Origin of the sequence: Streptomyces sp. NPDC051320 (assembly GCF_040682175.1) — a bacterium.
GTDB lineage: Bacteria > Actinomycetota > Actinomycetes > Streptomycetales > Streptomycetaceae > Streptomyces.
Map to the genome: position 1 here is coordinate 171,402 of NZ_JBFBAL010000009.1, position 115,343 is coordinate 286,744.

Here is a 115,343-nt window from a genome sequence, read left to right on the forward strand (position 1 = left end):
TCATGACGAGCACCGACCCGCCCAAGGTCGCAGCCTCCGCCGACATAACGCCGACAGATCACGGCCACCGCCGACAGACTTCCGACATCCGTCCGGAGAAACGCCGAGAGCAAGGAGGCGCCTACGCCACGACCGGAGCGGAACTGAGCTTGAGCGCGGAAAAGTGCGGCACTCAGTGGTCGAATACGGTGCGCGCCCGGGGCGGGGCGGGCCACGTTCGGCCGTTTTCCGAAGGTCGGGCCACCGAATGTCCGGCGGCCACCAGCCGGAGACGATGGTCGGGCGAAGGAAATTCGTCATGGCCGGGGCCGCGGGGAGTGCGGCCATGCTTCCACTGAATCTTCTGGGAGTGCAGGCGTATGCGTCGACGGGTACCGGGCCGGGATCCGTCGACACCATGGTGCCGCAGCACCCCTGCCCGAGTTGGCCGTGCCCGTGCGTAGGCGGGGGTCCACGATGACCGGTGCGCACGTTGCGGTCCTGACCGTGACGATCCGGAAAGTGCAGGACGCGTTGCTCGGTGGTCAAGCGCTGAGTTCGGCGACGGTCCGGTGGTCCTTCGGGAAGAGCGGGCCGACCATGACGCGGTTGAGTCCGGGAAGATTCATGGCCCGGAATCCCCAGCGACGCAGCACGAGTTTCGTCTTGGAGGTCGGCAGGAACCATTCGGTGACCCGGTTCCGGGCCGCCGACTGCACTCCGGTCGCGACCGGGCGCCAGCGAGCCTCGTAGTCGGCGATGCCTTCGACCACTGAGGGCGCCACGTGCAGGCGTTGGGCCAGGATGTATGCGCCCGCGACACCGAGTGAGGCACCCTGCCCGGCGACGAGGGAGACGGCGTACGCGGCGTCGCCGACGAGCGCCACCCGTCCGTCGCACCACTGCGGCAGGTCGATCTGGGCGACCTGGTCGTAGTAGACCTGGTCGGGTGGCGGACACTGGGACAGGGCGCGCTCGGCCAAGTCGCCCATGTCGGCGAACTCTTGGCGGAGGGCTTCGCGCGGGTCGGCGGGCAGGACCGGGTCGGCGGTGCGGTGCACGGTGAAGACCGCGACGCGGTCGTCGCCGAGCCCGTAGAAGCCCATCTGGCGGTTGACCGTCTCGGTGAGGACGAATTGGCCGCGGACCTGTTCGTGCATGCCGGGATCGGTGAAAACGTAAGCGGCGGTGTGCATCCCGAGATAGCGCAGGTAGTCCTTCTCGGGGCCGAAGGTGAGTGCGCGGATGCGAGAGTGGACGCCGTCGGCACCAACGATCAAGTCGGCGTCGATCGTCGTGCCATCGGAGAGGACGGCCTTGTCGTCATCGATCTGGTCGACGGTGGTGCCGTAGCGGAGCTCGATGTCGTCGGCGAGCGATTCGCGCAGCATGCCTTCGATCGCAGGCCGCATGACGCTGGCGATCTGACCGCGCAGCGCCTTGGAGAACAGGTCGTAGTCGACCTGGACGGTCGTGGTGCCGTGGTCGTCGACGTAGCGGAATTCGTTCACGGGGCTGGCGGCCTTGCGCAGCGCGGTTTCCAGACCCATGGCGGTCACGGCCTCGAAGCCGGGGCCGAAGAAGTCGATCATGTAGCCCTGGGCGCGGGGGCCGGGGGCGTGGTCGACGACGAGCACCTGCCACCCGTGGTGGTGGAGGCGGTTCGCCAGGGCGAGGCCGGCGATGCCGGCTCCACAGATGAGGGCTTTCATCAGTGTGCTCCGTTGGATCGGGTGTCGGTGATCTTGCGTAGCTCCGGCGCGATCCGGTCGGCCGAGAGCTCCGGGTTGAGGCCCTTGTGGAGCAGGAAGCCGTCGAAGACGGCCATGACGATGACGGCGGCCGCTTCCGGTGCCCGGTGGCCGGCGTCGGAGAGCGCGGCGGCGACGGCGTTGCGGAACTCGTTGACGAGCGCCTGCATCTGCTCGTGCAGGATCGGGTCGCGGGTTGCCGCGAGATAGGCCTCGATGAACAGCAGCGACACCGGGTCGTCGCCGGTGTACTCGTCGAGTTCGGACAGCATCGCCTCGATGCCGTCGGCGGGGTTCGCGGACACGGTGAGGAATGCGGCGGTGCCTTCGAGCATCCCGCGCATCGCTTCCAGGGCTGCCTGCCGCAACAGCGCCTGGAGCGACTCGAAGTGGTAGTGGACCAGGCCCGACCGGACGCCGGCCCGTTCGGCCAGGATGCGAGTGCTGACCGCGTTCCAGCCGATCTCGCCGATGAGTTCCCTGGCGGCCGTCAGCAACTGCGCGCGCACGGCCTGACCGCGTTCGGCATTGGTCCGACCCGGCATGGACCCTCCTTGGTCGTTCGCCTTGGACGAGTGACCAATCTAGCGCTCGCAGCTATGCCGCGCCAGTGACCTGCATCGCCGTACTCGGCCGAACTTCGCTCAAGAACTGCCGCAGTCGGCGCCGGCAGAGGAAGCAACGGGCGAGACCGGCGACCATCCGTATCGGAGAGCTGGTTCGTTTCCGCGTGGCCCGGGAGCCCGGGCCGGGTGCAGTGGGCTATCCGTCTCGACCGGCCCGGCCCGTCCGAGTACTACGGATGACCAACACCAACGCATCCGCGCCGCTCGAAGACGTCACCGGCGCGCGCCACAGCCGCCGCTCCGACGTTGATGCTTTCGTCGCTGCGTGGGGGTGGCGATCCGTAGGAGCAGCGGACAGTTTGAGGCTTGGTGCGGCCGTCACAGACGGGCAATGTGGCACACGAGCCGTACCGGCCCGGGGCGCGTCATGCCGGCCACCCCGGTACGGAGCTCCACACGACCCGAGGCGGTGTCTAGGACTCCCGGGCCGCCGAGGTGAGTGACATGTCCGCGTAGCGCTCACCCGCTACCTGGCCGGCGATCGGCTCCAGTTGCGCCAGTTCCTCGGAGGTCAGCGTGATCCGGGTGGCCGCCGCGTTCTCGAGGAGGCGGCTGCGCTTGCGGGTCCCGGGGATCGGCACCACGGTGAGGCCGTGCGCCTGAGCCCGGAGCTGCACCCAGGCCAGGGCGATCTGCGCCGTGGTGGCGCCATGATCAGCCGCGATCTTGTGCAGGGGCGACAGGAGAGCGGTGTTCACCTTGGCGTTCTCGCCGGTGAAGCGCGGCATCAGCTGCCGGAAGTCGCTGCTGGAGAGGTCTTGGCTCGCGTCGGCGAAGGCCCCGGTCAGAAAGCCCCGGCCGAGCGGCGAGTACGGCACGAAGGCGACCCCGAGCGCGGCGGCCGCGCCCACCGCGCTCCGCTCGACGTCCCGGCTGAAGACCGACCACTCCGACTGCAGCGCGGTGATGGGGTGCACGGCGTGCGCCTCGCGCAGTTCCGCGCCGGTGACCTCGCTCAGACCGAGGTGTTTGACCTTGCCCTCCCGTACCAGTTCGGCCATGGCGCCGACGGACTCGGCCAACGGGACGGCGGGATCACGGCGGTGCATGTAGTAGAGGTCGATGACCTCGACGTTCAGGCGGCGCAGGCTCGCCTCGACGGCCTTCTTGATGTAGGCGGGATCGTTGCGGATGGCCCGGTAGCTCGGGTCGTCGGCGCGGTACTCGATGGCGAACTTGGTGGCCAGAGTGATCTGCTCACGGTGTGCGGCGACGAACGGCGCGAGGAACTCCTCGTTGGCCCCGACGCCGTACATGTCGGCTGTGTCGATGAGCGTGACACCCGCCTCGACGGTGGCCTCCAGGGTGTCGCGGGCCGCCGCGTCGTCGGTCTGTCCGTAGGCGGCGCTGATACCCATGGCACCGAAGCCCTGGGCGCCGACGAGGGGGCCGCCTTCGCCCAGTTGGACCTTGTGGATCTGTTCCATGGCATGGCTCATGATGTTTCTCAGTCCCGTTCCGACGCCCGGCGGGCGTCCGCATAAAAGTCGATCTTGCAGTCGAGTACGGCGAGGGTGTCCTGCAACTCCGCGATGCGCGTGACGACCTCGTGTCGGGTCTGCTGCAGAATCTCCTGCCGTTCGGGGAAGGTGTCCGCACCCCGGCGTACCAGCTCCGCAAAGCTGACCATGTCGGCGACCGGCATCCCGGTGAGCCGCAACTTGCCCACGAAGGCGAGCCAGTCCAGAGCCCTGTTGTCGAAGCGGCGCTGGCCGCTGTGCGACCGCTCCACGTGCGGCATCAGACCGATCTGCTCGTACCAGCGCAGAGTGGGAGCACTGAGTCCGGTGTGCGCCGCGACCTCGCTGATCGTGTAGCGGTCCTGGCCGTCGGGTCGCGGGTGAGCCGACCCCACGGACACGCAGACGTCCACGGGCGGCGGGGGCTTCACGGGGGAGCTGTCGATCACCGTCATGGCTGCCACGTTAGAACCTTCAAGTGCACTTGAAGCAAGCGCGCTTCGCGCGGCGCCGTTCGGCCCGGCCGCGTCAGCCGGGCCGAAGGGCCGGGAGAGGGGGTGAGTCAGGGTTCAGGGGCGGGCGCGCAGCTGCTCGTCGGTGGGGGGCTTCCCGGCAATGCTCGTGATGAGCTCGGTGCACAGGTCGCGGAGTTTGATGTTGCGGTGCTGGGACGCGGTACGCAGGATCTGGAAGGCCTCGTCCGGGGCGCACCGTTGCTGGCCCATGATGACGCCGATGGCCTGGTCGATGACCGCCCGGGACTGCAGCGCGGTCTGCAGATCGGCGGCGAACTCCTGGGCATCGCTGATGCGTTGGGCCAGCGCGATGGCGCCGGTGGCCTCGGCGGCCAGGGAGCGCAACCCGACGAGATCCGCATCGGCGAACGCGCCGGGTTTGGGCGCGTAGAGGTTGAGGGCGCCGGCGGTGTGGGTGTGAGCGGCGATCGGGAGGGACAGCGACGAGCGAGCCCCGCACGCAGCGGCGTAGGCGGGATAGGGGCCCCAGCGTTCTTCGCTGAGCAGGTCCGGCACGGTGATCTCTTCGCCGGTGCGCAGAGCCTGCAGACAGGGACCGTCGTCCTGACCGTACTGAGCCTCATCGAGGGCCGTGGCGCTGGCGCCGACGCTGGCCACCGTCAGGGGCCTGCGCTCCCGCTCCAGAGTGATGCCGCATCCGTCGGCGGTCGGGGCGTAGACGAGCGAGGCTTCCGCCAGAGCCTGCAGGAACCCGTTCAGGGTGTCGGTGTCGAGCAGAAGTGAGGAGATATCTGGCATACCGGGCGTGGGGGGCGTGCCCGGGGACTGGGAAGTCATGGTGGTTTCCGTTCCGGGCAGCCTGAGGGCCCGTATATGGCAGGCATCGATATGCCGCCAGGGACCACGGGCCCCAGCCCGAAGGGAGATCTCCAGCGCAAGCGGCACCGCGCTCGGGAGGAGCAGACGACCAGCCGCCGCTTCCCACTATGCACCCTCTCGGCCGCCGACGAGAGCCTCCGGCTCCCTGACCTGGGGGATACGGGATACGCCCTCTCGGGGCGCCGGGTTGTGTGCTCCGGCGGATGAGGGGCAGACTGTCATCTGCGGTCAGGAAGCGGCCCGGTTTGTCACCGTGCCTGCCTGGAGTGAGTCTTGACTTCTGCGAGCTACCGCCTCGACGCCCGACATCAAGTGATCGAGCTGCGCGATGTCATCGACATCGACGACGAGCCCCCGATCGAGCAGGAACTGTGCCTGCTCCTCTCCTGCTCCCGGGCGCGTGCCGTCATCGTGGATCTCCGCACGCCCATCGTCACCACCGCGACTCTGCGTCTGTTGCTGCGCCTGCGCCAGGCCGCTGACCAGTACGGCATCGTCCTCTGCGTCACCGCCCGGCACCCGCAGGCCACCAGGATCCTGCACATCGTCGGTATGCAGGACATCCTGCGGGTCACCGCCACCCTGGCCGGCGCCAAGGCCATGGCCGCTGGGTGCGTCGCCGCCCCGCAGATACCGTCCTGGCCACGACGGGGCACGCCTGAGCCCGCGGTGCCGTGGGCCCGGTTCAAGGCGCACCTCCACGAGATCGTCCGCAACGGTCGGCACCAACCCGGTGACCACCCGGGGCGAGCGAGCGAGGCGACCTGACGCCCGTACGGAGACCGACCCTGCAGCAACAGCTGTGACCGCCACGGACCTGGAAGGAAATCGCTCATGCTGATGGCACACCCCGCCGTTCTGGAAGGCCTCCTCGACCAGTACGAGGCACTCGGGGCCCTGCACGCCGATCAAGGCGACACGGAAGACGCCCGGCGCCGTATGGAAGATGTCATCTACACCCTGTGTGTCTCCACCGGTACCCGCGACATCGGCGCCGCGCTGGCCGCCGCGCGCCGTCGCCTGGCGCAGGACCGCGCGCCCTCCGCCGCACGCCTGTCCGGCCGTCCCGGCCGCCCCGACCCATGCCGCCCGGGGAGCGCCATCGGCTGAGCGCCAGGTGGGCCGTGAGGGGGCCTGGCCGTCATGGTGTGCTGTCGCGTCCGTTCCGTCGGACGAAGGCTTCGAGAGCGTCTGCGTCGCCGGCGCGGGTGTGCAGAAGTCCGTGGTGCGCCGCTCGACGCCGGGCCCAGGACGGCCCCGTGGGCTCCGATTCGCCGTAGGGCGTGCCGACGCTGCCGGGATGATCACAAGGCGGCTGTGGGCGAGGCGGACGAACGGCATGTGGGTATGGCCGCACACTACGGTGCGTACCTCGGGACCGAGCCCGCCGAGGACCTCGGTCCCGCGGTCGAGCCTGAAGGGCTCCGGCACGCGGCAACTGCCGGGCGCACCGCATCGCCGCCACCCGCGGCTGGAGGACGCCGTCTTCGAGGAGCCGAACTCTGCCGAGCTGGAGCGGCTGCGCGCCGGGGCGTGCGGGAGCTCGCTCTGCTGGGCGGCGTGCGAGCGGGGCACACGCCGGCGAGATGTGTCGGCCCGTCACCGGTGTGGTGGGGCGCCGGCATGCCGGCGGAGTGCCGCCGGACTGTGCGCCGGTCGGCTCGGTGCTCAGCCCCTCCCCGTGGAACCGTCCACGCGACGCCGAGTCCGGACACTGCGGCGGTGTGCGGACCACCGGGCGATCCAGCGGCCGCACTCCGTCCAGAATCCCAGGAGCAGGAGCAGGACGAGGGCTGCGGCGAGCAGGGCCTGAGACGCCGACGTCACCCACAGGCCGGACCTGTAAGCAGAGCAGCTGATCACTGTCAGACCGGTAGGCCCGACCGTCAGAACGAGAAAAAGCCGTGGTCTCGCGCAGGGCGGCGTCTTCCCTGATCGGCCCAGGCCTTGAGCGATTCGAAGAACCAGAACGCGACAAGCGCCGCTCCCTGGACCGCTGTGAGCGCGACCGCCAAGGCGACATCCCCGACCCACCGGACCATAAGCTTCATCCTCGTCCACGACCGGATCGAACCTGTGCGCGGCTACTCAGGCGGTCTTGCGTTGTTGGTGGGCCAGAGGCCGTCCGAAGCCGCAGGTCCTCCCGAACGGGACTGCTGCGGAGGACGGCTGCCGTGGCGAGGTAGGTGGCGATCGAGTATGCCGCGCAGCCGGTCGGTGTCGTCCCCGCCCATGGCGCGCTTCGGCAGATGGTGCACGACGAGCGGAAACGGCGCAGGGGACAGCAGGGTGGATGCGGCTGCGGTTTCCAGGTATCCGCCGAGGCTCCGCCGGCCCGGCGGTTTTCCATGTGCTCGCCCGCGAAGCGCACGGCGTCGTCGGAGTCGGCGACGGTAACGCTCGAGGGCCCCGGCGGAACTCTCATCGGCACCCTTCCCGGCGGGTTCGGGTTCCTCGCGGGGCGGCTGTCTGCGTGTGGCTGATCAGCCCCGTACCGGAGGCGCAATTCATCGATCTTCCAGACGGTTCCCGGTCGGGACGTCCCCGGCACAACCGCCGTTGACAAAGCGGAACGGCGTTCCATATATTAACCGGAACGATGATCCGGTTTGAGCGTAGCCGAAGCCGGACGCACGAGACCACCAAAGGGAAACGCATCATGAGTGAATGGACGTACACCGCCGACACCTTCGGCTCGCCCGCTCCCGTCCTCTCGGTCAGTCCGGTAGTGCTGTCGGCTCCCGGCCGAGCCGTGGACCTGGAGGTGCGAGTCTCCGCCCCCGTGACCGGGGGCGACCTGCCGGTCATCCTCCTCTCGCACGGTCAGGGTTACTCGAATAACCTCTCCTCGCTGAACGGCTACGCGCCCCTCGCCAACTTCTGGGCGGCGCACGGTTTCGTCGTGATCCAGCCCACCCATCTGAGCTCTGCGACGCTGAGCCTGGATCCCGAAACCCCCGGGGCACCTCTGTACTGGCGATCGCGGGCGGAGGACATGACCCGCATCATCGACCGGCTCGACGCGATCGAGGCCGCCGTCCCGCAGCTCCTCGGGCGGCTGGACCACAGCAAGGTCGCCGTGGCCGGGCACTCGATGGGCGGGCACACCGCGAGCCTGCTGCTGGGCGCCCGGCTCACGGATGCGGACGACGGAAAGGAAGTGGACCTGACCGAGCCCCGGATCAAGGCGGGTGTACTCCTTGCCGCGCCCGGCAGAGGGGGCGATGCCGTCACCGAGTTCGTGGCGGAGAACTATTCCTTCTTCCTGACCACGGACTTCTCCGAGATGACGACGCCCGCGCTCGTGGTCGCCGGCGACAAGGACGCCTCCAACCACCTGACGGTTCGGGGCCCGGACTGGCACACCGATCCGTACGTACTCTCCCCGGGCCGCAAGTCCCTGCTCACCCTGTTCGGCGCGGAGCACGGACTCGGCGGGGTCGCCGGATATGACGTGGCCGAGACCACCGACGAGAACCCCGAGCGAGTGTCTGTGGTCCAGCGGCTCACCTGGGCCTACCTCCGCTCCGAGCTCTACCCGGGGGATGCCGCGTGGCAGACGGCGTGTGACGCGCTGACGGCTGATGCGGAACCGCTCGGGCGGATCGAGTCCAAGTAAGCCGAAGAGGCAGGCCGTTGCACTTCGGCCGGGACAGCGCGAACCCTCAGCGCAGCATCGCGTACACGATCAGGTTGTTCACCGGGTGCCCCTGGGCGTCGAAGGATCCGTCGCAGGTGATGAGGCGCAGGGTGGCGTCCGGGGTTTTGCCGTAGACCTTGTCGGTGGGGAAGGCCTTCTTGCTGACGCTCTCGGTGCCGGTGACGGTGAAGTGGGTGGTCTTTCCCAGCGCGTCGCGGACGGCGATGTCGGCGCCCTTGTCGATCTTCTTGAGGTCGTGGAAGACGGCCTTGCCGAAGCGGGTGTCGTTGTGGCCGATGATGACGGCGGCTCCGCGCTCGCCGGGTGTGGTGCTTCCGGTGTACCAGCCGGCGGTCATGCCCTTGTCGGCCGGTGGCACCTCGACCGTGCCGTCTGCGTTCAGGCCGAGCCGCAGGAGGGAGCTGGACACGCCGATCGAGGAGATACTCACCCGGGTCGGGGCCGCGGGGCGCTTCGACGGGGTGGTGCCGGCGGACGGCTTCGATGAGGCGTGGGGCGAGTCCGCGGACGAACCGCCCGATGCGGCGGCCCCGTCGGTGGAGGAGGACACCTGTGCCGGGTCGGACGTGCAGCCGGTCAGTGCGGCGAGGGCGAGGCAGAGCAGGACCGGGAGTACGGCGGCCGACCGCCGCGTCGGGTGGGGTGGACGAGGCTCGAAGGGTGTACCGGGCACGAAGGGCTCCTGATCGAGGTCGGTGCGAGCAGCAGTGGCGCCGCCCCGGTGAGACGGAGGCGGCGCCACTGCGAGCAGGTGGGTCAGTTGTTGCCGCGTACGGCGGAGCGACGGCGCAGTACGACGGTGCCCGCCCCGGCCAGGAGGAGGGCACCGGCAGCCGAGCCGATGAGGGCCGCGGTGTCGCTGCCGCTCCCGGCGGGCTTCTCACCGGCGGCGACGGCGCCCCGCGGGGCCGCACTCGGGCGGGCCGCGGACGCCTTGCTGCGTGCGGGGACCGGTGACGGTGTGGGCCTGGTGCCCGCGGCGACTGCGCCCCGAGGCACTGCTGTGGCCGGTGCGCTGCCCCGGGGCGCGGTGGTTCCCGCCGGGCGGGGGGCCTTGGTGCGTGCGGCTGCGGCCTCCCTGGCAGCGGACGCTGCGCGCTCGGCGGGCGTCGGCCGGGGGTGGGTGGACGCGACGGCCCCGGTGGTCGGTGCGAGCACCGCGCCGACCGCGACGGCGGCGAGCACAGCGGCGCGCAGGGGAGAACGGTGGGACATAGATGGCTCCAGTTCCAGCTCGGCCTGTGTGGTGCCTCGGTGCCGGTTCGCACCTGGCGTGCCGGGCATGTCGGAAGACTGGCAACCACTTATGAGGAAGCTGTCAGGACGCTGTGGTCATCGGATCAGGCTGCGGCGGAGTAGCCCCGCTCGGCACGGGCGGAGCCGACCCCGTCGCCGTCGGCGGAGCCGCATCGGACGGCAGCCGCAACGTGAAGACGGAGCCCTGGCCCTCGGTGCTCACCACGCTCACCGTGCCGCCGTGGGCCTCCGCGAGCTTGCGGACGATCGCCAGACCGAGGCCGCTGCCGCCGGTGCGGCGGCTGCGGGACTTCTCGGCTCGCCAGAAGCGGTCGAAGACGTACGGGAGCGCGTCGGCCGGGATACCGGTGCCGGTGTCGGCGACCTCCACCATGACCTCGCCCGGCTCCGAACGCGCGTAGGCCCGCAGGGACACCCGGCCGTTCGCCGGTGTGTGGCGCAGCGCGTTGGACACCAGGTTGCCGACCGCCTGCCGCAGCCGCACCGGGTCGGCGGTCAGCACGAGCGCCCGCGAACCGGGCGCCTGCGCGGGCGCCTGCGTATCGGGCACCCGCGTCCCGGGGACCTGCGTACGGGACGCCGCCCCGGTCACCGTCAGCGTGATGCCCGCGGTTTCGGCCCGGGCCTGGTGCGCCGCGGCGACCTGGTCCAGCAGGCCGTCGATCCGTACCGGCTCCAGGTGCAGGCGCAACGCGCCCGCGTCGGCCGCCGCGAGGTCCTGCAGGTCGTCGATGATGTGCTGCAGCTGCACCGCCTCCTCGAGCAGCGAGGAGACGAAGGCCGGGTCCGGGTCGGCGAGGCCGTCCTGCGCGGCCTCCAGCCAGCCGCGGATATTGCTCAGCGGGGTGCGCAGTTCGTGGGCGACGTCGCTGACCATCGCCTTGCGTTGTTCCTCCAGACGCGCCCGGTGCGCCGACATGTCGTTGAAAGCGGCGGCCAGCCGCCCGATCTCGTTGTCCGAAGCGACCTGCACGGGCTCCGAGTCCTCACCGTCCCGCATCCGCTGGGCCGCGCTGGTGAGCGCGTGCAGCGGACGTACGAGACGGGCGCCGGCCAGGATCGACGCGCCCACCGTGAGCGCGAGGACCAGCGCCGCGACGCCGGCGATGCGGGCGGTGTTCGCCGGCGAGAGGTTGAAGCCCGGGACGGTGGCGCCACCCGGATCGCCGATGAACAGCAGCGCGGGGGAGGCGACGTAGGAGCTGAGCTGTTCCCGGCGAGCGGTGCCCACGCAGGAGGCGATGGCACGGTCGTCATCGCTGCTGAGGACGCCCGGTGCCACCGTGGCGGTCGGGTAAGGCACCCTCGCCGCGGTGGCTTCGGGCTGCGGTACCGCACTCGGCTCCGGTGCGCTGCCCCGGTCCCAGGAGAGGTCCAGGGCCAGTTCGACACTCGGGCGACCCTGGCGCTTCAGGCAGGAGTCGGCCAGCTGATTGAGCGCGTGCAGCGCCTTCCTCTCGGTGCCGGTCGGCTTTTCCAGTGCCTCGGTCGAGCACCTGGTGCCCCGCGTGCGCTCCGGGTCATTGCCCACCACCTGGATACGGGGCCGCCCGCTCGGGCCCACCACGACGTCCGATGCGACCCCCGACGCGTTGAGGCACGCCGCGCTCCGCTCGGCGGTCTTCCGCAGACTCCGGCGTTCCGCCACGGGCAGCTTGAACGGTCCGACAGCTCGCGGGTCGACGCGGTCGGTGGTGGTCGCGGGGCCGGCCCCGGGCGCGGCCGTGTCGGAGGTTGCGACCGAGAGCGTGGTGTCCACGGAGAGCGGGTCGACCACCGCCGACGCCTGCGGCGGCAGCGCGGGCGGCGATGTGCCGGTCACCGAATCGGCGATGGGCTGGCCGGCCTGGGTGGTCAGCGCGATCCGGCGGCCGGACTGCCGCGCCAGGTCGCGTACGGTATCGCCGACTGCGTCCCAGCGTGGGTGGCCGGCCGCGTAGCCGAGCAGGGTGTGGTAGATCCGGGTGTCGGCCGTGAGGTTCTGGCCCTGTTCCTGCTTGATCGCACCCGAAGTGGTCTGTACGGCGAGCCAGGCGGTCGCCGCCACCGAACACGCCGCCACCAGCGCGGACACCGCGAGCAGCCGGCCGAGCAGGCTCTTGCGGAGCGGCAGCCGGGACGGCCGAGCGCCACCGGGGTTACGGGTTCTACGGCGAAGCAAGTCAGGCACCCTTCGCGGGGTCCGTCAGCTTGTAGCCGACGCCGAAGACGGTGCGCAACCGGACCGGCCGCCGTGGGGTGACCTCGATCTTCTTGCGCAGGTTCATGATGTGCACGTCGACCGTGCGGTCGCTGATGTACCGGTCGAAGCCGTGCAGTTCGTCCAGCAGTTGCTGCCGGGTGAACACCCGGTCGGGCGCGGCCGCCATCGCGGCGAGGACCCGGAACTCACCGGGCGTGCAGTCGACCTGCCCGCCGTCGACGGATACCTCGTGCCGTGCCTCGTCGACGACCAGCGCGCCCACCGACAACAGGGGTGCGGCAACGGGCGTCGCGCCTGCGGACCGCTGGGTGCGGCGCAACAACGTACGCACGCGGGCCATCAACTCGCGGGGGCTGTACGGCTTGGTCATGTAGTCGTCGGCGCCGAGATCCAGGCCGAGCAGCAGATCGTCCTCGGTGGAACGGGCCGTCAGCATCAGCACCGGCAGTTCCCGCGACTCGGCCCGGGCCTCGGCGCGCAGCGCACGGACCACGTCCAGGCCGTCGGCGCGCGGCATCATCACGTCGAGCACGAGCAGGTCGGGCGTCCGCTGTCGCACCTCCTCGAGCGCGGCGAGGCCGTCCCCCACGACCGTCACCCCGTGCCCCTCGCGTTCCAGGTAACGGCGGACCAGTTCGGCTTGCTTCGCGTCGTCTTCCGCGACGATGACGTTTGCGCACACGCCGCCGATCGTAGAGGAGTGCCCCGCGGCGGATTCGCGTCGGATCAGGCCGACGGACCATCGGCGGGCGGGAGCAGCGCACCCGCGGTGAGCCCGCCGAGCGCTTCGTTCGCCGTCTCCTCGGCGAGCGAAGCCGCCTGCCGGGCGGCCACCCGCAGCTCGTGGACGCGGCGGAATGCCTCGCCGTACCGCCGTTGCTCGTCCAGCGGCAGCAGCGGTACCCGGAGCCGGCCCGGTGACACCTGCAGAATGGTGCTGCCGACGGAAGCCCCGGCGATGTTGTCCCCGGAACCCAGGAAGCCGGCGAGGAACCACGGGTCGAGGCGCGCAGGGTCCGGCCGCAGCAGATGGATGTGCCGGCCGAGCAGGGCTCCGGCGTCCTCCTCGTCCGCGACGCGGGTCATCGCACCGCTGCTGTCCGCCACGCCACGGAGCAGCACATCTCCGGCGGCGACGGTGTGTGCCGCACCGGCGCGCAGGTGCTCCGCCGTGCCCGAGGGGCGGGTCCGCGCGCCGATGTCCGATGCGGTGAGCACCGGGCGTTCACCGACCCCGGGGGCCCGGTCTCCCGGTACGGAGTCCTTGCGGCCGGCCGGAGTCGCCGCCCGCAGCAGGGTGAGCGCACCGCCGCGGGCCAGGTCGGAGACCGTGGCGGTGCGCCAGGCGCGGGCGGCGCCGGCGGAGGCCTGCCAGGGCCCGAACGTCGCGGCCCGCTGCAAAGCCCCCAGGGACTCGGCCAGTTGCCCGCCCAGCGCATCGACTCCGCGGGCGACCAGGGCAGGGTCCATATCGGTCGGCGCCGCGCGTACCTGACGGCCCGGGGTGAGGTCCACGAGGTCGTCGACCAGGTCGATGGTCGGTACGGCCCGGGCGGTGCCGGGCGTGTCGGCGAACGAGTCGGCTCCGGTGGCGAACGCCCGCCAGGCGCCGAGGACTTCGTCGGACAGCGCGTCCCACTCCAGGTTCGTACGACGCTGCTGCGTCCGGGAGGAAGCGTCGCGCGGCGAACTCGGGGGCCCGGTGTGCCGGTCCCCGCTCGTATCCACGAACAGCACGGAGGTGCGCGGCGCGCCGCCCGGCTCGGGGCGCTGGAGGACCCAGAGATGGAGCCCGATGTGCAGGGGCGCCGAGGCACCGACGGGCAGGCCGATCACGGCACGCAGGGCGCCACTGCGTACGAGTTCGGCGCGGATCCGGCGTCCCGAGGTACGCGAGGCGGTGGCCGGCGGGAGGAGCAGCACCGCGTAGGAACCGGCGTCCAGGTGCGCCAAGGCATGCTGGGTCCAGGCAAGTTCGGACTCGATCCGGGGTGGTACGCCATAGGCCCACCGCTGGTCGTAGGCGAGTTCGTCGTGTCCCCAGTCGCGGTCGCCGTAGGGCGGATTGCACAGCACACCGCTGACGGTCAGCCCCGGGAAGGCGTCTGCGCGCAGTGTGTCCCCGGCGCGCACCGCCACCTGTGCCTCAGGAGCCGACACCAGCAGGTGCACCGCGCTCCGCTGGGCCTGTACGACCAGGCTGTCCTGGCCGTACAGTTCACGTGCTCCGTGGCGGGCCGCGGCCGCGAGGAGGGTGCCGCTGCCGCACGCCGGATCCAGTACGCGCGACGGCGCACCCGGCAGGAGCCGGGCCATGAGGTCGGCGAGTCCGCGCGGTGTCCGGTAGGTGCCGCTGCCCGACGAGGTGTCGTCCAGCTCTCGCTCGGCGAGGACATCGAGCGCGGCTCCGGAGCCCTCGTCCCGGACACACCGGACCAGACTCCGCAGGGCGTCCGCGTCGTCGGCGCGGAAGTGCACGGCCTCCGCTTCCGGTACCGCATCGGCGAGCTCCGCCGCTGCCCGGTCCGCATGGGCGATCAGCCCGGCGTCCGGCAGGTCGGCCACGGCGGCCAACTCCTCCTTGCTGCGCAGGGAGGCGGCGAGGACCAGGGGCAGCAGCCGAGCCGCTGCGCCGGACTCCGACACCTGCAGCCGCAGCACGGTGCGCAACTCCTCGGAGGGCGTGGCCGCCGAGGTGTGACCGCGCCCCTGCAACCAGCCGCGCACCGCCTCCAGGTCGTAGAGGGGGCTGGCCTCGGTGCCACCGGACGGCGCCGGGAAGTCGTCGTGCCTGCGCCGCCAGTTGCTGACGGTGGCGCGCGTGACGCCCGCGATGCGGGAGATCTCGGCTGCGGTCACCCGGGCTGAAGGCTGCGGCATGGGTTCCTCGGTTCTCGGAAGTGGTCAGCAAACAGATTACAGCGCACGTCAAGCGGCGATGAGAGATTGACAGTGCTTTCACCGAGATGATTGTCTGGAATCGCTTTGGATGCAGCGATCGAGTGGACGTGCTCGACGGGGGAGGGGCCTTGGCCGCCATGACTGATGAGCTGGAACCGAGTGTGTACGACCGTCATCTGACGGAACTGCTCAGCCGGGGCGACCGGGAGAACTTCCAGGCCCTGATGGCCCAGGCCCGGCACATCACCACCCGCTCGTACGAGACGAACCTGTACGACCACCAGCAGGCTTTCCGCCTGCTGTGGAGCCACCTCCAGCGCACCGGCCACATCGAGCGGGCGTGCAAGGAAGCACGTGACCGTCTCGCCGCCGGTGGCGCGGGCGAGGCGGAGCGTAAGGACCTGGAACTCTTTCTGACGGTGTACGACGGTGTAGGGCCGGCGCGGAGCCGTGTGCGGCCGTGGAAAGACACAGACAGTCATCCAGCCGAGTAGAAGTGTCACCGAACTCCCTTGGAGCGGTGAGGCGTTCATCGTTCGGCAGAAAGCCCGAAGCCACCGCCGCCACGGGAGCCCGCACGACGTACAAGGCCTTCTTCTCGATGTGCACCACGGCCCGGTGGTGACCGGGAAGACGAGCAGTCGTTCCCGGTGCCGCCGCACGGCTGAGCGGTGCGCGGCATCACACCGGTCGGCCGCCTCTGCGGGAATTACCGCTGTTCGTGACAGGCTGAAGACGTCGTACAACATCAACATGCGCCGCAGGGCGTCAGGCGCCGGCGGTGCGTCGAACGAAGCAGAGGGCAGGATGGTCATGGGTGAGCTGATTCTCGTCCGGCACGGAGAGACGAGCTGGAGCCGCACGGGGAAACACACCAGCTGGACGGATCTCCCGCTCACCGGTTTCGGCGAGGACCAGGCCCGGGCGGTCGCCCCGTTGCTGGCCGAGCGGCGTGTCGCCCTGACGCTGACCAGCGGACTCAGCCGGGCCCGGCGGACCGCCGAGCTGGCCGGCCTCGGTACCGCGTTGCTTGACTCCGACCTCCGCGAATGGGACTACGGCGGCTACGAGGGGATCACCACGGCGGAGATCCACCGAGACCGGCCGGACTGGGACCTGTGGACCGACGGCGTGGTGCCGGGGCCGCCCGAGCACCCGGGCGAGACGCCTCAGGAGGTCGGCGAGCGCGCGGACCGGGTGCTGAAGACCGTCGACGCGGCCCTGCGCGACGCCGACCTCGACGGTCAGGGCGGCGATGTGGTGCTGGTGGGCCACGCGCACTTCCTACGGGTGCTGACCGCGCGGCGGCTCGGCCTCCCGGCATCCGCCGGGGCGCTCTTCCGGCTGGACACCGCGTCGGTGAGCCGGCTCGGCACCGAGCACGGCCGCCCGGTCATCGCCGCGTGGAACGGGGCCCCCGCCGTCACGGCGTGAGGGCGCCCACCCCGGCCGTGGTCTCCACCTCGAGCAGCGAGGCGCTCTGCCGCTCGGCCTCGAAGGCCGCGTGGCCTCCGCGCAGCCCGAAAAGCCGCTTGCCGAGCAGGATGTACAGCACCGCCAGGATGTTGATCGCCAGGGTCGCGATCTTCAGCCAGCTGATCTTCTCGGTCAGCTCGTAGATCTCCAGCGGCAGGAAGATCGCGGTGGCCACCACGGTCAGATACTCAGCCCAGCGCTTGGCGCGCCACAGCCCGACGCCCTCGATGATCTCGATCAGGGCGTAGACCAGCAGGAGGACCGCCACCAGCACCAGCGTGGAGTGCTTGTACCCGAACGTCTTCTGGATGGTCCCGACCACCGGCGAGTGGTCGAGGTCGTAATGGAAGTGGCGGAAGACCGGGCGCAGCACGTTGAGATAATCGTCGAACAGCCGGCGCACCGCGTCCTGGCTGTTGCTGAACTTCCACACGGCGACGGCGACCAGCACGATGAACACCCCGCGCACCGCCCGTTCCACGGCGAGGAACCGCAGGATGAAGATGTCGCGCAGTACCTTGCCCCGGGGCACCAGCGGCGCCTGGTCGGCCGGCCCCGAGCCGTGCGGATCGCCCAGGGCGAAGTCGCCGCACCGCAGACAGCGCCAGGCTTCGCCCAGCCCCGTCGAGGCATGCAGCCGCTCCCGCAGTTCCGGCTCCAGCGGGGCGTAGGTGACGTGCCCGCGCCGGGCGCACGTGCGCCGGTCCCAGTCGATCTTCATGCGTGGGTTCCCCTGTGATTGCTCGATTGATCGGTCGTGGCGCATCGCCGCAAGGCATCGTATGCGCCGCGACGAGGCACGGCGGACGGGAGAGGGAGAGTACCGGGAACTCCCCCCGGACATACGGAATTCCGCTGAACGGCGAACCGGTGGCTCCGCACCGCCCACGGTGCGGACCTGCCGGGATACTCTCGAAATCCGTAGGTGGCAGGGGAGGAACGATGGGGTCCCGGACAGCACGCCCGGCTGCTGCGCCGCTGCTGGAGCGGGAGAGCGAGCTCGCCGCCGCCGCGCGAGGGGTGGCAGCGCTCTGCTCGGAGTCGGCAGAGGGGTCCACCGGCGGGCTCCTCATCTACAGCGGTGAGGCGGGCTTCGGCAAGACAGCCGTCCTCGACGCGGTGTGCAAACTGGCAGCGGACCGGTGCACGGTGTGGTCCGCCCGCTGCGGCGAGGGGCTGACCTCCGTCCCCTTCCATGCCGTACGCCGGCTCCTGCAGCCCGCACTGACGGTGAGCGCCGCCGGCGGCGAGGCCAAACAACTGCTCGGTGACCGTTACGACATCGTGGGGCCCGCCCTCGGCATAGCGCCGGCGAACGCCCACCGGACCGACCCGCAGGGCGTGCGCGACGGCCTGGACTCGCTGGTCGAGCGGCTCGCCGCGCTGCACCGCCCACTGGTCCTGCTGGTGGACGACGCACACTGGTGCGACCTGGAGACGCTGGCCTGGCTGGCCGCCTTCGCTCAGCGCCCCGGCGGACTTCCGGTCCTGGTCGTCCTCGCCTATCGGACCGGGGAAGCCGTCGGCGAAACCGCGGAGTACCTCCGCGGGCTGGAGTCCGCTGCCACGGCGTGCGTGCGGCTGCGGGCGCTCACCCCCGACGCCATCGCCCAGCTCTCCAGGACGGCGCTCGGCGAGCACGCGGACGACCCGTTCTGCCGCGAGGTCTGGGCCGTCACCGGCGGCAACGCGTACGAAACCGTGGAGCTGCTGGCCAGGGTGCAGGACGACGCACTGGAGCCGGTCGAGGACTCGGCCGGTGCGCTGCGGGCGCTCGGTGCCTCGGCCCGCGGATCGGGGCTGATCGCCCGGCTCGAAGAACTGGGCACGGCCGCCACCCGGTTCGCCTGGGCGGCCGGCATCCTGGGCACCGACATCTCGCTCGATCTGGCGGCGTCGCTGGCCGGCCTGGGGCCCGCCGAGGCCGCCACATGTGCCGGTCGCCTCCGGGAGGCCCGCATCCTGACCGGCAACGACCCGATGGAGTTCGTACACCCGCTCATCGCGGGCGCCGTCTACCGGGCAGTGCCCGCCGCCGCCCGGACCGCCATGCACGGCCGGGCGGCCTGGGCGGTCACCGAGGCGGGAAGGGGACCTGCGGCAGCCGCCCGCCACCTCCTCGAGGTCCACCCGGACGAGGATCCCGAACTGGTCGAGCAGTTACGGGAAGCGGCCGCCGAGCACCTCGCCGTCGGCGCACCGGACGCGGCGAGACGCTGCCTGGAGCGCGCACTGGCCGAACCGCCGCTGCCCACCGTGCGAGCCCGGGTGCTGTACGAACTCGGCTGCGCGACGCTGCTGACGTCCCCCGCCACCACGGTCGGTCATCTGCGGGCGGCGCTCGAGCAGCAGGGTCTCGACGCGGACACCCGGGTCGACGCCGTCTTCCGGCTCTCCCAGGCACTGACTCACAACAACCAGCCGGCCGAAGCCGCACAGGTCGCGGCCGCCGAGGCGGAGCGCACCGAACCGGGCCCGGCGAGGCGGCGGTTGCAGAGCGCGCACTTCCTCTGGGAGGGCGTGCGGGCCGTCGAGGCGGACGGGCCGGCACGCTCCCGCCGCCTCGCCGCGATGGCTGACGGCCTCAGCGGCTCGGACGACTCCGAGCGGATTCTGCTGATACTGCGGGCCTTCGACGGCACCGCACGCGGAGAGAGCGCCGAGGAGGTCGTCGAGATCTGCGACCGTGCCCTGATCAATGGCCGGCTGGCGCCCGGAGTCGGCTGGACCAGCGCGGAGTGGGGCTTCGAGCCTGCGGCGCTGCTCGGCCTCTCGTATGCCTTCGCCGACCGGCTCGACCGGGCCGAGAGCCTCTTCTCCGAAGCCCTGCGCGCTTTCGAGGCGGCCGGCTGGAGCGGCGGGCACCTGTCGTTCGCCAATGCGCTGATCGGCTATGTACAGCGCAGGCGCGGACGGCTGGTGGAGGCCGAGACCTATCTCCGCGAGAGCCTGCGCCTGGCGGAGCGGGTGGGCAACGGCATGCCACTGAACTGGGATGCGGCCAGCATGCTCATCGACACCCTGCTCGCCAGGGGTCATGTCGAAGAGGCCGTCGAGGTCGCCGACCGCTACGGCTTCGCCCCGCCGTACCCGGCCCCGATGGTGATTCCCGACGCGCCGTCGGTGCGCGGTCGGCTGCTGCTGGCCCAGGGACGCGTCAAGGAGGCGGTCGCCGAACTCGCGGCGGTCGGGGAGGCGTTGCGGGTCCGGGGCAGGCACAACGGCATCATGGCGCCCTGGGCCGGCGATCTGGTGTGCGCGCTGGCCACCGAAGATCGCCCCAGAGCGGTGCGGCTCGCCGCCTATGTACGGGACCGGGCCGAGCGCATCGGGACGGACACCGCCATCGGCGAATCGATGCGGATCGCCGCCACGCTCGAAACCGGGCGGCGGGCGGTCGAGCTGCTCGGCGGGGCGGTCGGCTATCTCGAGGCGTCACCCTGCGCCTACGAACACGCGCTCGCCCGGGTGGAGTTCGCCATGGCGACCCGGTCCCAGGTCGATCTGCAGCGCGGACTGACACTCGCCGAGGCGTGCGGCGCCGACGGTCTGGTGTCCCGGGCCGGCCGCGGCCTCTGAGCCGGTCGGTCGCGGATCCGGTGTCAACTTTCCACCCTTCGCACGCCATTGCCACAATTGTTCGGCTACTCCGCGTGTTTGAACGAGAGCTGACTGTGTAAAACCGGCGAGTCTATTCCTCTCACGTGCCCGCCGCACAAGGTTGGAAGAATATGCCGTCGCGGTGATCTGATCGGGCTACGCTCGCTCATTGTGAGTTGAGATGACATGTATTCATGCGTTTGTTCCCATATGTCTTGATAGTTCGATTCTCCCTACCGTCAACTGCCAGAGGGATCACATGGTTCGCGTTGAGGCGCCTCCAACCGATCGGACAGCGCCGCTGGTTCGTGCGCTGCTGCTCTCCGTCGTATTGACGTCGGCAGCCACCGCCGTCGGCGCGGTCGCGGTGAACCGAGCCGCCCGGATACCACTTGTGTGGGCCGGTGCGGTGGCAACCGTCGTCGTCGCCCTGCTCGTCGCCGAACTCGTCCGCCGCGCCGCCACGTCGCGCACCCTGCACCGGGTGTACGGCGAGCGGCTGGCGTTCCTCGAACACCGGCTCGCCGCGCACGACGCGGAAACCGTACGGCTCGCCAAGGAACTCATGCCCGCTGCGATCCACCGGCTCAAGCACGGTGAGTCGCCGCTGGAGGTCATGCGGATCCTGGTCGACAACAGCGAGGTGTACCGCGACCTGCCGTCCGCGCAGCGGGAGATTCTCGCCTCCCTGCTGAAGATCGTCGACGACGAGGAATCCCAGCGAGAGGGCGCTCAGTTCGCCTTCGTCGGCATTGCCCGCCGGGTCCAGGCCATCGTCCACCAGCAGGCCGCGGAACTGCGGCTGATGGAGGAGGACCACGGCCGGCAGCCGGAGGTCTTCGACGACCTGCTCCGCCTCGACCACGGCAACGCCCTGATCGGCCGCCTCGCCGACAGCATCTCGGTGCTCGGCGGCGCACGCCCGGGACGCCAGTGGCCCAAGGCGGTCCCGCTGTTCAGCGTGCTGCGTGGTGCCATGTCGCGCATCCTGGAGTACCCCCGGGTCGACCTGCACTCCATCGCCAAGGTCGCCATCGTGGGGACCGCCGTCGAGCCGCTCATCCACGCCTGCGCCGAGCTCCTCGACAACGCCACCAGGTACTCACCGCCGCAGACCCGGGTCCATGTCACCGCGGTCGAGGTGCAGACCGGCGTCGCCATCGAGATCGAGGACGGTGGCGTCAGCCTCAGCGAGGAGGCCCACAAGCGGGCCGAGGGCATGCTCGCCAAGGCGCAGGCCGGGGTCGACCTCAACGACCTGGGGGAGTCGCCCCGCCTCGGCCTGGCCGTGGTCGGCCGGCTCAGCCGGATGTACAACCTCAAGGTCGCCCTGCGGCAGTCCGCCTACGGCGGCGTCCGCGCCGTCCTGATCGTGCCCCGCGAGGTGATCACCACGGGTCCCGCCCCCGGCATCGCCCACGGGATCGGCGCGGCCGGCGAGCCGCGCACCGGTGACACCGGCATCGGCGCCTTCGCGGACCGTCTTCCTTCCCGAGCCCCCCGCAAGGCCGCAGCACCGAAGAAGCCGCTGCCCATGGCGCTGTCGATGGAAGACGACGTACCGCTGGTGACCGAGTGGACCGAGAACGGGCTTCCGCAGCGGCGCAGCCGCATGCGGTCCTCGTTCGGGGCCGGGGAAGTGGGTCCGCTGGTGCCCGCGCAGGCGCCCGAACCCGATCCGTACCCGGCGCCGGAAGCGGAGCGCACCGAGGAGAAGGAGGAGCCGCAGCCGGGGATCTGGCTCGAAGCCTTCACCAAGGCGGCCAACGGAGTGCCGCAAGAGCCGTCGGCGGTCGGAGAGTCCGGCGACGCGCGGGACAAGGGGGACCTGACGTGATTCAGCAACTGGGCAACATGGACTGGATGCTCAAGGAGCTCGCCACCAGCGTCCCCGGAATCCAGCAGATCGTGGTGCTCTCCGCGGACGGCCTGCGCATCGCACGGCACGGCGGCGACCCGGACGGCGCCGACCGCCTGGCGGCCGCCTGCGCCGGCCTGCAGAGCCTCGCCGCCGCCGTCGCCACCGAAATCCCGGGCAGCGACGGCCGGATGCGGCTGGTCGTCATCGAAATCACCGGCGGTTTCTTCTACCTGATGGCGGCGGGCCCCGGCTCGTACCTCGCGGTCCTCACCGACGAGCGGGTGGAGGCCGGTCTGGTCGGCGCCCAGATGCGGGACATGGTCGTACGGATCGGAGCCCACCTGGCCAGCCCGCCGCGGCAGGACGGGAAGGCCGGATGACGTCCCCGCCCCGACGAGAACGCCGGTCGGCCGACCCCGATGCCGGGGACCCCGAACGGCTCTACGTGCTCACCGGCGGCCCGGACGGCACCGAGCGGGCGGCGCTCGACCTGGTCACCATCGTGGTCGCCCGCGCCGACCCGTCCCCCACCGTGCAGCCGGAGCAGGCCGCGATCGTACGGCTGTGCAAGTCGCCGTTGTCCGTGGCCGAGATCTCCGCCTATCTGCGCCTGCCGTTCAGCGTGGTGACCGCGCTGCTGACCGAACTCCTCGCGGCCGAACTGGTCGAGTCGCGCGCGCCCATCGTCCGCGCCACACTTCCCGACCGGGCCCTTCTCGAAGCGGTGATGCATGGACTCCAGAAGCTCTGACACGATCGCCGGCCCCCGGAGCGAAGACGTTCTGCCTGACACGGCCACCGCCGCGGTCAAGATCGTGATCGTCGGCGGGTTCGGCGTCGGCAAGACGACGATGGTGCGTTCGGTGAGCGAGATCCGCCCGCTGACCACCGAGGAGACGATGACCCAGGCGGGGGTCGGCGTCGACGACAACTCCGGTGTGGAGAGCAAGACCGCCACCACCGTGGCGATGGACTTCGGCCGGATCAGTATCAGCGAAGAACTGGTGCTCTACCTCTTCGGCACCCCCGGCCAGGAACGCTTCTGGTTCCTGTGGAACGGCCTGTTCGAGGGTGCGCTGGGAGCCGTGGTGCTCGTCGACACCCGACGGCTCGAGGTCAGCTTCGACGTCATCGGCCGCCTGGAGGAGCGCGGCGTGCCGTTCATCGTCGCCATCAACACCTTCCCCGACGCCCCCCGCCACCGACTCGAGGCCCTGCGGGTCGCGCTCGACCTGCCGGAGGAGGTCCCGATCGTGGACTGCGACGCCCGGCAGCGCGCTTCCAGCCGCGACACCCTGATGACCCTCATGCGCTACCTGCACTCCCTCGCCACCCGACGCGTCTGAGCGGGTCTCCGGGGCCGGTGCCCCGGGCGCCCCGGGCCGCCCCCCTTTCCGTACGTCATTGGAGTGACCGTGACAAGCCCTTACGACCATCAGCTCGACCCCGGCGGCGCGGCCGTACCACCACCGCAGTGCCCGGCCCACGCGCTCGGCAACGGCGGTATCGGTACCGGTGGGCTGCGCCGGTTGTACGGAGCCGAGGCCGAGAACGACCCGATGGGCCTGTACGAGAAGCTGCGCGCCGAGCACGGCCCGGTGGCGCCCGTGCTGCTGCACGGCGACGTACCGGCCTGGCTGGTGCTCGGCCACAGCGAGAACCTGTACATGACCCGGACCCCTTCCCTCTTCTCCCGCGACTCACGTCGCTGGCGGGCCCTGCAGGACGGCACCGCGCCCCCCGACCACCCGCTGGCGCCGGTCTTCACCTGGCAGCCGATCTGCTCCTTCGCCGACGGCGCCGACCACGAGCGGCTGCGCAGCGCCGTCACCGATGCCATCGCGCGCATCGACAGCCGCAGCACCCGCCGGTTCATCAACCGCTTCAGCAACCGGCTGGTGAACGACTTCTGCCAGGACGGCCGGGCCGACCTGGTCAGCCGGTTCGCCGAGCACCTGCCGATGATGGTGATGTGCCAGCTCATCGGTATGCCGGAGGCGTACAGCGAAGAACTGGTACAGGCGGCCCGCGACATGATCAAGGGCACCGAGACCGCCATCGCGAGCAACGCCTTCGTGATGTCCGCGATCACCCGGCTGGTGGCGGCACGGCGCACCGCGCCCCAGGACGATTTCGCCTCCCGCCTGATCGAGCACCCGGCCGGGCTCAGCGACGACGAGGTGGGTCAGCATCTGCGGCTGGTGCTCATCGCCGCCTACGAAACCACTGCCAACCTGATCGCCAACGTGCTCCGCATGGTGCTCACCGACCCCCGCTTCAGGGCCCAGCTCAGCGGCGGCCACATGACGGTGCCCGAGGCAGTGGAACAGACCCTCTGGGACGAACCCCCGTTCACCACGATCTTCGGCCGCTGGGCGGTCGGCGACACCGAACTCGGTGGCCAGCAGATCAAGGCCGGTGACGCACTCGTCGTCGGGATCGCCCCCGGCAACATCGACCCGGTGGTACGCCCCGATCCGCACGCCTCCATGCAGGGCAACCGCGCCCACCTGGCCTTCAGCGGTGGCGCCCACGAATGCCCGGGGCAGGACATCGGACGGGCCATGGCCGATGTGGGCGTCGACGCGCTGCTGATGCGACTGCCGGACGTGCAACTCGCCGTCGAGGAGCACGAGCTGCGCTGGACCAGCTCACTCATGTCCCGGCACCTGCGGGAGCTGCCGGTGAACTTCGCGCCGCGGCCGCCGCAGGACATCATGGTGGCACCGTCTCCGGCGGCGATGCCGGTCCCGCGTACCGACTGGGAGGTGACCACTCCCGCACCCGGTGGACCCGGTCCCCACGCCGCTCCGGCGCCGCAGCCGGCCCCTGCGGTCCAGGCACCGCCCCCGCCCACCGCGGCCCCGATCCCCGCACAGCGCAGGGGCTCGGCCCCCAGGCGGCTGTGGGGCGCGCTGACCAGCTGGTGGCGCGGCTACTGACGGGAGCTCAGGACGGGTGCCGGCGTGGGCGCCGGTGCGGCTGCCGGTGTCCGGACCGTTGCCCGGTCCTGCGGCGGCATCGCCGGCAGATTCGCGGGCGGCGGTACGGTGACGGTCGTCCGGGTGAGCAGCACCACCCCTCGGGCGGCCGCGACCGCGCCCACCAGGGAGAGCAGCACCCCGGTCGGGCCGCCCTGCAGGCGCTCGCCGAGCAGCGCCAGACCGATCGCCGACGCCGCGACCGGGTTGGCGAGCGTGACCATGGCGAGGGGTGCGCCGAGTCCGTCCCGGTAGGCGGTCTGGGAGAGCAGCAGTCCACCGACGGCGAAGGACGCGACCAGCAGGGCCACGACAGCGGTCCGCCAGTCGAGCAGCGGGCCCGTGGCGCGGTCGGTCACCGAGACGGTCACGGTCTGGGTGAGCGCCGACGCGATCCCCGAGACGATGCCGGACGCGGCGGCGAACCGCAGACCCGGTCGGCCGCCCGGCCGTCCCGCACGCCGGACCAGCCCGCACACCAGGGCCAGCGACACCACGGCGATCCCGAGCACGTCGGGCAGCGGGAGTGTCTCGTGCGGGGCGGAGCCGCCGGTGGTCAGCAGCAGGGCGCCGAGCCCCAGCAGGGTGAGCACCGTGCCGCGCCACTCGACCCGGGCGACCCGTCGCCCCGCGAGGCGGGCACCGAGCGGTACCGCCGCGACCAGGGTGAGCGCGCCGAGCGGTTGCACCAGAGTGAGCGAGCCGTACTTCAGCGCCGCCACATGCAGCAACGCCCCGGTGGCGTTGAGGCCGACCGACCACCACCAGGCGCTGCGGCCGAGCAACCGCAGCAGCCCGGCCTTCGGCCTGCGGGCGGCGAGACGTTCCTGCGCGACGGCGGCCGTGGCGTATCCGACGGCGGACAGCAGCGAGAGGCCGACGGCCAGAGCGGTCGCGTTCATCGGCGGGCTCCCCCGGCGGCGAGTTCACGGGCGGGTTCCCCGACGGGATCGACGGGCCGGTCGCCGGGCGCACCATCGGGTGGGCCGATCGGCGGGCCGGTGTGCGCACCAACTGCCACCCCGGCCGCCACCCGGTCGGGCCACCGGATGACGGCGAGCGCGAGCGCCAGCAGCACACCGGCCACGAGGGAGTCGAGCCAGTAGTGATTCGCGGTGCCCACGATCACCCCGAGGGTGACCAACGGGTGCAGCAGCCACAACCAGCGCCACCGCGAGCGGGTCGCGGCGATCAGGCCGATGGCGATCATCAGCGCCCAGCCGAAGTGCAGCGAGGGCATCGCCGCGAACTGGTTGGCCATCGAGTCGGTGGCGGGCGACGATCCGTAGACCGTCGGCCCGTACACCTGCCCGGTGTCCACCAGATGTGCCGCATGCAGCATCCGCGGCGGGGTCAGCGGGAGAAGCAGATGCAGTGCCAGCGCGGCGCCGGTCACCGCGGCGAGAACCCGCCGCGCCCACCGGTAGTGGCGGGGCCGGCGCCAGTACAGCCAGCCCAGGAAGAGGATGGTGGCCGGGAAGTGCACGGCCGCGTAATAGGTGTTCGCGATATGTATGAGCGTGTCGCTGTGCAGCAGCGCTCGCTGCACGGTGCCCTCGCCGGGCAGGTGCAGCGCCCGCTCGATGTTCCAGACGTCCCCGGCGTTGCGGTACGCCTCGGCGACATGGCCGTTCGCGATCTGCCGGCCGAGCTTGTACACGAGGAAGAGTCCGACGACGAGCAGCAGCTCACGGACGAGGGGCGGGCGGGCGGAAGCGTCCGGCTCGCATTCGGCAGGATCGGTTCGGGCATCCATCACCCGCGCCCCTTCACGTTGGTCGCAGTAGGTCCGTGCCGTGGTCGGACCGCGGCGCATCGAAACGAAAGTGTACCGATACGCCGACGTATCGGAACACCAGCGTATCGGTACGCTGGCGTATCGGTACACTGGATTTCCGATGTTGCTCGTCACACCGACGGTCACGCCGACGTTCACGCCGAAAGGGAGAGCTGATGCCGCCCCAGGACTCCGCGACAACGTCCTCGCGCTCCAAGATCACGCCGGAGCGCGAGCAGGAGTTCTACCAGGCAGTGCTGCAGCTTCTCCGGGAGAGCGGCTATGACGCACTGACGATGGAGGGCGTCGCATCGCGCTCCCGCTGCGGCAAATCCACTCTCTACCGGCAGTGGGGCAGCAAGCCCCAGCTGGTGGCCTGCGCCCTGCGCGGGACCCGTGGCGGAGCCCTCACCGCCATCGACACCGGCAACCTCTCAGATGATCTGCGCGAGGCCGCGAAGGCGCTGGGCGCACACTCGGGGCGCGACACCCCGCTGATGCATGCCATCAGTCACGCGGCTCTGCAGAACCGGGAACTGCTCGAAGCGCTCAGGGAGGGGCTCCTCGAGCCGGCCGCAGCAGCGATCGACGCCATGATCGCCCGAGCCGTGGCACGCGGCGAGGTGCCCGCCGGCCATCCGGCGCTGGAGTTCGTCGCAGCGCAGCTGATCGGGGCGCTGCGGGTGCGCCCCATGTTGGAGGGCGAGTACGTCGACGCGGACTACCTGGTCCGTTTCGTCGAGGGCGCGGTGCTCCCCGGCCTCGGACTGGCCAGGACCTGATGACCCGTCACCCCGATTGATACCTCAAGACCGGCGACCGTCGTCGCGTGGATGACGACGGCACGCCCGCGCCGCACCGTGGGGACGGGGGCGGCGCGCCCCGCCGCCCGGAGCCGGCCGACCCGCCGGCTCCGGGCGGCGACCTACCGGCCGCCGGGAAGGAACTCCGCGGCGCGGCCCCTCGTTGGCCCAGGGACTCGACCTCGCGCGAAGCTCCGGGTCCTCGCCGGACCGTACCGCGCACCACCGATGGGAGTGTCCGACGACCATGACATCCGAGACGTCCGCCAACCGAAAGGCCCTCGTCGTCCGCGGCGGCTGGGAGGGCCATCAGCCGGTGAAGACCACCGAACTCTTCATACCCTTCCTCCGCGACCGCGGATTCGACATCGATGTCAGCGAGACACTCGAGGTGTACACCGACGCCGAACGGCTGGCGGCCACCGACCTGGTCGTGCAGTGCTGGACGATGGGGGAGATCACCGGAAAGCAGAGCGAGGGGCTGGCCGCCGCCGTACGCGGCGGAACCGGACTGGCCGGCTGGCACGGCGGCATCGTCGATGCCTTCCGCGGCGATGTGGGCTACCACCAGCTGACCGGGGGTCAGTTCCTGATGCACCCGCCCGGCTTCGTCGATCACGAGATCAATCCGGTGCCGGATCGGTCCGACCACCCGGTGATCGCCGGGCTCGGTGACTTCCGGGTCGACACCGAGCAGTACTGGATGTCGACGGACCCGCTGGTCGACGTGCTGGCCACCAGCGTGTTTCCGGCAGGCGGCGAGCGCGACCGGGCCGTCACCATGCCCGCCGTCTGGACCAGGAACTGGGGCGCCGGCCGGGTGTTCGTCTCCACCATCGGGCACAAGCCGGACGACTTCGACGTGCCCGAGGTGCGCACCCTCACCGAGAGGGGGCTGCTGTGGGCGAGCCGCTGAGGATCGGTCTGGTCGGCGCGGGACGGATCAGCGGCGCCTATCTGGACACACTGGAACGCCTCGACCACGTACGGCTGACCACGGTCACCGACCTCGACGCCCGCCGCGCCAAGACCGCTGCCGCGCGGATACCGGGTGCCGAGGTCGTCGATTCGGCCGCCGAACTGGTCGCCAGGCCGGATGTCGACGTGGTACTCAACCTCACCGTCCCCGCGATGCACGCCGAGGTGGCCCTGGCCGCACTCGCCGCAGGCAAGCACGTGTACGGCGAGAAGCCGCTCGCCACGACCCGTGAAGAGGCCGACGCGGTCGTCGCCGCCGCGCAGGCCGCGGGGCTGCGGGTGGGCTGCGCGCCCGACACCGTACTCGGCACCGGCACCCAGACCGCACGCAAGGCCGTGGACGACGGGCTGATCGGCACACCCGTCGCCGCCACCGCCTTCATGACCACCGCCGGGCACGAACGCTGGCACCCGGACCCGGAGTTCTACTACCGGCCGGGCGGCGGCCCGCTGCTCGACATGGGTCCGTACTACCTGTCCGCCCTGGTGCACCTGCTCGGCCCGGTCGTCCGGGTCACCGGGGCGGCGTCCCGGCCGCGTCACGAGCGGCGGATCGGCAGCGGGCCGCGCGCCGGGGCACGCTTTCCGGTGGAGGTGGACACCCATGTCACCGGCGTGCTGGAGCATACGGGCGGCGCGCTCACCACTCTCGTCATGAGCTTCGACATCCAGGCGGCGCGACTGCCGCGCATCGAGGTGCACGGGACCGAGGGCTCCCTCTCGGTCCCCGACCCCAATAATTTCGAGGGGCCGGTGGAACTGCACGGCCCAGGTGCGGAGTGGGAGACGCTGCCGGTATCGGCGGGCCTTGCGGGGGCCGGGCGCGGCACCGGGCTCGCCGATCTGGCGGAGGCGCTGGCCGACGGCAGGCCGCACCGGGCATCGGCCGAGCTCTCCCGGCACGTCCTCGATGTGATGCTCACCCTGCTCGACTCCGCGGACCGGGGCTCCGCACTGCTCGTCGCGAGCAGTTGCGCCCGTCCCGAAGCCGTGCCCCTGCGGTGAACCGGCCCCTGGTACGGGTGCAGCCGCCGGCATAGGGGGAGGGACGTCGCGCCCCGTGTTCCATCGCGTTCTAGGATCGGTCGATGGTCACGGGGAACGAGCACGATGCAATCGGCGCGCACAGGCCCGGCGGGCGCAGCGGCGCGGTGAAGAACGCCAAGATGAAAGATGTGGCCGCGCTCGCGGGGGTGTCGCCGAAGACCGTCTCCAATGTCATCAACGGCTTTGTGCATGTCACACCGGGCACCCGCGAGCGGGTCGAGCGGGCCATCCGAACCCTGGGCTACCGTCCCAATGTCAGCGCCCGCAATCTCCGCCGCGGCCGCACCGGGATGATCGGTCTGGTCCTGCCGGAACTGAACATCCCGTACTTCACCGAGCTGGCCGAGCAGTTCCTCGCCGTCGCCGAGGAACACGGCAGGACCCTGCTCATCGAGCAGACCCTGGGTGACCGCGCCCGGGAGGCGGCGGTGATCGACGGCCTCGGAGACCAGGTCGTCGACGGGATCGTGCTGAGCCCGCTGGGACTGCACGGCCAAGCGCTCGCCGGGCGGGTCGACGCGATGCCGCTGGTGCTCATCGGGGAGCGCCCCAGCGGCGGACTCACCGACCATGTGGCGATCGACAATGTGTCCGCCGCTCGGGAGGCCGTGGCCCACCTCATCGCGGGCGGCCGCCGGCGGATCGCGGCCATCGGTGCCCAGCTCGAACCCGACGTCGGCACCCCGCTGTTGCGGATGGCCGGATACCACCAGGCGCTGTGCGACGCCGGGTTGCCCGTCGACGCACGCCTGGAGATCGAGACGGCCCGCTACCACCTGGCGGACGGCGCCCGGGCGATGCGCACGCTGCTGGACGCGGGCGACCCGCCCGACGCGGTGTTCTGCTTCAACGACGCGCTGGCTCTCGGGGCGCTGCGCGCCCTGTACGAGCGGCGGGTGCGGGTACCTCAGGACATCGCGGTCATGGGCTTCGACGATGTGGACGCCGGCCGTTACGCGATCCCCAGCCTGAGCAGCGTCGCCCCGGACAAGGCGGCCGTCGCCCGGCAGGCGGTCCAGCTGTTGCTGGACCGCATCGAAGCGCCGGACACCGCCGCGCGCGAGATCGTGATCGGGCATCAGCTGCGGGTCCGGGAGAGCTCGGCGATCACCCGCTGACTCAGGACGCCACGGCCGGCTCCGGCTGCAGATCGAGCTGGTACTCGATGGTCTGGTGCGTCGGCGCGTAGCCCAGTGCGTCGTTGACGGCCCGCATCGGTCCGTTGCTGTCGGCGGTGTCGGTGAGCAGGCCGCCCAGCTGCGGGTGGCGCTCACGGGCCCGGCGGATCGCCTCGGCCTTCATCCAGTGGCCGAGGCCGCGGCCACGGTGCTCGGGCAGTACGCCGGTGCCGTAGTGCTGTCCGTCGCCCCTGCCGTCACCGGGGACGACCAGTTCGGTGAAGCCCGCGATCGAATCGTCCGACTCGTCGACGGCCACCACGGTGTGCAGCAGTTCGCCGCGTTTCCGCACCACTTCCGCCGCCTCCCTGACCCGTTGCTCGTCCCAGGTGAACACGCCGTAGTCGGTGTCGTCCATCGGCATGTCGTCCATCGCCCGGCGGGATGCCGTGAAGGTGGCCGCCCACACGTCGGGGACGGTGCCGTCCCAGGACACCAGCCGATAGCCGGGGTGCGGTTGGCGGGTGATCACGGTGATCGCCGCGGGGTCGACGTCCGCGAGCGGCAGCCGGGCGTAGGTCAGCGTCAGCACCTTGCGGAAGCCGTGCCCGGACAGGAACGCGTCACCCGCGGACCCGGTCCCGGTCTGCGCGATGACGGAACGCCGGCCGTCCTCGCGTGCGGCGGTGACCGCCGCCGCGAGCAGCAGCGACCCTGCGCCCCGGCGGCGTTCGGCGGGGTGGACCTGGAGTTCCAGTTCGGCCAGGTGGTCCCGCCCCGGGGTGGTGAACAGCCGCAGGAACGCCGAACCGGCCGGGTTCCCATCGGTATCGGAGACCAGCCATGCGAGGCGGTGACTGGATGAGTTGCGCTCGGGGTCGGTCAGCGCGGTGATGTGCAGCGGCAAGATGGCTCCATCGGGAGGCGGCGGACGGCCCGGCGAAGTTAGTCGGCCGCCGGGCCCGCGTGCAACCGGATATCGGGGCTACTGACCGCCGAGTCCGGTCGTCGCCACCGACTTCACGATCTGCCGCTGGAAGAGCATGAAGACGATCAGCAACGGGATCCCCGCCAGGATCGAGGCCGCGGACGTCTGCGCGTACATCAGGCCGGAGGAGTCCTTGATCGTCGAGAGGCCCACCGGCAGCGTCATCAGGCCGGGGTCGCTGGTGCTGATGAACGGCCAGAGGAAGTTGTTCCAGGTGGTGATGAAGACGAAGATCGCAACCGCCGCCAGGATCGGCCGGGACAGCGGCAGCACCACACTGGCGAACACCCGCCAGCTCCCTGCCCCGTCGATACGGGCCGCCTCCTCCGGTTCGCGCGGCACGGAATCGAAGAACTTCTTGAGGATGTACACCATCGCGGGCGCCACTACCTGGGGGAGGATCACTGCCGCATAGGTGTCGACCAGATTCATCGACAGCATCTGCCGGAACAGCGGCACGATCAGGATCTGCGGCGGAACCATGATCGAGGCCAGCGTCACCGCGAAGAACACCCGTCGTCCGCGGAAGAGCGTACGGGAGAAGGCGTACGCGGCCATGGCGGACACCAGCACGGTCAGCGCCGTCACCGCGGCGGCGATCAGCAGGCTGTTCAGTGCCCAGACCGGGATGTTGCCCTGATCGAAGATCTTCCGGTACGCGTCCAGGTTGAAGCCGCCGCCGGGGAACCAGCCGCTGTCCGTGCTGGCGTCGACCTCGGTCTTCAGCGAGGTGTCGACGGTCCAGGCGAACGGCAGCAACCAGGCGGCTGACATCACGATGAGCGCCAGCGACGACAGCACACGGGCGGCCGGCCCGGTGCCCAGGGTGGGATGCCAGCCCTGGCTGCCACCGGCGCGGCGGCGGGCGACCTCGCGCGGCATGGGGCTTCGCGGTCGCTTCCCGCTCGTGGGTGCGAGTGTGTCCGGTGCCATGACCCGTCAGTCCTCCCTGCGCGAAAAGATCTTGAGTTGGGCGATCGAGAGGATGACGACGATCGCGAAGAAGACGTAGGACACCGCTGACGCGTAGCCCAGGCGGTAGTTGGCGAATCCGGTGTCGTAGATGTACTCGAGGATCGGCTTGGTGGAGTTGTTCGGGCCGCCCTTGGTGAGCAGATAGATCTGGTCGAAGACCTTCAGCGAGGCCAGTACCTGCAGCACCGCGATCAGTGCGGTCGTCCGGCGCAGCTGGGGAAGAGTGATCGACCACAGCCTGCGCCAGGCGCCGGCCCCGTCGATCGCCGCTGCTTCGTAGAGATGGTCCGGAACGGCCTGGAGCGCCGCCAGATACAGCAGGAAGTTGAAGCCCACCGTCCACCAGAGCGTGAGCAGCGCTATCGACCACATCGCGTACTTATCGTCGACCAGCCAGCCGATCCCGTCGATGCCCACCGCCCTGAGCATCGAGTTGAAGAGTCCGAGGTCCGGCTGGAACAGCAGGGACCACACCTGGGTGACCACCGCCACCGGCAGCAGATACGGCGCGAAGAACGACAGCCGCCATACCCACTGGCCCGGCATGCCGGTGTGTACGAGCAGTGCCATCACCAGCGCCACCACGACGAGCGGTACCGAGGTCAGCACGGTGAACCAGACGGTGTTGCCGAGACTCGTCCACACCTCCGGATCGGTCAGCGCCTCGGCGTAGTTGTCGAGTCCGGCGAAGGTGCCGTCACCGTGTCCGGTCAGGCTGGAGTCGGTGAAGCTCATCCACAGCCCGTAGCCGATCGGTACGACCAGGAAGAGCACGAAGAAGGCCAGGAAGGGAAGGGCGAACGGCCAGCCGGAGGGGCCGGTGGCGCCGCGGCGGGACCGGCCGGCCGGGCCGGACCGTGCGGTGGCGCGCAGGGGGATGCGCAGCGAACTCATGGCAATCGCTCCTTGTCGCGCGCGGTCAGGCCGGATTCGGCTTGGACAGCAGGTTGTTGATCTCGGAGACCATCTTCTTCACGGCCTTCTCCGGGGCCGCGCCGGAGATCAGCGTCAGTTGCAGGGCCTGGCACATCCGGTTCTGGAAATCGGACCCGGAACCGGTGAACCACGCCTGCGGGTCGAGCGCCGGATGGTTCGCCGCCGCCGCGTACTCGTGCTGCGGGTGCAGTTGCCCGTATGCCTTCGACGCGGTGACCGGCAGATAGGCCGGGATATGGCCGCCGCCCGCCCAGGCCAGACTCGATCTGAGCAGTTCGGCGGCGAACCGGTGCGCGTGCCGCCGCTTCGCCGGGTCCACGTGGCTCTGCCGGGGCAGCACCAGCGAGTGGCTGTCGGCCGCCCCCGCCGGTTTGTCGAAGATGGTCGGGAAGGGTGCGGCGCCGAGCTGGTCCTTCTTCGCGGTACGGAAGGTGTTGAGGTCCCATTCGCCGTTGAAGATCAGCGGGGACTGTCCGTTGGCGAAGTCGGCGATGGCGGTGGGGAGATCCATGGTGCGGCAGTCGGGGCGGATGACTCGCGCCATGAAGCGCACCACCTCGACCGAGCGGTCGATGTCGATGTCGGCGCGTGCGCCGGTGAGGTCGAAGACGCCACCGGTCTGGCTGAACAGGGTCCAGAACAGCCGCCACGCGTTGGCGCCGTCATTGACATGCCCGAACACCGGGCCGAGTTTGCCGTTGTCCTTGCGGAGCTTTTCGGCAGCTTCCAGGTAATGGGCGGGCGACTCGAACGGCAGTGGCTGCCCGTCGCTCTTCAGCAGGCCGGACTTATCCATCATGTCGTGGTCGTAGAACATGATGAAGGGATGCGTGTCGAGCGGGACGGCGAACGGTTTCCCCTCGTACTGACAGCGCTTGAGCACCGTCGGGTTGATGTCCTCGCGCCGCACCCCGAACTCGGCCAGCAGATCCATGTCCCAGGGATCGAGCAGACCGCCGGGAGCGTAACCGGGCAGCCGGGTGAGGTGCATGACGGCGATGTCGGGGGCCCGCCCGCCGACCGAGGCCATCGCGAGCTTGGTGTAGTAGGGCGCTCCCCAGTCGAGAACCGTGGTGTTGACCTTCAGACCGGGCACCCGGCCCTCGATCTTCCGGGTCATGTCCTTCATCAGGTTGCCGTCCGGACCCGAGAAGAGATTCCAGTACTCGATCTCGCCGGCGCTCGCCACGCTCCCGGCCACCGAACCGCAGGCGCCGATCGCCGGCAGCAGCGCACCCGCGCCGGCCCCGCGCAGCAGCGCGCGCCGCGACAGCGGGCTCATCGCTGCGGCTCCTCGTACACCGCGGGCCGCTGCTGGGCCGCGCGCAGCCGTCCGGTGTCCAGCTTGGCGGTGCGGTCGAAGTGGTAGACGCCGTTCTGCTCCTGGAAGACGTCGGTGAGCTGGGTGTAGCAGTAGCCGAACATGTCCGGGTCGTCGAGCAGGACCCCGGTCAGCCCGGCGAAGCGCTGCTGGAACTCCTCCTCGGTGCGCGGGCGCTGCCCGTACCCCCAGGAGGTCCCGCGGTCGTCGCCCGAAGAGGCCGCCGCCTCCGCGGGATTCCACCAGATCCCGCCGAACTCACTGCAGAAGTAGGGCTGTCCGCGGTACGGCAGTGACCAGGCCGGCGCGTCCGGCCCCCGGTCCTGCGGATTGACGAACGGCTCGTTCTTCTCCAGACCGGCCATCTGAGCCCGGAACGCCGCCGGGTCCTGTTCGTAGTTGTGCGAGTCGTAGACGTCCGTCTCCGCCACCCGGTGCGCATAGCCGGACGCGTCGATCACCGGCCTGGAGCTGTCGGCCGCCTTGGTGGCCAGGAACATCGCACGGGTGACCTCGTCCAGCACGGTGGGCCGGTCGCGCAGCTCCTGGTGGGTCTCGTTGAGCGGGCACCAGCCGACGATGGAGGGTGCGAGTAGTCGCGCTCCACGGCTTCGAGCCACTGCGCGGTGTACCCGGCGGTCGGCTGCTGGTTGTCCCCGGTGGTCCGCCCCTCGCTGCATCCCCAGTCGCCGAACTCGCCCCACACGAGGTACCCGAGCCGGTCGGCGTGATGCAGGAACCGCTCCTCGAAGACCTTCTGGTGCAGCCGTGCGCCATTGAATCCGGCGGCCATCGACAGCTCGATGTCCCGTACCAGCGCGGTGTCGTCCGGGGCGGTCATCAGCCCGTCCGGGTACCAGCCCTGGTCGAGGACCAGGCGCTGGAAGAGCGGACGCCCGTTGAGCAGCAGCCGCTTGCCGTCCACCGCGACCGAGCGCAGCCCCGCGCTACAGACCGCCGAGTCGATCACGGTGCCTGCCGCGTCCCGCAGTTCGAGGTGCACGGAGTAGAGGTGCGGATCCTCGGGGGACCACGGACGGCGCCGGCTCTCCGGCACGGTCAGGACGATCCGGGGTGCCAGGTCGAGATCGGCCGGGACCGAGGCCTCGACGGCGGTGCCGTCGGCGTCCGTGAGCCGTGCGCCGATGCGGTGGCCGGGACGGTTCGCCGTGAGCGGGAGCTCCAGATGGAAGCTGCCCGAGCCCAGGTCCGGAGTGATGCGGGGCCGGCGGAGGTGTGTCGCGGCGACCGGCTCCATCCAGACCGTCTGCCAGATCCCGGTCGTCCGGGTGTAGTGACAGGCGCTGTTGGCGTACTCGACCGACTGCTTGCCGCGCGCCTGCGGCCCGTGCCGCGCGTCCCGGGCCCGCACGACGATCACCGCTTCGCCATTCCGCTGCGCCGCGAGATCACCCGGTTCCACGGTGAAGGAAGTGAAGCCGCCGCTGTGCCGCCCGGCCTCGGTGCCGTTGACCCAGACGGTCGCGTCATGGTCGACGGCCCCGAAGTGCAGCAGCACGTTGCGTCCGGCCCAGCCGGCGGGCACCTGGACCGTACGGCGGTACCAGACGGCGGCGTGGAAATCCGTGTCGCCGATGCCCGAGAGCGCGGACTCCGGGCAGAAGGGCACCTGGATCTCGCGGTCCAGCTCCGCGTGGACCAACCCGCGCTCCAGCCCGCTGTCGCCCGGGTCGAAGGCGAACTGCCAGGTGCCGTTGAGATTCAGCCACTCCTGACGGACGAAACCGGGGCGGGGATACTCGGGTCGCGGGACTCCGTTCGGCGATCCGGACAGGGGGGCGGCGTAAGACAGGGACATCGCGTCTCCGGTGCGGGAGGGGTGAGTGGTCACATGTCAGCACTGGATTACATCGATGTAAAGAGCTGCGCGCGGCCGATTCCGCCCAAGCGGCGGACTGCGGGCACAATGCCGGTCATGTCCCGACGTACTTCCCGGCCGCGCCGGGTTCAGCAGCCCCCGCACCCACGGCAGGACCGGGGCCACCGCCCGGTCACCGCGGAAGCGCCGTGCCCGTGCGGCCTGCCCGCCCCCTACGGCGAGTGCTGCGGACGCTTCCATGCCGGGCGGGCCGCCGCACCCACGGCCGAAGCGCTGATGCGCTCCCGTTTCAGCGCCTTCGCCGTCGGGGACGCGGCCTACCTGCTGCGCAGCTGGCATCCGGGCACCCGGCCGCCCCGCGTCGAGTTCGATCCGGAACAGCACTGGCAGCGGCTGGAGATCCTCGAAACCACCGAGGGCAGCGCCTTCCACACCAGGGGTACGGTCACCTTCCGCGCCCACTACACCTACCGGGGCGAGCCCGGAGAACTCGAAGAGCGCAGCACCTTCGAGCGCCACGACGGTGCCTGGGTCTACGTGGACGGCATCAGCGGATGAGGTCACCGGTCGCGGCGCTATGAGTGAGCGCGAGCGGTCGTGACCTGCCAGCGGGAGACGGCTTCGGTCGCGATGGCGGCCGCGGTCGCCCGCGCCGTGCCCGGATCGACAAGGCCCGCGACCGCGCGCCTCGCATGCGGGGCCAGCCGGTCGGCGCCCTCGTTGAGCGGATGACCGTCATGGCCGCGCACCCAGCGGAGCAGTACCGGCGGGCGCGTCGCCAGCTGGTGGCGGATGGCGTGCAGGGTGCCGTGGACCCGGGCGCTGCGGGCCTCCGGGTCACGCCAGGGCCCGCCGGGCCGGGCCGGCAAAAGGCTGTTGACCAGCCGGATGGCGGCCCGGCTGTCGCACAGCACCGTGAGGTCATGGGTGGTCGGCGCGCCCTTCAACAGTTCGTGAATGCCGTGCAGTTCGGCCTCGAGCGGCTCGGTGCACCGGGCGTGCCCGAAACCGAAGGTGCCGTCCTCCGCCAGCCACGCCCAGCTGCCCCGGCGGGTGTGGGAGGCATGCGAACCGTCGCTGGCCGCGGTCAGCGTCAGCCGGGCCCCCGTGGCATCCCTCAGGATCCGGCGTACGGTCTGCTCGGCCCGGTTGTGCAGCAGGCTGCCGCCGATCACGCTGCGCGGCGCACAGACCGTCAGATAGGGGAGGCGGGGGCCGAGTTCGCCCAGCGCCAGGGCGAGCTTCTGATCGTCGCAGAGCAGCGCGACCGGGCGCGCCTGCACGGCAGGCGGGCGCAGCAGCAGCACTTCCACTGCGGCGAGCAGCGCCTGGGCGTGCGTCGTGCCGCGCGGACAGACGGCTTCAGCGCTCCAACCGGGGTGCTCGACGAGCGCCCAGGCACGGCGCCCGGAGCGTTTGGCGACGACGAGTGCGGTCAGCGAGGGTGCGGTCACTGCAGACCTCCGGTCCGGTACGGACACGAATGCGTGCTGTCTTCCCTGACGTACGAGCGGCCTCCCGGGTTCCCGAGGAGAAGCCGAGGGCCGTCGTCGCACCAGCCGTGTGAAGCTCCGCTGCGACCCCGCTTAAGAAATCCTCGATGGACTTGAGCGGCCACCGCTCGGCAGATTGGGGCTGTCCGCGCACCACCACGCACACCACCGTCACGCCGGGAGCCGCCGCGATGAAGGCCCTTGTCAAGCAGCACGCCGAGCCGGGGCTGTGGCTCATGGACGTACCCGAGCCGCGGACCGGCCCCGGAGATGTGCTGATCAAGGTGGCCCGCACCGGCATCTGCGGCACCGACCTGCACATCCGCTCCTGGGACGGCTGGGCCCAGCAGACCATCAGCACCCCGCTGGTCCTGGGACACGAGTTCGTCGGCGAGGTCGCCGCCGTCGGCGCCGATGTCACCGGGATCGCGGTCGGCGACCTGGTCAGCGGTGAGGGACACCTGGTCTGCGGAAAGTGCCGCAACTGTCTGGCCGGACGCCGGCACCTGTGCCGCTCCACGGTCGGGCTCGGGGTGGGCCGCGACGGCGCGTTCGCCGAGTACGTGGCGCTGCCCGCCTCGAACGTCTGGGTGCACCGGGCGAAGGTCGACCCGGACGTCGCCGCGATCTTCGATCCATTCGGCAACGCGGTGCACACCGCGCTCTCCTTCCCGCTGGTCGGCGAGGACGTACTGATCACCGGCGCCGGCCCGATCGGGATCATGGCGGCCGCAGTCGCCCAGCACGCGGGCGCGCGCAACGTGGTGATCACCGATGTGAGTCCGTACCGCCTCGAACTGGCACGCAAGGCGGGCGCCACCCTCGCGCTCAACGTCGCCGAGCAGCCCATCGCCGAGGCCCAGCGCCGTCTCGGCCTCAAGGAGGGCTTCGACATCGGCCTGGAGATGTCCGGCCGGCCGGAGGCCATGCGCGACATGGTGGACAACATGACCCACGGCGGCCGGATCGCCATGCTGGGCCTGCCCGCCGAGGAGTTCGCCGTCGACTGGGCGAAGATCGTCACCTCGATGATCACCGTCAAGGGCATCTACGGGCGGGAGATGTTCGAGACCTGGTACGCGATGACGGTGCTGCTCGAAGGCGGTCTGGACCTCACGCCGGTGATCACCGGCAAGTACGCGTACCAGGACTTCGACGCCGCTTTCGACGAAGCCGCCGGCGGGCACTGCGGCAAGATCATCCTCGACTGGACGGCCTGACCTCTCCCCCTGCCATAGGAGCCCCGATGTACGAGTCCGTCCGTGACGAGCTGCGCACCACCCTCGACGAGATCCGCGACGCCGGTCTCTTCAAGCCGGAGCGCGTCATCTCCACCCCGCAGAGCGCCTCCGTCGGCGTGGCCTCCCGCGAGGTGCTGAACTTCTGCGCCAACAACTACCTCGGCCTCGCCGACCACCCGGAGGTCGTCGCCGCGGCCAAGGACGCCCTGGACCGCTGGGGCTACGGCATGGCCTCCGTCCGCTTCATCTGCGGCACCCAGGACGTCCACAAGGAGCTCGAGCAGCGCCTGGCCGCCTTCCTCGGCCAGCAGGACACGATCCTCTATTCCTCCTGCTTCGACGCCAACGGCGGCGTATTCGAGACCCTGCTGGGCGACGGGGACGCGGTCATCTCCGACGCGCTCAACCACGCGTCGATCATCGACGGCATCCGCCTCTCCAAGGCCCGCCGTTACCGCTACGCCAACCGCGACATGGCCGACCTGGAGCGGCAGCTGAAGGAAGCCACCGAGGCCGGCGCCCGCCGTCGGCTGATCGTCACCGACGGCGTCTTCTCCATGGACGGTTACGTCGCCCCGCTCGGCGAGATCTGCGATCTGGCGGACCGCTACGACGCGATGGTCATGGTCGACGACTCGCACGCCGTCGGCTTCGTCGGCCCCGGCGGCCGCGGAACCCCCGAACTGCACGGCGTCATGGACCGGGTGGACATCATCACCGGCACCCTCGGCAAGGCGCTCGGCGGCGCGTCCGGCGGCTATGTCGCCGCCCGCGCCGAGATCGTCGCCCTGCTGCGTCAGCGCTCGCGCCCGTACCTCTTCTCGAACTCGCTCGCACCGGTGATCGCCGCCGCCTCCCTCAAAGTGCTCGACCTCATCGAGTCCGCGGCCGACCTGCGGCAGCGGCTGGAAGCGAACACCCGGCTCTTCCGCACCGGGATGACCGAGGCCGGCTTCGAGATCCTGCCGGGCGACCACGCCATCGCCCCCGTGATGATCGGCGACGCGGCCGAGGCGGGACGGATGGCGGAGCTGCTCCTGGAGCGCGGGGTCTATGTGATCGGCTTCTCCTATCCGGTGGTCCCGATGGGCCGGGCCCGTATCCGTGTCCAGCTCTCCGCCGCGCACTCCACGGCCGACGTGCAGCGGGCCGTGGCGGCCTTCATCGACGCACGGGCGACAATGGCAGCGTGATCGACCCTCGCCGTCTGCGCATTCTGCGGGCCGTGGCGGACCACCGGACGGTGACCGCGGCGGCCGCAGCGCTCTATCTGACCCCCTCGGCCGTCTCCCAGCAGCTCGCCGCGCTGGAGCAGGAGACCGGGCACTCCCTGCTGACCCGCAGCGGCAGGGGCGTCCGGCTGACCGCTGCCGGTGAGATCCTCCTCACCCACGCCCACGCCGTGCTCGCCCAGCTGGAACGCGCCGAGTCCGAGCTCGCGGACTACGCCGGCGGCGCCGCCGGCGAGGTCACCGTGGCCGCCTTCGCGACGGGCATCGCAGAGGTGCTGGCCCCCGCCATCCGGGACCTCGCGGACCGCAGCCCGGGCATCCGGGTACGGGTCAGGGACTCCGAGGGCGATGAGAGTCTGACCCTGGTGCTGGACGGCGAAGCCGACCTGGCGCTGGCCGTCGAGTACCGGGGGGCGCCGCGCGAGGACGATGTGCGGCTGGCCAGGGTGCCGCTGTACGCGGAGCCCTTCGACGCCGTACTTCCCGGAGGGCACCCGCTGGGCCAGGGCCCGCACCTGGCGCTCGCCGACCTCGCGGCCGACGACTGGATCGGCCCCTACCCCGGCAATCCCTGCCACGACGTGGTGCTGCTCGCCTGCGAACAGGCGGGTTTCGAACCGCGCCTGGTGCACTCGTCGGACGATTTCCGGGCGGTCGTGGCCCTCGCCGGGGCGGGCGCCGGAGTCGCCCTGGTGCCGAGATCGGCGCTGCGCGGCATGGAGCTGAAGGACACCGTGGTGCGTCCGGTGGAGGGCCCGGCTGCGACGCGGCGGGTGTTCGCCGCTGTACGCCGCGGGGCCGAGCGGCATCCGCTGATCCGTCCGGTGCTCGACGCGCTCGCCGGGTCGGCGGCCGGACTTCCCACCGGTTGAGGTGACCCGTCACGCGGGGGTTCGCGCACCGTTCAGCGGCTGCGGACCGTCTGCAGTCCGCGGTACACGCCGTCGCCGACGATGAGCTCCTCATGGGTGCCGATCTCGGCGATCCGGCCGGACTCCATGACGACGATGCGGTCGGCTCCCCGGATCGTGGAGAGCCGGTGGGCGACGACGAACACCGGGCGCCGGGCGCCGGGCGGCGCAGGCGGGGAAACCGATTTCTGCATGGAGCAAGCCAAGCCCGTGGCCGCGCGATGAACAACCGACTTCGCGGCCGGTCCCACCCCGTGGACCTGCCGGGGGAGGGCGGCACACAGGACGGCGCGGACACCGCCGGGGCGTCCGCGCCGTCGTTCGTGCGGGGAGATCAGAGCGCCGGGTAGGCGTTCTTCAGGAGCTGCTGGAACTGCGCGGAGAACCAGTGGCCCGCCAGTGGTGCGTTGGGCAGCGCGCCGGACATGCTGTTGCCGTTGCGTGCGTTACCGGTGTACGTCGGGTCGCACATCCGGTCGAAGCCCTTGCCCTCGTCGTTGTCGATGGCAGAGCTCGCACCGTCGGACTCACCCGGCGGCTTGACCCACACATAGGCGTCGATACCGGCGGCGGGAGCCGCCTGCGGCCGTTCACCGATGCCGGCACCCGACTGGTTGCACCAGTTCCCGAGGTGGATGCGCTTGTCGGTGCGGCTGCCGTCGACGTACCCGTCCAGGGTGGTCTTGGCGGCCGGCCCGGTGGGACGGGCGGATCCGCCCCAGCCGTTGCGGGAGGTGTCGATCAGCGCGCCGATCTTGCTGTCGAAGCCGACGCTCACCATCTCGGTGCGGAAGGCCTGGGCGAACGACTGCTCGTCGACATAACGGTTCCAGTCGACCCACTTGGACTGACGCACCGAGGTGCCGTTCACCGCGTCGCTGATGGTGAAGTACGGCTCCGTGGTGGCACCGTAGTTGGCGGTGTTGGCGATGATGCCCTGGACATCGGCGACCGTGGCGCCCGACGAAGTGGCCGCCTGGTGCAGTACCTGGGCGGTGGCGTTGAAGTTGTCGTCCCAGCCGATCCAGCCGTGGTGGCCGACATCGAGGTAGTTGTAGACGTTCCCGACGGCGCCCAGCTTGTTCAGGGCGTAACCGACTCCGGTGATGTAGTTGCCGTTCGCCTTCATGGTGTCGCACTGGGGAGTGCCGGTCGGGCGGTCGCTGGTGTTGGTCACCAGGTTGGGCAGCGAGTCGGGCTCGATGGTCGTGACGATCCGCAGGTCGGCGTACGCCGGGTCCTTGAGGATGGTGGCGATCGGGTCGATGTACTCGCTCTCGTATCGGCTGATCTCGGTCGGGCCGAGCTCACCGTTGGAGGCGAGCGCCGCACAGTCCCGGCCGGGCAGATCGTAGATCACGAGCTGGACGACGAACGGTTTGCCGGCCGCCTGCTTCACCGCCGCGTCGAGGTGGTCGCGCAGGCCCATGCCGCCGTTCACGCCGTTGATCGCGGCGATGCGGTCCAGCCAGACCGCCGTCGGCTGGCTGGATATCTTCGTGCCGCCCGGCTCGGCCGCCGCGAGCGCCGACCACTCGGGGTTCACGTAGACCCCGGCCCCCGCATAGGGGTTGTCGACCAGATCACCCGTGGCGGGCGGATCGGTGGGCGGGTCGGTGGGTGGCTCGGTCGGCGGGTCCGTGGGGTCGGTCGCGCCGTTGCAGGTGGTGCCGTTGACGGCGTACGAGGTCGGCGCGGCGTTGGAGCCGCTGTAGGCGAACTGGGCGCCCGCACTGGCCGTCGCGCCCGCGGCGATCGACTTGTTCCAGTCGGTCCCCTTCACGGTGACGGTCGAACCCGACTGCGACCAGGCGGCGTTCCACCCGTTGGTCAGCTTCTGGTTGCCGGTGTAGGAGTAGGTCAGTGTCCAGCTGTCGAGCGCTGCCGAACCGACGTTGGCCACCGAGACGTTCGCGGTGAACCCGGAGCCCCAGTCGTTGGTGGTGTAGGTGACATTGCAGGCCACGGACGCGGCATGGGCGGTGCCGCTCATACCGGTGGCGGTGGCCAGGCCCGCGGCCACCATGGCGGCTGCGGACAGTAAGGCCGTACGCGTACGGCGGGGTGGTGCAGTGGTGCGGCTCATCGAAGGGAGACCTCTCATCCGAGGGAGCGCAGGTGATCGCGCAGTCCGGTGCCGTAAGGGGTGGGAGTGCCGTCGTAACTACTGATCAGCGAAGGGCCGGTGGAGCAGTCCCAGGTGTTCCAGGTCCAGCCCAGGTACGAGGCGTCGTGCGCGTCGAGCCAGGACATGACCTGGTCGACATAACCGTGCGAGCAGGTGTTCTCGCCGATCTCACCTGCTACGAACGGAACTTTGGCGATCACCGGTGCCAGCTGCTCGTTCCAGCAGCTCGCCGATGAACAGGTGTTGAAGTTGTACGAGTGCCAGGCGGCGGCGATGTTGCCCGCCGGGTCGGTGGGCTCGTGGGAGAGCCATTGCCGCAGGTCGTTGGAGTAGGCGATGCCGCCGGCCAGGATGAGGTTCTGGGCGCCCGTCCCGCGTACCGCGTCCACCAGGTCCTGCATGCCGGCGACCTCGTAGGTGATGCCGGGACAGGTCCCGCCGTCCCGCCAGCAGGCCCACGCCTGGTCGAGCGTGGTGGTGGCGCGGTCCGGATAGGGCTCGTTGAACAGGTCGAACGCCACCGCGGGGTCGTTCTTGAAGGTGCCGGCCACCGACTTCCAGAAGGACGGGCTGTACTGCGCGTCCGGCATCGGCTTCTGGCAGCTCGCATGGACATCGGAGCAACCGGACGAATTCCCGGTGTACTCACCGTAGGACCAGTGCAGCTCGACCAGCGGGGTGATCCCGTGCGCCTCCAGACGGGCGACGTACTCCTTGACCGCGTTGATGTAGTTGGTGCCCGCGTAGGCGGGGTCGATGTTGGCGGCGCCGAGCCAGCACTCCTCGTTCAGCGGAACACGGACGGTGTTCACCTTCCAGCCGGCGATGGCCGCGACGGAGGCGTCGTCGACTGGCCCGTCGAAGATGCCGCGTCCCTGGACACACATGAACTCGGCGCCGGAGCGGTTGACCCCGTACAGATGGCGTTCGGTGCCGTTCGCGTCCACCAGCTTGTTGCCGGACGCGTGCAGCACGGGCACCTTCCCCGGGTCGGCCGGCGGCTGCGACGGGCCGGTGGGGCCGGTGCTCGGGCTGGGGGAGCCGCCCGGGTCCTGGTCGCAGGTGACGCCGTTCAGGGCGAAGGTGGTGGGTGCCGGGTTCGAACCCGTGTAGGAGGCGATGAATCCGGCATCGATACTGCCGCCCGACGCCAGCTTGCCGTTCCAGCTCTCGTTGGAGGCGGTGACGGTTCTGCCCGACTGGGACCATGCGGCGTTCCAGCCCTGGGTCACTTTCTGGGTGCCGGGAAAGTCGAACGTCAGCGACCAACTCGTGGTGGCGGCGCCGTTGTTGACGATCTTCACGCTGCCCTGGAACCCGGTGTCCCAGGGGTTGGCGACCGTGTATTCGACCGAGCAGGCGGGGACGGCCCCGGACGCGGTGAGCGGCGGAAGCAGGAGGGCGGCCGCTGCGACGGCGAAAGCGCCGGCGGCAGCGATGACAGGCAATCGTGGTGGGCTCATGGAGCGCGTCCTCACAGTCCGTCATGCGACATATGCGTCACATGTCATGAGTGGAAGCGCTCCCACTGGTTGCCGGGGAGATTAACCACAACTGTCTGTCCATGACAAGACGACGGACCAACTCGGCGTGGAAGGAACCTCGCCGGGGTGTATCCGACGCCGCCTCTTGACAGCACTGCCATGTCCCCGTCACTTTGGGAGCGCTCCCACTGGTTCAGGAGTTGTTCTGGCCGTATCTGTCCCTTTGCGGTCCCACCGAGAGGAACACGTGCCGCGTATCCGACTACTGCGAACTGCGCGAAGGCCGGCCGGGCGGTAACGCCGCACCCGGGTTAAAGCCGCCGGGATGTCCTTCGACTCTCGAACGCGAAGGGCGCGCGGCTCCGGCACGGGCGTTGCGTGTCGACCGTCCGATCGCGAGCGTCGCCAGCAGCGATGCCGCCGACCCCACGGTGAGCAGCACCGGCACCGCGCGCATACCTGACGTCTCAATGCCCTTGCCCAGCAGGGGTGGCGCCGCGACTCCACCGATCATCGACGCGGCGATCACCCAGGCACCCGCCCGCCGGGCGTGGGGCAGCGCCCGGTTCAGCCACGGCAGACCGGTCGGGAAGACCGGCGCGATGAAGAGCCCGACGCCGGCGTAGGCGTACGGGGCGGCGCCCGGAATCAGCGCCAGCAGCAGACAGGCCGTCATCCCTGCGGCGCAGACCGTGAGAATGCGCTCGGCGGAGTGGCGGAGGGTCAGCGGTACGACCAGGAAGCGGCCGACCGTCATCATCAACCAGTAGGCGGAGGTGGCGGAGGCCGCGATCGTGGCCGGATAGCCGATGGACTCGAGATGCGACGGTTCCCAGCCACCGACACCGGCCTCCACGGCGACGTTCAGGATGTACAGGGCCAGAAATCCGACCAGCACCCGGGAGAACAGCCGGGGGCGGGCGGTTTCGGCCGCGCCGCCCGGCGCGGGTTCCGCCGTACCGACGCTGCTGGTGCAGAGGATCAGCGAGGCCGCCAGCACGGCGCAGGCGCCGAAAGCGTACGGATAGCCGTCCGGGCCGAGCGCCGCGATCAACGCCGGACCGAGCACCGCGCCGATGCCGAAGTGGGCGTTGAGGACGTTCAGCATCGCCGTGGAACGGTCACCGAACCCGACGGCGAACAGCTGGTTGAGGCCGTAGTCGATCCCGCCGAAGCCGAGCCCGCCCAGAATGGCCGCTGACAGGGCGAGCGGCCAGCCCGGAGACAACGCGAAGCCGAGGCTGCCGACGGCCATCAGCGCGTAACCGGCTCCCAGCAGCAGCCGGTTGCTGATGCGGGAGTGCACCGCGTTGAAGACGAGTACCCCGGCCACCCCGCCGGTGAAGTGCAGGGAGAGGCCGAGGCCCGCCGCCGAGGGAGAGGCCGTACTCGGTGCGCAGGCCGGGCACGGCGGGCCCGTACAGCGCCTGGAGCATGCCGATGAGCACGAAGGCCACGCAGGAGGCGACCGCCGCCGGACGGCTGAAGAGCCGTCCGGCGGCGCGTGGCGTCGTGTGCGGTGGTACCCGCCGCGTCTCGGGGTGTGTCAACGGACTCCCGGTGCGGTCGGCTCGGAGAAGGTGAAGGAGAACTCCGCCGGAGCCGCGAGGAGTTGATGCTGCGGGAGCACCCCGGGGCCGCAGGACTGCGAACCGATGCCCTGTTGGGCGTGGTCGAGGTTGACCCAGAGGCGTCCGTCGGGGACGAGATCCGTCAGGTGGTCCGCCGCGTCGAGATGCTCGGTCGTCCAGCGCCGGGCGGTGAACCAGAACTGCGGATCGCCCGCCACCCGGAGACCGCCGACCTCGGCCCAGCGGACGTCTGCCCGGGCGCCGTTCTCCTGCGGCCGGACGTACGGCGTCTGGAGATCGGTGACCGAAGCACTCCACCGGCCGATCCTGGAGGCCGCCCGGGTGTCCGGATACGCCTCGCCGGGGCCGCCACCGAACCAGCTGACCGCATCGGCGGCGCCGGGCACCGCGAAGCGGATGCCGAGCCGGGGGAGCGGCACCTGCCAGTCGCCCTCGGGCGCGACCGAGACGGTCAGCCGCAGCCGGCTGTCGTCGGCGGTCCACCGGTAGGCCGTCACCAGCCCCAGGTCCCGTGCGGCCGGACCCACCCGGGTCCGTACGGTCAGCCCGGTGTCCGTCAGCTCCACCGCGTCCAGCCGGTGGCGCATCCGGTCCAGGCCGTACTTCCGCCAGAGCGTGCCGTAGCGGATGTCCGTCTGCCAGGCCGCTCCGTCGTCGTTGTCGGTGGGCGCCCGCCAGACGTCCAGCCGCAGCTGCTCGATGCCGATCCGGCCGATCGCCCGTAGTTCACCGGTGCGGGCGTCGAAGGAGGCCGGGCCGAGGCTGATCCGCTGCTCGCCACGGTGCGGCCGGCACCCGGCGGCCACCGGCACGGGCGGCGCGGCCAGGTCCGGCAGTTGCCCCCAGGCGACCTCGTGCCGTGTGCCGTCGGCGAGCAGCGCCCGCACGGTCCACTGCGACTCGGCGTCCGCTCGGTCGACCGGCGGAGCCGGGAGCTTCAGCTCGGCGTGCTCGCCCGGCAGCAGCGCCGGCACATCGAGCAGTCCCTCCCCGGCCGTCTCGCCGTCCACCTGATAGGACCACGCGAAGTCCAGGTGGGACAGATCGGTGAAGTCGTACTGGTTGGTGACGCGGACCGTACCGGCCCGGCCGGAGCCTTCGATCCGCACCGGCTCGATGACCTTCTTGTACTCGATGAGGCCGGGCGACGGGGTGCGGTCGGGGAAGAGCAGCCCGTCGCAGACGAAGTTGCCGTCGTGCAGCTCCTCGCCGAAGTCGCCTCCGTAGGCGTAGCCGAGCGTCGGATGGGCCAGGCCGTGGTCGATCCACTCCCAGATGAAACCGCCCTGGTTGCGCGAGTACGCCTCGAAGAGCTGCTGGTACTCGGTGAGGCCGCCCGGGCCGTTGCCCATGGCGTGCCCGTACTCGCAGAGAATGAAGGGCAGTCGCCGCCGCTCGCGGGGACCGTCCTGGTCCGCGTGGCGGCCGATGGTGTCGACCTCGGCGTGCGAGGCGTACATCCGGGAGTACATGTCGGTGTCGGCGCAGGACGGGTCGCCCTCGTAGTGGATCAGGCGATCGGGGTCCCGGTCACGGATCCACCCGGCCATCGCGGTGAGACCGCGCCCGACCCCGCATTCGTTGCCCAGGGACCAGATGACGACGGAGGGGTGGTTCTTGTCGCGCTCGACCATCCGGGCCGCGCGGTCCAGCAGGGCCGGCGTCCACCGCTCGTCGTCGACCGGGTTGTCCCGCCACTCCTGCTCGACGAAACCGTGGGTCTCCAGATCGCACTCGTCGATCACCCAGAGGCCGAACTCGTCGCACAGTTCCAGAAAGGCGGGGTGTGGCGGGTAGTGGCTGGTGCGTACGGCGTTGATGTTGTGCTGCTTCATCAGCAGCACATCGGCGCGCATGGTCTCCCGGTCCACGGTTCGGCCGGTCTCCGGATGGAACTCATGACGGTTGACCCCGCGGAAGAGGATCCGCCGTCCGTTGACCTTGATGACGCCGTCCTCGACGAGGACCGTGCGGAACCCGATGCGCAGCGGTATCCGCTCACCGCCGGTGGCCAGCTCGGCCTCGTACAGCACGGGGGTCTCGGCGGTCCACGCCTCGACCGGTACGGTCACCGAGGCCCCGGTGGCCAGGTCGAGCCCGAGCCCCGGCACGGTCACCCGGCCCGGCACCGTGCTGTCGACCCGCAGGGTGCCCTCGCCGGTGCGGTGGTCGTATCCGGCATGGACGAAGAAGTCCCCGGCCGCGCCCTCCGGTCGGTGCAGCAGGGTGACGTCCCGGAAGATGCCCGGCAGCCACCACTGGTCCTGGTCCTCCAGGTAGGAGCCCGACGACCACTGGTGGACCCGCACCGCCAGCACATTGCGCGCGGGCCGCAGCAGCGCGCCGACCGCGAACTCGTGCGGCAGTCTGCTGCCCTTGAACTCACCGAGCTCCACGCCGTTCAGCCAGACCCGGGCGCAGGACTCCACTCCGTCGAAGCGCAGCACGGTGTCGCCGGCCGCCGGCCACTGCTGCGGCAGATCGAAGGTGCGCAGGTGGTCACCGGTCGGATTCTCGGTGGGCACCCGCGGCGGGTCCACCGGGAAGGGATAGAGATGATTCGTGTAGATCGGCGAGCCGTGGCCCTGCAGGACCCAGTGGCCGGGGACGGCGATCTTCTCCCAGGCCTCCGCGTCGTATCCCCGCGCGGCGAACGACGTGTCCTCGGCGTCGGCGGTCGGGGACAGCCGGAATCGCCAACTGCCGTTCAGCGACAGGGTGGCGGCATCGGAGCCCGGGTACTGGGCGCGCGGCGGCAGCGCGCCGCTGCCGGGTGCCACATCTTCGACGTACGTGGTGCTCATCGGTCTCCTCGGGCCAGTCCGGTAGGGGTCGGCGCGCGGTCAGCGCCGGACCGTGCTGCTGGTCTTCTTCCGTGCCGCCTGCTGTGCGGATGATGCGACCGCCCCTTCGAGCGCGAAGGTCGCCGCGCCCAGGCTCACCGGGTCGGAGGGGACCGGGCTCAGCACGATCTCGGTGGCGGCCAGCGGCCCGGCCGGTGCTCGCGCGGCCACTGCCTCGCGCACCTCGTCGAGCAGCGGCTTGCCGAGGGTCGCGGCGACCCAGCTGCTGAGCACGATCACTTCCGGATTGAGCAGCTGGATCAGATCGGCGACGGCCGCGCCCAGGTAGCGGGCCGTCTCGCGCACCACCCGGACCGCCACCGGGTCCCCGGCGGCCAGCGCGGACCCCAGCGCCCGGATGGTCGCTGTCTGGTCGTCGGGGTGCAACAGGGGGCTCTCCGCGCCGAGTTCGCGCAACTGCTGCATGATGCCCGGCGCGCCCACATACGCCTCGACGCAGCCGTGATTGCCGCAGTGGCAGAGCCGGCCGTCGAGTACCAGGGTGGTGTGCCCCCACTCGCCTGCGGTGTTGGACGCGCCCCGGTGCAGCGCGCCGCCCAGCGCGATCCCGGCGCCGACCCCCGTGCCGAGGTTGATGACGACCGCGTCGGAACGTCCACGCGCCGCGCCGAACCACAGCTCGGTGACCGTGCAGGCGCGCAGCGGGTTGTCGAGGTACAGCGGATACGGGATGTGCTCGGCCAGCAGGCTCAGCAGCGGGACCTGACGCCAGCCCCAGTTGGCGGCATACACCACCGAGCCGGACGCACGGTCCACCTGGCCGGGCATGCTGATACCGGCGCCCAGCACCCGGTCCGGATCCGTCCCCGACTGTTCCACCACCGAGACGACCCCGGCGGCGATGTGGGCGACCACGCGTTCCGGCCGCTGATCGCCGGGCCGCAGCTCCACCGCCGTGTGGGCCAGCGAGGTGAGCGACAGATCGAAGAGCTCGACGTGCACGTAGGTCTCCGCCACGTCGACGCCGATCAGCGCACCCCGGGTCGGGGCGATCGCGACAAGCCCGCGGGGGCGGCCGCCGTCCGAGTCCTCGAAGCCGACCTCGGTGAGCAGGCCCAGCTCCAGCAGTTCCCCGACGAGGGAGGCGACGGTCGCCAGGCTGAGCCCGGTGGCCACCGCCAGTTCCTGGCGGGACAACGGAGACCCGGCGATGATCTGCCGCAGCACCTCGTACCGGTTGGCGGTGCGGATGTCGCGGGAGGTGCGCTTGTTGACAGGACCGAGCATGACCGCACTCCAGCTTCGGGACGGAACGCCAGGCTAAGGTGCGCACCCGGCGATCGCAAGGGTTAATAAATGGGTTGCGAAAAGCACGCTGTGCCGGGGGTGGGGCGACCGGCCGGCACCGACCGGTCGCCTCAGATACCGTCAAGCACCGGGGCCAGGAACGCGTTGGTGAACTTCCCCTTCGGATCCAGCTCCCGCGCCAGGCTCCGGAAGTCCGCCAGCTTCGGATAGAGATCCGGCAGCCGGTCCGCCCCCACGGTGTACACCTTGCCCCAGTGCGGGCGCGCTGCGAACGGTTCGAGCTGCCGCTCGAGCAGCCGCACCACCGGCAGGACCGCCGCGGTGTCCTTGACCCAGGTGAAGTGGAAGGCGACCGTGTCGTGCCCGTAGGACGGGCTGAGCCACAGATCGTCGGCGGCGACCGTCCGCACCTCACAGACCTGCAGCACCGGCGCGACGGCGTCCCGGATCGCGTCGACGGCATGCAGCGCGGCGACCGCGTGCCGGCGGTCCATCAGGTACTCGGACTGCAGCTCCGCACCGGCGCTCGGGGTGAACTCCGCACGGAAGTGCGGCAACCGCTCATGCCAGGGGCCGGGCACCCCCTGCTGCTCTGTGCAGTGCACCGGCGACATCCCGGGTACCGGATGCAGCGGGCCGGACGCCTCGGGCGCCCAGGGAAACACGGGTTCCTGCCCGGCGGCGTACTTCAGCCAGACCTGTCCGAAGCGGGGGCCGTGCCAGTCGGTGAAGAGACTGACGCTGTACGCGGCCGAGGCCACCGCGTCGAAGTGCTCGTCGAGCACCTCCAGCGGCAGTCCGGTGCGGGCCCGCTGACCCAGCTCGAAGCCGGGCACCAGATCCAGCGTGAGCGTGGTGACCACCCCCAGCGCGCCGAGTGAGACCACCGCGCCCGCGAAGCGGTCGCCGTCCCGGTCCCGGCTCAGCGTCAGCAGCTCACCGTCGGCGGTGACCAGCTCCAGCTCCCGGACCGCGGTGGCGAGACTCCCGTTGGTCACCCCGGAGCCGTGGGTGCCGGTGGCCACCGATCCGGCGACGGAGATGTGCGGCAGCGACGCCATGTTGTGCAGCGCCAGCCCCTGCGCGTGCACTTCGCGGGCCAGTTCGGCGTACCGTACGCCGGCCGCGACCCTGACCGTCGAGGCGGCCCGGTCCACCTCGATCACCGGCGGCAGTCCGGCCACCGTGACCAGGGTGCCGTCCGTGTCGGCGATCTCGTTGAACGAGTGTCCACTGCCCAGCGCTCGCACCCGCGCCCCGGCGGTGACGAGCTGCCGCAGCTCTTCGATGGTGGTGGGCCGGTCTATCCGCTGTGCTCTGAAGGCGATGTTCCCCGCCCAGTTCGTCAACATCCTGGGAATGCTATCCGCAGCTTTCGGCGGCACTCGGAGCGGTCGGCGGCCCCGACCGGCGCCTTCGACCGGCGGCTGTCAGTGCGGGCCGGTCTCGCCCTGTGCCACTTCGATGCCGGTGTGCAGATCCGTCGCGGCTTCCAGGGCCCCTGCGGCCGACAGCGCTACGCAGACCAGCAGCGCGGCGGCTATCGCGCGTGCGGTGCGCCCCTCCCGTCGGCTCGCCACCGCGCCGGTGGGCCGGTGCGAGAGCAGCGCGGCGACCCGGCGCGGGACCGGTCCGGCGTCGGCGGCAAGCACGACGCTCGGGCGGGCGGCGGGCGCTCCGTGGGCGGCCAGCGCCGCGCGGCCGATGGCGCGCGCCGCCAGCGAGCGGTCGCCCACGGCCCCGGCGGCTGCCTCGTCGGCGCACCGCTCCAGGGCGTAACCCAGCGGGGCGCGCAGACCCCGCAGCGACGGGTGGCAGAGAGCGGCCAGTTCCGCAGCGCCGAGAAAGAGATGATGGCGGCCCGCGAGATGGGCCCGCTCGTGCGCGAACAGCGCCTCGCGTTCACCCGGGTCGAGAGCCCTGAGCATGCCCGTCGTCACGACGATCCGGCCCGGGCGCCCCGGCAGGGCGTACGCGGCCGGGCCGGCGTCCCGCAGCACGGCCAGCTCACCGGTGCGAGCTGTCCCGCCGACCAGTCGCCGCGCCGCGCGGAGCTCGGCGTACTGCCGCAGGACGGTGCGCACCAGGGCAGTGGCGCAGACACCGATCAGCGAAGCGGCCGCCACCGCCGCGACGGCCCCGACCGGACCGTCACCCGTGGGCGGGTGGATCAGCCGGCCGAGAGCGGCCACCGCCGGCAGCCGTAGTGCGCCCGCCACGACCAGCAGCCCCAGGGCCGCCGTGGAGCAGCCGCCGAGGATGACCGCGGCGGCTGCCAGCAGCCGGACGGCCTGTCGCGGGGCCAACAGCTCGGCCAGCCGACGGGCGGCGGGCACCGCCAGGAACGGCATCAGCAGGGGCACCCAGACTGCGTAGATCACTTCTCCTGGTCCCCCAGCAGGGCCCGCAGCAGCTGTTCGTCGTCCGTGCTCAGCTGGGAGACGAAGCGGGCGAGGACGGTGGAGCGGTCCTCCTCCTTCTCCAGCTCCGTGTGCATCCGGCGGGCGGTGAGACCGGGGGAGTCCTCGGTCGGGGTGTAGGCGAAACCCCGCCCGGAGCGGGTCCGGCTCACCCAGCCCTTGTCGTAGAGCCGGCTGAGGATCGTCGTCACGGTGGTCCGGGCGAGTCGGGTGCCGAGAGCCCGCTGGACCTCGGCGGGGGTCAGGTGCCCGTCGGCAGCCCACAGCGCCGCCAGCACGCTCGCTTCGAGCTCGCCGGCCGGCCGTCGTTCGGGGGTCACCTCGGGCATGGGAAACGTTCCTCCCGGACATCTCGTTCCCAGAAATGTAGACCGCTGCCCGGGGATGTCACAAACCTTCCCTCTTGTTTGCGTATTCCTCAGGCTCTGGGGATGTCGAAGTACCGGTTCAGGCAGGCAGCCAGGCCCACGTCGCCGGTGAGCTTGACCTTGCGCAGCATCAACAGGGTGACCGGGCCGACATTGCCGGACACCAGCCGGAGGAAGTCGGCGTCGCCGAGTGTCAGCGTGAGTCGCGGGGCGGCCTCGGTACGGCCCTCGGCGACGCTGCACACGCCGTCGGCGATGGCTGCCTCGTACACCACCTCGGTCTCGCCGGTGATCCTCCAGCGGATGAGAGCGCTGAGCGAACCGGCGTTCTCGGGGCGGAACTGCCGCTCCATGCGCGCGAAGACCTCCGCGAGCACCCGCCGGCGCAGGTCGCCGCGCGCGATCTCGCCGAGCTGACGGGCGGAGAAGCCCTTGATCATCCGCGCGAACTCCTGCGGAGAGACGGACGAGAAGTCCAGTTCCGCGAGCATGTCGCTCACGTTCTCCGCCATAAAAATGAATCCTCACGTGCGCGTCGCCTACCGCTGAGCCAGATTAGGGGCGCGGACGGCTCCGGGCAAAGACGTGACCCCGCCTGTCTCTTCCGCGCGCTGCGCCATTGGGGGCGCCGTTGTACCCGGTCGGTCGTACGGCTCCGTCGGCGCCGGGCCGGATTGTCAGTGCTCGGTGCAAGACTCGGGTCACACGTCAACGGGTCACCGAACAGAGGAGCACGCCATGCTCAGCACCCCGTTTGTCGCAGGCTCGCCGAACTGGATCGACCTGGGTACCCCCGACCGCGACGGGGCGAACGCGTTCTACCGGGGGCTGTTCGACTGGGAATTCGAGTCGGCCGGCGAAGAGTTCGGCGGATACGGCACCTACACGCTGGACGGCAGGAAGACCGGCGCGGTGATGCAGGTCGAGCAGGCGCAGGCGGCCTGGGGCATCTACTTCCAGGTACCGGACTCCGAAGCCACCGTGAAGACGGTCGAGCAGGCCGGTGGGACGCTGGAGTTCGGACCGCACGACGTCGGCACGCTCGGCCGGATGACCGGTTTCCTGGATCCGATGGGCGCACGCTTCGCCATCTGGGAGCCCCGGGACCACCCCGGGCTGGATGTGATCAACGAGCCCAACTCGTTCTGCTGGGCCGAGCTCTGCACCAGCGATGTGCCGGCGGCGGCCGGCTTCTACCGCAGGGTGTTCGGCTGGGAGATCAACTCCGCGCCCTACCCCGGCGGCACCTACACCATGGCCGCCCCGGCAGGCACCGGCCACGAGGCCAATTTCGCGGGCTTCGTCCAGGTCGGGGCGGACGCCGCGAAGTACTGGCTGCCGTACTTCGAGGTCGACGAGGCCGATGCGGCCGTGGCCAAGGTGCGGCAGCTCGGCGGCACGGTCGTCATGGAGCCGACCGATCTGCCGGGGGTGGGCCGGATCGCCAGGGCGACCGACCCGTCCGGCGCACCCTTCTCCCTGATCAAGAGCGCCATGGCCGCCGCGTGAGTGCTCTCCGCGCGCGCGTTCATCGTTCGTTGAACGGACATTGATCGACGGCGGGCAGTGTGTCCGGCATGTCGACCACCATCAGTAACGCCCCTGAGCTCGCGTGGCAGGAGCGGGCGTTGTGCGCCCAGACGGGGCCGGAGTTCTTCTTCCCCGACCCCGGCAGCTCCACCCGCGAGGCCAAGAGGCTCTGCGGCGTCTGCGAGGAACGAGTGACCTGCCTGGAGTACGCGCTCGACCATGACGAGCGATTCGGTGTCTGGGGCGGACTTTCCGAGAAGGAGAGACTCCACCTCAGACGCGAGCAGGGCTGACCGGCCCCGGCGCCCCCGCGGGGAACGCCGAAGCGGGAGCAACGCCGGACGAGGGGAAGAGAAGCCGCGGGGCCTACGAAGCCGTGGCGGCGGCGCGCGCCGCCATCCGTGCCTTGCGGGCCGCGAGCCTCTCGTCGAATTTGGCAGCCTCCGAGTCCAGACCACCCATATACAGGCCCAGCTCCTCCTGCGCCTTCAGTCCCTCCGGGCCGAGCCCGTCGATGTCCAGGACCTTCAGATAACGCAGCACCGGCTGCAGCACGTCGTCGTGGTGGATCCGCATGTTGTAGATCTCGCCGATGGCCATCTGCGCGGCGGCCCTTTCGAAACCGGGCATCCCGTGTCCGGGCATCCGGAAGTCGACGACCACGTCGCGTACCGCCTGCATGGTCAGATCGGGTGCGAGCTCGAAGGCCGCGCCCAGCAGGTTCCGGTAGAAGACCATGTGCAGATTCTCGTCGGTCGCGATCCGCGCCAGCATCCGGTCGCAGACCGGGTCACCCGACTGGTGGCCGGTGTTGCGGTGCGAGACGCGGGTGGCGAGCTCCTGGAAGGCGACATATGCCACGGAGTGCAGCATCGAGTGCCGGTTGTCCGACTCGAAGCCCTCCGCCATGTGCGCCATCCGGAACTGCTCCAGCTTGTCCGGATCGACGGCCCGCGAGGTCAGAAGATAGTCGCGCATCACGATGCCGTGCCGGCCCTCCTCGGCGGTCCAGCGGTGCACCCAGGTGCCCCAGGCGCCGTCGCGGCCGAAGAGGGAGGCGATCTCGTGGTGGTAGCTGGGGAGGTTGTCCTCGGTCAGCAGGTTGACCACCAGCGCCGTCTTGCCGATGTCGGTGACCTTGGACTGCTCGGGCTCCCAGGCCTTTCCGTCCTCGAAGAGACCGGGGAAGTTACGGCCGTCGCTGAATGGCACGTACTCGTGCGGCATCCAGTCCTTGGCGACCTTGAGATGGCGGTTGAGTTCCTTCTCCACCACCTCTTCCAGCGCGTACAGCAGTCGGGCGTCTGTCCACGCTGTCGAACTGCCGTGTTGGGGAGAGGTGATTGTCACGGGTGCTCCTGGGGACGGGAGTGTATTACCTACGGACTCGTAGGTTACGTATCCGTAGGTTAAGGGGGCGGTAAGCGCGCGCCAACCCCGCGGTCCGAAATGTACGACTACGAGATGCTATGAGTACAGTCCGCGCAGGCGCACGGAGAGACATGTCACGCAGCCTTCCAGCTTCTCGTACTCGCTGATGTCCACGGGAACGGGCTCATAACCCAGCTCGGCGAACAGTTCGGCCGTCTTCGGCGCACTGGCCGCCATCAGCAGTGCGGCGCCACCCAGCAGCACCACATGGGCCCCGGACTCCTCCGGAACCGGCAGGAATCCCGGGAAGACGGACGGGGTGTCGACGAGCGGTTCGTACCCGATGACCGTCGAGTCTGGCAGCGCGGTGACCGCCGACTTCAGATGCAGCACCTTCGCCGTCGGTACGGCGACGACCCTCGCCCCGAGCGGCTCGAAGGCGGCGCGCAGTTGCTGGACACCTGCCGCGTTCGTCCGGCCGCCGCGCCCCACATAGAGGGTGTCGCCGACCTTGAGCACGTCGCCGCCGTCCAGGGTGCCGGGCTCCCACACCCAGTTCACCGAGCAGCCGAGCCCGGCCAGCGTCTGCTCGACCGCCAGGGTCTCCGCCCTGCGGGACTCGGCACCCGAGCGGGCTATCAACGCCACATTGCGGAACATCACCACGGTGTCCTCGACGAACACCCCGTCCGGACAGTCCTCGGCGGGCGCCGTCTCGACCGTCTCCCAACCGTGCGAGCGCAGTGTCTCCGCATATCGTCCCCACTGCTCCAGGGCCAGCGCGTAATCGACGGGCGTGCGCTCGATATGGGTGACAAGACCTTCGGCGAGGCGCGGGCTCGGTCGGCGGATCAGGGCTTTTCTGCTGGGCACGAACGGTTCTCCAGGTCGCGGGTGCGAGTCGGGCCATGATGGTGGCGCCCATCATGGCCCGCATCTCTCCCGAGCGGAATCCCCGTTCAGCTCCTGCTCAGCTCATTCGCGGTCCTCCTCGATCATTTCCGCTCATCTCCGAGCTCGAGCCACCGGGTGATTCCGATCGACTCCAGGAACGGCAGGTCGTGGCCCGCCACGACCAGCGCCCCCCGGTACGAATCCAGTGCCGCCGTCAGCTGCCGCACGCTCGCCAGGTCGAGATTGTTGGTCGGCTCGTCGAGCATCAGCAGCTGCGGCGCCGGTTCCGCCAGCAGTAGAGCGGCGAGCGCGGCACGGAACCGCTCACCGCCGGAGAGCGTCCCGGCCGGCTGGTCGGCGCGTGCCCCCTTGAACAGGAAACGGGCGAGCCGCGCCCGGATCTGGTTGTTTCCGGCGTCCGGCGCGTTGCGGGCGACGTTCTCCACGACGGTCAGCCCGTTGTCGAGCACATCGAGGCGCTGCGGCAGGAAGCGCAGCGGGACATGAACCGTCGCCTCGCCGGACACCGGTTCGAGCAGACCCGCGACGGTCCGCAGCAGCGTCGTCTTGCCCGCTCCGTTGCGGCCGACGAGGGCGATGCGCTCCGGGCCGTGCACGGTGAACTCGCCTTCGATCCCGTTCCCGTACGGCAACCGCAGGTCGCGCAGGGTCAGTACGCTCCGCCCGGGGGGCACCTCGGTGTGCGGCAGTTCGATCCTGATCTCGTCGTCGTCCCGCACCTCCTCCACCGCCCGGCTGAGGCGCTCCTTGGCGTCGTCCAGCCTCTCGGTGTGCATGATGCGGTGCTTGCCGGCGGATTCCTGCGCGGCGCGTTTGCGTGCGCCCATCACGATCTTCGGTTCCCGCTTGGTGTCCCACATCTTCTGCCCGTAGCGTTTGCGTCGGGCCAGTTTCATCTGGGCATCCGCCAAGTCCCGCTTCTGCTTCTGCACATCGGCCTCGGCGGACCGCACCATGCGCGCGGCCGCCTCCTGTTCCACGGCGAGCGCCTCCTCGTACGCCGAAAGCGTTCCGCCGTACCAGCGGACCTCACCGGCGCGGAGATCGGCGATCTGGTCGACTCGCTCCAGGAGTTCACGGTCGTGACTGACCACCACCATGACGCCGGGCCAGGCGTCGACCGCCGCGTACAGCCGGCCGCGGGCGACGCGGTCCAGGTTGTTGGTCGGCTCGTCGAGCAGCAGGACGTCGGGCCTGCCGAGCAGCAGAGCGGCGAGCCTCAGCAGCACGGACTCGCCGCCCGACACCTCGCCGACGGTACGGTCGAGTCCGATGGAGCCCAGTCCGAGCTGTCCGAGGACGGCGTGGGCGCGTTCCTCGACGTCCCAGTCGTCGCCGACCGCGGTGAAGTGCTCCTCTCGCACATCACCCGACTCGATGGCGTGCAACGCGGCGCGGACAGGGGCGATACCCAGGACCTGGTCCACCCGGAGCCCCGTGTCGAGCACCAGATTCTGCGGAAGGTAGCCGATCTCGCCGGTGCTGCGCACAACGCCGTCGGACGGCGCGAGCTCTCCGGCGATCAGTTTCAGCAGCGTGGACTTGCCGGAGCCGTTGACGCCGATGAGGCCCGTTCTCCCGGGGCCGACGGCCAGTTGGAACCCGTCGAACACCGGTGTTCCGTCCGGCCAGGAGAAGGAGAGCGCGGTGCACGAGATGTGTGGTGTGGAGGGCTGGGTGGACATACGGGTCTCCCGGTTGCGGTGAGCGCGGTGAGCGCTGAAAGGAAGGGGCAACAGGTGGAGACACCGCCAGGAACACAAAAGGCCCTGGTCCGGGAGGACAGCTCGCATACCGAGGTCACACGCGGTGCGCGCAGGTGTCATCACTGCACGGCACGGTGTCTCAAGACCTCAGTAACGCAACGTCCTACTCCGATCGACGACAACAGGGCCACTACGAACAGTACGACCGGACCCCGGCCCTCGCCAAGCGAATTTCAGCAGGTGTCGCGCAACAGCTCGGCGACGCCCCGGTCGACGTCCAGGAAGCTCTGCTCGTGACCGGACGGGACGAGTGCCTCGGTCCGCTCCAGGAAGACGCGCAGCTCGGACGTGTGCATATGCACCACCGCGACGCCCTCACGGGCATGGAACTCCAGCACGGTCCGGTCGTAACCGTAGGGTCTGATCCGCACATCACCCGCGCCGGCGGGCGCCGATACGCCGGCGGCCAGCAGTTCACGGGCGAAGGCCCAGGAGACCTCGACCCCCTCCAGCGTGGCCTGCGGCGGAAAGTCCACACTGACCGCGAAGGGATCCTCGCGGTCGTAGCGCAGGGTGGTCGGGACGGTCTCCATCCGGGGTGCGGATGCGACCAGGCGAGCCTGGACGGCTTGTTGGACGACGTACGACAAGGCCTCGCTCCCTCCTCACGGTTCGGCTGACGGCGGTGTGTCGAAAGGAAGGACGTACGGGGGGACCCATCCGTGCACCCGAAAACCGTGATGTCCATCACCTGCGCGGCGACCGGTGGGCGTCGAAGCGCTTCGATCATTCTCTGGACAGTGACTGAGGTGACGTCTACTGTCGGTGTTTCACCGCATGTCGCGCACGTGTCACGCGCGTCGAAGCGCTTCGCGCAATATGTCATGGAGAGCTGAATGACCACTCTTGCCGAGGTCGCCCGGCACGCCGGAGTCTCCGCCAGCACGGTGAGCTACGTCCTCAGTGGGAAGCGGTCCATCTCCACCGCCACCCGTGAGCGCGTCGAACGGAGCATCCAGGAGCTCGGCTACCACCCCAACGCGGGTGCCCGCGCGCTGGCCAGCAGCCGTTCCAACATCATCGCGCTGATGGTGCCGTTGCGTACGGACATGTATGTGCCGGTGATGATGGAGATCGCCATCGCCGTGGCCACCACCGCCCGCGCGCACGGTTACGACGTCCTGCTGCTGACCGGCGAGGAAGGCCCGGAAGCGGTGCGGCGGATCGCGGGGAGCTCGCTCGCGGACGCCATGATCCTGATGGATGTGCAGCTGCAGGACGAGCGGCTGCCGCTGCTCCGTGACTCCGAACGCCCCGGTGTGCTGATCGGACTGCCCGCCGACCCGGTCGGACTCACCTGCGTGGACCTGGATTTCGTCGCCACCGGAGCGCTCTGCGTGGAGCACCTCGCCGATCTCGGGCACCGGGAGCTCGCCGTGATCGGCGAGGCGGCCGCGGTGTACGAACGGCACACCGGCTTCGCCGAGCGGACCGTGGAAGGCATTCGCTCGCGCGCCCGCGAACTCGGCGTGCGGGTGCTGCACCGGCCGTGCGAGGGCGGCTTCGCCGCGATGGCCGGGACGCTCGCCCGGATCTTCGACGAACGCCCGGGCACCACCGGGTTCATCGTGCAGAACGAGGTCGCGGTGGAGCCGCTGCTCAATCTGCTGAGGCAACAGGGCAGGGCCATCCCGGAGGACGTGTCCGTGGTGGCCGTCTGTCCCGAACAGGTCGCCGTCCAGGCGTCGGTGAGCGTCACATCGGTGGCGATTCCGGCGCAGGAGATGGGCAGGCGCGCCGTCGAGCAGATCGTCACCAAGCTGCAGGGCCGGGCCGGGGACCAGGTAGAGCTGCTGAAGCCGGAGCTGACGGTCCGCGCCAGCTCCGGTCCGGCCGCCGCGGCCGGCTGACCGTTCGGCGTACGGGCGTTGCGGCCGGTAGGCCGGCCGCAACCGAAACGGATCAGTGCGGCCGGCGCGGCTGCCGGGGCGACCAGCAGGGTGCCAAAGGCGCGACGTGCCATGGAGTGGGCGTCCTTCGATGGGTGGGGGATGAACTACTGCGGCCTCAAGGTGAGTACGCGGTCCACGCCGGCCGTCAGGTCCAGCAGGACCTCACCGCTGCCGGCGGAGGGTCCGGCCGGGTGCCCTTCAGCGGGAGACCGGCCCTTGAGGTGCCGCCCGCCGACAGGCGGGTCTGCGAGAACCAGGCCCGCGCCGAGTCGCAGGTCCACGCTGACGGTGCGGGTGGGGTGCAGTACGGCCGTCGCTCGGCCGTCCCCCCAGGTGAGCTCGACGGATGCGCCGAACCTGGTGCGAACGCCCCGCAGTTCGCCGGTGGGGCGGGTGGAGGGGAGCGCGGGCAGCAGGACCAGCCGGGACGGTGTGGACTGCATCAGCATCTCGATGAGCGCGGCAGGCAGCGCGTGTGCGGCGTCGGCGTTGTAGACATCGCGCGCCGGGTAATGCGAGCTCATCAGCGAGTCATGGAAGAAGTCCCCGTCGAGCACGGAGCTCAGTGCGTTCCCGGCTCCTTCGCCGTCCCGGAGCCGGGCGGCGATCAGCGCATGATGCAGATGGCCGTGGGCCGAGTCGTTCTCGGAGCCGCGCCGCTCGAGTGCCCGCTGCGCGGCGGCGGCCAGCGCCGGGGTGTCGTACGGATTGATCTCGTCGAGCGGCCAGACGGGGTACAGGTGGCTCAGGTGCCGGTGGTCGTAGTTCTCCTCGAGGCCCGGCCAGGCCCATTCGGTGAGTGCGCCGTCCTCGTTCACCCGGTAGTCGGGGAGCCGCCCGGCCAATGCGCGCCACCGTTCCGCGCCGGGATGTCCGGGGGCGTAGACCGCGGCCGTGGTCAGTGCGTGCTTGGCCGCCGCGATGTCCATGGTGGCGTTGACGGTGCCCCAGCTCGCGTTCGCCGGCCGGTTCTCCGGCGAGTAGGACGGCACGATGACGATCCGGCCGTCCCGGCCCGTTCGGCTGAGGAAGTCCTCGTAGAACACGGCCACTTCGGTGAGCGCGTCGACGAGCCGGGGATCGGTGGTTCCGCTGGTCTGCGCCTGCTCGAGCAGCGGAGCCAGCAGCCAGTCGGCGCCCGCGGTCCACAGGTGCAGCGGATAAGCGCGCTGGAAGTGCCGGACGTGTCCCGACTCGCCGTCCGTGTGGGTAGGGGCGACGATGCCCCGCGCCCCGAAGATCGCCCGCGCGTTGTCACGCCAGTCAGCCAACTGGCCGTAGACGAAAGACGCGTGGGCGTCCGAGACCTCGGGCAGCGCGCCCGACGCGGCGGACGCCGTCTGCAGATTGAGATTGGCGTTGGTGGTGAACGCGCCCGACCACGCGGTGCCCCAGTCGCCGCTCCACAGCCCGGTCAGCCGGGGCGGCAGGAGACCGCCGGCGGAGAGCAGGTGGTAGCGGCCGGCCGCGAAAAGCCGCTCGAGAAACGCGGGACTCGCCGGGCGCCGCAACAGCTCCGAGCCGGGCAGCCGCCGCTCGGCCGGAGCCGAGCCGAGGGAGAGCGTGACCCGGCGGTACGCGGTCGTGTGCAGCTCCGTATGGCGGCCGAGCAGCCACTGGTACAGCTCCGCCGGGGTCGTTGGCCCGCCTTCGCGGCCGGCCCCGGCCGCGCCGATCAGCGCCCGCAGCGAGGCCAGGCCGACTGCCGGGTCATCGGCCGCGCCGGCCATCTCGCCGGGGGCGCGGCGCCGCACCCGGGTGAGCAGCAGCAGACCGTGTGCGCCGTCGAAACGGATGCCCTCACCCGCGAAGACGGCCGTCCCGCCCTCCGCCACCGCGACGGTGACGCCGGTGTACGAGCGGTGGCTGCCCGGGTAGCCGATGCGCAGTGTGAGCTGCGCGCCGTCCCGGGTCAGGGCCGCGCCGCGGCCCACCGCGAGCCGCGAGGGTGCGCCCGGCAGCCGGTGGTCCAGCGAGAGGTCGGCCGACAGCATGGCGCCGCTGAGGTACTGGACGACCACGTCGTCGGCGCGTGACACGAACACCCGGCTCAGCCGCTGACCGCATTCCGCGCTGACCACTCCGGTGGCGAAGTCGACCCGCCTGCGATAGTCGGTGTCGAGCGTCACGTCCTGACGGACGCGCACCTGAAAGGCCGGGTGGAAAGGCTGCACCCAGTGCAGCGGGTACCCCGCTCCGAAACGCTCCGCCGCGGTCGTGTCCCCGCTGAGCAGGGCGTCCTGGAGCCGCCCCAGGCCGTCGGCGAGCTCCGGCGGGAGCAGCGCCTCGCTGCCGTTGGGACGCACCAGCGTGTGGTGGCTGACGATGACCCGGTCGTCGGCCGGGTCGCCGTACACCATGGCGCCGTGCCGGCCGTTGCCGCTGAGGAAGGCGTCCTCCCAGCGGGTCGCCGGCCGGGCTTCCCACGTGCCTTCTGCAGGGGCGCGGCCATCGGTCATCAGGCGGCCTTCCGGAGCACCGCGACGCCGTAGCGGCCGAGCTCCACGACGCCGTCCACCGTGGAGCCGGACAGCAGATCGTGGTGGCGGCCGGGCACCGACACGGTGACCTTGTCCCGGCCGTGCTGGAACAGGAAGAGCAGGTCACCGCGGCGTACCGCCTCCACCCCGGCCGGCAGCCCGGTCAGTACCGGTCGCGCCCCCGCCCGGTCGGCCACCCGGGCCAGCAGGTCGCGGAGCGCGCCGGGCTCGGGCAGCGTCGAGAGGTACCAGGCACAGCCGTTGCGCAGGACGGCGGGAAGTCCGTCCAGCTCGCCGCTGCGGTAGTGAGCGACCGTTTCGGCGCTGCCCGCCTCGAGCTCCTCCGACCAGAGGGTGCCGACGAAGCCGTCGCACTGCACGGTTACCCCCGCGTCCAGCGGCCACCACTCCTGGAGCGTGGCGATGCCGAAGAGGTCGCGCAGCCGGGCGTCCATGCCGCCCGCCCTGATCCGGTCGTCCTCGTCGGCCGCCCCGGTGTGGAACCCGCTGACCAGGGTGCCGCCGCCGCGTACGTACGTCACCAGATTGTCCACGGCGGCGTCGGTCAGCAGATACAGATGCGGCACCACGACCAGCTTGTACCGGCTCAACTCCTGCTCGGGACGGGCGAAGTCGGTGGTGTGGCCGGCTTCCCAGAGGGCCCGGTGCCAGGCGCGTACGACAGCCGGATAGTCCACCTCGGACGAGATCCGGCCGTCCTGCTGATCGGCCCACCAGGATTCCCAGTCGTGCACCACCGCGACCTCGGCCGGAACGGCCGATCCGGCGACCGCATCAGAGAGCAGGGTGAGTTCGGCGCCGAGCTGCTTGGTCTCCTGAAAGGTGCGGCCCTGCTCACCCGCGTGACTGACCATGCCGGAGTGGAACTTCTCGGCGCCCTGCCGGGACTGCCGCCACTGGAAGTAGCAGATGGCGTCCGCCCCGTGCGCGACCGACTGCAGTGACCAGAGGCGGTTGAGGCCGCGCGGCTTGGGGTGGTTGACGCCCCGCCAGTTCACCGGTCCCGCGGCCTGCTCCATCAGCATCCACGGACCGCGTGCCTGCGAGCGGGTCATGTCCCCGATCATCGCGTTGTACTGGGCGCCCCACCCGTCCGCCGGGTCCGGATAGATGTCGACGGAGACGACATCCTCCTGCTCGGCCCACTTCCAGGCGTCCTGGCCCGTCCAGAACGGCATGAAGTTGGTGGTCACCGGGAGGTGCGGGGTGTGGCGGCGGACGATGTCGCGTTCGGCGACGTAGCACTCCAGGAGCATGTCGGAGGTGAAGCGCCGGAAGTCCAGCACCTGCGTGGGGTTGCGCATGTAGTGGGGCCGGCGAGGCGGCAGAATGCCGTCCCAGGTGTCATAGCCCTGGCTCCAGAAGGCGGTGCCCCAGGCCTCGTTGAGTGCGTCGAGCGTGCCGTACTTCTCCCGCAGCCAGCGGCGGAAGGCGGCTGCCGACTCGTCGCCGTAGTCGAAAGTGCAGTACTCGTTGTTGATGTGCCACATGGTGAGGGCCGGATGGCCACCGTACCGGGCGGCCAGGTCCTCGGTGATGGCGGCGGCGTAACGGCGGTAGGTGGCGCTGGAGTGCGAGAAGTGCTGGCGGCCGCCCCACCACTCGGTGCGGCCCTCCTCGGTGACGGGCAGCGTGTCGGGGTGCAGCCTCCCCATCCAGGGCGGGGGCGAGGAGGTCGGCGTGGCGAGGACGACGCCGATGCCGTTGTCGTGCATCAGGTCCATCAGCGTGTCCAGCCAGCCGAACTCCCTCTCGCCCGGCTTCGGTTCCAGCGTCGACCATGAGAAGACGCCGAGCGTGACCGAGGTGACGCCGGCCGACTTCATCAGCCGAAGGTCCTCGTGCCAGATCTCCTCCGGCCACTGCTCCGGGTTGTAGTCGCCGCCATAGAGGAGACGGCCACGGGTGGCATCGTTCAGTTCGGGCATCAGGCAGACTCTCCGTACTGCACGCCGCGTCCGTTTGTGGCGGTGAAGTCCCGGCCGTGGACGCGCGGGTCGCCGGTGGTGCCGCAGGCCGGGTAGAGCCGGCCCGGGTGGGCGGGGTCGACGGCCACGGCCCCCACGCCGAGGAGGTCCCCGTCGTCGCAGCCGATCTGGTCGGTCAGCGGGATCCAGCGGTCGGTCCGGTCGTCCCGGCGGTAGGCGCCGCCGATGTCGGTACGGGTGTAGGCGAGTCCGCGCACGGAGGGGTGGAAGAGGACACCCGTAACCAAGCCGCTACCGCCCATCACCGCGTTGCGCCGACGGTGGTTCGGGCTGTCGGCGCTGCCCTCGGCGGCGTGCGCGCGGCCGGGGAGAAGCGGTACGGCGGTGAGCGCGGCGGCGGCCGCGGTCCCGGCGAGAACGGCTCGTCTGCTCAGGCGGGACGCGTGCATGACATACCTCGTTCTGTGTGGCTCGGGGAGCCCGGGATCGGGGAGTTCGGAAGTTGGAGCCGCCGCGACCGCCCCGCCGCGTCGGCAGCAGGTCGGCCACGGCGGGGGCCGGGAGCGGTCGGGTCAGCCCTTCACCGCGCCGGTGAGCATGCCCTTCTTGAAGTGCTTCTGGACGAAGGGGGAGAGGGCGGCCACCGGCAGAAGGGCCATCACCATCACCGCCATCTGGATCGCGAGCGGCGAGAGCTGACCGGTGTTGATCTGCGTCTGGAGGCCCACCGGACGTTGCTGCATCTGCACCAACTGGATCATCACGTTCTGCAGCGGCATCATGTCCTGGTCGCTCAGGTAGATCGACGCGTTGAACCAGGCGCTCCAGTAGCCCACGGCGTAGAAGAGGCCCACCACCGCGAGGACCGCCCGGGACAGCGGCATCACGATCTTCCACAGGATGTTCCAGTCGCCGGCGCCGTCGATGCGGGCACTGTCGATCAGTTCCTGGGAGATGCCCATGAAGAACGCACGCAGCACCAGGATGTTGAAGACACTCACGGCGCTGGGCAGGATCAGCGCCAGGTAGCTGTCCATCAGACCGAGGGCCTGCACCAGCAGGTAGGTGGGGATGAGGCCGGCTCCGAAGAACATCGTCACCAGCAGGGTCATCAGGATCCAGCGGTGGCCCAGCGAGCCGCTGCGCGACAGGCCGTACGCACACAGGACCGACACCGTCATGCTGAACAGCGTGCCGACCAAGGTCACACCGATGCTCACCAGGGCGGCCTTCTGCACCTGGCCGCCGCTGAGAAGTGACTCGTAGGCGACGAACGTGATGCCTTTGGGGATCATCACCAGGCCGCCGGCCTCGTCGATGGTCTTCTTCGACTGGAGACTGGTGACGATGACGATCCACAGCGGGAAGAGGATGGCCAGACAGGCCAGTGTCAGGGCGATCCCCTTGCCCGTCAGTCCGGCCTTGGAGGGTGGCTCCTCCCAGACCGGGCGGGACGAGGCCGCCCAGCCGCCCGGTTTCTTGACGCGTGGTCGTTTGTCGGACGGTGTGTTGAGGAAGGTGGTCACTTCTTGTACACCCCTTGCTCACCCATGAGATGGGCCACCTTGTTGGCGATCAGCACGAGCGCCAGGCCGACCACACCCTTGATGAGCCCGGCGGCGGCGGCATAGCTGAAGTCCTGGTTCCGGATGCCGTTCCACCACACGTAGGTGTCCAGGACGTCTGAGGCGTTGACACCCACGGCTTGTCGTTGGAGGAGCAGTTGCTCGAAGCCGACAGTGAGGGCGTCGCCGACGCGCAGCACCAGCAGGAGGGCGATCACCGGTCGCAGGGCGGGCAGCGTGATGTGCCACATGCGCCGCCAGCGTGTGGCGCCGTCCATGGCGGCGGCCTCGTACAGGTCGCTGGGGACCGAGGAGAGCGCGGCAAGGAAGACGATGATGCCCCAGCCCGCGTCCTTCCAGACGCTCTGCGCAGTGACCAGATACTTGAAGACCTCAGGGTTGGTCATCAGGTCGAAACCCTCGTAGCCGTGTTGGCGGAGGGTCTGCGCGAGGATGCCGGCGCCGCCGAAGATCTGCATGAAGACGGTGACGACGAGGACCCAGGAGAAGAAGTGCGGCAGGTACATGACGGCCTGGGCGACCGCCCGCACCCGGGGCCTGACCACGCTGTTGATGAGCAGCGCGAGCAGGATCGGGATCGGGAAGTAGAGGACCAGCTGCAGGGAGAACAGCACCAGGGTGTTCTGCACCGCGTGCCAGAAGGCCGAGTCGGCGAAGATCCGCTGGAACTGCTCGAAGCCGATCCAGGGACTCTGGAACATGGCGACGAAGCCGTTGTCGCTGAGGTACGGGTCGTAGTCCTGGAAGGCGACCACGTTGCCGAGGATCGGTATGTAGTTGAAGACGAGGAGCAGCAGGACCACCGGCGCCGTCATGAGGATCAGCAGGCGGTCACGCTTGAATCTGATCTTCAGGCTCAGCTTGCCCGCGTTCTTCGGTCCGCGGGGCGGGGGCCCGACGGCGGCGCCGCCTGGCGCCACCGGCGTCTTCGCGGGGGTTTTCGCCTCGGTAGTATTCCGAGGCACCGTGCTGTGGGACACAGGCGTCTCCTTGCTTGAGCCCCGGATCAGTTCGCCGAGCCGTTGTCGTCGAGCAGCTTCTTGTACCAGTCGCGCAGGTCGTCGCCGCCCTTCTTCTTCCAGTCGGACACGGCCTGCTGAACGTCGCTGATCTTCTTGCGGCCCCGCACGACGTCGTCCTCGAGCTGCTCGAAGTCGTCGGCGAGGTTGGCCCAGCGGGTGGGCTCCGTGACGGTCAGCCCGAAGAAGGAGGTCTTCTTGGTGAAGGCGCCCATGCGTTGCTGCCACTCGACGATGCCCCGGGTGATGTCGGGGAAGTCGGGGTAGGCGACGTAGGGTGCGGGGTTGCCCGTGAGGTCATAGGCGCCGCTGACCTCGTTGATGCCCTGCTGCGTCTTGACCGGCAGACCGTGCTTCACCGTGTAGTCGGTGCCCTCGACGCCGTAGGCGGTGAGCATGAACTCCTTGGTGCCGTAAGGAGCCGCGCAGTAGTTGCAGAGCGCGAGGAAGTCCTTGATCTGCTGCTTGCTCGCCTTCTTGCTGACGAAGTTGAACATGCCGCCCGGCTGACCCGCCCACAGTGTGGGATCGCCGCCGTCGGGGCCGAAGATGTCGAACGCACCCATCTCGAAGTCGGGATTCTGGGTCCGCTGCTCGGCCGTCTTGCCCCACCAGTCGGAGATGTTGTTGTTGTAGACCAGAACCTGCCCGGCGGTGAAGCGGTTGGCCGCGCTGCCGCTCGCCTTGCCCGAGACCGCGTCCGGGTGGACCACCCCCGCCGCGTAGAGCTTGCGCGTCCACTCCAGGCCTGCCAGGTACTGCTCTGTCTCCACGCGGTTGACGAGCTTGCCCCCCTCCATGTTCCACCACAGCGCCCTGTCGCTGCCCGGCATAACACCGAAGATGTTGAAGGCCGTCCACTTCATGTCATCGCAGGCCCAGACCTTCGACTTGGGCTGGTTCGCCTCCTTGGCCCAGGACAGGAACTCGTCGGGGCTCTTCGGGACGGTGTAGCCCTTCTTCTTGAAGAGGTCCTTGCGGTACATGGGCGCGATGCCGACGACGTAGGAGGACGGCATCGGGACTGCGCGGAGCTGGCCGCCGAAGATGCCACGCTGCCACGCCTCGGTGGGCACGGCCGCGAGGTTCGGGTAGTCCTTGATCTTGTCGCCGGACAGGTACGGCCCGAGGTCGGCGAACTTGGCGTTGATCGCGGTGGGTATCCGGCCCGTCAGGTTCCAGTCGGGCACCACCACGGCGTCGGGGATGTCGCTGGAGGCGAGGATCGCGCCGAGCTTCTGGTCGTAGGTGACACCGTCCTGGTTCTGCCAGGTGATGTCGACGCCGACGGCCTTGTTCATGGCCGTGTAATACGGGTTGTCGCCCTTCGGCGGGCTGCCCCAGAACGGGGCCATGATCTTCAGCTTGCCCCCGCTGCCCAGCTGCTTCGCCACCGAGGTCTTCAGCTCGGCCGTCGGGATCGCCTTGGTGAAGCCGGCCGGTGAGCCGTTCTTCGCCGGGATGTCCGGGGCGACGACGCTGGAGGCCACGAATGTCGGGAGGATCTTCCGTGCCGCCTTGCCCGAGGTGGCGCCTTCCTTGCGGCCCTGCTGCCCGCCGCCGCAGGCGGTGAGCAGCGGCACCCCGCCGGCCACCGCCGCGGCGGCGACCGCGGTGGAGGCGAGGAAGCTTCTCCGGCTCGGGGCGGGGGAGGAATTCTGCGTCATGGCGTGGACCCTTCGTGGCGCACCAGGACGACACGCGGCGGAGGCGGGTCGTTCGGCTCGTGTGTCTGAAGCGGGAGCGTGTCTGAGGAGAGGGTGAGAATCACCGCTACGACGCGGACGGCTGAGCGTCGAAGCGCTTCGATGTTGCTGTGACATTAAGTGAAGGGGTCCGGACGCACAAGAGTTGATTTCAAGAAACCTCGGACGTATTTCCGGTTCGTTTCACCGGGGAGGTCACCTCGTGCACCACTTGTAACCCCTGCACGTCTTGACACCCGGCCGCATCGCGACTCAGCATCGAAGCGCTTCGAAAGCTCAACGTCCCACCTTCCAAGGGGAATAGCACGTGACCGAGCAACAGCCGCCCTTCCGCGACCCAGAGCTGCCGCACGGCAAGCGCATCGACGATCTGCTGGCCAGGCTGACGCTCGATGAGCGGATCGCGATGCTGCACCAGTTCGCACCCGCCGTGGAACGGCTCGGGGTGGCCGCCTTCCGCACCGGGCAGGAGGCCCTGCACGGAGTGGCCTGGATGGGGCCCGCGACGGTCTTCCCGCAGGCAGTCGGGCTCGGTGCGAGCTGGAACGAGGACCTGGTACGCCGGGTCGGAGAAGCCGTGGGCACCGAGGCCCGGGCCATGCGCACCCGGGACGACCGGGTCGGGCTCAACGTATGGGCGCCCACCGTGAATCTGCTGCGGAACCCGCTCTGGGGCAGGGGCGAGGAGGGCTACTCCGAGGACCCCGCCCTCACCTCGGCCATCGCGGTCGCCTACACCCGCGGGCTGCGCGGCGACGACCCTCGATACTGGCGCACGGCGCCCGTGCTCAAGCACTGGCTCGCGCACAACAACGAGACGGACCGATCCACCGCATCCGCCTCGGTGCGCCCCCGGGTGCTCCACGAGTACGACCTCCGGGCGTTCCGCGACACGGTGCAGGCCGGTTCGGTGGCGGGGGTCATGCCCGCGTACAACCTGGTCAACGGGCGGCCCAACCACCTGTCGCCGTACCTCGGCGCGCAGTTGCGCACCTGGACCGACCAGCCGCTGATGGTCTGCTCGGACGCCGGAGCCCCTTCCAACCTGGTCGACTCCGAGCACTACTTCGACACCCACGAGAAAGCCACCGCGGCGGCACTCAAGGCCGGCGTGGACAGCTTCACCGATCACGGCACGGACTCCTCGATCATGGTCGGCCGGCTCCGCGGAGCCCTGGAGCAGGGCCTGATCGACGAGTCGGACATCGACGCCGCCGTGCGCAGACAGCTCGCGGTGCGCTTCTCGCTCGGGGAGTTCGACCCCGGGTCCGACCCGTACGCGCAGATCGGACTGGACCGGTTCGACACACCCGGGCACCGGGCGCTCGCCCAGGAGGCGGCCGAGCAGTGCGTCGTCCTGCTGAAGAACGACGGCCTGCTGCCGTTGCCCGGCGGACAGCGGATCGCACTCGTCGGCCTGCTCGCCGACGAGTGCAAGCTCGACTGGTACAGCGGCACCCTCATGCACCGCTCCACCCCGCTCGACGGCCTGCGGGCCCGCTTCGGTGCGGACGCGGTGATCCATGCCGAGGGCGCCGACCGCATCCGGCTGCGGACCGCGGCCGGCTGGCTCCAGGTGCCCGGGTCCGGTGACGCGGGGCGGACCGGCGGGTCGCCCGAGGCGGCGCTCGATCCGGCGCTGCTCGCGGGCCGTACCGATCTGCCCCCGCTGACCTGCGGCGACGCCCCGTCCGAGCTGGCGCTCATCGACTGGGGCGGCGGGGTGCTCACCCTGCGAGCGGCCGACGGACGCTATCTCTCGGTGGCCGGCGACGGGTTCGTCAGGGCCTCGGCCGACCAGCCGGGCGGCTGGGTCGTGCAGGAGACGTTCAGCTGGGAGGAGCACGCGGGCGGGCACCTCCTCAAGCACACCGGGACCGGTCGGTACGTGTCTGTTGCCGCCGACGGCGCAAAGGTTGCCGAGCACGGCGATGTTTTCGAGATCGAGATGATCGAGCGCGGCGCGGATGCGGTGGCCCGGGCGGCGGCCGACGCGGACGTGGTGATCGTGGTCGCCGGAAACGACCCGCACATCAACGGCCGCGAGACCGAGGACCGTCCGACGCTGGACCTCCCCGCGCACCAGGACGGCCTCTGGCGCGCCGCCCACGCAGCGAATCCGCGGACCGCGCTGGTGCTCTGCTCGGCCTACCCGTACGCCGTGCCCGAGGCGGACGACCGGCTGCCCGCAGTGCTGTGGACCGCACACGGCGGACAGGCGGCCGGCACCGCGCTGGCCCGGGTGCTGGCCGGCGACGTCTCCCCGGCGGGCCGGCTGCCGCAGACCTGGTACGCCTCGGACGCGGAGCTCGTCGGGCTGCTGGACTACGACATCATCGGCTCGCGCCAGACGTATCTCTACTACCGGGGCACGCCGCTCTACCCGTTCGGGCACGGCCTGTCCTACACGTCCTTCGGCTACGCGGACCTGACAGCCGAACACGAGGGCGACGTCGTACAGGCCGAGTTCACGGTCACCAACACCGGCGACGTGCCGGCGGACGAGGTGGCCCAGCTCTACGCGCGGGCCGTGCACCCGTCGGTGGAGCGCCCGTCCCGCGAGCTCGTCGCGCACCGCAGGGTGCACCTGGCGCCCGGAGCCTCGCAGCGGCTGTCGTTCACCGTTCCGGTCTCCGCGCTCGGCCACTGGGATGTCGCGCACGGCCGCTGGTGGGTCGAGCCGGGAACGTACGAACTGCTGGCCGGTGCGTCCAGTACGGACATCCGCGCGGTGGCGAAACTGGACATCGGCGGCGAGCCCGCAGGTCCGCGCCCGGTGCTGACCCGCGGCCTGACGGCCGCCGACTACGACGAACAGCACGCCACCGAGATCGTGGACCGGACCAAGGTGTCCGGCGACGCGGTGACACCGGTCGCCGGGGCCACGGGTGAACTGCTCTACCGCCGCTGTGACTTCGGGCCGGCCGCGACCCGGGCCGGCGTCGTGGCGTCCGGCGAGGGCACCGTGGAACTCTCGCTGCCGAGCGGCACGGTCACGTTCCAGATCCTGCCCACCGGTGGGGTGTACGAGTACGCGACGATCGAGGCCGGATTCGAGGCCTCCGGCGTGTGCGACGTACGTCTGAAGCTGCGCGGGCCGGTGCGGCTCGCGCATATCGGTTTCTCCGGCTGAGGGTCCGGAGAAACCACGGAGGCCCGGCACCGAACTTCCCGTCCCGGTGCCGGGCCTCTGCCGTGTGCCGTTGTGCCGGGCGGATCTCCGCTCGTCAGCGACCCGGGACCCCGGACGGTCACCTCAGGGGCACCCGCACGACCCCCGACCCCTCCGCCGAGGCCCCTGCGCACTCCACCCGGTACGACCGGTCCGTCCCCTCGGCCGAGACCCGCAGCGCGTCCCCCTCACGCGCCACCCGGAACCGTGCGGCGGGCGCTCCCGAGTGGTCCGGCACGGTGACCTCGACCGGGCCCGCCGGCTGGAAGACCCGCAGGGTCAGCCCGGCCAGCCAGTCGCCGTCCGGCCGCTGGTCGTCCGCTCCCCAGGGCAGCACCGCACCGGGGCGCACGTACAGCGGCAGGCTGTCGAAGCCGTGTCTCTCGTGGCGCCACACCGGGCCGGTGACCTGCTCGCCGGTCAGCAGATGGGTCCAGGTGCCCTCCGGGAGGTAGTAGTCGACATCGCCCTCCGGGGTGAAGACGGGGGCCACCAGCAGATCGGGGCCGAGCATGTACTGGCGGTCCAGCGGCACCGCGCTGGGGTCGCCGGGGAACTCCAGCAGCATCGGGCGCATCACCGGCACCCCGGTGCGGTGCGCCTCGGCGGCGGCTCCGTACAGATACGGCATCAGCCGGTGCTTGAGCAGGGTGAACTGCCGGGCCACGTCGACGGCTTCGGTGCCGAACTCCCACGGCACCCGGTACGAGACGTTGCCGTGCAGTCTGCTGTGCGAGGACAGCAGCCCGAAGGCCAGCCAGCGCTTGAAGACCTCCGGGTCGGGGGTGCCCTCGAAGCCGCCGATGTCGTGGCTCCAGAAGCCGAAGCCGGACAGCGAGAGGGACAGCCCGCCGCGCAGCGACTCGGCCATCGCGTTGAAGGACGCGAAGCAGTCGCCGCCCCAGTGCACCGGGAACTGCTGGCCGCCGGCGGTCGCCGAGCGGGCGAAGACGAGCGCCTCACCGTCCCCGCGCTCCTTCTCCAGCAGGTCGAAGACCGTCCGGTTGTAGAGCTGCGCGTAGTAGTTGTGCATCCGCTCGGGATCGGAGCCGTCGTGCCAGACCACGTCGGTGGGGATGCGTTCGCCGAAGTCCGTCTTGAAGCAGTCCACACCCTGGTCGAGCAGGACACGCAGTTTGCCGGCGAACCACTCGCGGGCCGCGGGGTTGGTGAAGTCGACCAGCGCCATGCCGGGCTGCCACAGATCCCACTGCCAGATGTCACCGTTGGGGCGCCTGACCAGATAATCCCGCTCGGCCACCTCCGCGAACAGCGCGGATTTCTGCGCGATGTACGGGTTGATCCACATGCTGATCTTGAGCCCGCGCTCCTTGAGCCGCGCCAGCATGCCCTCCGGGTCCGGGAAGACCTCCGGATCCCAGGCGAAGTCCGACCACTGGTATTCGCGCATCCAGAAGCAGTCGAAGTGGAAGACGGACAGCGGGATCCCGCGCTCCTCCATGCCGTTGACGAAGGAGGCGACGGTCGCCTCGTCGTAGGACGTACAGAAGGAGGTGGTCAGCCACAGCCCGAACGACCAGGCGGGCGGCAGCGCCGGCCGCCCGGTCAGCGCGGTGTATCTGCGCAGCACGTCCTTGGGGGTCGGACCTGCGACGACGTAGTACTCCAGGGACTGGTCCTCTACGCTGAACTGCACCTGGCCGACGGACTCCGAGCCGACCTCGAAGGAGACCTTGCCGGGATGGTTGACGAAGACGCCATAGCCGCGCGAGGACAGGTAGAAGGGGATGTTCTTATAGGCTTGTTCGCTGCTGGTGCCGCCGTCCGCCTGCCAGATGTCGACGGACTGGCCGTTCTTGACGTACGGGGTGAAGCGCTCACCGAGACCGTAGATGCCCTCGCCGACGCCCAGCGCGAGCTGCGCGGCCATGTGGTGGGTGCCGTCGTCGACGGTCGCGAAGGCGGTGCCGCGGGACTCCACGGATGTGAGCCGGCGACCGTCGGAATCGAGGAACTGCAGGCCCCACGGTCCCTCGGTGTCGAGCCGCATGGTCAGCGGGCCGCTGGTCAACTCGGTGACCGAGCCGTCCCGGCGGGTACCGGCGGCCGCCGTGGTGTCGGCGCCGACCAGTTCGAAATCCGGCCCGCGATGGCTCTTTCCGGCATGGTGCGTGGCACGTACGCCGATGACGCCCTCGGCCGGGGAGAAGCACTCGACGGTGATCAGCGGCGTGTTGAGCGTGTCACCGCGGGCCGCTACCCGTTTCACGGCGGCATACGCGGTGACCCGGTCGGCGCCGACCTGGAGATCTCGCACTTCGGTCGCGTACGAGGCGTGTACGCCCTCGCGCATGAGCCAGAAGCCGTTGGTGAACTTCATAGAGGTTCCTTGCGTGGTGCAGAAGCGAATCGGTCACAGGAGCCGGGCCGGGAGAGACCGGCGCACAACAAATTACGCGATGTCGAAGCGCTTCGATAGAGGGATTCAAGATCCTCGGCCGGTCTGTGCTTCCGGCAGCGGAAGGCAGGGCTTCGCGCGTGCGGTGCTCAGCCCGCCGGGCGCTCCGTGTGGGCCACCGGATCGGCCAGTACCTCCTGGACGATCAGCGCCGCAGCACCGCGCGCCGCGTCGCCCGCCACGGACGAGGCGCGGAGCCGGCCGCTGCCGCGCGGCCAGAGCCCGGAGACGACCCGCCCGGTGAGCTCCCGGTCGGCGCTGGGCGACAGCCAGGGCATCAGACAGCGGTAGATACCGCCGAGCACCACCGCGTCGGGATCGAAGAGGTTCACCGCCCCGGACAGCACGCGCCCGAGCATCAGGCCGGCCTCCTCCACGGCGGCCACCGCCCGCCCGTCGCCGCCCTGCGCCCGCCGCTCGAGTTCCGAGACGCCGGTGACCCCGGCGGTCTCGTCGATCCCTGCGGCCCGCAGCAGCGCGGACTGTCCCGCGTACTGCTCGAGGCAGCCGCGTGAGCCGCAGCGGCACTCGGGGCCCGCCGCGTCCACCATCACATGGCCGATCTCACCGGCGAAGCCATGGGCGCCCCGCAGCAGTTCGCCGTCGATCACCAGTGCGCCTCCGACGCCGATCTCACCCGACAGATAGAGGAAGCTGCGGACCTTGCCGAGGTCGCCGAACCACAGCTCGGCCAGTGCGGCGAGGTTGGCCTCGTTCTCCGAGCTCACCGGCAGCGCACGGTGGGCCGGGCGGACGATCGACAGCGCCTGGGCGAAGATCCCCTCGGCCGCGACCCGGTTCCAGCCGAGGTTGGGCGCCTGGCGGACCGTGCCTCCGGCCACCAGACCGGGCAGTGCCAACTGCACACCGACGGGGCGCAGCTCCTGCTCGCGGGCGGACTCCAGAGCGCGCGCCGCGACCCGGGCGGCGCGGGCCAGTACGTCGGCCGGCGGCGCGCCGCGGTTGTCGAGGTGCTCGGTGAGCCGGACCCGGTCGGTGCCCGCCAGGTCGACCACACACACCGACACGTAGTCGATGTTGATCTCGACGCCGATGCCGGCCGGCCCGGTACGGGCAGGTTTCAGTACGGTGCCGGGGCGGCCGGCCTGCCCGCTGAACGTCTTGCCCGACTCGGCGAGGAAGCCGCTCTCCAGCAGCTGCTCGACCAGCGAGGAGACGGCCGCCCTGGTCAGCCCCACCCGACCCGCGACGCCGGCCCGGGTCGCCTCGCCCGCGTCGCGGACGGCGCGCAGTACCAGGCTGAGATTGTGCCGCCGAACGGTGTCCTTGTCGGCCTTGGGCCCGAGCGGCGTGAGGTTGTTCTTCATATCGTCGATGAGCCTATGCGACGGGGCGGGCCGGGCCGGATCTGCGGGCGGGGCGGGGCGACCGCCCGGACCGACGGCCGGCACCCATGTCGGGTGCGCGCGTCCTCTACCGGATGTGCGCCACCCGGAAGGTCAGCTTGGCCGCCTGCAGCCGGGCCAGCAGGGCATCCCCCATCGCCACCGCCGTGGTGACCTGACCGGCGGTCTGCGGCAGTTCGTCGAAGGCCAGGCTCAGCGCGGCCTCCGCGAGCATCTTCGCCGTCTCGTCGTATCCGGGGTCGCCTCCGGACACCTCGGTGAACACCCGCCGCCCGCCGCCCTCGCCCACGAACCGCGTGGTGAACCAGCTGCGGTTGCGCCGTTCCTCACTCGGCCCCTGGCCCGGAGCAACACGGCTCATCGCCCAGGACCGGGCGGGCGCCACCTGGGCCAGTGCCAGGGCCGCCCCCGCGCCCGCCACCCCGCCGAGCGCCATCGGCAGGGTCCTCACCGCCGCGTAGTGACGGTAACGGAAGTCGGGTCCGTACCGCGGCAGCGCGGCAGCGGAACGGGCCACCACCTGCGGGTCAAGGGTCGGCAGCGGCAATGCCCAGACGCCCGTCTCCCGGCTGAAGCGCGGAGTGCCGAACGGCGCTCGCACACGCCGGCCCGTCAGCCGGGGTTCGTGCAGCCGCCGTTCCCGCGCGGCGCGCAGCGTCTGGGCGCCGCGGCCCATCGCCGTCAGGGCCGAGGCGAAGGTTCCGCCGGAGAACGCGGCATGGGTGCGGAGGAAGCCGTCGACGGTCAGCGGCACGTCCTCCGGGAGCTGCTGCACCGTGAAGTACACCCCGATGTCGTTGGGCACCGAGTCGAAGCCGCACGAGTGGACCAGACGCGCCCCGGTTTCGCGGGCACGCGCATCGTGACGTACGTACATGGCGTCGACGAACTCGGGCTCGCCGGTCAGATCCGCGTAGTCGGTGCCGGCCTCCGCGCAGGCGGCCACCAGTCCCTCGCCGTACCAGACGTACGGGCCGACCGTGGTCGCCACGACCCTCGCCGACTCGGCCAGGGCGCGCAGCGAGTCCGGATCGGCCGAATCGGCGAGGAGGAGCGGCAGCGCCGCGTGCGCCGGATCGATGACGGCGAGCCGTTCCCGCAGCGCCTCCAGCTTTGCCGTGTCGCGGCCGGCCAGGGCCCAGCGGCATCCGGGCGGTGCGTTCCTGGCGAGGTACTCCGCGACGAGCCTGCCCACATAACCGGTAGCTCCGAAGAGCACGATGTCGTACTGCCTCTTCACGTTTCCCCTCCGACGTGGTCCCGCGCCGTCACCGGTGGCCGAGGTTAGCGTGAGAACAGCGGAATGCGCGCGGTTCGGAAGGTCCGGACGGCATTCCTGCTTACGGTGGGCTGCTGAGCAAACGCTCAGCCGAAAGGCTTGTGCGAAGTGAAACACGTTCTTAATATCAGTTCTTAACATCTTCGGTGTCACATCAGTTGTGTCACAGTGCTGGGGGCTTGATGGCAGCGACAGCAAGCGGTCCACTGGCCGGGGTGCGCGTGGTCGAGCTCGCGGGCATCGGGCCGGGCCCGTTCGCCGCGATGCTCCTCGCGGACCTCGGCGCCGATGTCGTCCGGGTCGACCGGCCCGGCGGCGCCGGTCTCGCGATCGACCCGGCGTGCGATCTCACCAACCGCAACAAGCGCTCGGTCGTCATCGACCTCAAGGCGAGGGACGGCGCCGCCCGGGTGCTCGACCTGGTGGACCGCGCCGACATCCTGATCGAGGGGTACCGGCCGGGCGTGGCCGAGCGGCTCGGCGTGGGACCGGAGCCGTGTCACGCCCGCAACCCGAAACTCGTGTACGGGCGGATGACGGGCTGGGGCCAGCAGGGGCCGCTCGCCGACCGCGCCGGGCACGACATCGCGTACATCGCCGTCACCGGCACCCTGAGCATGATCGGCAGCGCCGAAGGACCGCCCGCGATCCCGGCCAACCTGCTCGGGGATTACGCGGGAGGTTCGCTCTACCTGGTCGTCGGTGTGCTCGCCGCGCTGCAGCACGCGCGCACGGACGGCGGCAACGGGCAGGTGGTGGACGCCGCGATCGTGGACGGGGCGGCACATCTGGGCACGATGATCCAAGGCATGCTGGCGGCCGGTGTCTGGCGGGACAGGCGTGGGTCGAACCTGCTCGACGGCGGTTGCCCCTTCTACGGCACGTACCGGACGTCGGACGGGGCCTATATGGCGGTGGGCGCCCTGGAGGAGCAGTTCTACGACGAGTTCACCGGTCTGCTCGGGATCAGCGGTGTCGTGCCGGCCCGCGACGACCCGGCACGCTGGGCAGAGCTCCGTACCGTCATCGCCGGCCGCTTCGCGACCAGGACGCGTGCGGAGTGGACCAAGGTGTTCGAGGGCTCCGATGCCTGTGTGGCGCCGGTGCTCTCGCTGCGCGAGGCCCCGGAGCATCCGCACATCGCCGCCCGCGGAACCTTCGTCGAACACAGCGGCATGACACAACCCGCACCCGCGCCACGCTTCTCCGCGACGCCGGGCTCCATCCGCCGGGGCCCGGCCGGGCCCGGCGCGGACACCGCGGAAGTGGCCCGGGACTGGGATGTGCCCGCCATCGTCGCAGCGCCGGAGCAGACGGTGCGGGAGCAGACGGTGCGGGAGCCGCTGGTGCGGGACCTCGGAGCACAGCCGCCCGGAGCCCCGGAGAAGGAGAACCGTTGAAGCGCCAGATCTTCACCGCCGACCACGACGCGTTCCGCGAGAGCGTCCGCACCTTCCTCGCCAAGGAGGTCCTGCCGCACTACGAACAGTGGGAACGGGACGGCATCGTCTCCCGGGAAGCCTGGCTGGCGGCCGGCCGACAGGGCCTGCTCGGACTCGCGGTGCCCGAGGAGTACGGCGGGGGCGGGAACGCCGACTTCCGCTACAGCGCGGTCATCGCCGAGGAGTTCACCCGCGCCGGCGTGGCCGGACTGGCGCTCGGCCTGCACAACGACATCATCGGCCCGTATCTGACCGGCCTCGCCACCGACGAACAGAAGCGGCGCTGGCTCCCCGGCTTCTGCAGCGGCGAGACCATCACCGCGATAGCGATGACCGAACCGGGTGCGGGCTCCGACCTCCAGGGGATCCGTACACACGCCGAGGACCGCGGTGATCACTGGGTCCTCAACGGTTCCAAGACCTTCATCTCCAACGGGATCCTCGCCGATCTGGTGATCGTGGTCGCCAGGACATCACCCGACGGCGGTGCGAAGGGACTGTCACTGCTGGTCGTCGAGCGTGGCATGGCCGGCTTCGAGCGTGGCCGCAACCTCGACAAGATCGGCCAGAAGTCCCAGGACACCGCAGAGCTGTTCTTCAACGACGTACGCGTGCCCGAGGAGAACCTGCTCGGCGAACTCAACGGTGCCTTCATCCACCTGATGACCAACCTCGCCCAGGAGCGGATGGGGATCGCCGTCGCCGGCGTCGCGGCGGCCGAGCACCTCCTCGAGATCACCATGGAGTACGTCAAGGAGCGCGAGGCCTTCGGGCGGCCGCTGTCGAAGCTGCAGCACATCCGCTTCGAGATAGCCGAGATGGCCACCGAGTGCGCCGTCACCCGTACCTTCCTCGACCGCTGCATCGTGGACCACTCGGACGGTGAGCTCGACGCCGTACACGCCTCGATGGCCAAGTGGTGGGCCACCGAGCTGCAGAAACGGGTCGCCGACCGCTGCCTCCAACTGCACGGCGGTTATGGGTACATGACCGAGTACCGGGTCGCCAGGGCGTTCACCGACGGCCGTATCCAGACCATCTACGGCGGCACCACCGAGATCATGAAGGAGATCATCGGCCGTTCACTCCTCGGCTAGCCGACAGCACCCCGCCCGTCACCCGCCCCTCCGTTCCGTCATCCGAAAGGCTGTTGTCTTGAGTACCGAAGCGTTTGTCTACGACGCGATCCGCACCCCGCGCGGGCGCGGCAAGGCCAATGGCGCCCTGCACGGCACCAAACCGATCGACCTGGTCGTCGGGCTGATCCAGGAGATGCGCCGACGGTTCCCCGGCCTCGATCCGGCCGCCATCGACGACATCGTGCTCGGCGTGGTCAGCCCGGTGGGCGACCAGGGCTCCGACATCGCCCGTACGGCGGCCATCGCCGCCGGGCTGCCGGACAGCGTCGCCGGCGTGCAGGAGAACAGGTTCTGCGCCTCCGGACTGGAAGCCGTCAACCTGGCGGCCGCGAAGATCCGTTCGGGCTGGGAGGACCTGATCCTGGCCGGTGGCGTCGAGTCGATGTCCCGGGTCGCGATGGGCTCCGACGGCGGTGCCTGGGCCATGGACCCGATGACCAACTGGGACACCGGCTTCGCGCCCCAGGGCGTCGGCGCCGACCTGATCGCCACCATCGAGGGTTTCACCCGTCACGACGTCGACTCCTACGCCGCGCTGTCCCAGGAGCGGGCGGCCGAGGCCTGGAAGGACGGTCGCTTCAAGCGTTCCGTCGTGCCGGTCGTCGACCGCAACGGCCTCGTCGTCCTCGACCACGACGAGCACATGCGTCCCGGCACCACGGCGGAATCACTCGCCGCTCTGAAGCCCTCCTTCGCCACCATCGGCGAGATGGGCGGCTTCGACGCGGTGGCGCTGCAGAAGTACCACTGGGTCGAGAAGATCGACCACGTCCACCACGCGGGGAACTCCTCCGGCATCGTGGACGGCGCGTCGCTCGTCGCCATCGGCTCCGGCCAGGTCGGCGAGCGCTACGGCCTCGTCCCCCGGGCCCGGATCGTCTCGGCGGCCGTCTCCGGGTCCGAGCCGACCATCATGCTCACCGGTCCCGCGCCCGCCAGCCGCAAGGCCCTCGCCAAGGCCGGTCTGACCATCGGCGACATCGACCTGATCGAGATGAACGAGGCCTTCGCCGGCGTGGTGCTGCGTTTCGCCAGGGACATGGAGGTGCCGCTCGACAAGATCAACGTCAATGGCGGTGCCATCGCCCTCGGCCACCCGCTCGGGGCCACCGGCGCGATGATCCTCGGCACCCTCGTCGACGAACTGGAGCGCCGCGACCAGCGCTACGGCCTGGTCACGCTCTGCGTCGGCGGCGGCATGGGTGTCGCCACCGTCATCGAGCGTCTCTGACCACGTCCCTTCCCTTACGGCCCGCACGGAGCAGCCACACCATGAGCGAGAACACCACCATCCGCTGGGAACAGGACGAGACCGGCGTGGTCACCCTGGTACTCGACGACCCCAACCAGTCCGCCAACACCATGAACCAGGCCTTCGAGGACTCGATCGCGGCCGTCGCCGACCGCGCCGTGGCCGAGCGGGACAGCATCCGCGGCATCATCTACACCTCCGCCAAGAAGACCTTCTTCGCGGGCGGCGACCTCAAGGAAATGATCAAGATCGGGCCGCGCGAGGCCCAGCAGGCCTTCGACACCGGCATGGCCATCAAGAACTCCCTGCGCCGCATCGAGACCCTGGGCAAGCCGGTCGTCGCCGCCCTCAACGGCGCCGCGCTCGGCGGTGGTTACGAGATCGCGCTCGCCAGCCACCACCGCATCGCCCTCGACGCGCCCGGCTCCAAGATCGGCCTGCCCGAGGTCACCCTCGGGCTGCTGCCCGCCGCCGGTGGCGTCACCCGCACCGTACGGCTGATGGGCATCGCCGACGCGCTGCTGAAGGTGCTCCTGCAGGGCACCCAGTACACGCCGCAGCGTGCGCTGGAGAACGGGCTGGTCCACGAGGTCGCCGCCACCCGCGAGGAGCTGCTCGCCAAGGCGCGCGCCTTCATCGAAGCCCACCCCGAGTCGCAGCAGCCCTGGGACGTCAAGGGATACAAGATCCCCGGCGGCACCCCGTCGAACCCCCGGTTCGCGGCGAACCTGCCGGCCTTCCCCGCCAACCTGAAGAAGCAGCTGCAGGGCGCTCCGTACCCGGCGCCGCGCAACATCCTCGCGGCGGCTGTCGAGGGCTCACAGGTCGACTTCGAGACCGCGCAGGCCATCGAGGCCCGGTACTTCACCGAGCTGGTCACCGGACAGACCGCGAAGAACATGATCCAGGCGTTCTTCTTCGACCTGCAGGCCGTCAACTCCGGGGCCAGCCGCCCGCAGGGCATCGAACAGCGCCCGGTCCGCAAGGTCGCGGTGCTCGGTGCCGGGATGATGGGCGCGGGTATCGCGTACTCCTGTGCCCGCGCGGGCATCGAGGTGGTGCTCAAGGACGTGTCGGCGGAGGCCGCGCAGCGGGGCAAGGCGTACTCGGAGAAGCTGCTCGCCAAGGCACTCTCCCGCGGCCGTACCACCGAGGCGAAGCGGGACGCGCTGCTCGCCCGCATCACTCCGACCGGTGATCCGGCGGACCTGGCCGGCTGCGACGCGGTGATCGAGGCGGTCTTCGAGGACGCGGCCCTCAAGCACAAGGTGTTCCAGGAGATCGAAGGCGTCGTCGAGCCCGACGCGCTGCTCTGCTCCAACACCTCCACGCTGCCCATCACCCTGCTCTCCGAAGGGGTCTCACGGCAGGCCGACTTCATCGGGCTGCACTTCTTCTCACCCGTCGACAAGATGCCGCTGGTCGAGATCATCAAGGGCGAGCGGACCGGCGACGAGGCTCTGGCACGCGCCTTCGACCTGGTGCGGCAGATCAAGAAGACGCCGATCGTCGTCAACGACTCGCGGGGCTTCTTCACCTCCCGGGTCATCGGTCAGTTCATCAACGAGGGCGTCGCCATGATCGGTGAGGGCGTCGATCCCGCGTCGGTCGAACAGGCCGCAGCGCAGGCCGGGTATCCGGCCAAGGTGCTCTCCCTGATGGACGAGCTGACGCTCACCCTGCCCCGCAAGATCCGCAACGAGGCCAAGCGCGCGGCCGAGGAGGCCGGTGGCACCTGGTCCGGGCACCCGTCGGACGCGGTCATCGACCGGATGGTCGACGAGTTCGGCCGCACCGGCCGCAGCGGGGGAGCGGGCTTCTACGAGTACGTGGACGGCAAGCGGGCCGGTCTCTGGCCGGGGCTGCGCGAGCACTTCACCCGGGCCGGCGCGGACGTCCCCTTCGCCGACATGCAGGAGCGGATGCTCTTCTCCGAGGCGCTGGACAGCGTCCGCTGCCTGGAGGAAGGCGTCCTCACCTCGGTCGCCGACGCCAACATCGGCTCCATCCTCGGCATCGGCTTCCCCGGCTGGACGGGCGGGGTGATCCAGTACATCAACGGCTACCCGGGCGGGCCTGCCGGCTTCGTGTCCCGCGCCCAGGAACTGGCCGAACGCTACGGCTCGCGCTTCGAGCCGCCCGCGCTGCTGCTGGAGAAGGCGGCGAAGGGCGAGCAGTTCGGCTGAGCCCACCGCGGGCAGGGGGGAGCTGCGCGGCCCGGCGGTTCATCCGTCGGTGTACCGGGCGCGCAGTTCCTCCTTCAGTGACCGCTGGAAAGCGGTCACCAGGGCCTGCACCACCATCGGCTGCATGTGGGCGGAGAGCGACTTCATCGCCTCCACCGCCTCGGGGTCGTGCTCACGCTCGCGGTACGGCCCCCACACCTGTTCCTGGAAGAGTCTGGTCAGCTCCTTCGCCGCGGCCCGGGTGTGTTCGAGCACCACGGTGCGGGCAGCCAGGATCGTCTCGTGCGCGATGGGTACGTCCAGCAGCTGGACGCCGAGCGCGAGCAGGCCGGTGTCCACCCGGAACACGTCAAGATCGCCGGCCGCCCGCTCCAGTACGTTCATCGCGGCCAGCCGGTCGATGTCGCCGTCGGACAGCGCCCGGCCCGCCCGCCGCTCCAACTCGGCACGGCTCGCCTCATCGGCGCCCTCGGGCGCCCACGAGGCCACCACCGCGCGGTGGATCGCCAGATCATGTGCGCTGAGATCCTCCGGCAGCTGCTGCAGATAGCGCTCGATCGCGGCCAGCGTCATCCCGTGATGCTGCAACTCCTCGATGAGGGCGAGCCGGGACAGGTGCGCCGCCCCGTACAGGCCGACCCGCCGCGGGCCGATCACCGGCGGATGCAGCAGGCCGCGGGAGCTGTAGAAGCGGACGGTGCGTACGGTGACCCCGGCGCGCGCGGCCAGTTCGTCGACGGTGAAGGCCGTCTCCTCGGTCTCCGTCGCCATGGCGGTGCCTCGTTCCGTGTTCGGCGGTCTGCGCTACCGGTGTTACGGTCCCGGTCGATCCGGTGCAACAGTATTGCTGTCTCACCGGGAGTGTGAAAGGGGCCGATGACCAGAACGCGGCCGTCGCATACTGGATCACATACGGACCGGATCCGTGCCGGACCCGCGTGACCCCCTGGGAGCCCGCATGAGCAGCCGCGTCACCCCGCCCGCCCCGCCGCCGCCCGGCGGGGTGCTGTGGAGCGAGGCCGGCGACATCCGAATGCTGCTCACGCTGCCTGCCGCACTGACCATGCAGGTGGCGCACCCGGCCGTCGGGGCGGGTGTCGACGAGTACTCCGTCTTCCGCACGGACCCCTGGGGCCGCGGTGAACGCTCGCTGCGTTCGGTGCAGCTGTGGGTCTACGGCGGCGAGGCAGCAGCCGAAGAGGGGCGCCGACTGCGGCGGCTGCACCGGACCATGCAGGGCACCGACACCCGGGGCCGCCGCTACCACGCCCTGGCCGGCCCGACCTACGCATGGGTGCATGCCACCGGCTTCCCGGTGTTCGTACACGGCCGGAGGTACCTCGGCCGCCCCTACACCGAGGCACAGGAACGTCAGCTGTACGCGGAATGGCTCCAGGTCGGACGGATCCTCGGCATCAACGATCGGGACATGCCGCAGACCATCGAGGAGTTCTGGCCGTACTACCGGAAGATGCTGGCCGACGAGATCGAGGCCACCACGGTGGTCAGGGAGTTGGTCAGCGTCGACACCCCGGTGCCGCCGCCGGACCGCGGCCCCCGGCCGGTCCGGCTGCTGCTGCGGGCGCTGTGGCCGGTACTGCTGCCGCCGCTGGCACGTTTTCGGCGCTTCGTCACCATCGGCCTGATGCCGCCGGACGCACGGGAGGCCATAGGCCTGCCGTGGACGCCGTCCCAGGAGCGAGCACTGCGCCGCTTCGGGCTGGTCGTCCGCGCCGTGGTCCCGGTGCTGCCCGGGCGGGTGCGGTATCTGCCGCTGGCCCGCGAGGCACGTGCGGCGCGGGCCCGTGCGGGGCGGGCCGGTGCGGGGCGGGCCCGCGTCAGGCGCTGACCCGCCGCACCAGTTCGGTCGGCGTGATCATGGAGTCCGGCGGGGAGACCCCCTCCCGGTCGAGGCGCCGGACCAGTACCTGAACCATCAGTCGGCCCATGCCTTCGATGTCCTGACCGATCGTGGTGAGCGGAGGATCGGTGGTTTCCGCGACATTGACCATGTTGTCGAAGCCGACCACCGCCACGTCGTCGGGGACCCGCCTGCCGTGCTTCCGCAGCACCTCCAGCGCGCCGGACGCCATCAGATCGTTGGCGGCGAACACGCCGTCCACCTCCGGGTGGCACGCCAGCAGTTCGGTCATCGCCACGGCCCCGCTCCCGGCCGTGAAGTCACCCTGCGCGGTCAGGCCCGGGTCGACGTCGAGCAGCACGTCCCGGTAACCGTCGAGCCTGTCGATGGCCGACGTCTGGTCCTGGGGGCCGGCGATATGAGCGATGCGCTGCCGGCCGAGCGACACCAGGTGCTGAACGGCTGCACGGGCCCCGCCCCGGTTGTCGCAGTCCACATAGGGCACGGCCAGATCGGATTCCGGACCCGCCCACACCGGGCGGCCGCCGAACACGGTCGGGATGCCGACCTTGTGGGTGACCGCGGGCAGCGGGTCCTCGGTGTGCAGCGAGAACGCCAGGGCCCCGTCGACGTGGCCACCGGCCAGGTAGCGCGCGATCCGGTCGTAGTCCCCGCTGCCCTCCACCAGAAGCAGCACCAGCTGCGAGTCGTGGGCGGTCAGCTCCCGGCTGATCCCCCGGAGCTGCAGGGAGAAGAACGGATCCGAGAAGATCCGGATCTCCGGCTCGGCGATGATCACGGCGACCGCACCGTTGCGCCGGGTGACCAGCGTCCTGGCCGCATGGTTCGGCACGTATCCGAGTTCATCGACGGCCTGCCGGACCCGCTCGACCAGCGGCCGGCGCACGCCGTCGCCACCGTTGACCACCCGCGAAGCCGTCGCCCGGGACACACCCGCACGGGCCGCCACGGCCTCCAGGGTGGGCCGCGAGCCGGGGATCGAATCGGGCAACGGGGGCTCCTCGTCGGCGTGGCTGCCGGTCCGCTGGTCGTAACCGGTCTGCGGGGCCTCGCGGCCCCCGGTCAGCGTAACCAGCGGCCCTCCCCGCAGAAAGCCGCGCCGCACCCGGAAGGGGCGGCGCGGCTGCCGGTCAGTGCCCGGGGACGGTGCGCCCGTGAGCGGTGTGTGTCTGCTCGATCTGCGTCCAGGACCGGGGCCGGACAGGCCGCGCGTGCGCCGCGCCGCCGGCCGCGGCGATCCGCACCTGCGCCGCTGCCGGAGCGGCCGGCTTGGCAGCGGTGAACAGCCAGGTGTCGAAGAACGCGGCCAGCGGTTTCCCCGAGACCTGCTCCGCGTACTTCTCGAAGTCGGGGACCGCCGCATTGCCGTAGGCGTGTCCGGCCGGCCAACCCTTGAGGATCCTGAAGAAGGCCGTGTCGCCGATCTTGTTCCGCAGCGCCTGCAGGGCGAGCGCGCCCCGGTCGTAGACGGCGTCGTCGAACTGATGGTCCGGCCCCGGGTCACCCGGCTTCACCGTCCAGAAGGCGTCATCGGCCGGGTGGGAGGCGTACACGTAGTCCGCCAGCTGCTGCGTGCTGCCGTCACCCTCGCCGTCCGACCAGAGCCACTGGGCGTAGCTGGCGAAGCCCTCGTTGAGCCAGATGTCCTTCCAGCCCTTGACGGACACACTGTCGCCGTACCACTGGTGCGCCAGCTCGTGGACGATCAGTGAGACGTTGGACCCGTTCGCGAACTGTTTCGGGCTGTAGAACGGCCGGGTCTGCGTCTCCAGCGCATAGCCGGTGGTGGTGTTCGGCACATAGCCGCCGAGTGCGCTGAAGGGGTATCTGCCGAAGTACCCGCTGAGCCAGTCGGCGACCTCGCCGGTCCGCTCCACGCTCGCGCGCGCGGCGCCGTAGTTGTCGCCCAGGTCCTTGCTGTACGCGTTGACGATCGGCACACCGGCGGCGGTGGCCGCGGTGGTGATGTCGAACCTGCCGACCGCGAGCGTGGTCAGATAGGTCGCCTGCGGCTTGTTCTCCCGCCAGTTGAAGGTGGTCCGGCCGAGCTTCGAACTCTGCGACTGCAGCACACCGTTGCTGATGGCCTGAGTGCCGTCGGGCACGCTCACCGAGACGTCGTACGTGGCCTTGTCCAGCGGGTGGTCGTTGCTCGGGTACCACCACCAGGCGGACTCGGGCTCGTCCGCAGCGACCGCCCCGTCCGGGGTCCGGTGCCAGGTGGAGAACCCGTACGCCGACTTGGTCGACGGAACACCGCTGTACCGGACGACGACGGTGACAGGGGCGCCTTTGGCCAGAGGGGCGGCCGGGGTGATCTGCAGCTCGTGCTGCCCCGATGTGGCGAAGGACGCCTCGGCACCATTGACCCGTACGTCACTCACATCGAGCAGGAAGTCCAGGTCGAAGCGCGAGAGGTCCTGCGTGGTGGTGGCGAGGATCGTCGCCGTGCCCTTCAGGAGGTCGGTGGTCGGCTCGTACCCGATCTTGAGGTCGTAGTGCGAGACGTCGTATCCGCCGTTGCCGTAGGCCGGGTAGTACGGGTCGCCGATGCCCGGGGCCCCGGGAGTGAAGTCGGCTGCCGATGCCGGGATCACCAGCATGAGCGAGGCCGCGAGCACGCCCGGGACGATGAGTCTGCGGTGCACGGAAGCTCCAAGTCGTGGGGGTCATGGATCTCTTCGACCCTATTCAGCGCACGATCCGTTGGTCATGTCCACGGTCACTGTTGTCACAGCATCGCCATTCGGCCGTCATGCTCTTCGCCGTCCTGCCCTGGCCGGAGACCAACGTGGAGCCTGCCGACCCCTGTTGCCGCGATGACGCCCGGGGTACCTTCCGCTTGACGACGACACGCAGGGTCCGGACCAAGCCTGCCCCATCCCTGGAGACGCCCGATGCCGCCTCGTGTCCGCCCGTTCGTCGTGGGTGTCGTCGCCGTGGCCGTCACCCTGCCGCTGGTCACCGCGCCCGCCCGCGCCACGGCGGACGTGCCGCGCACCGGGTTCGAGACCAGCCACGGCGCGCACTGGACCTCCGCACCGGACGAGCAGCGCTTCCTGGCCGCGGTGGACCGCTCGAGTGACCGGATGGAGGTCCGCAGGATCGGCTCGACCGCGCGCGGCCGTCCCTTGCAACTCGTACGCATCGGGGCACACCGGGGAACCGACGTCATCCTGCTGGTCTGCGGCCAGCACGGCAACGAGCCGGCCCCCCGCGAAGCCTGTCTGCTCACCATCCGTGCTCTCGCCCGGGACGAGTCCCGGGCGACCCGGGCCCTCCTGGCGCACATCACGGTCCTCGTCATCCCGACCGCCAACCCGGACGGACGGGCCGCCGACACCCGTACGAACTCCGAAGGCACCGACATCAACCGTGACCATCTCGCGCTGCGGTCCGCCGAGGCCGGAGCCTTGGCCGCGGTGATCCGCGACCGGCACCCCGATGTCATCTACGACATGCACGAATACGACGCCACCGTGCCCTCCTACGACGACGACCTGATGACGCTCTGGCCGCGCAACCCCAACACCCCGGCCGCTGTCCACCGGGAGGCACGCCTCCTCTCCGACGCCTACGTCAGGCCTGCCGCGGCGGCCGCCGGTTTCGGCAGCGGCCACTACGGCATCTGGACCGACCAGGTGACCGGACATGCCCTCCGGCAGGTCGCGGGCGACGGCGAGGAACGCATTCTGCGCAACATGGCGGGTATCAAGAACGCCGTGGGACTGCTGGTGGAATCCAGGGCCGACCCGATCGGCGACACCGAGAAGGCGCATCCCGTGTTCGGGTACAGACGCCGGGTCGCCACCCAACTCGCCGCGCTCAAAGGCGTGTGGGGCTATGCCGAACGGCGGCGCGGTCAGCTCGAAGCGGCCACCCGGGCCGCCCGCGCGGCCGGGCTCGAGGGCCGCGGGCCGATCTATCTCGGCGGGGCGGACAACGATCCGGCCACTCCGGCGCAGACCCTCGCGGACCCGCCCTGCGGATACCGGCTCACCACGGCGCAGTACACGGCCGTGCGGGCGCGGCTCGATCTGCACGGGATCACGGTGCATCGCACGACCGGGGGCGCCTTCGTAACGCTGCGCCAGCCGGAGCGGGCGCTCGTACCGCTGCTGCTCGACGCTCGCGCCGGTTACCCGCTGACAGCGGGCCGGCCATCCGTCGACTGCTTACGACCTGGTGCACGATAGCGGGCGGGCTCCCGACGCGCACCAGGTCGTTAGAATCAGTCCCCTCATGACTGCAACCCTCGTCGCCAAAGATCTCGCCGCAGGCCACGGCGACCGTTCGCTCTTCTCCGGCCTCGATCTCGTCGTCGCGCCGGGCGATGTGATCGGTCTCGTCGGTGTCAACGGCGCGGGCAAGTCCACCCTGCTGCGCCTCCTCGCCGGCCTGGACCGCCCCGAGGAGGGCGAGCTGAGACTGTCGCCGCCCACCGCGACCGTCGGCCACCTCCCGCAGGAACCCGAACGGCGTGAGGGCGAGACGGTCCGCGACTTCCTCGCCCGGCGTACGGGGGTGAGCGCCGCCCAGGCCGCGATGGACGCGGCCACCCAGGGCCTGGTCGACGGGACCCCGGGCGCCGACGACGCCTATGCCACCACCCTGGAGCGCTGGCTGGACCTCGGCGGAGCCGACCTCGACGAGCGGGCCGACGAGGTGGCCGGATCCCTCGGCCTGACGGTGGGCCTCGATCAACCGATGACCTCCCTCTCCGGCGGTCAGGCGGCCCGGGCCGGCCTCGCCTCGCTCCTGCTCTCGCGTTACGACGTGTTCCTGCTCGACGAGCCGACCAACGACCTCGACCTGGACGGCCTGGAGCGGTTGGAGCGCTTCGTGAGTGGGCTGCGGGCGGGCACCGTCGTGATCAGCCATGACCGGGAGTTCCTGACCCGGACGGTCACCAAGGTCCTGGAACTCGACCTCGCCCAGCAGCGGATCACGCTCTACGGCGGTGGCTACGCGGCCTATCTGGAGGAGCGCGAGACGGCCCGCAGGCACGCCCGGGAGGACTTCGAGGAGTACGCCGACAAGCGGTCCGCACTCGAGGGCCGGGCACAGATGCAGCGGGGCTGGATGGACAAGGGTGTGAAGAACGCCCGCCGCAAGGCGACCGACAATGACAAGGTCGGCCGCAAGTTCCGCAGCGAGGCGAGCGAGAAGCAGGCCGCGAAGGCCCGCCAGACCCAGCGCATGATCGAGCGTCTCGATGTGGTGGATGAGCCCCGCAAGGAGTGGGAGCTCCGGATGGAGATCGCCAGGGCGGCTCGTTCCGGCTCGGTCGTCGCCACGCTGCGCGAGGCGACCGTCGATCGCGGCGGCTTCAGCTTCGGACCCGCGCACCTCCAGATCGACTGGGCGGACCGGGTCGCCATCACGGGTGCGAACGGCGCGGGCAAGTCGACCCTGCTGGGCGCGCTGCTCGGCCGGGTCCCGCTCGACACCGGACATGCGGCGCTCGGCCCGGGGGTGGTGGTCGGCGAAGTCGACCAGGCACGCGGTCTCTTCTACGGAGACGACACCCTGCTCGCCGCCTTCTGCGCCGCGGTGCCCGAGACGGAACCCGCCGAGGTCCGCACACTGCTCGCCAAGTTCGGTCTGAAAGCAGCCCATGTGACCCGCCCGGCGACGACTCTGTCGCCGGGCGAACGCACCCGCGCGGCGCTAGCCCTGCTGCAGGGCAGAGGCGTCAATCTGCTGGTCCTGGACGAGCCGACCAACCATCTGGATCTGGAGGCCATCGAGCAGCTGGAGTCGGCGCTCGACTCCTACGAGGGCACTCTGCTGCTGGTCACCCACGACCGCCGGATGCTGGACGCGGTCCGTACCACCCGCCGCATCGAGGTGGCGGACGGCAAGGTGACGGAGCTCTGACACACTGCCGTTGTCCCGGACCGCTCGCGGCGGTCCGGGACAACGGCAACCCGGTCAGCCGCGCCGGCCACCACCCGATTTCGGGTCGGTCAGGCCGGCCCGCCGCAGTGCGTCCGCCATCGCGCTGTTCGCCGGGGCCGGCGCCGAGGACGGCCTGCCGCCACCGCCGCCGCGCCGCTCCCGGCCGTCGCTCTGCCGCTGCTGCGGAGGACGACCGCCCTGGCCGCCCTGCCTGCCACGGGCTCGCTCCGGCCGCTCCCCGCCGCCGGCCGATTTCGGCGCCGCCTCGTCGTCCAGCCGCAGCGTCAGCGAGATCCGCTTACGCGGGATGTCGACGTCCATGACCTTCACCTTGACGATGTCACCGGACTTCACCACATCGCGCGGATCCTTCACGAAGGTCCTCGACAGCGCCGACACGTGAACGAGCCCGTCCTGGTGGACGCCGATGTCGACGAACGCCCCGAAGGCCGCGACATTGGTCACCACGCCCTCCAGGACCATCCCGGGCGTCAGATCGCCCAGTTTCTCCACACCCTCCTTGAAGGTGGCCGTCTTGAAGGCGGGCCGCGGGTCGCGTCCGGGCTTCTCCAGCTCCCGCAGGATGTCCGTCACCGTGGGGAGCCCGAAGGTGTCGTTGACGAAGTCGGCCGGCTTCAGTGAGCGGAGCAGGGACGCGTTGCCGACCAGCGAACCGCCGCCCGCCGACTTCGCCATCGCCCGCACGACCGGGTACGCCTCCGGGTGCACGCTCGACGCGTCCAGCGGGTCGTCGCCGTCCCTGATCCGCAGAAAGCCCGCGCACTGTTCGTACGCCTTCGGGCCGAGCCGTGCCACGTCCTTGAGTGCCTTGCGGGAACGGAAGGGGCCGTTCGCGTCCCGGTGCGCCACGATGTTCTCGGCGAGTCCCGAGCCGATACCGGAGACCCGCGAAAGCAGTGGCGCCGAAGCCGTGTTGACGTCCACCCCGACACCGTTCACACAGTCCTCGACCACGGCGTCGAGTGACCGGGAGAGCTTCACCTCGGAGAGGTCGTGCTGATACTGGCCCACCCCGATCGACTTCGGGTCGATCTTGACCAGTTCGGCGAGCGGGTCCTGCAGCCGACGGGCGATGGACACGGCGCCACGCAGCGTGACGTCCATGTCCGGCAGTTCCTGCGAGGCGAAGGCGGACGCCGAATACACAGAGGCGCCCGCCTCGGAGACCATCACCTTGGTGAGTTTCAGCTCCGGATGCCTGGCGCACAGCTCACCGGCGAGTTTGTCGGTCTCCCGGGACGCGGTGCCGTTGCCGATGGCGATCAGATCGACGGCGTGCTCCTTCGCAAGCCGGGCCAGCTTGGCCAGCGCCTCGTCCCAGCGGTTCGCGGGGACGTGCGGATGGATCACATCGGTCGCCACCACCTTGCCGGTGGCGTCCACCACGGCGACCTTCACGCCGGTTCGAAATCCGGGGTCCAGTCCGAGCGTGGCGCGCGTCCCGGCGGGCGCCGCCAACAGCAGGTCGCGCAGATTGGACGCGAAGACCTTGACGGCCTCGTCCTCCGCGGCGGTACGCAGCCGCAACCGCAGGTCGATGCCCAGATGCACCAGGATCCGGGTCCGCCACGACCAGCGGACCGTATCGGCCAGCCACGGGTCACCCGGCCTGCCGCGGTCGGTGACCCCGAAACGCCGGGCGATCATGTTCTCGTACGTCGAGGGGCCGGGAGTGTCCGACGGCTCCTCCGGCTCGAGAACCAGCTCGAGCACGTCCTCCTTCTCGCCCCGGAGCATGGCCAGCACCCGGTGCGAGGGCAGCGCGGTGAAGGCCTCGGCGAAGTCGAAGTAGTCGGCGAACTTGGCGCCCGCCTCCTCCTTGCCGTCCCGCACCTTGGCGGTGAGCCGGCCGCGCGACCACATGCGCTCACGCAGCTCACCGATCAGGTCGGCGTCCTCACCGAACCGTTCGGCGAGGATGGAACGCGCGCCCTCCAGGGCGGCCGCGGGGTCAGCGACGCCCTTCTGCGGGTCGGCGAACGCCGCGGCGGCCGCGAGCGGCTCCACCGAAGGGTCGGCCAGCAGACCGTTGGCAAGGGGTTCGAGACCGGCCTCGCGGGCGATCTGTGCCTTGGTCCGACGCTTCGGTTTGAACGGGAGGTAGATGTCCTCCAGTCGCGCCTTGGTCTCCGCCGCCCTGATCTGTGCCTCCAGGGCGGCATCGAGCTTGCCCTGCTCCCGTACGGACTCCAGAACGGCGGTCCGCCGCTCCTCCAGCTCCCGCAGATAACGCAGCCGCTCCTCGAGCGTGCGCAGCTGAGCGTCGTCGAGCATCTCGGTCGCTTCCTTGCGGTAGCGCGCGATGAACGGCACGGTCGAGCCGCCGTCGAGCAGCTCGACGGCGGCCTTCACCTGCCGCTCCCGGACGCCGAGTTCCTCTGCGATCCTGCCTTCGATGGAAGCTGGAGTGGTCGTCGTGGTCACGATCCGTACCGCCTTCTCGCTGAGCTTGAACCAGCATTGTGGCAGGCGGTACGGACAGCCGAGGGATCACACCCCGCGACCCCGTGCGGAACTGGAGGCTCCGCCGAAGAGCCGGGCCACGGCCCGGAAGGGCAGTGTGACGACGGTGGCGATGGCGCCACCGATCTGACGCAGCACATCTGCGATGGCACGCAACACGTTGGCTCCCTTCTCGCATCTTGTGTACTCCGGTGCGCTCCGGACTTGCCGTCCGGTGCGAACCTCGTACAGTCCGCGTTGCCGCCTCTGCCGTGGATAAACCCGCTGGCGGCCGCGATCAGCCGGCCAGATCTCCCGGGAACGCCCCCGCGCTCGCTGCGGTGGCCAGGAATCCGCGGCCCAGTTCGGTGAGCCGCTCCACACCCTCCGCGCCCAGGTGCTCGTACGGTGCGAGGTCGAGCCGGTCGGTGTCCGCCTCGATGCCCTCGCGGAGCTGCTTTCCCGCCTCGGTCAGTCCGCCCTCCTCGTCCAGCAGCCCGCGGCCCCGCAGCCGCTGTGCGGCCGCGTCCCAGTCCGCCCGGCGCCAACCGCGGGTGGCGAGGATCCAGCGCGGCGCCATGCCCTTGCCGGTCGCGGTGTGGCTGACCAGTGCCTCCAGCGGGTCGAGCCCGGCGGTGAGCAGCGCCGCGAGGTGCCCGTCGCCCCGGTGCTCGCGCAGCAGCGTCGCCGCGTGCCAGAGCGCCACATGCGGCTGCTCGGGCACCGGCAGATCGGCGTGGGCCGAGTACAGCGGCCGGGCGTGCCGCGAGCAGCCCTCCGCCGCGCGCAGCGCGAGTCCTGCGGCCTCCACCATCTCGGCAGAGGCGACGGTCTCCTCGCCCAGCAGGCGGCGCAGCGTGGCATCGACGGCCCGCAGTCGCGCGTCGAGCACCACCTCGGGAGCGGCCGTCTGCCAGACAGCGGGCACGTGCCGGGCGATCAGCTCGGGATTGAAGTTGTAGAACGTGGCTGCGATGGTGCCCGCCCCCACTGCCCCCATCGCGGCGCCCCGCCCGGCGAAGTAGGCAGCCCCCGGATCCTCGATGCCCACCCCCGCAAGCTCCTTCGCGAAGTCGGGGGAGAAGTACAGCGTCGAGTGCAGCGGGTTGACGGAGTTGTGGCAGCGACGGCCGGCGCGCGGCGGGAGCGAGGTCATGAGGAGTATGTTACCGACTGGTCGGTACGCAGGGGAAGGGCTGTGTGACCGCGCCGAAGGCGGGGCAGCCTCCCGCCCGGTCATCCCGTACCGGCGCCCGCAGCCGGCCGAGCCGGGCTCCAGGTGAAGCGCGGCTCGCGCCGTTCCAGGAAGGCGGTGATCCCCTCCGCGGTGTCGCCCGCCCCCTGGGCCTGTTCCCTCCAGTACGCATCGCGGTCGTGGCGGCCCCCGGCGAACTCCTTGGCTGCCGCCTGCGTCAGCTGGGACCGTGACACGAGGATGCGGCTGAACTCGGCCACCCGCTCGTCCAGCTCCCCGGCGGCCGGCACCTCATCGACCAGGCCGGTGCGCAGCGCGCGCTCCGTGCCGATCAACTCGGCGGAGAACAGCAGGTACTTGGCAGTGGCCGGACCCACCAGGTCCACCAGCCTGCGGGTGGCCGACGCGGGATAGACGATGCCGAGCTTCGCCGGGGTCACGCCGAAGGAGGCACCCTCCTCGGCGAAGCGGAGGTCGCACGCCGCCGCCAGCTGGCAGCCACCGCCGACGCAGTAGCCGCGTATGGCCGCCAGCGTCGGCTTGGCGAAAGCGGCGAGCGCCTCCTCCGCCCGGACCGCGAGTCCCTGTGCCTGCTCGCCGGGCTCGCGCAGTGTCGAGATGTCGGCGCCGGCGCAGAAAGTGCGGCCCGCACCGGTGAGCACCAGGACCCGCACGGCGGGATCGCCGGCCAGCCGGTCCAGTAGCACCGGGAGCGCCTGCCACATGCCGGCCGTCATCGCATTGCGCTTGGCGGGGTGGTTGATGACGACGGTGGCGACACCGTCCGTGACGGTGTGGTCGAGCTGCGGCTCCATGCGTCGGATGCTAGCGGAGCCGGTACGCAGGAAATGTGAATGCAAAGACGTGAATAAGAGATCGGAATTGGTCTTGGAAGAGGCGTATCCGATCCCTGGCGATCGAATTACGTCGATAGGCGCTGACTTCTGTTCAGTTGACCGGTACCGACCTGTTCATTCCCAACACTCGTCGTGTGGTGACAACCGAGCGCGAGGGCGGGGGCCGGGATATGGAGAGCCGCGGGAGCAGCAGCCCGCCCGAGCCGGCTTCGTTCCGCCCTCCGTCGTACGAAGGCGTGTGGCGGTTCACCGCTCCGTCGGTCGACGTCTCGGTACCGCAGGCGCGGCACGCCGTCCGGGACCTGTTGAGACGCCAACAGGTCCCGGTGGTCGACGAAACGGTGCAGTGCCTGCTGCTGATCGTCTCCGAACTGGTCACCAACGCGGTACGGCACGCCGCTCTGCTCTCCCCCGAAGTGGCCGTCGAGGTCGCGGTGGGAGCGGCCTGGATCCGGGTGTCCGTCGAGGACAACCATCCGTACCGGCCCAAGGCGCTGGAGGCTGACCAAGGGCAGACCGGGGGCCGTGGGCTGATGTTGGTCCGCGAGATGAGCGCCGAGGCGGGCGGCACCTGCGGGGTGGAACAGACCGCGAGCGGCGGCAAGGTCATCTGGGCCGCGCTGCCGCTCGCTCCAACGCTCACCAGCCCCCGCGTGGCCCCGTCAGCTCTTTGACCGCGGGTCGCGCCGCGTCGAGCACCGTCATGAACCAGGCGGAGAACGGATCCGATGCGTGACGCTCGGCCAGTTCGGCCGCGGTGACGAACGCGGTGTCGTCCACCTCCTCGGCGTCCGGGCGCAGGGGCAGCCGCACCAGACCCACGAAGAGATGATTGAACTCCTGCTCGACCAGGCCCGATTCCGGGTCCGGGTGGTTGTAGCGGACCGTGCCCGCCTCGGCGAGCAGCGTGGGGGAGACGCCCAGCTCCTCGTAGGTGCGCCGGGCCGCAGCGGCGAACGGGGATTCGCCCGGATACGGATGCCCGCAGCAGGTGTTGGACCACACTCCGGGGGAGTGGTACTTGCCGAGCGCCCGACGCTGGAGCAGCAGCCGTCCGGACTCGTCGAAGAGAAACACCGAGAAGGCCCTGTGCAGTTGACCGGGGGCCTGATGTGCGGAGAGCTTCTCCGCAGTCCCGATGGTCGTGCCGCTCTCATCGACCAGTTCGAGCATGATCGCTTCTGCTGCGCCGTTCGACATAACCATCCTTAGCATCGGGCATCACCGGCTCCTCAGTCTGCCGTACAAAAGCGGCTTGTCCGCACTTCGGAGCGCGGGACGTGTCGGTGCCCCCGGCACACTGCGTGCCGGGGGCACCGACCGGAATATCAGAATGCTCCGGCCGCTGTGACACCGGCCGGGTGCTCGGGGCGCAAGGCGTATCCGGCATAACCGTATTCCCCACCGTGATCACGCCGCATGGCGAGTTCCTCATGAGTGGCGGCGACCGCCCGTTCCATGGCAGGACCGTCCGGGACGGTGACCGTGACCCGTTCGGCGAGCGGGACGTAGTACTCGTCCCAGTCACTCTCCGGCTGCTGATACACGCCGAGCACGCGGTATCCGGCGGCCACCGCGGCTGCGGCGCCCTCGTCCACCGTACGCAGCGGACATTCGGCCTCCCAGAAGGCACGGCACGCCGCAGACGGTTGGGCGGTGGTCCGGACGCACTCGGTGACGACCAGCGTGCCCCCCGGGGCAATCAGCCGTTTCCACTGGCGCAACGCGTGATCGGCGCCGATGAGATATGCGGAGCCCTCGGCCCAGAGGAGATCGAACGATCCGTCAGCATAAGGAAGTTCACCCATATCGGTGTTGACGGTACGGATCGAGTCGGTGAGTCCGCGTGCGGACGCGCTCCGGCGCAGCTCCGCGAGGAACGGCTCGTGCAGATCGACCGCGGTCACGTCGGCCCCGGCCTCGGCGGCCAGCAGCAGCGCCGACCTGCCGGGGCCGCAGCCCAGGTCGAGTACCCGGGGACGGGCAGGCAGCGGGCCCGCGAGGGACAGCAGCCTGCGGGTGGTGTCGTCGGAGCCGGGGCCCTGGCGTGGCAGCCCGTGGTGGAGAGCGAAGAAGGCGTCAGTGGCCGATGCTTCGGAGGTCTCTGACATGTCGGACAAGGTGTGCGTCCTGGTGTTCGGCGACGGTCGGCAGTCAGTGGCAGAGCTTCGCCTCGTGCTCCGCGTGGCCGCCGGGCTCGAGCTGGAACGTGCAGTGCTCCACATCGAAGTGGTGCCCGAGGCAGCCCTGCAGGTCGTGCAGTATCTTCTCGTGCCCGCCCGAGTCGAGGACGCCGGGGCTCACCACCACATGCGCGGAGAGCACCGGCAGGCCGGAGGTGATGGTCCAGGCGTGCAGGTCGTGTACGTCCGCCACACCGGGCAGGCCCAGGATATGGGCCCGCACGTCTCCCATGTCGATGTTTTTCGGTGCCGCCTCCAGCAGCACGTTGAGCGTCTCGCGGAGCAGCTTGACGGTGCGAGGAACGATCATCAGGCCGATCACCAAGGACGCGACGGGGTCCGCGAACTGCCAGCCGGTCGTCAGGATCACCCCGGCGGAGACCAGCACGGCGACCGAGCCGAGCGCGTCGGCCAGCACCTCCAGATAGGCGCCGCGGACGTTGATGCTGTCCTGCTGTCCCCGTACCAGAATGGTGAGCGAGATCATGTTGGCGACCAGGCCGACCAGACCGAAGACGATGGTGAGGCCGCCCGCGGTGTCGGCCGGACTGATGAACCGCTGGACCGCCTCGTAAAGGACGTAGCCACCCACGCCCAGCAGCAGCAGGCAGTTGGCGAGCGCCGCCAGGATCTCCGCCCTGGCGAAGCCGAAAGTGCGGTTCCTGCCGGCCGGCCGGTTGGCGAAATGGATGGCCAGCAGCGCCATGGCGAGCCCGAGCCCGTCCGTCGCCATGTGGGCGGCGTCCGCGATCAGCGCCAGGGAATCCGCGACGAGACCGCCGACGATCTCCACGACCATCACGCTCAGGGTGATGCAGAGCGCGATCCGCAGCCGCCCCTGGTGGGCCGCCGCAGCGGTGCCGGTCGGCGGCGGCCCACCGTGCGCATGTCCGTGATCGTGCCCAGCCCCCATGAAGGCCACCTTCCGGTTCGCGAGCAGGTCTGTCGGAAAGCCAGCTAACTACGGTGCAGGGGCACCGGGCAACACGAGACTGAACACCGTTGTCAGCTGCCCTGACCTGCGGAAATGTTCGCAGGTCAGGGCGGTGTCGAGGTCAGTCCCGGCCGGCCTCGGGGTGTCGGGTGCACCATCCCTGCCATGCCGAATCGATCATTTCGCGTACCCCGCGCGATGCCTTCCAGCCGACTTCGCGGGTAATCAGCTCCGCAGAGGCGACCGCCTTCGCCGCGTCCCCGGGCCTGCGTGGCTCGATCACCGGTGACAGGGGGCTTCCGGAGATCTCGCCCACCAGATCGGCCAGTTCCCGCACCGATACGCCCTCACCACGGCCGATGTTGAGGGTGAGATCACCGGCAGCCCGCTCGCCGGAGAGCTTGCGTGCGACCGCGAGATGGGCGTCGGCGAGGTCGGCGACATGGATGTAGTCGCGGATGCAGGTGCCGTCCGGGGTGGGATAGTCGTCACCGAAGATCCGGGGGGCCTCACCACGGGTCAGCCGGTCGAAGAACATCGGGACGATGTTGTACACCCCGGTGTCCGCCAGCGCGGGCGACCCCGCGCCCGCCACGTTGAAATAGCGCAGACAGGCCGTGGAGAGCCCATGGGCCCGCCCCGCGGCACGTACCAGCCATTCGCCGGCCAGTTTCGTCTCGCCGTACGGGTTGATCGGCAGGCAGGGGGTCGACTCGGTGATCAACTCCACATCGGGAACGCCGTACACGGCAGCCGACGAGGAGAAGAGGAAGCGCCGCACCCCTGCTGCGACCACCGCTTCCAGCAGCACCGTCAGGCCGTGGAGATTGTCCCGGTAGTAGCGCAGGGGCTGCTCCACCGACTCCCCGACCTGCTTCTGGGCCGCGAGGTGCACCACACCGCCGATGTCGTACCGGGCAAGGGTCTCGTCGAGCAGCTCGCGGTCCAGGACGGATCCGCGGACCAGCGCAGCGGCGTCCGGCAGTCGCTCGGCCACCCCGCTGGACAGGTCGTCGATGACGACCACCTGCTCACCGGCCGCCGTCATCGCCCGCACCACGTGCGCCCCGATGTACCCCGCCCCACCTGTGATCAGCCATGTCATACCGGCCACCCTATAGAGCGCCGTGGTGCGCGGGCCCCGCGGTTTGTCGCCCGGGGGACCGATCGATCATGATGTCCGCGGCAGGCGGCGCACAGCCGGGCCCGGCCCGGTCGGCACGTGAACGGCCCGTGAACTCCGGCTTCCATCCATCCGATAGCCTCTGCCGACACGCCGCCCGCCCCTGCCGGGGACGGGCCGTCTCAGCGTGTGCCACGCCGGCTCCAAGGAGTGAGTTCGTCTGTCGACCGCCATCCTCACCGGTGCGCCGGTACCCGGATCGTCGCTCGAAAGCGATCTCCGGTCGCTGGGCTTTGACGTCTGCACCGCAGCCGAGGCCGATGAGACCACCAAGCTGCTCGTCGCGGCCCCGGCCGACGAGCGCGTCGCCGTCGTCGACACCCGCTTCGTCGGACACCTGCACGCGCTCAGGCTCGCGCTGACCGATCCACGGTTCGCCGCCGCAGCGGTCCCCGGCGCACTCGCCGTCCAGCCCGAGGCACGCCCCGCGCTCAACCGGGCGCTGGCCGTCGGCGGACCGGGCCCCGACGCCCTCGCCGCCGCGCTGGACCGGGAAGGGACAGCCGTGCAGCGGCCCGAACTGGGCAGCCTGATCGCCGCGGTTCCCTCCGACCCGCAGACCAGGCACGAGGCCAGGGCCGCCGTCGCCGCGGTCGACGACGAGGCCGTGCGGTTGCGTACCGCGGTCAAGTCCCGCGACGGCTTCTTCACGACGTACTGCATCAGCCCCTACTCGCGGTACATCGCCCGCTGGTGCGCCCGCCGGGGACTCACCCCCAACCAGGTCACCACCGCCTCGCTGCTCACCGCGCTCATCGCGGCCGGCTGTGCGGCGACCGGTACCCGGGCCGGTTATGTCGCCGCCGGTGTGCTGCTGCTGTGCTCCTTCGTCCTGGACTGCACGGACGGGCAGCTCGCCCGCTACTCACTGCAGTACTCGACGCTCGGCGCCTGGCTGGACGCGACCTTCGACCGGGCCAAGGAGTACGCGTACTACGCGGGTCTCGCGCTGGGCGCGGCCCACGGCGGCGACGACGTCTGGGTCCTCGCACTCGGCGCGATGGTGCTGCAGACCGGGCGCCACGTGGTGGACTTCTCGTTCAACGAGGCCAACCACGACGCGACGTCCAACACCAGCCCCACAGCCGCACTCTCCGACAAGCTCGACAGCGTCGGCTGGACCGTCTGGGTACGCCGGATGATCGTGCTGCCGATCGGCGAGCGATGGGCGATGATCGCGGTACTGACCGCGGTGACCACCCCGCGGATCGTCTTCTACGCGCTGCTCATAGGCTGCGCGCTCGCCGCCTGCTATACCACGGCAGGACGGGTACTGCGCTCCCTGACCCGCCGCGCCACCCGCACCGACCGGGCGGCCCAGGCACTGGCGGACCTCGCCGACTCGGGTCCGATCGCCCGGATCGCCGGCCGTCTCGTCCGCGGACCGCGCGGCGCGCTTCCGGTGATCGCCTTCCTCGGCGGTGCCGCAGTGGTCACCACCTCGCTCCTCGCCCCGGTGGGCAGCTGGTGGCCGGCGGTGGCCGCCGCCGTGTACGCCGTCTGCGCCGGGGCGGCGGTGTCCCGCCCGCTCAAGGGCCCGCTCGACTGGCTGGTGCCGCCCGTCTTCCGCGCTGCCGAGTACCTGACGATCCTCGTTCTGGCAGCCCGCTCCGACGTGAACGAGGCGGTGCCCGCGGCTTTCGGACTGGTGTCCGCGGTCGCCTACCATCACTACGACACGGTGTACCGCATCCGCGGTGGCACCGGCGCGCCGCCCCGGTGGCTGGTGCGGACGGTCGGCGGGCATGAGGGCCGGACGCTGGTGGTGGCCGTACTCGCCGCACTGCTGACGGCGCAGTCCACCGGCAATTCAGGTTTCACTGTCGCGCTCACGGTGCTCGCCGTGGCCGTGGCTCTTGTGGTGGTCACCGAAAGCATCCGCTTCTGGGTGTCTTCCGGAGCACCTGCTGTACATGACGAAGGAGAACCCGCATGATCGGCCTCGTACTGGCCGCCGGCGCCGGCCGGCGTCTGCGCCCCTACACCGACACCCTGCCGAAGGCCCTGGTGCCCGTGGACGGTGAGCGTACCGTCCTCGACATCGCGCTGGGCAACTTCGCCGAGGTCGGGCTCACCGAGGTGGCGGTCGTGGTCGGCTACCGCAAGGAGGCCGTGTACGCGCGCCGGGCCGAGCTCGAAGAGAAGTACGGCGTCAAGCTCACGCTGATCGACAACGACAAGGCCGAGGAGTGGAACAACGCCTACTCCCTGTGGTGCGCCCGTGATGTCATCAAGCAGGGCGTCATCCTGGCCAACGGCGACACGGTGCACCCGGTCTCCGTCGAGAAGACGCTGCTGGCCGTCCGCGGCCAGGGCCAGCGGATCATTCTCGCCCTCGACACGGTGAAGCACCTCGCCGACGAGGAGATGAAGGTCATCACGGACGACGCCAACGCCGTCCGTACGATCACCAAGCTGATGGACCCGGCGTCCGCCACCGGCGAGTACATCGGCGTCACCCTCATCGAGCCGGAAGCGGCCGAAGAACTCGCCGACGCCCTGCGGGCCACCTTCGAGCGCGACCCCGACCTGTACTACGAGGACGGCTACCAGGAACTGGTGAACCGCGGCTTCCGCGTCGACGTGGCCCCGATCGGTGACCTGAAGTGGGTCGAGATCGACAACCACGACGACCTCGCGAAGGGCCGTGAGATCGCGTGCCAGTACTGACGAGGCTCATCCCGTCCCCGGTCGTCGTGGACATCAGGGGCGGCGCCCTGGACGATCTGGCCGGTCTTCTCGCCGACCAGCGGATCTCCGCATCGGGCAAGCTCGCGTTCGCGGTCAGCGGCGGCTCGGGCCAGGTACTGCGCGAGAAGCTGGCCCCCCTGCTGCCCGGCGCCGAGTGGTATGCGGTCGCCGACGGCACCATCGATTCGGCGGTCACCCTGGCCGACGGCATCAAGGGCAAGCGGTACGACGCCGTGGTCGGGCTGGGCGGCGGCAAGATCATCGACGTGGCCAAGTACGCGGCGGCCCGGGTGGGCCTGCCGATGGTCGCTGTCGCGACCAATCTCTCGCACGACGGCATCTGCTCGCCGGTGTCCACGCTGGACAACGACAACGGCCGGGGGTCCTACGGAGTCCCCACGCCGATAGCGATCGTCATCGACCTCGATGTGATCCGCGCGGCCCCGGCCCGCTTCGTCCGTTCCGGCATCGGGGACGCCATCTCCAACCTCTCGGCCATCGCCGACTGGGAACTCTCCCACCGGGTCAACGGCGAGGAGATCGACGGACTGGCCGCGGCGATGGCCCGTACCGCGGGGGAAGCGGTGTTGCGACACCCCGGCGGAGTGGGTGACGACGAGTTCCTGATGGTCCTCTCCGAGGGGCTCGTGCTCTCCGGCATCGCGATCTCCATCAGCGGGGACACCCGGCCCTCGTCCGGCGCCTGCCACGAGATCAGCCACGCCTTCGATCTGCTCTTCCCGCAGCGCGCCGCAAGCCACGGCGAGCAGGTGGGACTCGGTGCCGCCTTCGCCATGCACCTGCGGGGGGCCGTGGAGGAGTCCGGCCTCTTCGCCGAGGTGCTGCGCCGGCACGCGCTTCCGGTACTGCCGGAAGAGATCGGCTTCAGCACGGACGAGTTCGTCCAGGCCGTCGCCTACGCCCCGCAGACCCGCCCGGGACGCTTCACCATCCTGGAGCACCTCAACCTGTCCGCAGACCAGATCAAGGACGCTTACGCCGACTATGCAAAAGCCATCGGTAGCTGAACTCCGCCCGGTCGTTCATCCTCCGGGCGTCAAGGACCGGCGGAGCGGCGAGCACTGGGGAGGCCGCCTCTACATGCGCGAGCTCTCGCTGCGCATGGACCGGCACCTGGTGAACACGCGGGTCACCCCCAACCAGGTGACCTACGTGATGACGGTCGCCGGCGCCCTCGCCGCCCCCGCTCTCCTGGTTCCCGGGATCACCGGCGCGATACTCGGCGTGGTGATGGTCCAGCTCTACCTGCTCTTCGACTGCGTCGACGGCGAGCTCGCCCGCTGGAAGAAGCAGTACTCGATGGCCGGGGTGTACCTGGACCGGGTCGCCGCCTACCTGTGCGACGCCGCGGTGCTGGTCGGCTTCGGCCTGCGCGCCGCCGATCTGTGGGGCTCCGGGCGGATCGACTGGCTGTGGGCCTTCCTGGGCACCCTCGCCGCCCTCGGCGCCATCCTGATCAAGGCCGAGACCGACCTGGTCGGCGTCGCCCGTCACCAGCAGGGCCTGCCGCCGGTCAAGGAGGCCGCGTCCGAGCCGCGCTCGTCCGGCGTGGCGCTGGCCCGCAGGGCGGCCGCGGCGCTGAAGTTCCACCGGCTCGTCCTGGGGATCGAGGCGTCTCTGCTCATCCTGGTCCTGGCGATCGTGGACTCGGTCAGGGGCGACCTGTTCTTCTCCCGGCTCGGCGTCGCCGTGCTGGCCGGTATCGCGCTCCTGCAGACCCTGCTGCACCTCGTGTCCATCCTGGCCTCGAGCAGGCTCAAGTGACCGCCCCCCTGAAGGTCGGCGCGGTGATCATCACCATGGGGAACCGCCCCGATGAGCTACGGGCCCTGCTCGACTCGGTCGCCAAGCAGGACGGCGCACCGGTCGAGGTGGTCGTGGTCGGCAACGGAGCACCGGTGCCGGACGTCCCCGCGGGCGTACGCACCGTCGAGCTGCGCGAGAACCTGGGCATCCCCGGCGGCCGCAACGTCGGGATCGAGGCCTTCGGTCCTTCCGGCACCGACGTGGACGTGCTGCTCTTCCTCGACGACGACGGGCTGCTGCCCCACACGGACACCGCCGAGCTCTGCCGGCAGGCCTTCACAGCCGACCCGGAGCTGGGCATCATCAGCTTCCGGATCGCCGATCCGGACACCGGAGTCACCCAGCGCCGTCACGTCCCGCGGCTGCGGGCCTCCGACCCGATGCACTCCTCGCGGGTCACGACCTTCCTAGGTGGCGCCAACGCCGTACGGTCCCGGGTCATCGCCGAGGTCGGCGCGCTCCCGGGCGAGTTCTTCTATGCTCACGAGGAGACCGACCTGGCCTGGCGGGCCCTCGACGGCGGCTGGATGATCGACTACCGCGCCGACATGGTCCTGCACCACCCGACGACCGCACCGTCCAGGCACGCGGTCTACCACCGGATGGTCGCCCGGAACCGGGTCTGGCTCGCACGCCGTAACCTTCCTGCGCCGCTGGTGCCGGTCTATCTCGGCGTGTGGATGCTGCTCACCCTGCTCCGCCGCCCCTCGGCTCCGGCACTGAAGGCCTGGTTCGGCGGCTTCAAGGAAGGCTGGACGACGCCGTGCGGTCGCCGCAGCCCGATGAAATGGCGTACCGTCTGGCGGCTTACCCGGCTGGGCCGGCCGCCGGTGATCTGAGTCGACCTCCTGTGGTCCGGGAGGCTCGAGTCTGAGAGCATCGGGCGTACTCCTGACCCCGGCCGCCTGTGCCCGATCCGACAGCGCATCTTGAACACGAAAGTTTCAACTTGTGAGTGACACAACCCATGACGGTGCGGTCGCGCTGAGCGACCGCCCGTCTCCCGACGACGGTCTGTCCCCGGCCGAGCTGGCCGGCAAGTACGGCCTGTCGGTGAGCGGTGCCCGGCCCGGCCTCCTCGCCTATGCCAGGCAACTCTGGGGAAGACGCCACTTCATCCTGGCCTTCTCCCAGGCCAAGCTGATGGCGCAGTACAGCCAGGCCAAACTCGGCCAGGTGTGGCAGGTGGCGACCCCGCTGCTCAACGCGGCGGTCTACTACCTGATCTTCGGCCTCATCCTGCATTCCGGCCGGGGGATGCCCCATTCCGTCTTCATTCCCTTTCTGGTCACCGGCGTCTTCGTCTTCACCTTCACGCAGAGTTCGGTGATGGCCGGCGTCCGGGCGATCTCGGGGAACCTGGGGCTGGTCCGAGCGCTGCACTTCCCACGCGCCTCGCTGCCCATCTCGTTCGCGATGCAGCAGCTGCAGCAGCTGCTGTTCTCCATGATCGTGCTGGTCGTCGTGGCGGTGGGCTTCGGCAGCTACCCCTCGCTCCGCTGGCTGCTGATGATCCCCGCGCTGGTCCTCCAGTTCCTGTTCAACACCGGGATCGCCCTGGTCATGGCGCGGCTGGGCAGCAAGACCCCGGACCTGGCCCAACTGATGCCGTTCGTCATGCGCACCTGGATGTACGCGTCCGGTGTCATGTTCAGCATCAAGGTGATGCTGGCCGGCAAGCCGCCCTGGATCGGCCAAACCCTGCAGTACAACCCGGCTGCCATCTACATGGATCTCATCCGGTACGCCCTGATCGACGGGTACGGTGCGTCCAACCTGCCCCCGCACGTCTGGGTCGCCGCGCTGTTCTGGGCGGCCTTCATGGGCATCGCGGGCTTTGTGTACTTCTGGAAGGCTGAGGAGCGGTACGGCCGTGGCTGAGGAAAACAACCAGGCGCGCATCCCCACGGTCATCGCCGACGGGGTCCACATCGTGTACCGCGTCAACGCCCGCGGCGGTGGCAAGGGGGGTGCGACAGCGGCGCTCAGCCGGATCGTCGGCAAGGACAAGAGCGCGTCGCGCGGCGTCCGCAAGGTCCATGCCGTACGCGGTGTGACGTTCACCGCCTACCGGGGCGAGGCCATCGGCCTGATCGGCTCCAACGGATCGGGCAAGTCGACCCTGCTGCGCGCCATCGCCGGACTGCTGCCGACGGAGAGCGGCAAGGTCTACACCGACGGCCAGCCCTCGCTGCTCGGCGTGAACGCGGCGCTGATGAACGATCTCACCGGCGAGCGCAATGTCATACTCGGCGGCCTGGCCATGGGCATGTCGCGCGAGGAGATCCGCGAGCGTTACCAGGGCATCGTCGACTTCTCGGGCATCAACGAGAAGGGCGATTTCATCACGCTGCCGATGCGGACCTATTCGTCCGGCATGGCGGCCAGGCTCCGGTTCTCCATCGCGGCGGCCAAGAACCACGACGTCCTCATGATCGACGAGGCGCTGGCCACCGGTGACCGGAAGTTCCAGATCCGGTCCGAGCAGCGTATCCGGGAGCTCCGCAAGGAGGCAGGCACGGTCTTCCTGGTCAGCCACAGCAACAAGTCGATCAGGGACACCTGCGACCGTGTTCTGTGGCTGGAGAAGGGCGAGCTGCTGATGGACGGCCCGACCGACGAGGTCATCAAGGCATACGAGAAGGAGACCGGCAAGTAGCCGCGTCGCACCGCAGTGGCCCCGCCGGAGTGGTCCGACGGGGCCACTGCGGTGTGGCCGCCGCGTTTTGACCCGGGGTCGGCTGGGCACCGGGGACAGGTGCCGGTCCCGGCGCGCTGGTCCGAAAGAGTCAAGTGATCGTCAAGTAAGGTCCGAGTGGGGAAGGTTGGCGCTGATTGAGTTGTTCTCGTAATGCGCACCACACCCTGCCGACGAGTCGGTAGTTGTACAACGTAAGCTGTACCGGTGCTGATGAGCGGCGATCGGGCCGACAGTCCTGCGACGCCCAACCGGCGGCGCCCTGCTCGGAGGTCCGTGCGGCGTGTCCGAAAAGGGATGCATTGAGTTGGCAGTGTAGAACGGGAGATGTGACGGCAATGGCAACGGGCGTGTCCCAGCTCCGAGACGCTTCCGCGCTCCGAGACGCTTCCGCCGTTCCCGCACCTGGGCATATGCGATGACGGGGGCCGGCGGCGCGGGCACCGATCTCCATGCGCGCACGACGCTCGACAAGGCCGCCGACGAGAACTTCCCGGTAGCCCCCTTCTTCCTGCCCCGGGCCTGGCGCGACGACCTGATGGCCGTGTACGGCTATGCCCGCCTCGTCGACGACATCGGCGACGGCGACCTCGCCTCCAGCGCCACCGAGGCCCGTCTCCTGGGCCTCGCCCCGGAACAGGCCGACGACCGCCTCGCGATGCTCGACGCTTTCGAGGCCGATCTGCACCGTGTCTTCGGAAACGCTGCAGGTCCGACGGCACCCGGCGGGGCACCGCGCCACCCCATCCTGCGCGCGCTGCAGCCGTCCGTCCGCCGCTGCGCCCTCACCCCCGAGCCGTTCCTCGGACTCATCGAGGCGAACCGTCAGGACCAGAAGGTCCGGCGGTACGAAACCTACGAGGACCTGCTCGCCTACTGCGAACTCTCCGCCAATCCGGTGGGCCGTCTCGTGCTCCAGCTCACCGGCACCGCGAGCCCCGAGCGGATCAGGCGCTCGGATGCCATCTGCACCGCGCTGCAGATCGTCGAGCACCTCCAGGACGTCACCGAGGACCTCGGCCGCGACCGTATCTACCTCCCGGCCCAGGACATGTCGCGGTTCCATGTCCGCGAAGCGGATCTGGCCGCGCCGACCGCGGGCGCGTCGGTGCGCGCACTGGTCGCGTACGAAGCCGAACGCGCCCGTGATCTGCTGAATGAAGGCACCCCACTGGTGGGTAGCGTCCACGGCAGACTCAAGCTGCTGCTCGCCGGGTTCGTGGCCGGCGGAAGTGCCGCCCTCAGGGCGGTCGCCGCCGCCGGGTTCGACGTACTTCCCGGACCGCCCAAGCCAACCAAGCTCGGACTGCTGCGCGAAGTGGGAGCCGTCTTGCGAGGAACGCGTAGAGAGGGGTGAGCGGGACCGTGGAGGGACAAACGCCGGTGTCCGGGGCCGTGATGGCCGCATACACCTACTGCGAGGCCGTGACCGGGCAGCAGGCCCGCAATTTCGCGTACGGCATCAGGCTGCTGCCGACCGACAAGCGCCTGGCCATGTCCGCGCTGTACGCCTTCTCGCGCCGTGTCGACGACATCGGGGACGGCGAACTCGCGCCGGAGGTCAAGCAGACGCGTCTCGAGGCGACCCGCGAACTCCTCGGTCGCATCCGCGAAGGCGCCGTCGACGAGGACGACACGGACCCGGTCGCGGTGGCGCTGGCGGACGCGTCGCGCCGATTCCCGATCCCGCTCGGCGGGCTCGACGAGCTCATCGACGGCGTACTGATGGACGTCCGCGGCCAGGTCTACGAGACCTGGGAAGACCTCGAGGTCTACTGCCGCTGCGTCGCGGGCGCCATCGGCCGGCTCTCGCTCGGCATCTTCGGCGGCGGAGCGGGCGTGCCCGGCGCGGACCGGGCACCCGAGTACGCCGACACCCTCGGCCTCGCCCTGCAACTCACCAACATCCTCAGGGATGTCCGGGAGGACGCGGGCAACGGACGCAGCTACCTGCCCGCCGATGACCTGGCGAAGTTCGGCTGCGCCGAAGGCTTCCACAGTGCGATGCCGCCCGCAGGCTCCGACTTCACGGGGCTGGTGCACTTCGAGGTTCGCCGGGCCCGTGCGCTGTTCGCCGAGGGCTACCGGCTGCTGCCCTATCTGGACCGCCGCAGCGGCGCCTGCGTCGCCGCCATGGCGGGTATCTACCGGCGCCTCCTCGACCGCATCGAGCGCGACCCGGAGGCCGTGCTGCGCGGCCGGGTTTCGCTGCCGGGACGGGAGAAGGCCTATGTCGCGGTGCGCGGTCTGTCCGGGTTCGATACCAGGTCCATTGCCCGGCAGAGCGCCCGGCGGCGTGCCTGATGCCCCTGGAAGGACCGCCACTGCCGCCGGCGTTCGGACAACTCTCAACCTCACGGGGAGCCGAGGCGTCCCTGACTTCAACGGCCTGTCGTCCCTGCCCGGACGACGTGGCCACAGAGGAGGGGCCATGAGAACCGAGAACGAGCGGCCCGCGGATGCCGTAGTGGTCGGCGGTGGCCTGGCGGGTATCACCGCGGCACTCCAACTCGCCGACGCCGGGGTACGGGTGACCCTGATCGAAGGGCGGCCACGCCTGGGCGGCCTGGTCTTCTCCTTCCGCCGCGGTGACCTCACGGTCGACAACGGACAGCATGTGTACCTCCGTTGCTGCACCGCGTACCGCTGGTTCCTCGACCGCGTCGACGGAGCCGCCCTGGCCCCGCTGCAGGACCGGCTCGACGTGCCGGTGCTCGACATCGCCGCGGCCGGCGGGCCACGGCTCGGGCGGCTCCGCCGCAGTGCGCTGCCCGTCCCGCTGCACCTGGCCCGGAGCCTCGCGACCTATCCGCATCTGACGCTCGCCGAGCGGGCGAGCGTCGGACGGGCCGCGTTGGCCCTCAAGCGGCTGGACCTCGCCGACCCGGCGCTCGACGCCGTCGACTTCGCGAGCTGGCTGCGCAGCCACGGCCAGTCGGACCGCACCATCGAGGCGCTCTGGGACCTGGTGGGCGTCGCGACGCTGAACGCCACCGCGCCGCACGCCTCGCTCGGGCTCGCCGCGATGGTCTTCAAGACCGGCCTTCTCTCCGAGCCGGGCGCAGCTGACATCGGCTGGGCTCGGGTACCGCTGGGTGAACTGCACGACACCCTCGCCCGCAAAGCACTCGACTCCGCCGGCGTCCGCACCGAGCTGCGCACCCGGGCGGCAGGTGTCGTCCGCGCGGACAACGGGCGCTGGCAGGTGGAGATCACCGGTGAGACGCTCGAGGCGGACGCGGTGGTGCTCGCAGTGCCGCAGCGCGAGGCCCATGCGCTGCTGCCCGAAGGGGCGCTCGACGAGGCCGACCAGCTGCTGGAGATCGGCACCTCACCGATCCTCAACCTCCATGTCGTGTACGACCGCAAGGTGCTGCGCAAGCCCTTCTTCGCCGCGCTCGGCAGCCCCGTCCAGTGGGTCTTCGACCGGACCGACATCTCGGGGCTGAAGGGCGGCGGACAGTACCTGGCCGTGTCCCAGTCCGCCGCCGACGACGACATCGACGCGCCGGTCTCCGTACTGCGCGAGCGTTACCTTCCGGAGCTCCAGCGGCTGTTGCCGGCCGCCCGGGGCGCCGCCGTACAGGACTTCTTCGTCACCCGGGAACGGACCGCCACCTTCGCGCCCGCTCCCGGGGTCGGACAGTTGCGCCCCGGGGCCCCCACCCGGGCCCCCGGCCTCTATCTGGCCGGCGCGTGGACCGCCACCGGATGGCCCGCGACCATGGAGGGCGCCGTGCGCAGCGGTTTCAGCGCCGCAAGGGCTGCGCTCTCCGCGCTCGGGCGCTCCCACGATCATCCGCTTCAGGAGGCGGCATGAGCATTGCTACTGGAACAAGAGGAGAGCCTGTGACCCCGGCCGCAGACACCGTCGACATTGTCGCGCTTCTGGAGCGCGGACGCACACTGTCCTCACCGGTGCTGCGTGCTGCCGTTGACCGGCTCGCGCCGCCCATGGACACCGTCGCCGCCTACCACTTCGGCTGGATCGACGCCGAGGGCCGCCCCGCGCACGGCGACGGCGGAAAGGCGGTCCGCCCGGCGCTGGCGCTGCTTTCCGCCGAAGCGGCAGGCGCCGCCGCCGAGGTCGGCATCCCCGGGGCGGTGGCCGTCGAACTCGTCCACAACTTCTCACTGTTGCACGACGACCTCATGGACGGTGACGAGCAGCGCCGCCACCGTGACACCGTCTGGAAGGTGCACGGACCGGCGCAGGCGATCCTCGTCGGGGACGCGCTGTTCGCACTCGCCAACGAGATCCTGCTGGAGATCGGGACCGTGGAGGCCGGCCGGGCGACGCGGCGGCTCACCACCGCGAGCCGGAAACTGATCGACGGCCAGGCCCAGGACATCTCCTTCGAGCACCGCGAACGGGTCACCGTCGAGGAGTGCCTGGAGATGGAGGGCAACAAGACCGGCGCGCTGCTCGCCTGTGCGGTGTCCATCGGCGCCGTGCTCGGTGGTGCCGACGACCGCACCGCCGACATTCTGGAGTCGTACGGGCATCACCTCGGCCTCGCGTTCCAGGCTGTCGACGACCTGCTCGGCATCTGGGGCGACCCGGAAGCCACCGGCAAGCAGACCTGGAGCGATCTGCGCCAGCGCAAGAAGTCGCTGCCGGTCGTCGCGGCGCTCGCAGCAGGCGGCCCGGCATCCGAACAGCTGGGCGCGCTGCTCGCCGCGGATGCCAAGTGCAGTGATTTCGACACTTTCTCCGAGGAGGAGTTCGCCGCGAGGGCGGCTCTGATCGAGGAGGCAGGCGGCCGCGCGTGGACCTCCGAGGAGGCCCGCAGGCAACACGCCATCGCGGTCGACGCCCTCACCGGCGTCGACATGCCGGAAAAGGTGCGAGCGCAGCTCGTCGCGCTCGCGGACTTCGTCGTAGTACGGAAGAGATGATCACCATCGCCACATAAATCGCGGTCGCCGGCCGGTGCCCCGCGGCACCGGCCGACGGAGACCCCAGCACAGCAGAGGAAGCAACTGCACGAAGGGGAAGCCATGACAGCGACGACCGACGGAAGCCCCGGAGCCCTGGAGCCCCGCGCAGCCGCGGCCAGCGAAACAACCGTAACAACTGCAACCAGCACGACAACCGCAACGACCGCGACCGCCCCCACGGTCCCCGCCACACCGATCGGCGATCCGGTACGCGAGGCCGCCGAACAGGCCGCGGCACGTTCGGTGGAGTACTTGCTGGGCGTCCAGGACGCCCAGGGCTGGTGGAAGGGCGACCTCGAGACGAACGTGACCATGGATGCCGAGGACCTCCTGCTGCGGCAGTTCCTCGGCATCCAGGACGCGCGGACCACCGAGGCGGCCGGCCGGTTCATCCGGGGCGAGCAACGCCCCGACGGTACCTGGGCCACGTTCTTCGAGGGGCCCGGCGAACTGTCCACCACCATCGAGGCGTATGTCGCGCTGCGACTCGCCGGGGACAGCCCGGACGCCCCGCACATGGCGCGGGCATCCGCCTGGATCCGCGCGCAGGGCGGCGTCGCGGCGAGCAGGGTCTTCACCCGGATCTGGCTCGCGCTCTTCGGCTGGTGGAAGTGGGAGGACCTCCCCGAGATGCCACCGGAGGTGATCTTCTTCCCGAAGTGGCTGCCGCTCAACATCTACGATTTCGGCTGCTGGGCACGTCAGACGATCGTGCCGCTGACGGTCGTCTCCGCGAAGCGCCCGGTCCGTCCGGCGCCGTTCACCCTCGACGAGTTGCACATCGACCCGGCCGATCCCAATCCGGCGAAACGTCTCGCTCCGGTCGCCAGTTGGGACGGCGCGTTCCAGCGACTCGACAAGGCGCTGCACGTGTACCACCGGTTCGCCCCGCGCAGGCTGCGCAGGACGGCGATGAACGCGGCGGCGCGCTGGATCATCGAGCGCCAGGAGAACGACGGGTGCTGGGGCGGCATCCAGCCGCCGGCCGTGTATTCGGTGATCGCCCTGCATCTGCTCGGCTACGACATCGACCACCCGGTGATGCGGGCCGGTCTGGCGTCACTGGACCGGTTCGCGGTCTGGCGCGAGGACGGCTCCCGCATGATCGAGGCCTGCCAGTCCCCGGTCTGGGACACCTGCCTGGCCACCATCGCACTCGCCGACGCGGGGGTGCGCCCCGACCACCCGGCTCTCGTCAAGGCCGCCGAGTGGATGCTCGGCGAGGAGATCGACCGGCCGGGCGACTGGGCCGTACGCCGTCCGGAACTCGCGCCGGGAGGCTGGGCGTTCGAGTTCCACAACGACAACTACCCGGACATCGACGACACCGCCGAGGTCGCCCTGGCGCTGCGCCGGGTCAGCGTGCCCGACCACGGCAGACTCGAAGGGGCCATCGCGCGCGGTGTGCGCTGGAACCTGGGGATGCAGTCCAAGGGCGGAGGCTGGGGCGCCTTCGACGCCGACAACTCCAGCCCCTTCCCCAACCGGCTGCCCTTCTGCGACTTCGGTGAGGTCATCGACCCGCCGTCGGCGGATGTCACCGCCCATGTGGTGGAGATGCTGGCCGTCGAGGGACTGGCGCGCGACCCCCGTACCCAGCGCGGCATCGAGTGGCTGCTCGCCGAACAGGAGGCGAACGGCGCCTGGTTCGGCCGCTGGGGCGTCAACTACGTCTACGGTACGGGCTCGGTGGTCCCCGCACTCGTCGCGGCCGGCCTGCCGGCCTCGCACCCGGCGATCCGCCGGGCGGTCAGCTGGCTCGAGTCCGTGCAGAACGAGGACGGTGGCTGGGGCGAGGACCTCCGCTCGTACAAGGACGAGGAGTGGATCGGCCACGGCGTATCGACCGCGTCGCAGACCGCCTGGGCGCTGCTGGCGCTGCTGGCGGCGGGGGAGCGGGAGAACAAGGCCGTGGAACGCGGCGTCTCCTGGCTCGCCGGGGCCCAGGGTGCGGACGGCTCATGGGACGAGCCGTACTTCACCGGCACCGGCTTTCCCTGGGACTTCTCCATCAACTACCACCTCTACCGGCAGGTCTTCCCGCTCACCGCACTGGGCCGCTATGTCCACGGGGAGCCCTTCGCCGCATCACGGCGGGCCCACTGATGACCACGGCTCCGGGTACACCACTGCTGATCGCCTGTGCGCTGGGCATCGAGAGGCTCGCCCTGCGCAGCGGCGACCGCAGGGGTGCCCCGGGGCCGGTGACGGTGCTCCGCACGGGTATGGGCCCCGAGGCGGCT

The 115,343-nt window shown here is 70.4% G+C and carries 93 protein-coding genes and 5 pseudogenes (1 of these 98 only partly in view); 44 read left to right on the top strand and 54 right to left on the bottom strand.

What is annotated here, in order from left to right:
• Positions 1-524: 524 nt before the first annotated feature.
• From AB0M87_RS21235 to AB0M87_RS21255, 5 genes are all read right to left on the bottom strand, one after another.
• Positions 525-1,691: an FAD-dependent monooxygenase gene (locus AB0M87_RS21235; protein WP_365855119.1), complete on the bottom strand. Its 1,167-nt coding sequence runs from the start codon at positions 1,689-1,691 to the stop codon at positions 525-527.
• Positions 1,691-2,275, bottom strand: a complete 585-nt coding sequence (locus AB0M87_RS21240; RefSeq protein ID WP_365855121.1) for a TetR/AcrR family transcriptional regulator — start codon at positions 2,273-2,275, stop codon at positions 1,691-1,693. The genes AB0M87_RS21235 and AB0M87_RS21240 overlap by 1 nt, the downstream gene beginning before the upstream one ends.
• A 494-nt stretch (positions 2,276-2,769) precedes the next feature.
• On the bottom strand, positions 2,770-3,795 hold the full coding sequence (locus AB0M87_RS21245; RefSeq protein ID WP_365855123.1) for an aldo/keto reductase: 1,026 nt from the start codon (positions 3,793-3,795) through the stop codon (positions 2,770-2,772).
• Positions 3,796-3,803: 8 nt separating this feature from the next.
• Positions 3,804-4,271, bottom strand: a complete 468-nt coding sequence (locus AB0M87_RS21250) for a MerR family transcriptional regulator (RefSeq protein ID WP_365855125.1) — start codon at positions 4,269-4,271, stop codon at positions 3,804-3,806.
• A gap of 114 nt (positions 4,272-4,385) precedes the next feature.
• Positions 4,386-5,129 carry a GAF and ANTAR domain-containing protein gene (locus AB0M87_RS21255; protein WP_365855127.1) on the bottom strand — a complete coding sequence of 248 codons (744 nt, stop codon included), beginning with the start codon at positions 5,127-5,129 and terminating at the stop codon, positions 4,386-4,388.
• A gap of 315 nt (positions 5,130-5,444) precedes the next feature.
• Here AB0M87_RS21255 and AB0M87_RS21260 point away from each other — a divergent pair, with 315 nt between their 5' ends.
• A complete protein-coding gene (locus AB0M87_RS21260; RefSeq protein WP_365855130.1) occupies positions 5,445-5,939 on the top strand; it encodes an anti-sigma factor antagonist in 495 nt (164 codons plus the stop codon).
• 66 nt (positions 5,940-6,005) lie between these two features.
• A complete protein-coding gene (locus tag AB0M87_RS21265) occupies positions 6,006-6,281 on the top strand; it encodes a DUF5133 domain-containing protein (protein ID WP_365855133.1) in 276 nt (91 codons plus the stop codon).
• Between the two features lie 31 nt (positions 6,282-6,312).
• Here AB0M87_RS21265 and AB0M87_RS21270 read toward each other — a convergent pair.
• A pseudogene (locus tag AB0M87_RS21270) lies at positions 6,313-6,569 on the bottom strand (metallophosphoesterase); the annotation flags it as partial.
• A 1,261-nt stretch (positions 6,570-7,830) separates the two neighbouring features.
• Between AB0M87_RS21270 and AB0M87_RS21275 the strand changes: the two are divergent.
• Complete coding sequence (locus AB0M87_RS21275) at positions 7,831-8,790, top strand: chlorophyllase (RefSeq protein ID WP_365855135.1); 960 nt, start codon at positions 7,831-7,833, stop codon at positions 8,788-8,790.
• Positions 8,791-8,836: 46 nt separating this feature from the next.
• Here AB0M87_RS21275 and AB0M87_RS21280 read toward each other — a convergent pair whose 3' ends face one another.
• From AB0M87_RS21280 to AB0M87_RS21300, 5 genes are all read right to left on the bottom strand, one after another.
• Entirely contained in the window at positions 8,837-9,505 is a 669-nt protein-coding gene (locus AB0M87_RS21280; RefSeq protein ID WP_365855137.1) for a class F sortase, read from the bottom strand.
• A gap of 83 nt (positions 9,506-9,588) precedes the next feature.
• Positions 9,589-10,047, bottom strand: a complete 459-nt coding sequence (locus tag AB0M87_RS21285) for a hypothetical protein (protein WP_365855414.1) — start codon at positions 10,045-10,047, stop codon at positions 9,589-9,591.
• Positions 10,048-10,150: 103 nt separating this feature from the next.
• Positions 10,151-12,250 (bottom strand): HAMP domain-containing sensor histidine kinase, encoded by a 2,100-nt coding sequence (locus AB0M87_RS21290; protein WP_365855139.1) that lies wholly within the window; start codon positions 12,248-12,250, stop codon positions 10,151-10,153.
• A gap of 1 nt (position 12,251) precedes the next feature.
• Positions 12,252-12,974, bottom strand: a complete 723-nt coding sequence (locus AB0M87_RS21295; RefSeq protein ID WP_365855141.1) for a response regulator transcription factor — start codon at positions 12,972-12,974, stop codon at positions 12,252-12,254.
• Between the two features lie 44 nt (positions 12,975-13,018).
• The gene (locus tag AB0M87_RS21300; protein ID WP_365855143.1) at positions 13,019-15,172 is read right to left on the bottom strand and encodes an N-6 DNA methylase; all 2,154 of its coding nucleotides are present in this window, start codon (positions 15,170-15,172) and stop codon (positions 13,019-13,021) included.
• A 158-nt stretch (positions 15,173-15,330) separates the two neighbouring features.
• Between AB0M87_RS21300 and AB0M87_RS21305 the strand changes: the two genes are divergently transcribed.
• On the top strand, positions 15,331-15,687 hold the full coding sequence (locus AB0M87_RS21305; protein WP_365855145.1) for a hypothetical protein: 357 nt from the start codon (positions 15,331-15,333) through the stop codon (positions 15,685-15,687).
• Between the two features lie 319 nt (positions 15,688-16,006).
• The gene (locus AB0M87_RS21310) at positions 16,007-16,627 is read left to right on the top strand and encodes a histidine phosphatase family protein (protein WP_365855147.1); all 621 of its coding nucleotides are present in this window, start codon (positions 16,007-16,009) and stop codon (positions 16,625-16,627) included.
• On the opposite strand, the gene AB0M87_RS21315 is transcribed toward AB0M87_RS21310, so the two are convergent.
• Complete coding sequence (locus tag AB0M87_RS21315) at positions 16,617-17,390, bottom strand: DUF2127 domain-containing protein (RefSeq protein ID WP_365855149.1); 774 nt, start codon at positions 17,388-17,390, stop codon at positions 16,617-16,619. The two genes, AB0M87_RS21310 and AB0M87_RS21315, sit on opposite strands and share 11 nt — an antisense overlap.
• Before the next feature lie 221 nt (positions 17,391-17,611).
• On the opposite strand from AB0M87_RS21315, the gene AB0M87_RS21320 reads away from it, so the two are divergent.
• From AB0M87_RS21320 to AB0M87_RS21345, 6 genes are all read left to right on the top strand, one after another.
• Positions 17,612-20,248, top strand: coding sequence for an AAA family ATPase (locus AB0M87_RS21320; RefSeq protein ID WP_365855151.1), 2,637 nt, complete (start codon positions 17,612-17,614; stop codon positions 20,246-20,248).
• Between the two features lie 280 nt (positions 20,249-20,528).
• Positions 20,529-22,106 carry an ATP-binding protein gene (locus tag AB0M87_RS21325; RefSeq protein WP_365855153.1) on the top strand — a complete coding sequence of 526 codons (1,578 nt, stop codon included), beginning with the start codon at positions 20,529-20,531 and terminating at the stop codon, positions 22,104-22,106.
• Positions 22,103-22,510, top strand: coding sequence for a roadblock/LC7 domain-containing protein (locus AB0M87_RS21330; RefSeq protein WP_365855155.1), 408 nt, complete (start codon positions 22,103-22,105; stop codon positions 22,508-22,510). The genes AB0M87_RS21325 and AB0M87_RS21330 overlap by 4 nt, the downstream gene beginning before the upstream one ends.
• Positions 22,507-22,881, top strand: a complete 375-nt coding sequence (locus AB0M87_RS21335) for a DUF742 domain-containing protein (protein WP_365855157.1) — start codon at positions 22,507-22,509, stop codon at positions 22,879-22,881. Before AB0M87_RS21330 ends, AB0M87_RS21335 begins: the two co-directional genes overlap by 4 nt.
• Entirely contained in the window at positions 22,862-23,476 is a 615-nt protein-coding gene (locus AB0M87_RS21340) for an ATP/GTP-binding protein (RefSeq protein ID WP_365855159.1), read from the top strand. The genes AB0M87_RS21335 and AB0M87_RS21340 overlap by 20 nt, the downstream gene beginning before the upstream one ends.
• Positions 23,477-23,545: 69 nt before the next feature.
• The gene (locus AB0M87_RS21345) at positions 23,546-25,072 is read left to right on the top strand and encodes a cytochrome P450 (RefSeq protein ID WP_365855161.1); all 1,527 of its coding nucleotides are present in this window, start codon (positions 23,546-23,548) and stop codon (positions 25,070-25,072) included.
• Here the strand turns inward: AB0M87_RS21345 and AB0M87_RS21350 are convergent.
• Complete coding sequence (locus AB0M87_RS21350) at positions 25,066-26,013, bottom strand: DMT family transporter (RefSeq protein ID WP_365855163.1); 948 nt, start codon at positions 26,011-26,013, stop codon at positions 25,066-25,068. The genes AB0M87_RS21345 and AB0M87_RS21350 overlap by 7 nt on opposite strands.
• Complete coding sequence (locus AB0M87_RS21355) at positions 26,010-26,867, bottom strand: phosphatase PAP2 family protein (RefSeq protein ID WP_365855165.1); 858 nt, start codon at positions 26,865-26,867, stop codon at positions 26,010-26,012. The genes AB0M87_RS21350 and AB0M87_RS21355 overlap by 4 nt, the downstream gene beginning before the upstream one ends.
• A 197-nt stretch (positions 26,868-27,064) precedes the next feature.
• On the opposite strand from AB0M87_RS21355, the gene AB0M87_RS21360 reads away from it, so the two are divergent.
• The 4 genes from AB0M87_RS21360 to AB0M87_RS21375 all read left to right on the top strand — a co-directional run bounded on the left by AB0M87_RS21360 (position 27,065) and on the right by AB0M87_RS21375 (position 30,834).
• Positions 27,065-27,670 (top strand): TetR/AcrR family transcriptional regulator, encoded by a 606-nt coding sequence (locus AB0M87_RS21360; protein ID WP_365855167.1) that lies wholly within the window; start codon positions 27,065-27,067, stop codon positions 27,668-27,670.
• 268 nt (positions 27,671-27,938) lie between these two features.
• Complete coding sequence (locus tag AB0M87_RS21365) at positions 27,939-28,607, top strand: ThuA domain-containing protein (RefSeq protein WP_365855169.1); 669 nt, start codon at positions 27,939-27,941, stop codon at positions 28,605-28,607.
• Complete coding sequence (locus AB0M87_RS21370; RefSeq protein ID WP_365855171.1) at positions 28,592-29,674, top strand: Gfo/Idh/MocA family oxidoreductase; 1,083 nt, start codon at positions 28,592-28,594, stop codon at positions 29,672-29,674. Before AB0M87_RS21365 ends, AB0M87_RS21370 begins: the two co-directional genes overlap by 16 nt.
• Positions 29,675-29,757: 83 nt before the next feature.
• Positions 29,758-30,834 carry a LacI family DNA-binding transcriptional regulator gene (locus AB0M87_RS21375; RefSeq protein WP_365855173.1) on the top strand — a complete coding sequence of 359 codons (1,077 nt, stop codon included), beginning with the start codon at positions 29,758-29,760 and terminating at the stop codon, positions 30,832-30,834.
• A gap of 1 nt (position 30,835) precedes the next feature.
• On the opposite strand, the gene AB0M87_RS21380 is transcribed toward AB0M87_RS21375, so the two are convergent.
• The 5 genes and pseudogenes from AB0M87_RS21380 to AB0M87_RS21400 all read right to left on the bottom strand — a co-directional run bounded on the left by AB0M87_RS21380 (position 30,836) and on the right by AB0M87_RS21400 (position 36,873).
• Entirely contained in the window at positions 30,836-31,741 is a 906-nt protein-coding gene (locus AB0M87_RS21380; RefSeq protein ID WP_365855175.1) for a GNAT family N-acetyltransferase, read from the bottom strand.
• A 78-nt stretch (positions 31,742-31,819) separates the two neighbouring features.
• On the bottom strand, positions 31,820-32,755 hold the full coding sequence (locus AB0M87_RS21385) for a carbohydrate ABC transporter permease (protein ID WP_365855177.1): 936 nt from the start codon (positions 32,753-32,755) through the stop codon (positions 31,820-31,822).
• Between the two features lie 6 nt (positions 32,756-32,761).
• A complete protein-coding gene (locus tag AB0M87_RS21390) occupies positions 32,762-33,691 on the bottom strand; it encodes a sugar ABC transporter permease (RefSeq protein ID WP_365855179.1) in 930 nt (309 codons plus the stop codon).
• A 25-nt stretch (positions 33,692-33,716) separates the two neighbouring features.
• Positions 33,717-35,015, bottom strand: a complete 1,299-nt coding sequence (locus AB0M87_RS21395; RefSeq protein ID WP_365855181.1) for an extracellular solute-binding protein — start codon at positions 35,013-35,015, stop codon at positions 33,717-33,719.
• Positions 35,012-36,873: pseudogene (locus AB0M87_RS21400) on the bottom strand (sugar-binding domain-containing protein). The gene AB0M87_RS21395 and the pseudogene AB0M87_RS21400 overlap by 4 nt, the downstream one beginning before the upstream one ends.
• A 117-nt stretch (positions 36,874-36,990) precedes the next feature.
• Between AB0M87_RS21400 and AB0M87_RS21405 the strand changes: the two are divergent.
• Positions 36,991-37,452 (top strand): YchJ family metal-binding protein, encoded by a 462-nt coding sequence (locus tag AB0M87_RS21405; RefSeq protein WP_365855183.1) that lies wholly within the window; start codon positions 36,991-36,993, stop codon positions 37,450-37,452.
• A gap of 17 nt (positions 37,453-37,469) precedes the next feature.
• Here the strand turns inward: AB0M87_RS21405 and AB0M87_RS21410 are convergent, their stop codons facing one another.
• Positions 37,470-38,348, bottom strand: coding sequence for an RNase H family protein (locus AB0M87_RS21410; protein WP_365855185.1), 879 nt, complete (start codon positions 38,346-38,348; stop codon positions 37,470-37,472).
• Positions 38,349-38,578: 230 nt separating this feature from the next.
• Here AB0M87_RS21410 and tdh point away from each other — a divergent pair, with 230 nt between their 5' ends.
• From tdh to AB0M87_RS21425, 3 genes are read left to right on the top strand one after another with little or no spacing between them, the layout of a single operon-like run.
• Positions 38,579-39,607, top strand: coding sequence for an L-threonine 3-dehydrogenase (gene tdh, locus AB0M87_RS21415; protein WP_365855416.1), 1,029 nt, complete (start codon positions 38,579-38,581; stop codon positions 39,605-39,607).
• A gap of 26 nt (positions 39,608-39,633) precedes the next feature.
• Positions 39,634-40,821, top strand: coding sequence for a glycine C-acetyltransferase (locus AB0M87_RS21420; RefSeq protein WP_365855187.1), 1,188 nt, complete (start codon positions 39,634-39,636; stop codon positions 40,819-40,821).
• Positions 40,818-41,732 carry a LysR family transcriptional regulator gene (locus AB0M87_RS21425; protein WP_365855189.1) on the top strand — a complete coding sequence of 305 codons (915 nt, stop codon included), beginning with the start codon at positions 40,818-40,820 and terminating at the stop codon, positions 41,730-41,732. The genes AB0M87_RS21420 and AB0M87_RS21425 overlap by 4 nt, the downstream gene beginning before the upstream one ends.
• A gap of 32 nt (positions 41,733-41,764) precedes the next feature.
• Here the strand turns inward: AB0M87_RS21425 and AB0M87_RS21430 are convergent, their stop codons facing one another.
• The 10 genes and pseudogenes from AB0M87_RS21430 to AB0M87_RS21475 all read right to left on the bottom strand — a co-directional run bounded on the left by AB0M87_RS21430 (position 41,765) and on the right by AB0M87_RS21475 (position 54,387).
• Positions 41,765-41,965, bottom strand: coding sequence for a hypothetical protein (locus AB0M87_RS21430; protein WP_365855433.1), 201 nt, complete (start codon positions 41,963-41,965; stop codon positions 41,765-41,767).
• 140 nt (positions 41,966-42,105) lie between these two features.
• Positions 42,106-43,857 (bottom strand): glycoside hydrolase family 6 protein, encoded by a 1,752-nt coding sequence (locus tag AB0M87_RS21435; RefSeq protein WP_365855191.1) that lies wholly within the window; start codon positions 43,855-43,857, stop codon positions 42,106-42,108.
• 14 nt (positions 43,858-43,871) lie between these two features.
• On the bottom strand, positions 43,872-45,362 hold the full coding sequence (locus AB0M87_RS21440; RefSeq protein ID WP_365855193.1) for a cellulose binding domain-containing protein: 1,491 nt from the start codon (positions 45,360-45,362) through the stop codon (positions 43,872-43,874).
• 283 nt (positions 45,363-45,645) lie between these two features.
• A pseudogene (locus AB0M87_RS21445) lies at positions 45,646-46,819 on the bottom strand (MFS transporter).
• A gap of 110 nt (positions 46,820-46,929) precedes the next feature.
• The gene (locus tag AB0M87_RS21450) at positions 46,930-49,779 is read right to left on the bottom strand and encodes a glycoside hydrolase family 2 TIM barrel-domain containing protein (protein WP_365855195.1); all 2,850 of its coding nucleotides are present in this window, start codon (positions 49,777-49,779) and stop codon (positions 46,930-46,932) included.
• A gap of 39 nt (positions 49,780-49,818) precedes the next feature.
• Positions 49,819-51,066: an ROK family protein gene (locus AB0M87_RS21455; protein ID WP_365855197.1), complete on the bottom strand. Its 1,248-nt coding sequence runs from the start codon at positions 51,064-51,066 to the stop codon at positions 49,819-49,821.
• A 131-nt stretch (positions 51,067-51,197) separates the two neighbouring features.
• Positions 51,198-52,439 carry an FAD-binding protein gene (locus AB0M87_RS21460; RefSeq protein ID WP_365855199.1) on the bottom strand — a complete coding sequence of 414 codons (1,242 nt, stop codon included), beginning with the start codon at positions 52,437-52,439 and terminating at the stop codon, positions 51,198-51,200.
• A 78-nt stretch (positions 52,440-52,517) separates the two neighbouring features.
• A complete protein-coding gene (locus AB0M87_RS21465) occupies positions 52,518-53,468 on the bottom strand; it encodes a M56 family metallopeptidase (protein ID WP_365855201.1) in 951 nt (316 codons plus the stop codon).
• Positions 53,465-53,836, bottom strand: a complete 372-nt coding sequence (locus tag AB0M87_RS21470) for a BlaI/MecI/CopY family transcriptional regulator (RefSeq protein ID WP_365855203.1) — start codon at positions 53,834-53,836, stop codon at positions 53,465-53,467. Before AB0M87_RS21470 ends, AB0M87_RS21465 begins: the two co-directional genes overlap by 4 nt.
• An 89-nt stretch (positions 53,837-53,925) precedes the next feature.
• On the bottom strand, positions 53,926-54,387 hold the full coding sequence (locus AB0M87_RS21475; protein ID WP_365855205.1) for an SCP2 sterol-binding domain-containing protein: 462 nt from the start codon (positions 54,385-54,387) through the stop codon (positions 53,926-53,928).
• Between the two features lie 226 nt (positions 54,388-54,613).
• On the opposite strand from AB0M87_RS21475, the gene AB0M87_RS21480 reads away from it, so the two are divergent.
• Together AB0M87_RS21480 and AB0M87_RS21485 are read left to right on the top strand one after the other, a co-directional pair.
• The gene (locus tag AB0M87_RS21480) at positions 54,614-55,384 is read left to right on the top strand and encodes a VOC family protein (protein ID WP_365855207.1); all 771 of its coding nucleotides are present in this window, start codon (positions 54,614-54,616) and stop codon (positions 55,382-55,384) included.
• A gap of 68 nt (positions 55,385-55,452) precedes the next feature.
• Positions 55,453-55,698 (top strand): WhiB family transcriptional regulator, encoded by a 246-nt coding sequence (locus AB0M87_RS21485; RefSeq protein WP_365855209.1) that lies wholly within the window; start codon positions 55,453-55,455, stop codon positions 55,696-55,698.
• 73 nt (positions 55,699-55,771) lie between these two features.
• On the opposite strand, the gene AB0M87_RS21490 is transcribed toward AB0M87_RS21485, so the two are convergent.
• From AB0M87_RS21490 to AB0M87_RS21505, 4 genes are all read right to left on the bottom strand, one after another.
• Positions 55,772-56,755: an acyl-ACP desaturase gene (locus tag AB0M87_RS21490; protein ID WP_365855211.1), complete on the bottom strand. Its 984-nt coding sequence runs from the start codon at positions 56,753-56,755 to the stop codon at positions 55,772-55,774.
• Positions 56,756-56,872: 117 nt separating this feature from the next.
• Positions 56,873-57,649, bottom strand: coding sequence for a dimethylargininase (gene ddaH / locus AB0M87_RS21495; protein ID WP_365855213.1), 777 nt, complete (start codon positions 57,647-57,649; stop codon positions 56,873-56,875).
• A 122-nt stretch (positions 57,650-57,771) separates the two neighbouring features.
• The gene (locus tag AB0M87_RS21500) at positions 57,772-59,376 is read right to left on the bottom strand and encodes an ABC-F family ATP-binding cassette domain-containing protein (protein ID WP_365855215.1); all 1,605 of its coding nucleotides are present in this window, start codon (positions 59,374-59,376) and stop codon (positions 57,772-57,774) included.
• 254 nt (positions 59,377-59,630) lie between these two features.
• A complete protein-coding gene (locus AB0M87_RS21505) occupies positions 59,631-60,047 on the bottom strand; it encodes an SsgA family sporulation/cell division regulator (protein ID WP_365855217.1) in 417 nt (138 codons plus the stop codon).
• 246 nt (positions 60,048-60,293) lie between these two features.
• On the opposite strand from AB0M87_RS21505, the gene AB0M87_RS21510 reads away from it, so the two are divergent.
• Complete coding sequence (locus tag AB0M87_RS21510; protein ID WP_365855219.1) at positions 60,294-61,307, top strand: LacI family DNA-binding transcriptional regulator; 1,014 nt, start codon at positions 60,294-60,296, stop codon at positions 61,305-61,307.
• 146 nt (positions 61,308-61,453) lie between these two features.
• Here the strand turns inward: AB0M87_RS21510 and AB0M87_RS21515 are convergent, their stop codons facing one another.
• The 6 genes and pseudogenes from AB0M87_RS21515 to AB0M87_RS21540 all read right to left on the bottom strand — a co-directional run bounded on the left by AB0M87_RS21515 (position 61,454) and on the right by AB0M87_RS21540 (position 70,050).
• A complete protein-coding gene (locus tag AB0M87_RS21515; protein WP_365855221.1) occupies positions 61,454-63,808 on the bottom strand; it encodes a glycoside hydrolase N-terminal domain-containing protein in 2,355 nt (784 codons plus the stop codon).
• Positions 63,808-65,778 (bottom strand): beta-galactosidase, encoded by a 1,971-nt coding sequence (locus AB0M87_RS21520; protein WP_365855223.1) that lies wholly within the window; start codon positions 65,776-65,778, stop codon positions 63,808-63,810. Before AB0M87_RS21520 ends, AB0M87_RS21515 begins: the two co-directional genes overlap by 1 nt.
• Before the next feature lie 77 nt (positions 65,779-65,855).
• A pseudogene (locus tag AB0M87_RS21525) lies at positions 65,856-66,227 on the bottom strand (1,4-beta-glucanase); the annotation flags it as partial.
• Between the two features lie 123 nt (positions 66,228-66,350).
• On the bottom strand, positions 66,351-67,304 hold the full coding sequence (locus AB0M87_RS21530; RefSeq protein ID WP_365855225.1) for a carbohydrate ABC transporter permease: 954 nt from the start codon (positions 67,302-67,304) through the stop codon (positions 66,351-66,353).
• A complete protein-coding gene (locus tag AB0M87_RS21535) occupies positions 67,301-68,344 on the bottom strand; it encodes an ABC transporter permease subunit (RefSeq protein WP_365855227.1) in 1,044 nt (347 codons plus the stop codon). Before AB0M87_RS21535 ends, AB0M87_RS21530 begins: the two co-directional genes overlap by 4 nt.
• A gap of 26 nt (positions 68,345-68,370) precedes the next feature.
• The gene (locus AB0M87_RS21540; RefSeq protein ID WP_365855229.1) at positions 68,371-70,050 is read right to left on the bottom strand and encodes an extracellular solute-binding protein; all 1,680 of its coding nucleotides are present in this window, start codon (positions 70,048-70,050) and stop codon (positions 68,371-68,373) included.
• Between the two features lie 346 nt (positions 70,051-70,396).
• Between AB0M87_RS21540 and AB0M87_RS21545 the strand changes: the two genes are divergently transcribed.
• Complete coding sequence (locus AB0M87_RS21545) at positions 70,397-73,222, top strand: glycoside hydrolase family 3 C-terminal domain-containing protein (protein ID WP_365855231.1); 2,826 nt, start codon at positions 70,397-70,399, stop codon at positions 73,220-73,222.
• 118 nt (positions 73,223-73,340) lie between these two features.
• On the opposite strand, the gene yicI is transcribed toward AB0M87_RS21545, so the two are convergent.
• The 3 genes from yicI to AB0M87_RS21560 all read right to left on the bottom strand — a co-directional run bounded on the left by yicI (position 73,341) and on the right by AB0M87_RS21560 (position 78,287).
• Positions 73,341-75,602, bottom strand: a complete 2,262-nt coding sequence (gene yicI / locus AB0M87_RS21550) for an alpha-xylosidase (RefSeq protein WP_365855233.1) — start codon at positions 75,600-75,602, stop codon at positions 73,341-73,343.
• Positions 75,603-75,769: 167 nt separating this feature from the next.
• Positions 75,770-77,008, bottom strand: coding sequence for an ROK family protein (locus AB0M87_RS21555; protein WP_365855235.1), 1,239 nt, complete (start codon positions 77,006-77,008; stop codon positions 75,770-75,772).
• A gap of 106 nt (positions 77,009-77,114) precedes the next feature.
• Positions 77,115-78,287: a saccharopine dehydrogenase NADP-binding domain-containing protein gene (locus AB0M87_RS21560; RefSeq protein ID WP_365855237.1), complete on the bottom strand. Its 1,173-nt coding sequence runs from the start codon at positions 78,285-78,287 to the stop codon at positions 77,115-77,117.
• Positions 78,288-78,508: 221 nt separating this feature from the next.
• Between AB0M87_RS21560 and AB0M87_RS21565 the strand changes: the two genes are divergently transcribed.
• The 4 genes from AB0M87_RS21565 to AB0M87_RS21580 are packed head-to-tail and all read left to right on the top strand — an operon-like array spanning position 78,509 to position 84,345.
• Positions 78,509-79,726 carry a CaiB/BaiF CoA-transferase family protein gene (locus AB0M87_RS21565; RefSeq protein ID WP_365855239.1) on the top strand — a complete coding sequence of 406 codons (1,218 nt, stop codon included), beginning with the start codon at positions 78,509-78,511 and terminating at the stop codon, positions 79,724-79,726.
• The gene (locus AB0M87_RS21570) at positions 79,723-80,865 is read left to right on the top strand and encodes an acyl-CoA dehydrogenase family protein (protein ID WP_365855241.1); all 1,143 of its coding nucleotides are present in this window, start codon (positions 79,723-79,725) and stop codon (positions 80,863-80,865) included. The genes AB0M87_RS21565 and AB0M87_RS21570 overlap by 4 nt, the downstream gene beginning before the upstream one ends.
• Positions 80,866-80,923: 58 nt before the next feature.
• Entirely contained in the window at positions 80,924-82,138 is a 1,215-nt protein-coding gene (locus AB0M87_RS21575; protein ID WP_365855243.1) for an acetyl-CoA C-acetyltransferase, read from the top strand.
• Between the two features lie 41 nt (positions 82,139-82,179).
• Positions 82,180-84,345, top strand: a complete 2,166-nt coding sequence (locus AB0M87_RS21580; RefSeq protein ID WP_365855245.1) for a 3-hydroxyacyl-CoA dehydrogenase NAD-binding domain-containing protein — start codon at positions 82,180-82,182, stop codon at positions 84,343-84,345.
• Positions 84,346-84,384: 39 nt separating this feature from the next.
• On the opposite strand, the gene AB0M87_RS21585 is transcribed toward AB0M87_RS21580, so the two are convergent.
• Positions 84,385-85,116 carry a MerR family transcriptional regulator gene (locus tag AB0M87_RS21585; protein ID WP_365855247.1) on the bottom strand — a complete coding sequence of 244 codons (732 nt, stop codon included), beginning with the start codon at positions 85,114-85,116 and terminating at the stop codon, positions 84,385-84,387.
• A 187-nt stretch (positions 85,117-85,303) separates the two neighbouring features.
• On the opposite strand from AB0M87_RS21585, the gene AB0M87_RS21590 reads away from it, so the two are divergent.
• On the top strand, positions 85,304-86,194 hold the full coding sequence (locus AB0M87_RS21590; protein ID WP_365855249.1) for an oxygenase MpaB family protein: 891 nt from the start codon (positions 85,304-85,306) through the stop codon (positions 86,192-86,194).
• On the opposite strand, the gene AB0M87_RS21595 is transcribed toward AB0M87_RS21590, so the two are convergent.
• Positions 86,184-87,218, bottom strand: a complete 1,035-nt coding sequence (locus tag AB0M87_RS21595) for a LacI family DNA-binding transcriptional regulator (protein WP_365855251.1) — start codon at positions 87,216-87,218, stop codon at positions 86,184-86,186. The genes AB0M87_RS21590 and AB0M87_RS21595 overlap by 11 nt on opposite strands.
• A 139-nt stretch (positions 87,219-87,357) precedes the next feature.
• Complete coding sequence (locus AB0M87_RS21600) at positions 87,358-88,875, bottom strand: M1 family metallopeptidase (RefSeq protein ID WP_365855253.1); 1,518 nt, start codon at positions 88,873-88,875, stop codon at positions 87,358-87,360.
• Positions 88,876-89,124: 249 nt separating this feature from the next.
• Between AB0M87_RS21600 and AB0M87_RS21605 the strand changes: the two genes are divergently transcribed.
• Positions 89,125-90,423 (top strand): M14 family metallocarboxypeptidase, encoded by a 1,299-nt coding sequence (locus tag AB0M87_RS21605; protein ID WP_365855254.1) that lies wholly within the window; start codon positions 89,125-89,127, stop codon positions 90,421-90,423.
• A 46-nt stretch (positions 90,424-90,469) separates the two neighbouring features.
• Positions 90,470-92,107, top strand: a complete 1,638-nt coding sequence (locus AB0M87_RS21610) for an ABC-F family ATP-binding cassette domain-containing protein (protein ID WP_365855256.1) — start codon at positions 90,470-90,472, stop codon at positions 92,105-92,107.
• Positions 92,108-92,161: 54 nt separating this feature from the next.
• Here AB0M87_RS21610 and AB0M87_RS21615 read toward each other — a convergent pair whose 3' ends face one another.
• The 4 genes from AB0M87_RS21615 to AB0M87_RS21630 form a co-directional block, all read right to left on the bottom strand.
• The gene (locus tag AB0M87_RS21615; protein WP_365855258.1) at positions 92,162-94,573 is read right to left on the bottom strand and encodes a Tex family protein; all 2,412 of its coding nucleotides are present in this window, start codon (positions 94,571-94,573) and stop codon (positions 92,162-92,164) included.
• 66 nt (positions 94,574-94,639) lie between these two features.
• On the bottom strand, positions 94,640-94,771 hold the full coding sequence (locus AB0M87_RS21620) for an LPFR motif small protein (protein ID WP_365855260.1): 132 nt from the start codon (positions 94,769-94,771) through the stop codon (positions 94,640-94,642).
• Positions 94,772-94,889: 118 nt separating this feature from the next.
• Positions 94,890-95,747 (bottom strand): hypothetical protein, encoded by an 858-nt coding sequence (locus AB0M87_RS21625; RefSeq protein WP_365855262.1) that lies wholly within the window; start codon positions 95,745-95,747, stop codon positions 94,890-94,892.
• Positions 95,748-95,827: 80 nt separating this feature from the next.
• Positions 95,828-96,601, bottom strand: coding sequence for an enoyl-CoA hydratase-related protein (locus AB0M87_RS21630; protein WP_365855264.1), 774 nt, complete (start codon positions 96,599-96,601; stop codon positions 95,828-95,830).
• 212 nt (positions 96,602-96,813) lie between these two features.
• On the opposite strand from AB0M87_RS21630, the gene AB0M87_RS21635 reads away from it, so the two are divergent.
• Positions 96,814-97,317 carry an ATP-binding protein gene (locus tag AB0M87_RS21635; protein WP_365855418.1) on the top strand — a complete coding sequence of 168 codons (504 nt, stop codon included), beginning with the start codon at positions 96,814-96,816 and terminating at the stop codon, positions 97,315-97,317.
• Here the strand turns inward: AB0M87_RS21635 and idi are convergent.
• The 4 genes and pseudogenes from idi to galE form a co-directional block, all read right to left on the bottom strand.
• A complete protein-coding gene (idi, locus tag AB0M87_RS21640; RefSeq protein ID WP_365855266.1) occupies positions 97,283-97,843 on the bottom strand; it encodes an isopentenyl-diphosphate Delta-isomerase in 561 nt (186 codons plus the stop codon). The two genes, AB0M87_RS21635 and idi, sit on opposite strands and share 35 nt — an antisense overlap.
• A gap of 167 nt (positions 97,844-98,010) precedes the next feature.
• Positions 98,011-98,754 (bottom strand): annotated as a pseudogene (locus AB0M87_RS21645) (class I SAM-dependent methyltransferase); the annotation flags it as partial.
• Between the two features lie 43 nt (positions 98,755-98,797).
• Positions 98,798-99,739: a cation diffusion facilitator family transporter gene (locus AB0M87_RS21650; protein ID WP_365855268.1), complete on the bottom strand. Its 942-nt coding sequence runs from the start codon at positions 99,737-99,739 to the stop codon at positions 98,798-98,800.
• A gap of 142 nt (positions 99,740-99,881) precedes the next feature.
• A complete protein-coding gene (galE, locus tag AB0M87_RS21655) occupies positions 99,882-100,865 on the bottom strand; it encodes a UDP-glucose 4-epimerase GalE (RefSeq protein WP_365855270.1) in 984 nt (327 codons plus the stop codon).
• Positions 100,866-101,103: 238 nt separating this feature from the next.
• On the opposite strand from galE, the gene AB0M87_RS21660 reads away from it, so the two are divergent.
• The 13 genes from AB0M87_RS21660 to AB0M87_RS21720 all read left to right on the top strand — a co-directional run.
• The gene (locus AB0M87_RS21660) at positions 101,104-102,879 is read left to right on the top strand and encodes a DUF5941 domain-containing protein (protein ID WP_365855420.1); all 1,776 of its coding nucleotides are present in this window, start codon (positions 101,104-101,106) and stop codon (positions 102,877-102,879) included.
• A complete protein-coding gene (locus AB0M87_RS21665; RefSeq protein ID WP_365855272.1) occupies positions 102,876-103,613 on the top strand; it encodes a phosphocholine cytidylyltransferase family protein in 738 nt (245 codons plus the stop codon). The genes AB0M87_RS21660 and AB0M87_RS21665 overlap by 4 nt, the downstream gene beginning before the upstream one ends.
• Positions 103,601-104,662, top strand: a complete 1,062-nt coding sequence (locus AB0M87_RS21670; protein ID WP_365855274.1) for an iron-containing alcohol dehydrogenase family protein — start codon at positions 103,601-103,603, stop codon at positions 104,660-104,662. Before AB0M87_RS21665 ends, AB0M87_RS21670 begins: the two co-directional genes overlap by 13 nt.
• Complete coding sequence (locus AB0M87_RS21675; RefSeq protein WP_365855276.1) at positions 104,640-105,419, top strand: CDP-alcohol phosphatidyltransferase family protein; 780 nt, start codon at positions 104,640-104,642, stop codon at positions 105,417-105,419. The genes AB0M87_RS21670 and AB0M87_RS21675 overlap by 23 nt, the downstream gene beginning before the upstream one ends.
• On the top strand, positions 105,416-106,300 hold the full coding sequence (locus AB0M87_RS21680) for a glycosyltransferase (RefSeq protein ID WP_365855278.1): 885 nt from the start codon (positions 105,416-105,418) through the stop codon (positions 106,298-106,300). Before AB0M87_RS21675 ends, AB0M87_RS21680 begins: the two co-directional genes overlap by 4 nt.
• Positions 106,301-106,412: 112 nt before the next feature.
• Complete coding sequence (locus AB0M87_RS21685; RefSeq protein ID WP_365855280.1) at positions 106,413-107,342, top strand: ABC transporter permease; 930 nt, start codon at positions 106,413-106,415, stop codon at positions 107,340-107,342.
• Positions 107,335-108,120, top strand: coding sequence for an ABC transporter ATP-binding protein (locus AB0M87_RS21690; RefSeq protein ID WP_365855282.1), 786 nt, complete (start codon positions 107,335-107,337; stop codon positions 108,118-108,120). The genes AB0M87_RS21685 and AB0M87_RS21690 overlap by 8 nt, the downstream gene beginning before the upstream one ends.
• A 457-nt stretch (positions 108,121-108,577) precedes the next feature.
• Positions 108,578-109,516: a squalene synthase HpnC gene (gene hpnC / locus AB0M87_RS21695; RefSeq protein ID WP_365855284.1), complete on the top strand. Its 939-nt coding sequence runs from the start codon at positions 108,578-108,580 to the stop codon at positions 109,514-109,516.
• Entirely contained in the window at positions 109,513-110,463 is a 951-nt protein-coding gene (gene hpnD / locus AB0M87_RS21700; RefSeq protein WP_365855286.1) for a presqualene diphosphate synthase HpnD, read from the top strand. Before hpnC ends, hpnD begins: the two co-directional genes overlap by 4 nt.
• 127 nt (positions 110,464-110,590) lie before the next feature.
• The gene (gene hpnE / locus AB0M87_RS21705; RefSeq protein ID WP_365855288.1) at positions 110,591-111,979 is read left to right on the top strand and encodes a hydroxysqualene dehydroxylase HpnE; all 1,389 of its coding nucleotides are present in this window, start codon (positions 110,591-110,593) and stop codon (positions 111,977-111,979) included.
• Positions 111,976-113,058 (top strand): polyprenyl synthetase family protein, encoded by a 1,083-nt coding sequence (locus AB0M87_RS21710; RefSeq protein WP_365855290.1) that lies wholly within the window; start codon positions 111,976-111,978, stop codon positions 113,056-113,058. Before hpnE ends, AB0M87_RS21710 begins: the two co-directional genes overlap by 4 nt.
• Before the next feature lie 102 nt (positions 113,059-113,160).
• Entirely contained in the window at positions 113,161-115,206 is a 2,046-nt protein-coding gene (gene shc, locus AB0M87_RS21715) for a squalene--hopene cyclase (protein WP_365855292.1), read from the top strand.
• A protein-coding gene (locus AB0M87_RS21720; protein ID WP_365855294.1) for a 1-hydroxy-2-methyl-2-butenyl 4-diphosphate reductase crosses the window boundary here: on the top strand, positions 115,206-115,343 show its 5' end (the start). The gene runs 501 nt beyond the window's last position; the window shows 138 of its 639 coding nt (coding positions 1-138); it begins with the start codon at positions 115,206-115,208; its stop codon lies beyond the right edge, outside the window. Before shc ends, AB0M87_RS21720 begins: the two co-directional genes overlap by 1 nt.

Bases quoted from the DNA above. Each gene is read 5' to 3' on its own strand.
- AB0M87_RS21315 (WP_365855149.1), bottom strand. From the start codon at position 17,390: ATGAAGATCGACTGGGACCGGCGCACGTGCGCCCGGCGCGGGCACGTC.
- AB0M87_RS21565 (WP_365855239.1), top strand. From the start codon at position 78,509: ATGGCAGCGACAGCAAGCGGTCCACTGGCCGGGGTGCGCGTGGTCGAG.
- AB0M87_RS21555 (WP_365855235.1), bottom strand. From the start codon at position 77,008: ATGAAGAACAACCTCACGCCGCTCGGGCCCAAGGCCGACAAGGACACC.
- AB0M87_RS21285 (WP_365855414.1), bottom strand. From the start codon at position 10,047: ATGTCCCACCGTTCTCCCCTGCGCGCCGCTGTGCTCGCCGCCGTCGCG.
- AB0M87_RS21475 (WP_365855205.1), bottom strand. From the start codon at position 54,387: ATGGCGGAGAACGTGAGCGACATGCTCGCGGAACTGGACTTCTCGTCC.
- AB0M87_RS21300 (WP_365855143.1), bottom strand. From the start codon at position 15,172: ATGCCGCAGCCTTCAGCCCGGGTGACCGCAGCCGAGATCTCCCGCATC.
- AB0M87_RS21470 (WP_365855203.1), bottom strand. From the start codon at position 53,836: ATGCCCGAGGTGACCCCCGAACGACGGCCGGCCGGCGAGCTCGAAGCG.
- AB0M87_RS21235 (WP_365855119.1), bottom strand. From the start codon at position 1,691: ATGAAAGCCCTCATCTGTGGAGCCGGCATCGCCGGCCTCGCCCTGGCG.
- yicI (WP_365855233.1), bottom strand. From the start codon at position 75,602: ATGAAGTTCACCAACGGCTTCTGGCTCATGCGCGAGGGCGTACACGCC.
- AB0M87_RS21395 (WP_365855181.1), bottom strand. From the start codon at position 35,015: ATGAGCCCGCTGTCGCGGCGCGCGCTGCTGCGCGGGGCCGGCGCGGGT.
- shc (WP_365855292.1), top strand. From the start codon at position 113,161: ATGACAGCGACGACCGACGGAAGCCCCGGAGCCCTGGAGCCCCGCGCA.
- AB0M87_RS21350 (WP_365855163.1), bottom strand. From the start codon at position 26,013: ATGAACGCGACCGCTCTGGCCGTCGGCCTCTCGCTGCTGTCCGCCGTC.
- tdh (WP_365855416.1), top strand. From the start codon at position 38,579: ATGAAGGCCCTTGTCAAGCAGCACGCCGAGCCGGGGCTGTGGCTCATG.
- AB0M87_RS21630 (WP_365855264.1), bottom strand. From the start codon at position 96,601: ATGGAGCCGCAGCTCGACCACACCGTCACGGACGGTGTCGCCACCGTC.
- AB0M87_RS21305 (WP_365855145.1), top strand. From the start codon at position 15,331: ATGACTGATGAGCTGGAACCGAGTGTGTACGACCGTCATCTGACGGAA.
- AB0M87_RS21435 (WP_365855191.1), bottom strand. From the start codon at position 43,857: ATGAGCCGCACCACTGCACCACCCCGCCGTACGCGTACGGCCTTACTG.
- AB0M87_RS21540 (WP_365855229.1), bottom strand. From the start codon at position 70,050: ATGACGCAGAATTCCTCCCCCGCCCCGAGCCGGAGAAGCTTCCTCGCC.
- AB0M87_RS21430 (WP_365855433.1), bottom strand. From the start codon at position 41,965: ATGCAGAAATCGGTTTCCCCGCCTGCGCCGCCCGGCGCCCGGCGCCCG.
- AB0M87_RS21500 (WP_365855215.1), bottom strand. From the start codon at position 59,376: ATGTCCACCCAGCCCTCCACACCACACATCTCGTGCACCGCGCTCTCC.
- AB0M87_RS21255 (WP_365855127.1), bottom strand. From the start codon at position 5,129: ATGACTTCCCAGTCCCCGGGCACGCCCCCCACGCCCGGTATGCCAGAT.
- AB0M87_RS21440 (WP_365855193.1), bottom strand. From the start codon at position 45,362: ATGAGCCCACCACGATTGCCTGTCATCGCTGCCGCCGGCGCTTTCGCC.
- AB0M87_RS21605 (WP_365855254.1), top strand. From the start codon at position 89,125: ATGCCGCCTCGTGTCCGCCCGTTCGTCGTGGGTGTCGTCGCCGTGGCC.
- AB0M87_RS21710 (WP_365855290.1), top strand. From the start codon at position 111,976: ATGAGCATTGCTACTGGAACAAGAGGAGAGCCTGTGACCCCGGCCGCA.
- AB0M87_RS21240 (WP_365855121.1), bottom strand. From the start codon at position 2,275: ATGCCGGGTCGGACCAATGCCGAACGCGGTCAGGCCGTGCGCGCGCAG.
- idi (WP_365855266.1), bottom strand. From the start codon at position 97,843: ATGTCGAACGGCGCAGCAGAAGCGATCATGCTCGAACTGGTCGATGAG.
- AB0M87_RS21520 (WP_365855223.1), bottom strand. From the start codon at position 65,778: ATGCCCGAACTGAACGATGCCACCCGTGGCCGTCTCCTCTATGGCGGC.
- AB0M87_RS21320 (WP_365855151.1), top strand. From the start codon at position 17,612: ATGGGGTCCCGGACAGCACGCCCGGCTGCTGCGCCGCTGCTGGAGCGG.
- AB0M87_RS21405 (WP_365855183.1), top strand. From the start codon at position 36,991: ATGTCCCGACGTACTTCCCGGCCGCGCCGGGTTCAGCAGCCCCCGCAC.
- AB0M87_RS21665 (WP_365855272.1), top strand. From the start codon at position 102,876: ATGATCGGCCTCGTACTGGCCGCCGGCGCCGGCCGGCGTCTGCGCCCC.
- AB0M87_RS21485 (WP_365855209.1), top strand. From the start codon at position 55,453: ATGTCGACCACCATCAGTAACGCCCCTGAGCTCGCGTGGCAGGAGCGG.
- AB0M87_RS21585 (WP_365855247.1), bottom strand. From the start codon at position 85,116: ATGGCGACGGAGACCGAGGAGACGGCCTTCACCGTCGACGAACTGGCC.
- AB0M87_RS21325 (WP_365855153.1), top strand. From the start codon at position 20,529: ATGGTTCGCGTTGAGGCGCCTCCAACCGATCGGACAGCGCCGCTGGTT.
- AB0M87_RS21360 (WP_365855167.1), top strand. From the start codon at position 27,065: ATGCCGCCCCAGGACTCCGCGACAACGTCCTCGCGCTCCAAGATCACG.
- AB0M87_RS21275 (WP_365855135.1), top strand. From the start codon at position 7,831: ATGAGTGAATGGACGTACACCGCCGACACCTTCGGCTCGCCCGCTCCC.
- AB0M87_RS21250 (WP_365855125.1), bottom strand. From the start codon at position 4,271: ATGACGGTGATCGACAGCTCCCCCGTGAAGCCCCCGCCGCCCGTGGAC.
- AB0M87_RS21510 (WP_365855219.1), top strand. From the start codon at position 60,294: ATGACCACTCTTGCCGAGGTCGCCCGGCACGCCGGAGTCTCCGCCAGC.
- AB0M87_RS21580 (WP_365855245.1), top strand. From the start codon at position 82,180: ATGAGCGAGAACACCACCATCCGCTGGGAACAGGACGAGACCGGCGTG.
- AB0M87_RS21625 (WP_365855262.1), bottom strand. From the start codon at position 95,747: ATGACCTCGCTCCCGCCGCGCGCCGGCCGTCGCTGCCACAACTCCGTC.
- AB0M87_RS21460 (WP_365855199.1), bottom strand. From the start codon at position 52,439: ATGTTGACGAACTGGGCGGGGAACATCGCCTTCAGAGCACAGCGGATA.
- AB0M87_RS21675 (WP_365855276.1), top strand. From the start codon at position 104,640: ATGCAAAAGCCATCGGTAGCTGAACTCCGCCCGGTCGTTCATCCTCCG.
- AB0M87_RS21455 (WP_365855197.1), bottom strand. From the start codon at position 51,066: ATGCTCGGTCCTGTCAACAAGCGCACCTCCCGCGACATCCGCACCGCC.
- hpnE (WP_365855288.1), top strand. From the start codon at position 110,591: ATGAGAACCGAGAACGAGCGGCCCGCGGATGCCGTAGTGGTCGGCGGT.
- galE (WP_365855270.1), bottom strand. From the start codon at position 100,865: ATGACATGGCTGATCACAGGTGGGGCGGGGTACATCGGGGCGCACGTG.
- AB0M87_RS21450 (WP_365855195.1), bottom strand. From the start codon at position 49,779: ATGAGCACCACGTACGTCGAAGATGTGGCACCCGGCAGCGGCGCGCTG.
- AB0M87_RS21420 (WP_365855187.1), top strand. From the start codon at position 39,634: ATGTACGAGTCCGTCCGTGACGAGCTGCGCACCACCCTCGACGAGATC.
- AB0M87_RS21340 (WP_365855159.1), top strand. From the start codon at position 22,862: ATGGACTCCAGAAGCTCTGACACGATCGCCGGCCCCCGGAGCGAAGAC.
- AB0M87_RS21385 (WP_365855177.1), bottom strand. From the start codon at position 32,755: ATGGCACCGGACACACTCGCACCCACGAGCGGGAAGCGACCGCGAAGC.
- AB0M87_RS21265 (WP_365855133.1), top strand. From the start codon at position 6,006: ATGCTGATGGCACACCCCGCCGTTCTGGAAGGCCTCCTCGACCAGTAC.
- AB0M87_RS21245 (WP_365855123.1), bottom strand. From the start codon at position 3,795: ATGAGCCATGCCATGGAACAGATCCACAAGGTCCAACTGGGCGAAGGC.
- AB0M87_RS21355 (WP_365855165.1), bottom strand. From the start codon at position 26,867: ATGGATGCCCGAACCGATCCTGCCGAATGCGAGCCGGACGCTTCCGCC.
- AB0M87_RS21590 (WP_365855249.1), top strand. From the start codon at position 85,304: ATGAGCAGCCGCGTCACCCCGCCCGCCCCGCCGCCGCCCGGCGGGGTG.
- AB0M87_RS21635 (WP_365855418.1), top strand. From the start codon at position 96,814: ATGGAGAGCCGCGGGAGCAGCAGCCCGCCCGAGCCGGCTTCGTTCCGC.
- AB0M87_RS21610 (WP_365855256.1), top strand. From the start codon at position 90,470: ATGACTGCAACCCTCGTCGCCAAAGATCTCGCCGCAGGCCACGGCGAC.
- AB0M87_RS21310 (WP_365855147.1), top strand. From the start codon at position 16,007: ATGGGTGAGCTGATTCTCGTCCGGCACGGAGAGACGAGCTGGAGCCGC.
- AB0M87_RS21390 (WP_365855179.1), bottom strand. From the start codon at position 33,691: ATGAGTTCGCTGCGCATCCCCCTGCGCGCCACCGCACGGTCCGGCCCG.
- AB0M87_RS21650 (WP_365855268.1), bottom strand. From the start codon at position 99,739: ATGGGGGCTGGGCACGATCACGGACATGCGCACGGTGGGCCGCCGCCG.
- AB0M87_RS21375 (WP_365855173.1), top strand. From the start codon at position 29,758: ATGGTCACGGGGAACGAGCACGATGCAATCGGCGCGCACAGGCCCGGC.
- AB0M87_RS21480 (WP_365855207.1), top strand. From the start codon at position 54,614: ATGCTCAGCACCCCGTTTGTCGCAGGCTCGCCGAACTGGATCGACCTG.
- hpnC (WP_365855284.1), top strand. From the start codon at position 108,578: ATGACGGGGGCCGGCGGCGCGGGCACCGATCTCCATGCGCGCACGACG.
- AB0M87_RS21515 (WP_365855221.1), bottom strand. From the start codon at position 63,808: ATGACCGATGGCCGCGCCCCTGCAGAAGGCACGTGGGAAGCCCGGCCG.
- AB0M87_RS21335 (WP_365855157.1), top strand. From the start codon at position 22,507: ATGACGTCCCCGCCCCGACGAGAACGCCGGTCGGCCGACCCCGATGCC.
- AB0M87_RS21365 (WP_365855169.1), top strand. From the start codon at position 27,939: ATGACATCCGAGACGTCCGCCAACCGAAAGGCCCTCGTCGTCCGCGGC.